The organism is Billgrantia campisalis, assembly GCF_022341425.1.
Taxonomy (GTDB): Bacteria; Pseudomonadota; Gammaproteobacteria; order Pseudomonadales; family Halomonadaceae; genus Halomonas; species Halomonas campisalis.
In genome coordinates, this window is record NZ_JABFUC010000001.1 from 1 (window position 1) to 115343 (window position 115343).

Consider the following 115343-nt stretch of genomic DNA (forward strand, 5'->3'; position numbering starts at 1 on the left):
TTTCCGTACCAACCTGCACTTCTACCTTGGCACCCTCAACGTCCGCGCCGGTCTCCGACTCCCAGGTGCCCGTGACCTCGCCACCGCCCAGCGTCGCCGAGGTAGCACCTTCCACGCCGACCGTCGGCACATCGTCAATGACCTCTATCTGGATATCATCGCTTGCCGACTGACCCAGAGTGTCGACTACCTCCACCGTGATGTCCGGCTTCTCAAATGTGTTCGGCCCTTGAACCGGGTCGTGCTCCACCGCTTCCGCCAAGGTGAACACGAAGGTCACCGTGCCCCCATTGGCGTCACCGTCATACTCCGTGATCTCCAGCGTATTGCCTTCCGGCGTGGTGATCACCACCTCACCGCCACCCAGCGATCCTTGAAGGGCCGAGAGCGAGATTTCCTCTCCCGCGACGAGGATCTTGTCCAGACCTGCCGGGGCTCCAACCGTGAACGTGCCCTCGACAGCGGGATCACCGTCCCCAGCCGCCGTGCCCTCCGCCAGGAATTTCTCGAAGACCTCAAGGGCATCGCCATCAAGACCGGTCAGCGTCGGTCCATCCGGCGTCGTCAGATCAATGCTGTGTGAGGCCTCCACCACGTCACCGTCACCGTCTGTCTTGATCACGGTGAAGCTGAAGCTCGAGGCCGCGTCCAGATCGGTCCCCGGCACAAACGCCCAGGTTCCATCAGAGCTGATTGTCAGCGTCCCCTCGTCAGTCTCGAACTCGACATCCGTGTTACCCGTCAACAGCTTCGTTTCCGTACCAACCTGCACTTCTACCTTGGCACCCTCAACGTCCGCGCCGGTCTCCGACTCCCAGGTGCCCGTGACCTCGCCACCGCCCAGCGTCGCCGAGGTAGCACCTTCCACGCCGACTGTCGGCACATCGTCAAGAATCGTAACATTGATGTTGTCGCTAGCCTCACGACCTGCCAGGTCTTCCACCGTGACGTTAATGGCATCTTTCTCCAGCTCATCACGGCCTTGATCCGGGTGGTCGGCCACTTCGGTGAGGGTGTAGCTATAGTTTACGGTGTAGCTGCCATCACCATTGTCGGTGAAGCCGGTAATCGACAGGCTGCCCTTGGCAGTGTCTAGGATCAGAGGATCGGACTCGGATGCCCCGTTGAGCTGGTCGATATCGAACGACGCATTGCTGAAGCCGCCACCACTGAAAGTCAGACTGGCTACACCCGCCGCCGCCGTTACTGTAAACACACCCGGTTGCGTCAGCGCATCCTCATCAGGATTCGTACCATTTGCCAGATTCGCCTCGTCAACCGTTACGTCTCCTGCGTCCAGCAGACCGTCAATGCTGGGACCGTCGAACTCGAACAGGTCGGCAGTAATAGTGAAGGTCAGGTCGGTCGGCACCGTATCCCCGTCACCGTCGGTCAGCACGTAAGTGAAGACGTCCTGCGGGGCCTCGGCATCCAGCAGGGCTTCACCGGCATCGTCATTCAGTGTGTAGGTGTAGCTGAAATTGCCGTCGCCGTTATCGGTGACCACCAGGGTGCCGTAGGTGCCCTCAAGGGTCAGCTCGGTCTCGCCAGCGCCAAAGCCCTGCAGGGCGCCACCGTTGGCCTGGAACTGAATCGCGTTGGTGTCGGCCGGGCCGTCGGCGCCCCAGTCGGCATCGAAGGCGCCACTGGACTCCGGTGCAGCCGCCGGCTCACCGTCGCCATCCACATAGCTCTGGTCGATCTCGCTGACCGACACACTCAGGGTGTCACTGGCGTCGTCGTTGTCCACCGGGATGTCATCCACAATGGTCACGTCGAGGGTGTCAACGGCAGTCTGGTCGGCGTTATCGGTGACCGTGACGCCGATCGCGTCTTTCTCCAGTTCATCACGTCCTTGATCCGGGTGGTCGGCCACTTCGGTGAGGGTATAGCTGTAGGCCACGGTGTAATTACCGTCGCCGTTGTCAGTGAAGCCGGTAATCGAGAGCGAGCCCTTGGCGGTGTCCAGCGTCAGCGGATCGGAGTCGGATGCCCCGTTAAGCTGGTCGATATCGAACGAGGCGCTGAAGCCGTCACCGGCAAAGGCCAGGCTGGCCACACCGGCAGGAGCAATGATGGTGAAACTGCCGCTGTCCGTGACGCTGGCCCCCGACGGCCCCTCCTGCGTACCGCCGTCCAGGAAGGCTTCATAGACGGTGGCATCCCCACCGTCACCAGTCAGCCCCAAGATGATCGGGCCATCGAAGTCGAAGAGGGCAGCACCGGTGGTGAAGGTCAGGTCGGTGGGTACGGTGTCACCATCAGCATCGGTCAACACATAGGTGAATACGTCGGTGACAGTTTCGCCTGGATTATCGCTATCCAGTAGGTCCTCAAAGGCCTCCGGGTTAAGCGTGTAGGTGTAGGTGAAGTTGCCATCACCCGCGTCGGTGACCACCAAGGTACCGTAAGTGCCGTTGATGGTCAGCTCGCTCTCGCCTGCAGCAAAGCTCTGCAGGGCACCCCCATTGGCCTGGATCTGAATGGCGTTGTCATCGGCTGGGCCATCGGCGCCCCAGTCGGCAGCAAACTCGCCGGAGGACACCGGAGCATCAACGGGATCGCCATCGCTATTGACGAAGCTGCCATCGACTTCACTGAGCAGGACGCTCAGTTCCGCGGTGGCATCGGGGTTGTCCACCGGGATGTCGTCGACGATGGTCACGTCGAGGGTATCGTTGGCATCGCGGCCGGCGTTGTCCGTCACGGTGACGGTGATGTCGTCCTTCTCCAGTTCGTCACGGCCCTGCTCCGGATGATCAGCCACCTCGGTCAGGGTGTAGCTATAGGCCATGGCGTAGGTGCCATCGCCGTTGTCGGTGAAGTCGGTGATCTCCAACACACCCTTGGAGGTGGTGATCTCAGCCCCCACAAGATCATCCACCGCGATGGTGTCACTGAAGCCCTCACCCGCAAAGGTCAGACTGGCCACACCCGACGCAGCGATAATGGTGAATGAACCCAACTGAGTCAAAGCCGCCGAATCAGGATTGGTACCCTGGGGAAGGTTCGCCTCATCCACCGTAATATCAACATCTCCGAGACCAATGATCTCGGGTGCCCCCACGGTCCCGATCTCGGCGGTGTCAATGGCCGGACGGCCGGCGCCGTCAATGGCGGTGACGTCAATGGTCGGCAGTTCGCCACCCTCGTTGACGTGACCCGCACCGGCCTGAGTCAGCGTCACCGTGCCGCTGGTTTCATCAATAGCGAAGAAGCCATCTGGGTCGCTGCCGTCGGTGATAGCAAAAGTGAGTCCCTCACCCAGCGGGTCGCTGCTGTCGGTAATGGTGCCGACTTCGTCACCTTCTTCGGCATTGCCTTCAAGTAGGTCATCGGACGCCGTGACCTCGATGCTCGGACCGGCAATGGTCTCGGGTAGCGCCGCGTCGTCACTGGCCGTGCGATCGGCACCGTCGGTGACCATGACCTCCACCGGCGGCAGGTCGTTGCCGGCGTTGGCATGCTCGGCCCCCGCCTCGGTCAGCGTGACGTTGCCCTCCTGATCGATGGCGTAGAAGTCGGCGCCTTCACTGTCCGGATCAATCGCATAGGTGAGCCCTTCGCCCAGCGGGTCGCTGCCCACCGCCGTGGCCACCTGCTGGCCTACCTCGTTCTGGTCCTCACCCTCCAGGAACTGCAGCTCGTCGGCCGCCTCGACCACCACGCTCGGACCGGCAATGGTCTCGGGTAGCGCCGCGTCATCACTGGCCGTGCGATCGGCACCGTCGGTGACCGTGACCTCCACCGGCGGCAGGTCGTTGCCGGCGTTGGCATGCTCGGCCCCCGCCTCGGTCAGCGTGACGTTGCCCTCCTGATCGATGGCGTAGAAGTCGGCGCCTTCACTGTCCGGATCAATCGCATAGGTGAGCCCTTCGCCCAGCGGGTCGGTGCCCACCGCCGTGGCCACCTGCTGGCCCACTTCATTCAGACCATCGCCCGCAAGAAAGAGCAGTCCCTCGGCGGCTGTCACCACGACACTGGGTTCATCCGGCTCATCCTCTTCCAGAGCAAGCAGTGGCTCGTCCTCCGGACCAGAAATGCCCTCCAGCTCTCCCATGCCGAACTCAAAGGCAAGCGGATCAACGTCTTCTGCAATACGCCCCAGCATCACAAAACTGTGACCGCCGTCAGCTCCACCACCCGGGCCTGCACCGGCAGCAGTGGCATCCAGCAGCTCGAGCAGATCGCCTTCGCCTTCATCAATCGCCGCAAGGAGTGCGTCGAGGTCTTCATCCTGGGCACTGAAGTCGAAGGCTTCCGCCGGCTCGCTAGCATCCAGCTCCGGCGTCATCAATATCTGCTGATCGCCCGCGATCATGGTCGGGTCAAGGCCGTCACCAAAATCCAGCTGTACCCTGGCGTTGTCCGAAGTGACGAGAACCTCACCCTCCTGCAGGGTGTCACCCACGCGAAGTTCACGGAGGTTGCCGTCGGCGTCTCGCGCCCAGGCTTGGCCGGTGATGGCAATGACGGTGGCGATGGTCATGGTAGGACTCCCTGCTTGATGCTCTTGATTTCTTGAAGGCGTGACAAGTCAACGCAGATTGATACATTCAACCTAGTCGCTGGGAAAGGGAAAAAGTATTGGACCGATGGTCAGGTCAGAGGCGTGGCTGATTCGCGTCAAGCAACAGCCAATACGGGTCGACCGGACAGAGCCGCCGCCACAAGTGGATGATCTTCCGGACATTGGCGCAGGTCAGGACCGCGTTATGGGCAGTCAGTAGCCTGCCCGATAGCAGAATCATGGCGACTCTGATCGTACAGGCCACTGTACCGGTGGCTGTAGGAACGAATCAGTGGCCTGGATCCGTTACCGCCGCATGCTGCTGTGAGAGCCGCAGCACAAGCTGCATGCGGTTGCGGACGCCAAGCTTATTAAACACCGCGCCGAGATGGGCCTTCACGGTACGCTCGGTGATCCCCAGGCTGCGCGCCACTTCCTTGTTGGTCTGTCCCTCGAGCACCGCCAGAGCGACAGCCCTCTCACGCTCGGTCAGCCCCTGTAGTTCATCTATCTGTACCTGCTCACTTCCGCCAAGGGCACGGAAAGCACCGCCGACGACGCGAGACATGAGCTCGGCAGGCACCCATATGCCCTGATGGCTGATCACCACCTGGACCTGGCGCAGAAGTTCAGGGGGAGAGAGTGCATGGGTATAGCCGCGGGCGCCGACCTCCAGCGCTTGGAACGCCTCGGCGGCCTGAGGACGGTAGCTGAGCACGGCCAGGTGCGCACCGACACCTGAGAGAGAGGCGACCACCGCGGGCCACCCCGGCAGATTACTCACGACCCACACCAAGTCTCCGGCGCCAACGCGTAGATGTGCGTCTTGCGGGCCAATCCATGCCGCGTCACGAAAAGCCTCGCGCCAACGAGGTATCTCATCTCGTCCCTGACTGATGAAGTAGACCGCCATCATCGTTCTCCCATTGAGTCACTCCAGGCCCGCAACACGGGCTTCAGCATGAACTGCATCACAGTGCGCTTGCCGGTCATGATGTCCACCTGAGCGGTCATGCCGGGGATCACCGCGAGTTCGCTGTCCACTTCCTCTCCTTCGATACTGCGGACACGCACCAGATAAAAGGTATTGCCATCATCGTCCGTGATCGTATCGGCACTGATGTGATCAAGTTCCGCCTGCAGCCCGCCATAGACGGCAAAATCATAGGCCGTCAGCTTGATGGTCGCCGGCTGACCGGGGCGCAGGAAGGCAATGTCCTGCGGCGCGATTCTCGCCTCAACCAACAGTTGATCATCACTGGGTACGATCTCAACGACTTCCTGACCCTGCTGGGCCACCCCACCGATAGTGTTGATATTGAGCCGCTGCACTACTCCATCCACTGGAGAGCGTATCTCGGCCAGCCGCACGCGATCGGCAAGGCCAGCACTGGATTCATCCAAGGCATTGAGATCACCCAAAGTCTGAGCCAGATCGTTGCGCCAGTCGCTGCGCCGCTCCACGCCGAGCTCGCTAAGCTGGTTGCGGGCTTCCTCCACCGCTGCCTGCAGCCTGGCCATGGATGCCGCCGCCTGGTCACGCTCCCCCGTGGCCCGAGACACCTCGCGTTCGAGTCGCAGCACGTCCACTTCGGAAACCGCCCCGGACTGCAGCATTGGGCGCGTCAGGTTGAGCTCACGGCTGGCCATATTGGCCTCCCGCTGGGCAGTATCACGTCTCGCGATTGCCTCGTTAAGCTCTTCTTCGCGCTGGCGGATACGATCACGCAGTACCTGTTCCTGCTCGCGCAGCTCCTCCCGACGACTTTCATAGACCTCGCGCTCCTGGGCCACGATATGCGGCGCTTCAGCGCGTAGATCCTCATCGGGGTCAAACGGGGTATCGGTGATCAATGCCCGCAGTCGCTCGGCGCGCGCCTTCAGCGCCAGCGCCTGTGCTCGATTTTCACGAAAGGTGGCAACAAATCGGGTGGGGTCGATACGCATCAGCACCTGGCCCGCCTCCACCATCTGACCTTCACGCACCAGGATTTCTTGTACCACGCCACCGTCGTAGGTCTGCACGCGCTGTAATTGGCTGGAGGGAATCACCCGGCCGCTTCCGCGAGTCACCTCATCAATGGCGGCAAAGTATGACCAGACCAGCAGCGCGACCACCGTTAACAGCACGACGTAGAGGAAGGCACGAGCGCGGATTGGATCTTGCTGCATGCGTGCCCAGTCGGCATCGCTTGCCCAGTCGCGGTTGAGGTGGGCGGCGGTGACACGGCGAGAGAAGAGTCGGTCCATGAAGGGCCGGAAGGGCTTGCCCCCTGTTTGGGAAAAGCGACCAATCGCCTCGAAGCCGCGCTGTTCAGCGCTGCGGGTATCATTGACGCTCATTAGCGGGCCCTCCCTATCTGGCCCTTGCGCAGGGCCTCCACCACTTTATCACGCGGACCATCGGCCACCACCTTGCCTCCGTCGATCACGACGATGCGATCCACCAGGGAGAGCAACGAGGTCCGATGGGTGACGACGATCATGGTCTTGGGACGGGCGTACTCCTCGAGATTGGTCTTGAAGGCCTCCTCGCTTGCGTGGTCCATGGAGCTGCTCGGCTCATCAAGCAGCAGCACCTGAGGGTCATTGACCAGGGCCCGAGCGATGGCCACCGACTGGCGCTGGCCACCGGAAAGTGCTTGGCCGCGCTCACCCACCTGAAGGTCAACCCCCTGAGGGTGAGCATTGACCAGGCTTTCCAGGCCGCTGAGCTTGATGGCGCGCAATAGTGCCTCGTCATCAATCCCCTCGCTGCCGCCACCGGCCACGATGTTCTCGCGCAGAGTGCCGAAGAACAGACTGACATCCTGAGGCACATAGCCGATCTGACGTCGTAGCTGGAGGGGGTCGAACTGGCGCAAGTCGACGCCATCGATCATCACTGCTCCGGCAGTGGGCTGATAAAGCCCCAAGATCAGTTTCTGCAGCGTGGTCTTGCCACAGCCGACACGACCCAGTAGCGCCACCTTCTCTCCAGCCTCTATCTTGAGCGACACATCGCGCAGCGCCTCCCGCTCCTCCTCGGGATAGCGAAGCGTCACCTTGTCGAACTGGATCTCACCGCGGATCGCCGGGCGGCTGACAAACACTTTCCCTTCGGGGCGCTCCACCGGCCTCTGCATGACATCGTTGAGCGACTGAAGTGCAGTGGAGGACTGGTGGTACTGAGCCAACAGGGAAGCCGCCTGGCTGACCGGCGCCATCGCTCGCGATGAGAGCAGATAGGCGGCGATCAGCCCGCCCTGGGTGAGATTGCCCTCCATGATCTGGTAAACACCGATGATGATGACGCACACCGCTACGCTGTGCTGAGCCCATAGCGCCACGCTGGAGACCGAAGAACTAACAAGCCGCAACTGGGCTGCCGTACGTGACAGGAAGGCCGACGCCTTCTCCCAAAAGCCTTGGATCCGACTCTCGGCACGAAGTGCCTTCACCGTCTCGAGTTGAGAGACCGCCTCCACCAGGGTGGCATTGCGCTGGGCACTGACCCGCCAGGTAGTCTCGGAGAGTTCGTGCAACTTACCTTGGGCAGCTAGTGCATAGAGCAGTACGAAAAGAATCCCCACAAGCACCGGGATCACTAATGGTGGGCCAATCAGTGCAATGATCGCGGCAAACATCAACACGAACGGCAGGTCGACCAGGGCCACGACGGTGGCCGAGCCGATGAAGGCGCGTACCGATTCAAAGGACTGCAGTGTTGCAGCGAAGGAGCCGGTGGAGGCTGGCTTGGCCTCCATGCGCAGTCCCAGAACTCGTGCCATGATCGACGACGATAGCTTGACGTCTGCCCGGCTGGCCGCTAGGTCGACAAAGGCATTGCGCATCAATCGCAAGGCCAGATCGAAGCAAAGGACTACGAAGATACCTACCGATAACACCCAGAGCGTCTCGGTGGCGTGGTTAGGCACTACGCGGTCGTAGACGTTGAGCACAAACAGCGGCATTGCCACGGCGAAGAGGTTGATCATCACCGAACCGGCGATGACATCGCGATAGAGCTTACGATTCTCGCGTATCACCCCCCAGAACCAGTGCCGTGATCGCTGTTTCTTCACCTCAGGCCCGCGGGCATCGAAGTGGAAACGCGGCCGTACATAGATCGCCTGGCCGCTATAGCTGCTCTGCAGCCCATCAAGGGCGACTTCCGTTTCGGCCTCGCCCAGCTCGGGAAACACCACGCGCGCGCGCCGCGACTTTAGATCGAGCCCCATCAGCACACAGGCGCGACCTGGCTCGAGCAGCAGAATCACCGGAAACAGCTCGGGGTTGAGTTGGGCAAGCCGGCTTTTGACGATTCGCGACGTCATGCCGGCACGTGCGGCCGCTCGGGAAAAGATTCCCGGGGTCAGACATCCCTCGTGGAGCGGCAGCCCGGCCGTCAGCGCCTCGGCCGCAAAAAGATGCCCATGCACTTGAGCGACAACTTGCAGGCACTCGAGAAGCTCATCTCGCACCGCCGTTCGACTGGCCGGTGTTTCTAACTGTTCGTATTGCGCCACAGGCACCTCATACCAACTTCCCGCCCAAGGGTACGCCTGGGCGGGAAACACATGTCAATTCAATGTTGATGCCCCAGTCAGCGCAGGCTGGCCTACCTATAGCATTCACAACATTAGCCATTCACGACATAAGCACCGGGATACCCCCTGTTCTCCATCTCACGCTGGAGATCTGCAATAATGTCAGGATCGACCGGCCCCAGCCGGACCCGGTGAAGATTCCCGCCCGTGACCAGACTCACCGGATAGGCGGTTGAGGCTGCAAGCTCCTCCTTGAGCAGCGAGGCTTGCTCACCATCACGCAGCGCCATCACCTGCAGATAGGAACCCGCCACTGGGGTAGACGATGCTTCCTGCGGCCCAGCCTGCTGGCCACGGCTCATGTCTGGACGCTCAGTCTCACGGGTATCGAGTTCGCTCGACAGGCTCAGGGTTTGAGAAACATCTTGCCCTGTACTCGCAGGCTGTGAGCTGTGTCCGGCGGCATCGAAAACGGGCGGCTTGAAAGTCATATCCGGCATTTCACCATTGCGTTCCAGGGTGACTTCAACGCGACGATTCTGGCGCCGCCCTTCTACCGTCTCGTTACTGGCCACCGGGCGACGTGATCCGTAGCCACGGGTCTCAATAAGCCCAGCATCCACTCCCTGGGATACCAGGTAGCTCGCCACACTGTCGGCGCGCCGCTGGGAAAGTGGATCATTGATAGCGTCTGTGCCGGTAATATCCGCATGGCCAGCGATGAAAATACGCTGCAGGTTATCGATATTACCGATCTGCGCGACCAGGGCATCGAGCTCACCGCGTGCGTCGTCACTCAGCTCGGCACTGTTGATCGCAAAGAGCGCATCCGCCGACAGGGTCACGTCGGGCGCGCGCGTGGGTGCCGGCGCGCTGACCCCACCGATGAGATCCTGCAGCGTGAAGCCTGCCGGCCCCTCGACAGGGCAGATCACCTCGGGATTGATTTCCACGCCATCACTGCCGAGCTCTGCCAGGGTGGGCATGTCATCACGCATCACACCAAGGGTCTGCATCAGCTGCCCCATGGCCGCTAGGGTCCGCGCATCGGCCAGCGCAATGTCATACTCCGCATTAACGTAGGCGCGGCTCGCTTCGAAATATTCGTTTTCACTATCCAGCACATCCAACAGCGTACGTTCGCCGATATCGAACTGCTGCTGATAGGCTCCCCGCACTCGGTCGATAGACTGGCGGTGATCATTCAGATACTGCACCTGCTCACGCAGACGCCTAGTATCATTGTAGGCGATCTGGGTAGTCTGCCGAATATTATGGCAGGCCTGTTCACGCTGATTCACGGCCTGCTCCAGGCGGTCGCTGGCGGCCCGAAAAGAGGCCAGATCGCTACCGCCGCGATAGAGATTCATGCTGGCCACCAGCTCAATGCTATGCCGGTCACGGCGGCCCAGCGGGTCGAAGTTGCCGTCGTTACTGTCATAAGTGCCGGTACGGCCTCTCAGATCCAGCCGAGGCTGGAATGCGGCACGACTTCCATCCTGCTCCGCACGGGTCGCTTCGATGTTCTCGATGGCGGCATGGAATTCCGGGTTGCCCTGGAAGGCCATGTCCACGGCCTCGGCCACCGAAGGTGGGAGCCGGTCGTCAAGCTCGGGCGTGGGCGCCAGATTCTCGGCAGGCAGCTGCCCGACTATGCGCTGGTAGCGAGACGTCACATCATGCAGATTGGACGCCTCGGTCATCAGGTTGGACTCGGCCAGGGCCAGGCGGCCACTGATCTGCTGTAGGTCCACCCCGCGGCCAGCCCCGCTGCGTACCCGCTCCTCGATTTGGTCGAATACCCGTTCGTGTTCGACATAGTTTTCCTGGGCGAGCCGTACCAGATCCCGATAGCGACTGACATCCAGATAGGCCCGTGCCGCTTCCAGGGCCACGCTCTCACTGGCGCCCAGCAGTTCGTAGTAGCGCACCAACTTGGCACGATCGAGACGCTCGACCTCGCTGCGCGTGGCGAAGCCGTCATAGATCATCTGACTGAGGGTGAGCTCGGCAAAGCTCGTCTCGTAACTGCCACGGCCGTCGCCCTCGCGATATTCCCGACCAACCCCCGCGGCCACATCGAGGCTGGGCAGGTAATTTCCACGGGCCACGCCCACATCGTGACCGGCGGCACGCAATCCACTCCAGGCGGCCTGCACTTCCGGGTTGGTCGCCAAGGCCTGGCGAACCACCTCCTGGATGTCGGTAGAACCGGGAATGGCCATACCGGGTGGCAGGGTCTGCGCCACGGCAGCGGCGATAGGCAGCAGCGTCAGGGAAGAGCCCACCACGACGGCCTTGGCATAACGGCGGGCGCGAGTGAGGTTAGACAGATGGTTCATAGAGGTTCCCTTTATGCGTGTCGTGGACCAAGCAGCCGGAGAGGGCTAACTCGATCGGGCAATGGATGGAGGCTCTTCGCGTTGTTACGGGCCACACCCAGGCGTGCCAGGGCGGTGCATCCTTTCCCAATTCCCTTTCGAAATCCGCTCATGCCGACCTCATGGCTAGTTCAGCCAGTCTAGCCCGCATGAACGCAAACATACTTTATGCTGAAAGCGTCTACTTTGTAAGCAAGCGTAACCCATGTTGTCCGTTTGTCCAAGGCTGACACGCCCGATCACACGACGTCATTCGCGACAAGCCATGTAGGCCATGACTTACAAGACGTCCCACCGGGCCTCACGCCACTCTCGCTTGCTCTCGCGGCTCACGCCTGACTGCCTCTCTCCCGGCCGGCAGCAAACGTGCTATCGTCAGCTCATTGCCAGACAGGGCCCATCATCATAAGGAGACCGCCATGTCCGCTTCGGAAATCCAGAAGACACGCGTGATCAACGAGCTGCGCGGCTTCATCAAGAAACTGCTACAGGACCCCAGGATTCTCGAGCAGTCCCTGGAAGTCACGCGACGCCACCTCGGTGAAGACAGCCAGAAGGACCTGATGGCACGTATCGCCAACGAAATCTCCGAGACCACCAGCGTGCATATTCCCGAGGATCCGTCGGAGCACTCGGAAGCCGACAAGCTGTTCCTCGAACTGCTCAAGGAAGTGGTCAGCGAGGAGCAGGCGCTCTACTAAGCACCGTCCGCCATCTTCAAGAGTTTCCACGCATGAGCCCGGCCTATGCCGGGCTCATGCGTTGCCGGCTGCACGCTCTCACGCGGCGCCCGGCTCTGGTATAATGCCAACCAATTGTTTTTACAAATCTTTCACAAGCGGTTAGCGATGTACTATCTGTTGAAGCTGTTCCCCGAGATCACCATCAAGTCGCCCTCCGTACGGCGGCAGATGACCCGCTGCCTTGTCAGCAACGTCCGCAACGCCCTGCGCCCTTTTGGCGACGGCATCAGGGTTCAGGGTGGCTGGGACGCCCTCAGGGTCAGCGTGGCGCAAGACGCCGATCCACACTGGTGTCGTGATGTGGAGACGGCGCTGGCACGCATCCCTGGCATCCATGAAATACAAGTCGTCGAGGAGGTTGCCTTCACCTCCTTCGATGACACCGCACGCCGGCTGGTGGAGGTCTGGCAGGCCGCCCTTGCCGGCCGCTGCTTCCGGGTCAGCGTCAAGCGGCGCGGCCAGCACGACTTCAGCTCAGAGGACCTGGAGCGCTATCTGGGGCGGGCGCTGCTGGATGCCGAGCCGACGGCCCGCGTCAACCTCAAGCACCCGGACGTCGATCTCCGTGTTGAAGTGGATGCCAACCGCCTGCGCCTGGTACGCCAGCGCTGGGGCGGCCTTGGGGGCTATCCCCTGGGGGTGCAGGGCCAGGCACTGGCGCTGATCTCCGGTGGCTATGACTCACCGGTGGCCGCCTGGAAGATGATCCGCCGCGGCATCAAGACCCATTTCCTGTTCTTCAGCCTGGGCGGCTCGGCCCATGAACCGGCCGTGCGGGAGGTCGCCCATCAGCTGTGGCGGGACTATAGCCTCTCCCACCGGGTCAAGTTCATCTCCATCCCCTTCGAGGAGGTGGTGGCGGAAATGCAGCGCAGCATACCCGACGGTCTGATCGGCGTGGTGCTCAAGCGCATGATGATGCGGGCGGCCAGCCGGGTGGCAAACCGGGCACGCATCCCGATGCTAGTGACCGGCGACGCGGTGGCACAGGTATCCAGCCAGAGCCTCACCAATCTCGCCCTCATGGACGAGGCGAGCGACCTGCCCATCCTTCGCCCGCTGATTGCCGAGGACAAGCAGGATATCATCGACACGGCCCGCCGGATCGGCACGGCGCGCTTCGCCGAGGTGATGCCCGAGGTCTGCGGTGCCATTTCGCGCCGTCCCAATATCAAGGCGCCTCGCGCCAAGGTCCTCGAGGCCGAACAGGACTTCGACTTCACGGTGCTGGATCAGGCCGTACAGCAGGCCCGCATGACACGCTCCGACCGTCTGATGGAGGATCTCCGCCCCCCTGCGGAGGTGCGCATTGTGCAAAGCCCCAATACGCTGACGCAGGAGCCCGGGCTCAGTGTGATCGACATTCGTGCGCCGGATGAGCGCGAGGCCGCTCCGCTGTCGCTGCCGGTGGAGCCGCTGACGATCCCCTTCTATGAGCTTCAGTCACGCGCCGACAGCCTGCCCGATGACCGCCACTACCTGCTCTACTGCGAACAGGGGGTGATGAGTCGGCTGCAGGCGCTGCACCTTGCCGACAGAGGACTCACCCACTTCGGCGTCTACCGCGAGGCCGCTTCCACAAAACCTTGACGGCGAACTCCCCCCCACGGGCTCAGATCGAGCTACGCTACAAACAGAAACCTTCTGTAACTCGGGAGCCTGTCGGACACAACGCAGAGCCAGGCTCCCAGTGGCGTGGAGTCGCCGATGGACGGAGCACAGCCGTCATCACCTACGAGCCCCTGCCAACGCCCACTGTCGCCCGACAGGGGCTGGCCGGAAGACGCCGAGCTATTGCCGCTGCGGGAGGCCAGCCCCCCCCGTCGGCGACGCTTCGGCATCTGGCTGTTGGCCCTGCTTCTGCTGCTGGCCATCCCCTTGGCCACACTGCTGGTCGCCGAGGCGCGTACCTCGCACTTCCAGTCCCAGGAGCTCTCACGCTACGCCCAGAGCCTGACCTACACCCTGCTCCCCGGGCCTAGCGAGCGTATCGCCTTTCCCGAGCATGGACCTTTCAACACGCGGCTGGGCTACACCCGCCTGCCCGATTTCACCCAGCGACTCGCCGCCCGCCACTTCTCAGTCGACCAGCAGGTGCGGTTCTCGCCGAGCCTGATGGATTACCGCCGCCGGGGGTTCTATCCCCCCTTCACGGAGAAGTCCCGTGCCGGCCTGACCCTGGAGGAGTGTCGCGGAGAGCGGCTCTACGCGTTCCGCCACCCCCAGCGCCACTACCCACACTTCGATGCGGTTCCCCCGCTGGTGCTGCAGACCCTGCTGTTCATCGAGAACCGGGAGTTGCTCGACGCCTCCACCCCCAACGCCAACCCCGCGGTGGACTGGCCGCGCTTCGCCCGAGCCGCCTTCTCCCAGGTGGGGCGCGCGCTTGACCTGCCCGGTCAGGCCGCCGGCGGCAGCACCCTGGCCACGCAGATCGAGAAGTATCGCCACTCGCCGCGGGGCCTGACCGACTCTCCCAGAGAGAAATTCCGCCAGATGGTCTCGGCCAGCGTGCGCGGCTATCGCCATGGCCCTCAGACCCTGACGGCCCGACAGGACGTGGCCCTGGAGTACCTCAACACGGTGCCATTGGCCGCCGCGCCCGGCTACGGGGAGGTCCACGGCATCGGCGACGGCCTCTGGATCTGGTTCGGCGCTGACTTCGACGCCATCAACCGCCTGCTGGTGCCGGACTTCAACGTTGCGGCCAACCGCGAACAGCAGGGCCTGGCCCTGCGCCAGGTGCTGGCGCTGATGATCGCCCAGCGCCGCCCCTCCTGGTATCTCAACGGCGGCCGCCAGGCGCTCGAGCGGCTTACCGACAGCTATCTGCGCCTGCTGGGCGAAGCGGGCATCATCGACGCAGCGCTGCGCGATGCCGCCCTGGCACAGCGCCTGGAGTTTCGCGACTTCGCCGCGGCGCCGGTGCGCCTCCGGGTCGACAGCGACAAGGGACTGCGGGTGGCACGCGGGCAGATCGCGGGGCTGCTCGGTGTCAGCCACTACGAGTTGGACCGGCTCGACCTGACCGCGCGCACCACCCTGCACAGCGACCTGCAACGCGAGGTGACACGCTACCTGCGCGACCTGGCCGACCCGGACGTGGCCGCCGAAATCGGGCTACTAGGTGAGCGTCTGCTGACACCGGACACCACCGCCGAGGTGCACTACAGCTTTACCCTGCTCGAGCGTGGGGAGGACGGCTTCCGGGTCCGCGTGCAAACCGACAGCACCGATCAGCCCTTCGATATCAACGCCGGCAGCAAGCTGGAGCTAGGCTCTACGGCCAAGCTGCGGGTATTGGCCACCTATCTCGAGGTGATCGCCGAGCTCCACGGCCAGTACATCGGCCAGCCGGCAGAGGCGCTACGCCGCCTTGACGTGGACCGCCAGGACAGCCTGCGCCGCTGGGTCATCGATCGGCTGGTGGCGGACCCCGACATTGCGCTCGATACCCTGCTCGAGGCCGCCATGCAGCGCCGCTACTCCGCCAGTCCCCACGTGGCCTTCTTCACCGGCGGCGGGCGGCACACCTTCAGTAATTTCCGGCGCGAGGACAACGGCCGCAACCCGACCCTCGAAGAGGCCATGCGCGAGTCGCTCAACCTGCCCTTCGTGCGCCTGCTGCGTGATCTGGTGCACCACAGCATCCATCAGGACGTCCAGCGCCGCGGGCTGCTCGACGACGACAACGACCCCCGCCGGCTCAGCTACCTGCAAGGCTTCGCCGAACGCGAGGGACGCGTCTTCCTGCAGCGTTTCTGGCGCAAGTACCAGGGCAAGACGAGCGAGGAGCGCCTGACCGCCTTCCTGGACGGCCTGCACCCCAGCGCCACTCGCCTGGCCAGCGTGCACCGCTATCTCTATCCGGAAGCCGAACTTGCGTCGTTCGCCGCCTTCCTCAGCGAACGGTTGCCCGGTGAGCGCTTCAGCGAACGCCGCCTCGAGGAGCTCCATGACCGCTACGCCCCGCAGCGGCACACGCTCTCCGACCAGGGGTATCTCGCGCGTGTCCACCCCCTGGAGCTATGGCTGGTGGGCTTTCTGCTCGACTTCCCGGAGGCCGGCTACGCCGACGCCCTGGCCGCCAGTCGCGACCAGCGCCAGGACGTCTACGGCTGGCTGTTCAATACCCGCCACCGCAGCGCCCGAGACCTGCGCATCCGCACCATGCTCGAGGTGGAGGCGTTCCTGGACCTCCATCAGCGCTGGCAGCGCCTGGGCTATCCCTTCGACCACCTGGTCCCGTCGCTGGCCACCGCGGTGGGCAGTTCCGGTGACCGCCCGGCCGCACTGGCCGAGCTGATGGGCATCATCCTCAATGACGGGGTCCGGCTGCCGATGCTGCGCATCGATGCCCTGCACTTCGCCGAGGGCACGCCCTATGAGACCCACTTTCTGCCGGCGACGGCCCGGGCCGAGCGGGTGATGGCACCGGAGGTGGCCGCCACCCTGCGCCAGTCGCTTGCCCAGGTGGTCGAAGGTGGCACTGCCAGGCGCCTGCAGGGCAGCTACGAACTCGAGGACGGCCAGCCGCTGGCGATGGGGGGAAAGACCGGCACCGGCAACAACCGCTTCGAGACGGTGACGCGCAGCGGCCAGGTGGTCGATTCCCAGGCCCGCAACCGCACCGCCACCTTCGTCTTCTATCTTGGCGAGGATCATTTCGGCACCCTGACCGCCTTCGTGGCGGGCAGCGCGTCGGACCGTTTCCGTTTCACCTCCGCCCTGCCGGTGCAGGTACTCAAGGGCATGGAGCCACTGCTGCACAGCCACCTGGCACCCGACGGCCGCCGTCACTGCCTGCCCGAAGCTCCCAGCACGCTGCGTGCCGACCAGCTCCGGACACCGCCGGAAGGCAAAGCACCCAGTGACAGGGTAAGCATCGAAGCCATGGATACCGCCGAGGTGAAACGCGGGCCTCGGTCCACCGGTCAGGGATAGTCCGCCTCCGTCTCGCCCGCCAGGGCCTTCCTGGCGGCCTTCAAACCGCCCCCCTGCCTTAGGGAAACACTGCACAAATGCCTGCGCGAGCGAATCGCTGCGTTGCGCGGTGCGCGGAATCCTCACATATACCCCATATGCTCCGGTTCCTGTGCTCCGGGCGCCTTGCGCTTCATCTCGCTCGGCAATTTGTTCAGCGCTTCCTTAGCGGATGCAGCGCGAAGCGAAGATGGCTACAATCGTGGGTCTGATTTTTCTTGGGAATTCCACTGCCGCCATGTCGAATACCGCCAGCGCCCCGCGCAAGATTCTGGTCACCAGCGCCCTGCCCTACGCCAACGGCGCCATCCACCTGGGTCACCTGCTGGAGTACATCCAGACGGATATCTGGGTGCGCTTCCAGAAGAGCCGTGGCCACGAGTGCCATTACGTCTGCGCCGACGATGCCCACGGCACCGCGATCATGCTGCGTGCCGAGCAGGAGGGCATCACCTCCGAGGCGCTGATCGAGCGGGTCTCCCGGGAGCACCAGCAGGATTTCGCGCATTTCGGCGTGGCCTTCGACAACTACCACTCGACCCATTCCGACGAGAACCGCTACTTCAGCGAGCTGATCTATACCCGGCTGCGCGACGCCGGCCATATCGCCACCCGCGACATCGAGCAGATGTATGACCCGGTCAAGGGGCTGTTCCTGGCCGACCGCTTCATCAAGGGCACCTGCCCCAAGTGCGGCGCCGACGACCAGTACGGCGACAACTGCGAGGCCTGCAGCGCCACCTACACCCCGGCCGAGCTGATCGACCCGGTGTCGGCGATTTCCGGCGCCACGCCGGAGGTACGCAGTTCCACCCACTACTTCTTCAAGCTGCCCGACTTTGCCGACTTCCTCGAGGCCTGGATCCGCGACGACCACGTCCAGCCGCAGATCCGCAACAAGCTGATGGAGTGGTTCGAGTCGGGCCTCAACGAGTGGGACATCTCCCGCGACGCCCCCTACTTCGGCTTCGAGATTCCCGACGCGCCCGGCAAGTACTTCTACGTCTGGCTGGACGCCCCCATCGGCTATCTCGCCAGCTTCAAGCACCTCTGCAAACGCGAAGGGCTGGACTTCGACGCCTACTGGCAAAAAGGCTCCGACGCCGAGGTCTACCACTTCATCGGCAAGGATATCGTCTACTTCCATGCGCTGTTCTGGCCGGCCATGCTGCACGGCGCCAACTTCCGCACGCCCACGGCGGTGAACTGCCACGGCTTCGTGACAGTCAACGGCGCCAAGATGTCCAAGTCTCGCGGCACCTTCATCAAGGCGTCCACCTACGCCGAGTATCTCAACCCCGAGTACCTGCGCTACTACTTCGCCGCCAAGCTGACCTCCCGGGTCGACGACCTCGACCTCAACCTCGAGGATTTCGCCCAGCGGGTGAACAGCGACCTGGTAGGCAAGGTGGTCAATATCGCCAGCCGCTGCGCCGGCTTTATCAAGAAACTGGGCGGCGGCAGGCTCTCGGCCCACTGCGCCGAGCCGGAGATGGTCGCCCGCTTCATCGCCGCCGGCGACGCCATCGCCGAGGACTTCGAGGCCCGCGAGTTCGGCCGTGCCATGCGCAAGGTGATGGAACTCGCCGACGAGGCCAACACCTATATCGCCGACGCCGAGCCGTGGGTGCTGGCCAAGCAGGAGGGCCGCGAGCAGCAGGTGCTGGACATCTGCTCGGTGGGCGTCAACCTGTTCCGCCAGCTGATGGTCTACCTGGCGCCGGTGGTGCCCAGCATGGCGGAAAGCGCCCGGGAGTTCCTCAAGCTGGACACGCTGGACTGGGAGAGCCGCCAGAAGGTGCTGCTCGACCACGAAATCGCCAAGTTCAAGCCGCTGATGACCCGCGTGGAGCACGACAAGATCGACGCCATGATCGCGACGTCGAAGGAGGACCTGGTGGAAGAACAGAAGCTCAAGGAGACCCCCAAGGGGCCTCTGGCCGACGACCCTATCGCCCCGGAGATTGCCTTCGACGACTTTGCCAAGGTCGACCTGCGCATCGCCAGGATCGGCAGCGCCGAGTATGTCGAAGGCGCCGACAAGCTGCTCAAGCTCACCCTGGACCTGGGTGGCGAGACCCGCACGGTGTTCGCCGGCATTCGCGCCGCCTACGCCCCGGAAGCCCTGGAAGGCCGCATGACGGTGATGGTGGCCAACCTGGCGCCGCGCAAGATGCGTTTCGGCGTCTCCGAGGGCATGGTGCTGGCCGCCGGCAGCGACGAGGGCATCTATCTGCTGTCGCCCGATAGCGGCGCGGAGCCCGGCCAGCGCGTAAAGTAACGATCCTGTCAGATGCGCGGCCATGCCGCGCATCGAACGCCTGCCTCGCCTCATTCAAGTGCGACCGTCAGCAGCCGATATAACCGCTAACGCTACGTCGAACGACTCTTTATGCCCGCAGGCGAGGCCCCATGACACCATCCTTCTCCTCACTCAGGCACCGCTTCTTCCTCGCGCTGGGTGGCGTGCTCTGTCTCGCGCTTCTGGCTCTGGTACTGGTGGCCCGCTACCAGATCATGCCGATCCTTCTGGAGGACGAAGAGCAGTACGCCAGCAGCGAACTCGATCGAGTCGAGCGAGGCATTGGCAGCGAACTGAACCATATGCGGCGCCTGGTGGAGGACTGGGCCTGGTGGGACGATACCTACGACTTCGTCCAGGGTAAGCGCCCGGAGTATGTCGACTCCAACCTCTATGAAAGCACCCTGGAAACCCTCGAACTCAAGACGATGATCTTCCTCGATGCTCGCCACCAGCCGAGATGGGTAGCGGGCTATGACGATGATGGCGAGTTCACGTCCTGTCCCGACGCGGCACCTCCCTGCGACTGGGCCACCACCTACATCGACTACCTGCCGACCAGGCTCGCGAGTGAGAACGAGGCGTCACAGACCTGGCTACTGGCCCAGCCCATGCTGGCCATGGCGGCCATGTCGGGCATCTACCAGAGTCGGGAAGAGTCTCCCTCAGCCGGCTGGCTGCTGATGGTGCGCCCCCTCTCGACACCATGGCTCGAACAGCTACGCGACACGACCGGCATCGATCTCAACCTGACCAGCATCGCACAGGGCGGCGAGGTGCCACACGAAAGCCTGGAACGGGTTTCAACGACCCAGATGGCCGCCAGCCGAGCGGTCGAGGCCATGCCCGACGATCGGCAGATTCGCATCGATGCGAATTTGCCACGCCAGCGCTACCAGGCCAGCCTGGAGACCTTTCGCTTCGCGCTCTACTGGACCAGCGGCGTACTGATCGTGACCCTGCTGGTGGTGCTGTGGCTGCTTGAGAGCATCGTGCTGGCACCCATTCGCCAGTTCTCTCGCTATACCCAGCGCCTGCACCTGGATACGACACCTCCCCCCATGCCTGCCTCGTTACTGAAGCGGCGCGACGAGATCGGCACCCTGGCCCAGGAGTTTCGCAATCTCCTCGAACACCAACAGCAGCAATCCGCCCTGCTGCTCGACCTGTCCCAGCATGACTCGCTGACCGGGCTTGCCAACCGCCGCCTGTTCGATGAAAGACTCGAACAGGCCATGCACAAGGCACAGCCCAGCGGCGGGCAAGTCTCGACAATGATGCTCGATATCGATCACTTCAAGCTCTACAACGACCACTACGGCCACCTTGCCGGCGATGATTGCCTGGTCGCCCTCGCCGAATGCATGCAGGGCCACCTTGGCTCTCACCGCTTCCTGGCCGCCCGCACGGGAGGCGAGGAGTTCAGTATCCTGATGCCCGATACCTCGCTGGATGAAGCGCTGGACCATGCCCGCAGGCTGTTGCAGGCCATCAACGCACTGGCGCTGACTCATGAGTATTCCCCGACCAGCCCCTATGTGACAGTCAGCATCGGCGTTGCCTCCCGGGCGGATAACCTGACGACACCGAGCGACATCATGCGGGCTGCCGACCAGGCCATGTACCAGGCCAAGGCCAGCGGGCGGAACCGGGTGGCGGCCTACCAGGCCCATGACCAGGCAAGCCCCATCGAGCGTTGAACTGCGCGCCTCCCCGACAGCCCAGTTGGTGACCGTCAGTATCGGTGTGGCCAGCTGCCCCACCCCCGGGCCATGCACATCCCAGCAGCTGATGAAGACGGCTGGCCAGGCGCTCTACGAGGCCAAGAGGCAGGGACGCAACCGAATACAGGCACAGCAGGTCAACCGGGAGGAGAGCCTGGATGCCTGACACATCCCAGGCGGATGCCCGGACCCATCGGGAAGCGTATAATCGGCCACCACGACTCACCGCGGCCCAACAGGAGCGCATGTGACGGGCAACCCACTGCTGATCGAAGCCATAGACGCCCTGCTGCCACAGACCCAGTGCGGCAAGTGTGGCCATCCGGGCTGTCTCCCCTACGCCGAGGCCATTGCTGCCGGCGAGGCGATCAATCGCTGCCCGCCCGGCGGCCAGGCCACGGTCGAGCGCCTGGCCGAGCTGACCGGCCAACCACCGCTGCCCCTGGAGCAGCCGGCCCAGCCGCCGCTGGTGGCCTACGTGCGCGAGGCCGAGTGCATCGGCTGTACCAAGTGCCTTCAGGCCTGCCCGGTGGACGCCATCCTCGGCGCGGCCAAGCGCATGCACACCGTGATCGCCGACGAGTGCACCGGCTGCGAGCTCTGCGTGGCCCCCTGCCCCGTGGACTGCATCGACCTGCTGCCGCACCCGCATTGGCAGGCGGCCAAGACAGCCGCCGAACAGGACGCTTACCTCGCCCGGCGCGCCGCCAAGGGGCGCGAGCGCTTCGCGGCGCGCAACCGTCGCCTGGCCCGGGAGCAGCGCGAAAAGCGCCGGGAGCGCCAGCAGCGCCTGATCCAGCAGCGCTCGCGGGCATCGCGCACCGCCGGCGGCACCACCACCCGCCGACAGCGCCAAATAGCCGTCAACGCCGCCGAACAAGCCTTGAAGCGCGTACAGCAGCAGCTGGAGAGCGCCCGGCGTCGCGGCGACGCCCAGGCCGAGGCCACCGCCCTGGCCCAGATGCCCGAGGCTGAGCATCTCCTTGCCAGCGCCCGCCAGGCACTGGAAGAGGTCACGCTAAAGCAGGATGATCTGAACACGGAGTGTTGAAGGCCGGCACCAAGCGAGGGGCGCCGGGGACAGGTCGAAGAGGAGGTCCTACGCCAGGGAAGGCGTCGGTAGCGCCCAGGGAGGGGTTCACAGCGCCTCCTCACAGACCTGTCGCCGGATAAGCCCCGGATATTGGCCACCTTGCCAGAGCCAGGCTTTCCAACCTGACAGGACACCATGAACGCCCAGAAACGCTACGAGATCTTTGCGCGGCTGCGCGAGCACAACCCCGAGCCCACCACCGAACTCAACTGGGAGACCCCCTTCGAGCTGCTGGTGGCGGTGCTGCTCTCCGCCCAGGCCACCGACGTCGGCGTCAACAAGGCCACCACAAGGCTGTTTCCGCTGGCCAACACCCCCCAGGCGATCCTCGATCTGGGCCTCGACGGCCTCAAGGCGCAGATCAAGACCATCGGCCTCTACAACACCAAGGCCGAGAACCTGATGAAGACCTGCCGCCTGCTGCTGGACAAGCACGGCGGCGAGGTGCCCCGTACCCGCGCTGCCCTGGAGGCACTGCCCGGAGTGGGCCGCAAGACCGCCAATGTCATCCTCAACACCGCCTTCGGCGAGCCCACCATCGCCGTGGACACCCATATATTCCGGGTGTCGAACCGCACCGGGATCGCCAAGGGCAAGAATGTGGTCGAGGTGGAGCAGAAGCTGCTGCGCCATGTGCCCCGGGAGTTCCGCCAGGATGCCCACCACTGGCTGATCCTGCACGGCCGCTACACCTGCCTGGCCCGCAAGCCGCGCTGCGGCAGCTGCGTGATCGAGGACCTGTGCGAATTCAAGGAGAAGGTGGAGATTGGCTAGCTTCGACGAACCGCCACTTGGCAGCAGAGTCGAGGCTAGTGGACCCTAGGGGGTGAACAACAATAATTCATCGCTACCATCGAGTCCTACATGCCTATCCACGATCATCCCATTGAAGCGCGTATCGATGCGCTGCTGGCCCTCTCCCGGGAACACGCCGAGACCTTCTGCAGCCCCTCCGCCTGGCTGGCCCGGGAGCGCTACCTGGCCGCCCATCCCACCCGGATCATCGTCATGAAGTGCATGGACGGGCGCATCCACATTCCCCATGCCACCCGCACCCCGCTGGGCATCATCACCCCCTTTCGCAACCTGGGCGGCATCTTTCACCTCGGCTGGCCCTACCTGGGCGAGATGCTCACCGACGCCGTCTATGAGGCCACCCGCAGCGGCCACGGTGTGCTGATGATCATCACCTACCACTTTTCTCGCGGCTCACGCGCCCGGGGCTGTGCCGGTTTCGGCTGTGACACCGAGGCGGCGCTGGCCCATGCCCGGGAGATCCGCACCCAGGCCGAGCGGCTGTTCGGCCACGACCACCGCCATGTCTACCCGCTGGTGTGTGGCTTCGAGACCGACGGCGATGCGCTGATCGTGCACGGCGACGACGGCGCCACCCTCGACATGAGCGCCCTCACCCCGGCCGATGCCGCAAGCCTCGACCGCCGGGTGGCCGGCCTATGTGCCGATATGCCGGCCGATATCCGCCGCGACCTGCTGCCGTTGCTCGAGGGCAACCTGCAGCACGTCGACTCGCTACGCGGTGTCCAGCGTGAGCTCAATATCGAGCATCGCGAATGGGTGATCTGCGTGGGCCGCGGCTTCGACTTCCTGCACCTGCCCAACACCGCGCTGATCGTTGGGCCCTACAGCCCCGACCTCTCGGAGCCCATCGGCACCGCGGCGGCGATCATCGATGCCAACATGAAGGCCGGGCGGATTCCCGACGACGGCTTCCTGCTGCTGGCCTCCACCCCCTATCAGGAGGTCGGCGTGGACCGCGCCCGCGCTGAGATGAAGTCGCGTTTCCTCGCCGAGTTCGCCACCCGGGTTATCCACCGCGAGCATCCCAAGCTGGCCAGGCGCATGCTTAACCGAACCGCCGTGGTCCACTGGCCCAGCCGCCGCCTCGAATCCCTCGACCACGATACCGCCGCGGGAGCATGACATGAGCCTACTCAAGGTATTGCTGCTACCCCCAACCCTCAACGTGCTGCTGGTGCTGCTCGGACTGCTACTAGGCGCGCGCCGCCTGCTCGGCGCCCTGCTGGTGATAGCGGGCCTGTTCGGGCTGCTGCTGCTCGCCACGCCGCTGGCCAGCCATGCGCTGCGCCACAGCCTGGAAGCTCATGAAGTGCCCGGCCCCGGGCAGCTTGGCACGGCCCAGGCCATCGTCATCCTGGGCGGCGGGCGCGACTATGTCGCCCCGGAATTCGGCTGGGGCGACGCCCCCGCCAACCCCACCTGGCGCCGGCTCGCCTACGGCGCCCACCTGCAGCGCCAAACTGGCCTGCCGATACTGGTCAGCGGCGGCCGCGTGCACGACGAGGAGCGCGCCGAGGCCAGCCTGATGGCCGCCGCACTGCGTGAGGTGTTCGAGGTGCCGGTGCAGTGGCTGGAGGGCGAGAGCCGCAACACCGCCGAGAATGCCCGCTTCAGCGCCGAGCTGCTGCGCCTGGAGGATATCGGCGACATCCTGCTGGTCTCTCAGGCCTGGCACCTGCCCCGGGCCGTGGCGGCCTTCGAGGCCGCCGGGCTGAGCGTCGTGGCGGCGCCCACCGAGTTCGCCAGCCCGCCTCCCCAGGGGCTGCGCGCCTGGCTGCCCCGGGCCTATCATCTCAACCAGAGCACCCGGGCGCTCCACGAATGGCTGGCGCGCGGCGAGCAGGCGCTGAGGGAGCACCTGCTGAGGCGCTAGGCGGCTAGACGCCGGCCGCATCCAGCCGGTCGGCCAGCGCTTCGAGGGTGGGAATTCCCTGCATATCGGTCGGCAGGCGGGCCAGCTCGTCGTCGATGTGTGCCAGGTAGGTCGCCTCCTGGTCAGGTTTTGGTATGGTTGATGAACTGAACTGTAGGCGCTTGGCAGCGTTTGGGCGTTTGTTCAAAAGTCGTACAGCGCCGACGGCGACGAAGGCGTTACGCTGGCGTCTATAACCCAGGACCCGTCAAGGCGAGACCCCATGCAAGAGATTCTGCTTCCGATGGCCATGGCCGCAACCTTCGGCGCCTTTACCGGCTCCCTGTTCCGCCTCTCACGCCGTCCCGGCTACCAGCGCCCCTTCATGTTTCCGGTGGTGGGGCTGATCGCCGGCTTTACCGCCTACCTCATCTACCATGTACTGGTCTCGGTGACCGGCGCTCCCGCCTGGCTGCTGCCGGTGCTGGTGGTGCTGCAGGTGTGGCTGTGGCTCGGCCCGCTGGGCCCCAAGTTCAAGCGTCAGGAGAACGGCGACAACGGCCAGTAGGTACGCGATCAGCCACCGATGGCGCCGAACTCACCGCCCTTCTCCACCGCACGCCGATAGGCGTCTCGCTCTCGGCAGCGCGTCAGAAAGCCTTGCAGACGCGGATAGTCGGCGAGGGCCTGGCCGCTTTCCAGCGCCAGCAGCGGAAAGCTCATCTGAATATCGCAGGCGCTGAAGGCGTCGCCCGCAAACCACGGCGTCTGCTCCAGGGCATCCTCCCAATACTGCATCAGGGCCTCGATCTCGGGGCCCAGAAACTGCTGCTCGACCCCCTTGGCAAACTGGCGGCCCAGCGGGCGGATCAGCGCCGGCACCGGCGGTTTCCCGAGTCGTGAAAACACCAGCCGCATCACCAGCGGCGGCATGGCCGAGCCTTCGGCATGGTGCAGCCAGTGCCGATAACGCTCGTGAGCATCGCTACCCGCGGGGGGACGCAGCCGTCCCTCCGGGTCATGGTGATCGAGCAAATATTCGATAATGGCGCCGGATTCGGCCACCACACGACCGCCCCGCGACTCGTCACTGATCAGCGGCGACTTGCCCAGCGGATGGACCTCCCGCAGCGATGCTGGCGCCCTCAGCGACTTCGGGTCACGCTGATACTCGATGATCCGATAGCTGGTGCCCAACTCCTCGAGCAGCCACGGCACCCGCTTAGAACGGGAATTTTCCAGATGGTGAACGCAGATCATGGGGAGGGAGTCTCCTGGAGGCGGCGAAGCGCCTTGGCCCAAGGTCGTCTTTGCCGCCCCGGGCCCGGTCACTAGACTGGACGTCAACAACTTACAATGAGGAGACAGCCATGGCCAAGGTCCTGGTGGTGGACGATGAGCCCAATATCGTCCTGTCGCTGGAATTCTTGATGCAGCAGGCCGGATTCGACGTGGTCACCGCTGACGATGGCGAAAGCGCCCTGGCCCGGGTCGAGGAGTCGCCCCCCGACCTGATCCTGCTGGATATCAGCCTGCCCGGCATCAGCGGCTTCGATGTCCTGGAACAGCTGCGTAACGACCCGAACCATGCACGCCTGCCCATTATCATGCTCACCGCCCACGGCCGGGAGGTGGAGCGTGAGAAGGGGCTGGCCCTGGGGGCCGACGACTACGTCACCAAGCCTTTCTCCACCCAGGCGCTGGTCGAGAAGGTCAAGGCACTGCTGGTCGAGGATGCCTGATGGTGGGGCGCAAGCTACCCAAGCGCCAGAGGCTGATCGGCCTATGGTTGCTGCTCAGTGGCATCAGCATCTTCGGTGGCGCGACCTTCGCCGCCTGGCTGGATCACCTGTTCGAGCCCCAGGGGTTGGCGCGCCTGGTGCTGTGGCTGGGCTGCTTCTCCGGCGGCGGCACGATCTTCCTGGTGGGCCTGCTGCTCGAACGCATGCTGTTCACCCCCCTGCGCCACCTGCAGGTTCAACTGGCCCGGCTGGTGGCCAACCCCGATGCCCGTGAGGACTATCCACCGGAGGGCTGGCTGCGCGGCCTGGGCCCGGACCTGATGCGTGTGCGCGAGGCCTGGCGTGCCGACCGCCAGCGGCTCGCCACCGCCCACGCGGAAGGCGCACGCAGCGCGGCGCGCATCCGCCAGGAGCTCGAGACCCTGCTGCAGGTGCTCGACACGCCGCTGCTGCTGTGCGACCACCATCGCCGGCTACTGCTGCTCAACCACGCAGCCGAGACGCTGTTCGATGGTCACCCCGGGCTGGGGCTGGGCAAACGCCTCGATGCCCTGCTGCCGGCCAGCAGCCTTCAGGACGCCCTGAGCCAACTGCCCGATGACGGCTCGCCCCGGGAACTGCTGGTGCCAAGCGACGAGCGCTGGCTGCGGGTGGTGCTACGCCGCGTGCCCAACAGCAACGGCGAAACCCTGCTGACGCTGAGTGACACCACCGCCGCCTGGACCAGCGAGATGGGCGCTCGCGCAAAACTCGCCGACACCCTGCCCCCGCTGCGCGGTCACGGCGCCAACCTGAGCAGCGCCGCCGAGGCACTGGGCAGCGCCCGTCATGCCGGTCGCCTCGACGACAACCTGCGCGACCGCCTGGAAGCGGTGATCGACGAGGAGAGCCGCGCCCTGAGCCAGGGCATCGAGCAGCTCGGCAAGCTGATCGAGGACATGCAGCAGCAGGGCGAGCGGCTAGTGCCGCTATGGTCCAACGATCTCTGGCAGTCACTCAACGAGCGGCTCAGGGACGACCCCGTGGAGGTCCAGCCGATCGGTATGCCGGCCTGGTTCAAGGGCGACGCCCCCGCCCTGCTGGTGCTGCTGGAATCCCTGCTCGAGCGTCTCCAGCAGCACAGCGGCAGCCCCGCCTTCGAAGGCGAGATGCTGCTCGGCAACCGCCGTGTCTATCTCGACCTGATCTGGCGCGGTGCACCGCTCTCCCAGCGCGAACTGGCCGCCTGGAGCGCTTCGCGGCTCGAGACCCTGCCGCTCAACCCAAGGGTCGGCGACCTGCTTCGTCAGCACGCCAGCGACGCCTGGAGCCTGGCCGACGAGGACGGCATCCATGCCCGCCTGCGCCTGCCGCTGCCCGCCGTGGAGCGGGTCGGCGCGCCGCGCGCCCAGCCACCGCCGCGTCCCGAGTTCCACGACTTCGGCATCGCCGACCTGCCGCCGCCTGACGCCGAGCTGGCCGCCCGTCCGCTGCGCGCACTCCAGGTCGTGGCCTTCGACACCGAGACCACCGGCCTCGAACTGCGCCGCGGCGATACCGTGATCAGCATCGGGGCCTGCCGTATCGTCAACGCCCGCCTGCTGGCCAGCGAAGTCTTCGACGTGCGGGTCGACCCCGGCAAGCCGATCCCCCCCGCCAGCACCGCCATCCACGGGCTCACCGATGCGGACGTGGCCGGCGCCCCGCCGCTGCCGGTGATCCTGCCGCGCTTTCGCGACTATATCGGCGACGCGGTGATCCTGGCCCACAACGCCGCCTTCGACCTGCTGGCCCTGCAGCCGGCGGGGGCCAGCGTGACCTTCGACATGCCGGTGCTCGACACCCTGCTGATCTCCCGCGCCCTGGACGACAGCCTGGACGGTCACGATCTGGATACCCTGGCCGAGCGCTACGATCTCAGCTTCCCACCAGGCACCCGGCATACCGCCCTGGGCGACGCCCGGGTCACCGCCGAGCTGTGGTTGGCGCTGCTGCCGCGCCTGGAGGCGCGCGGGATCGAAACCCTGGAGCAGGCGCTGGCGCTGCAGGCCAGTGCCCTGACCAAGGAGGACGCCTTCGCCTCATGATGAGCCCCTCGCGACTCAAGGAGCGGCTGATTGCCCTGATCATGGTGGCCGCGGTGCTCTTCCTGCCGCCGCTGGTGATGGTGGTGGACCGGCCGCCGGAGGTTGGGCTCTCCTGGCTGCCGCTGTATATCTTCGTCACCTGGGCATTGGTCATCGCCCTGGCGGCCTGGCTGCTCGAACAGCGCTCGGGAGACTGAACGGATGCGCACGGACGCCATCGTCATCAGCGTCGCCTTCGGCTACCTGGCCCTGCTGTTCGTGATCGCCGCCTGGGGCGACCGGCGCGCCGAGCAGGGCCGCTCGCTGATCGGTTCGCCCACCGTCTACGCGCTCTCCATTGCCGTCTACTGCACCGCCTGGACCTTCTACGGCAGCGTGGGACGCGCGGCCCAGTACGGCCCCGGCTTCCTGCTGATCTACCTGGGCCCGACCCTGGCCATGCTCATGGCCCCCTTCATGATCCGCAAGATGGTGCGCATCGCCCAGGTCCAGCGCATCACCTCCATCGCCGACTTCATCAGCGCCCGCTACGGCAAGAGCCAGGGGCTCGGCGCCCTGGTGGCACTCATCGCCCTGATCGGCATCACCCCCTATATCGCCCTGCAGCTCAAGGCGATCACCGTCAGCCATGCGGTGCTGGTCAACTACCCGCTGGCGCCGGAACTGAGCCTGGCCGAGGAAGCCTTCTGGGTCGACAAGTCGTTCTGGGTCGCCCTGGTTCTGGCGGTCTTCATCATCCTCTTCGGCACCCGCCACCTGGACGCCAGCGAGCGTCACGAGGGCATGGTGGCGGCCATCGCCTTCGAGTCGATGGTCAAGCTGGTGGCCTTCCTGGCGGTGGGGGTGTTCGTGGTGTTCAGCCTGTTCCACGGCCCCGGCGACCTCTTCACCCAGGTGGCCGCCAGCCCCGAGCTGGTCGGCGCCCTGAGCCTCGAGGCGGTGCCCGGCGGCGCCAGCGGCTGGGTGGGCATGCTGGTGCTGGCCTTCCTGGCCTTCCTCACCCTGCCCCGCCAGTTCCAGGTGCTGGTGGTGGAGAACGTCGACGAACGCCATATCACCCGCGCCAGCTGGCTGTTTCCGCTCTATCTGCTGGCGATCAACCTGTTCGTGATTCCGATCGCCATGGCCGGCCTGCTGCTCCCCGCCGGCAACCCCGACCCGGACAGCTTCGTGCTGACCCTGCCGCTTTCCGCCGGCCTCGATGGGCTGCCCTTGCTGGTCTTCATCGGCGGCCTCTCAGCGGCCACGGGCATGGTGATCGTCGAGACCATCGCGCTCTCCACCATGGTCAGCAACCAGCTGGTGATGCCGCTGCTGCTGCGCTCCAAGCGCCTGCATCTGAGCTCCCAGGGCGGGCTGGCCGGCTGGCTGCTGGGCATTCGCCGGGTGGCCATCGTCCTCATCCTGCTGCTGGGCTATCTCTACCATGCGCTGATCGGCGACTCCTACAGCCTGGTGACCATCGGCCTGGTCTCCTTTGCCGCGGCCTGCCAGTTCGCCCCGGCCATGCTGATCGGCCTCTACTGGCGTGGCGCCACCGGCCGCGGCGCCGCCCTGGGGCTGATCGCCGGCACCCTGGTATGGGCCTGGACCCTGCTGATCCCCGGCTTCGCCCAGTCCGGCTGGCTCAACGACGCCTTCCTGGAGTACGGCCCCTGGGGCCTGAGCTGGCTGCGCCCCTATGCGCTGTTCGGCCTGGAAGGCTGGGACATCTACAGCCACTCGCTGCTGTGGAGCCTGATGGCCAATGTGGGGCTGCTGGTGGGGATATCGCTGTTCTCCCGCCAGAGCCCGGTGGAGAAGACCCAGGCGGCACTGTTCACCGAGGCGATGCACCCCGGGCTCATCGAATCCTCGCTGTGGCACGGCCAGACCACCCGGGGCGAACTCCGCACTCTGGTCACTCGCTACCTGGGCGCGGGCGCCACGGCGCGGGTCTTTGCCGACGTTCCCAACGCCGGCCCGGATGATGATTGGCCGGCCCCCCCCGACTTGATCACCCGCGCGGAACAGGCCCTGGCGGGGGCGCTGGGCAGCGCCTCCTCGCGAGTGCTGATCAACTCCCTGGTGCGCGGCGAGGCGCTGGACCTGGAGTCGGTACTGAGCATCCTCGACACCACCTCCGAGACCCTGGAGATGAACCGACGCCTGGAGCAGCAGTCCCGCGAGCTGGCCCAGGCCAGCGAGGAGCTGCGCGCCGCCAACGAGCGCCTGCGCGAGCTCGACCGCCTCAAGGACGAGTTCGTGGCAATGGTCAGCCACGAACTGCGCACCCCCCTGACCTCAATCCGCGCCTTCGCCGAGATCCTGCGCGACGGCAGAGACCTGCCGGAGGAGAAGCGCATTCACTTCCTCGACGTGGTGGTGCTGGAGAGCCAGCGGCTGTCACGGCTGATCGAGGAGATTCTCGACCTGGCCCGGCTGGAGAGCGGCCGGCTGACCCTGACCCCCCAGCGCCTCGACCTGGTGGCCCTTGCCCGCCACAGTGTGGATGCGGTGCATCGTCTGCAGGAGGACCGCGGCGTGAGCCTGGAGGTGGACATCGAGGTGGACGAAGCGCCGGTGATTGGCGACCCGGACCGGCTCGAACAGGTGATCATCAACCTGCTCGATAACGCCGGCAAGTTCGCCGACGACGACGCCCCGCGGGTACGCCTGCACCTCACCCCCCACAAGCAGCACTATCGTCTCAGCGTCGAGGACAACGGGCCCGGCATCGCCGAGGAGGAGCGCGAGCGGGTGTTCGAGAAGTTCCACCAGATCAAGCGCCATGGCGCCGGCGCCGGCAAGGCCAAGGGCCGCCCCCGGGGCAGCGGCCTGGGCCTGCCGATCAGCCGCGGCATCGTCGCCCACCTGGGCGGACGACTATGGGTCGAGGAGGCGCCGAAGCTAAAGGGCGCCTGCCTGGTGATGGAGCTTCCCGCGGCGCCTGCCGAAACAGCGGCTAGCGCTTCGCCACCTTGACCAGGCCGCGAATCTGCTGCATGTCGTGGCGCATCAGCAGCCGTTCGTCCTCCTCCAGGCGGGCGACATCGATCCAGCCGTCGGGGATGGCGCTCTGCTTTAGGGTTTCGCGCTGGGCCGCCAGCAGCTGCGCCTGCAGCCGCGCCAGCGTCGAGGCCAGCGCCTGGGCCTGGCGATTGGAGAGCGCCTCCTTGACCACCAGAGCGGCCAGCCGCGAGCGGGTATCCGGCACCCGCACGCCGTGCCGCAGCGCCAGCAGCCGTACCCCCCCCGCCAGCGGCAACAGCCCCTGGCGCTTGAGGTTCAAGGCGTCGTCGTGGGGGGCGCCCTCGCCGTCACCGGCGAGCCGCCCGAAGCGGTCCAGGGCGACCGGGAGCTCGTCGAGCAGTGCGGCCATCTCGTCGAGAAACAGCCCCGAACGCGGCATCAGCTGCTGGACATGGGCGCTCAGCGACTCGGCCAGCCCCGCATCGCCGTACACCGCCGAAAAGTCGAGCAGGATATTGGCCTGCTGCACCCGCTTGACCCGCCGGTCGGCGGTCCACAGCGTCAGTTGTTCACACCACTCCGAGAGGCGCTTGCGCCACATCGGCCAGCGCGCCATCACATGCCCCCTGCACAGCGGAATGCCGGCCTCGTCCAGGCGCGCGGTGAAGCGCTCTCCCAGCGACTGGAAATAGCCGTCGATCTCGGTATGCCGCGAATCCGGATAGTCATCGACGATCATGGCATTGTCCTGATCCGGGGCGAGCAGGCTCTCGTGGCGGGCCCCGGAGCCGAGCATCAATACGCAGAAGGCCACCGGCGGCTCACCCCAGCCCTGCCCCGCCATCTCGTTGAGCGAGAGCTCGATGGCGCGCCGGTAGAGCCAGTCATTGTGATCGCTGATCAGCTGGCTGATGCGCCAGCCCGGCAGGTCGAGCCGGTCCAGCGCCTCCACCAGCCTCGCCTGCCAGGCGCGGGCCTCGGCCAGGCTGGGCGCCGGGCCCAGCTCGACCAGGACATCGCGCAACGGCGCAAGCAGTGGCGGCAGGGTCGCGGGGGCGGGTAGGGAGTCGGCGGCAAAGAGGTCACGCCAGGGCGAGGCACGGTGCAGCAGGCGCATACTGGCTCCGGGAGTCGGGTATCGCCCCAGTGTAAAGCGGCCGCGGGCCGCTTTCCCTTCTCCTAAGGATGAATAGCAGAGCAGAAATATCGCTCGAGGCTGCTCCGGCGCCTCTCGCTACGCCCTGGGTACCGGATGGCGCATCGGCCCACTCAGCGGGGCTTGAACATCTCGTCGCCCACCTGATCGATATAGCGCTGGGCCTTGCTGACCATGAGCTGGTCGCAGGCCTCGCGGCCAGGCACCAGGTCGGAGCGCTCGAAGCGGTGCTCGAGGGCCTCGCCGGCCTGCCCCTCGGCCGGCTTGCGAATCCAGCCGCTGACCCGGAACTGGCCGCCCTGCTCTTCCGGCTCGGAGATGATCTGGTAGCCCTTGTATTCCACCGGCTCGGCGGCATGGCGCGATGCCGGCTTGTCACTACCGCCGCCAAACAGCCCGGACAACAGTTTCTTAAGCATGGTCTTCTCCTGAATCCTGAAACGACGACGCCGGCTCTGGCGGCCGGCGTCGCAATGAAGAGAGTGGTTACGAGGCTTAGTCCTGCTGGCGGCCCTTACCGGCAGCAATACGCAGGCGCAGGGCGTTGAGCTTGATGAAGCCCTCGGCGTCCTTCTGGTCGTAGGCGCCGGCGTCGTCCTCGAAGGTGGCGATGGACTCGTCGAACAGCGACTGTTCCGACTTGCGGCCCACCGGCGTGGCATTGCCCTTGTAGAGCTTCATGCGCACCACGCCGGAGACGTTCTTCTGAGTCTCGTCGATGGCAGCCTGCAGCATACGACGCTCCGGGCTCCACCAGTAGCCGTTGTAGATCACCTCGGCGTACTTGGGCATCAGCTCATCCTTGAGGTGGGCTTCTTCCCGGTCCAGGGTGAGCGACTCGATGGCGCGGTGGGCACGCAGCATGATGGTGCCGCCGGGCGTCTCATAGCAGCCGCGGGACTTCATGCCCACGTAGCGGTTCTCGACGATATCGAGCCGGCCGATGCCGTTGTCACCGCCCAGCTTGTTGAGAGTCTCGAGCACCTCGTGGGGCTTCATGGCCTTGCCGTCGATGGCGACGATATCGCCCTTCTCATAGGTCAGCTCCACATAGGTGGGCTGATCCGGCGCAGCTTCCGGCGACACGCTCCAGCGCCACATGTCCTCCTCGGCCTCGGCCCAGGGGTCCTCGAGAATGCCGCCCTCATAGGAGATATGCAGCAGGTTGGCGTCCATCGAGTAGGGCGACTTCTTCTTGCCGCTGGAGAAATCCACGGGAATCTCGTGCTGCTCGCAGTAGGCCATCAGCTTCTCGCGGGAGGTCAGGTCCCACTCGCGCCAGGGGGCGATGACCTTGACCCCGGGCTTGAGCGCATAGGCGCCCAGCTCGAAGCGCACCTGATCGTTGCCCTTGCCGGTGGCGCCGTGGGAGATGGCGTCGGCGCCGGTCTCGTTGGCGATCTCGATCAGGCGGCGGGCGATCAGCGGCCGCGCAATGGAGGTGCCGAGCAGGTACTCGCCCTCGTAGATGGTATTGGCGCGGAACATCGGGTAAACGTAGTCGCGGACGAACTCCTCGCGCAGGTCCTCGATGTAGATCTCCTTGACGCCCAGGGCCTCTGCCTTGGCGCGGGCCGGCTCGACCTCCTCGCCCTGACCGATGTCGGCGGTGAAGGTCACGACCTCGCAGTCGTAGGTTTCCTGCAACCACTTGACGATGACGGATGTGTCCAGGCCGCCGGAATAGGCGAGCACGACCTTCTTGACATCGGACATGCTGGGGCTCCTTGTGATGAACGTCTAGGGCCGCTGATTATAGCGTGGCAGCGCCGCGGCGAATACCGGCGGCGGGACGTGTCGCAACCAAGCTGCTAGACTTTCGGCCATTTCACGCAGCGCCTGTGCAGCAGGTGAACTTCGATCCGGCTTCGACCTTGGGAAGCGCTGAACAAATTGTCGAGCGAGATGAAGCGCAAGGCGCACGGAGCACAGGAACCGGAGCATATGGGGTATATGTGAGGCTTCCGCGCACCGCGCAACGCAGCGATTCGCTCGCGCAGGCATTTGTGCAGTGTTTCCCTTGTCAAGGATGGAATGCCACACTAAGGAGAGCCTAATGAGCGAGGCGATCGCCCGCGAGCTGATGGCCCAGCGCTTCCGCAGTTTTCTGCCCGTGGTAGTGGATCTGGAAACCGGCGGCTTCAACGCCGAACGCGACGCGATCCTCGAGATCGCCGCCGTGACCCTGACCATGGACCCCGAGGGCAATCTCCTGCCCGATGCCACCTACGCCTTTCACATCAAGCCGTTCGAGGGCGCCAACGTCGAGCAGTCGGCGCTGGACTTCACCGGCATCAAGCTCGACGACCCGCTGCGCCAGCGCGTCGCCCTGAGCGAGGCCGAAGCCCTGGGCGAGATCTTCCGCCCGGTGCGCAAGTCGATCAAGGCCCACGGCTGCACCCGGGCGGTGCTGGTGGGCCATAACGCCGCCTTCGACCACGGTTTTCTCAACGCCGCCGTGGCGCGCTGCGGCATCAAGCGCAACCCCTTCCACCCCTTTTCCAGCTTCGACACCGCCAGCCTGTCGGGGCTGGTCTACGGCCAGACGGTGCTGGCCCGCGCCTGCCGGGCCGCCGGCATCCCCTTCGACAACCAGGAAGCCCACTCCGCCCGCTACGACACCGAGCGCACGGCGGAGCTGTTCTGCGCCATCGTCAATCGCTACAAGGACCTTGGCGGCTGGGCCCTGGCCCAGCGCGAGCAGGGAATGGAGGAAGCCTAGGTTCGAGGTGCGAGGTGCGAGGGGCGAGGGGCGAGGTGCGAGGTGCGAGGGGCGAGGGGCGAGGTTCTAGGGACGAGGAGCGAGGAGCGAGGGATCCATGAAATGAGCCTTCTCCCCCAAATGCAGCAGGCCCGCCATAGCTCTGGCGGGCCTGCTTCCTGCGGCCTATCGCTTACCGCTTGATGCGCCGGGCGCAGCCGGGTCAGGCGTCGTCTTTGTGCTTGGCGGCGGTTTCCTTGATCAGTTTCTCCAGCTCGCCGCTCTGGTGCATCTCCGCGACGATATCGCAGCCCCCGACCAGTTCGCCCTCGACCCACAGCTGCGGGAAGGTGGGCCAGTTGGCGTACTTGGGCAGCTCGGCGCGGATATCGGGATTGTCCAGCACGTTGACGAAGGCGAAGCGCTCGCCACAGGACATCAGGGCCTGGACGGTCTGGGCGGAGAAGCCGCACTGCGGCAGCTGCGGGGTGCCCTTCATGTAGATAAGGATGGGGTTCTCGCCGATCTGACGCTGGATGTTCTCGATGGTCGTGCTCATGTGCGCTCCCTGTTGGGTCACGTGGACGCCGAGGCTGCCGGGGCAATACCCGAGCATGGCACTCAGCCTTTTTATGCTGGCCTTCATTCTACTGATGCCGGGCGCATTGCGCATCCCCCGCCGGCTGGCTAGGATGGGGGTTTTTTCGCGCGGAGAGATCCCTCATGGCGACACGCCATTTCCTGACCCTGCTGGACCTGAGTGCCGACGAGCTTCACTACCTGATCCAGCGGGCGATCACGATCAAGAACCGCCTGCGGACCCAGGGACCGAGCTATTCGCCCTTCACCAACCGCACCCTGGCGATGATCTTCGAGAAGTCGTCGACCCGGACCCGGGTCTCCTTCGAGACCGCCATGACCCAGTTCGGCGGCCATGCGCTGTTTCTCTCGCCGCGCGACACCCAGCTGGGCCGGGGCGAGCCGGTCGAAGACACCGCTCGCGTGCTGGCGGAAATGGTCGACGCGGTGATGATCCGCACCTTCTCCCACCAGGGCCTGGAGCGCTACGCCGCCGCCAGCGCGGTGCCGGTGATCAACGCCCTCACCGACGACTACCACCCCTGCCAGCTGCTGGCCGACGTCATGACCTGGACCGAGCTACGCGGCAGCGTCAAGGGGCGCACCGCGGTCTGGGTGGGTGACGGTAACAATATGTGCCACTCCTGGATTAACGCCGCCCGTCGGTTCGATTTCCAGCTGCGTATCTGCTGCCCCGAGGGCTACGAGCCGCGCCAGGACATTCTCGAGGCCGCGGGCGAGCGAGTGACGATCCTGCGCGACCCCGCCATGGCAGTGAGCGGCGCCGACCTGGTGACCACCGATGTCTGGGCCTCCATGGGCCAGGAGGAGGAGCAGGCCAAGCGCGAGGCCGACTTCGCCGGTTTCCAGGTCACCGAGGCGCTGCTCGACCGGGCCAAGCCAGACGCCCTCTTCCTGCACTGCCTGCCCGCCCATCGGGGCGAGGAGATCAGCGAGACCCTGCTAGACGACCCCCGCGCCGTGGTATGGCAGGAGGCCGGCAACCGCCTGCACGCCCAGAAGGCGCTGATCGAATTCCTGCTGCTTGGCCGCGTCGAGGACTGAGACCCCGCCGCCGGAAGCCGGCATCAACCATCGCAAACCGCCGGATCAGTGTCCGGCGGCACAGGTCGAGCGCTCCAGCAGCGCGGTGAGCGCCTCGAGGGGCAGCGGGCGCGCGAACAGATAGCCCTGATACGCCGTGCAGCCGTGCTCGGCCAGCCAGTCGCAATGGGCCTGGGTCTCCACCCCCTCGGCGATCACCTCTAGCCCCAGGTTGCTGCCCAGGCTGATGATGGAGGCGGAGATCACCCGGTTTGCCGGGTCCTTGAAGAGGGTACGCACGAAGGACTGGTCGATCTTGAGCTGATCCAGCGGCAGCCGGTTCAGGTAGGAAAGCGACGAATAGCCGGTGCCGAAGTCATCCAGCGAGAAGCGGATGCCCATCGCCCGGAGCCGGTTCATGGTCGCCTTGGCGACATCCGGCTCCTCCATGAAGACCGACTCGGTGAGTTCCAGCTTGAGGCGCTGCGGCCTTGCCCCCGTCCTGTCCAGGATCGCCTCCAGGTCGGCCACGAAGTCGGGCTGCTGGAACTGGTGCGGGCTGATATTGACCGCCATGGTCAGCCCGGCCTTGTCGGGCTCCGATGACCAGCGAGCCAGTTGACGGCAGGCGGTCTCCAGCACCCAGGCGCCGATCGTGACGATCAGGTAGCTCTCCTCCGCCACGGCAATGAAATCGCCCGGAGGCACCATGCCGTAGTCGGGATGCTCCCAGCGCAGCAGCGCCTCGACCCCGGTAATCCGCTCGCGCTCATCCACCTGCGGCTGATAGAAGAGGCGCAGCTGATCGCGGCTCACCGCCTGGCGCAGGTCGCTCTCGAGCATGGCGCGCCGCACCGCTACCGCCTGCATCACGGGGTCGAAGAAGCGCAGGGTGTTGCGGCCGGCCTGCTTGGCCTGATACATCGCCATCTCGGCCTGCTGCAGGCAGTCCTCCACGCTCTGGCTGCCGTCATCCAGCAGGGTAATGCCGATACTGCCCGACAGCTGATAGCGGTCCACCCCGAGCCGGAAGGGCTCGGCCAGGCTGCCCAGCAGCTTGCTGGCCACGCGCTCGGCCACCTTCGAGGCCTCGTCGATGGAGCCGCCCAGGTCTTCGAGCAGCACGGCAAACTCGTCGCCACCCAGTCGGGCCACCAGATCCGACTCTCGGCTCGCCTCGGCCACCCGCTCGGCCACCCGCTGCAGCAGCTCATCGCCCTGCTGGTGGCCCAGGCTGTCGTTGATGTGCTTGAATCCATCCAGGTCGATGAACATCAGAGCCCCCTGATGCTCGCTGTGTCGGGCCTTGTGGATGGCTTGATCGGCCCGATCGAGCATCATGCGCCGATTGGGCAGCCCCGTCAGCGGATCATAGAAGGCCAGCCGATGGGCCTCCTGCTCGGCGGCGCGGCGCAGGGTCATGTCGCTGAGGGTGGCCACATAGTGGGTAGTCTCGCCGGAGTCGGTCCTCACCGCACTGATGGTAACCCACTGGGGGTAGGTATCACCGTTCTTGCGGCGGTTCCAGACCTCACCCTGCCAACTCCCCCGGGAGTGGATGGTCGTCCACATGTCGCGATAGAAAGCGGCGTCGTGGCGACCCGAGTTGAGCAGCCGCGGGTTCCGGCCCAGCACCTCTTCCGCGCCATAGCCGGTGATCGACTCGAAGGTGCGGTTGACCTTCTGGATGATCCCCTGGGCATCGGTGATGAACATCCCCAGATGGGTATCGAAGGCCATGTCGGCGATGCGCAGCTCGGCCTGCAGCGAGCGGTTGATCTCCCACAACTGCTCCTCGCTGCGGTGCAGATCGGCCTCGGTGCGCGACAGGCGAAGGTAGTGCAGCAGGATGAACAGTCCCAGCACGGCAATGGTCAGCCAGCCCAGCGTCAACACCATGACCTTCTGGCGCCAGTCGGCCAGCACGCTGGCGGTGCTGTGCCCCACGATCACCGAGAACGGCAGGCCCTCGAGCCGGCTGATGCCGAAGATCCGCCGGTCGCCGTCCAGCGGCGACGTCAGGATGACCGTATGCCCATTGGGCTCATCGATCACCTCGGCCACCGCCGGCGCATCCACTGTCATGCCCAGCGCCTCAGTGGCCGACATGCCCTGCACTCCGGGGCGCCTGGCGATCAGGCGCATGTCGCTGTCGATGAAGGCGATGCTCTCCCCTGCGCCGAGCTGGATTCGCTGCAGGGCATGAGTGAAGAAGAACAGGTCGAGACGCGCCGCTGCCACCCCGGTGAAGCGCCCCTCGGCATCGAACATGCGGCGTAGATAGAGCATGCGGTGGTCGCCGGCCTCCGGGTCCCAGTAGACCGACTCGAGCGCAGCCTCGGGGGACTGCAGGAAGTCGCGGATGAAGGCACGCTCCCCGGCGTCGTGCCCGGGAAAACCTGGACTGCCGGTGGAATAGAGGGTGTCGCCGGTATGGCCGATGATACCGATCGCATCGAGAAACGGCAGGTTCCGCTGGCGCTGGGAGACCAGGGTCTCGAAGGCCTCGACCAGCGGCTCATCGATTCGGTCGCCCCCCTCCAGCGACAGGGCAAAGAGATTCGCCAGGCCACTCAGGGTATTGTCGATACTGGTGAAGGCGCCGGTGGCCCACTCGGCCACCAGCTCGCCGTGGGCAAGGGTCTTGTCGCGAGCCTCGTCGAGATCGCGCTCATAGCGCTCCATCAGCGCCCAGACCATCACCACCAGCAGGCCCAGCAGCGACACGCCGTAGAGCAGCGTCGCCTGCCAGGCCGACCAGCGCCGATGCCGTTGTTGGACGTCACTTCGCATCAAATTGAGACCTTACTCCAGAGAGCTTGCGTGTCGGGAGAGCGAACCATCCTTCCTTTTTCCCCAGCTAAAGCGCACCGACGCCCTTGCGCAGCAACAGTTCCACGCGACGGTTGGCGGCACGCCCCTCTGCCGTCTCGTTGCTCTCCAGCGGCCGGGTGTCGGCATAACCCACCGCGCGCATCCGTTTGGCCTCGACGCCCACCTCGTCGAGATGGCGCAGCACGGCGATGGCGCGCGCCGAGGAGAGCTCCCAATTGGAGGGAAAGCGCGCAGTGGATATGGGGATACTGTCGGTGTGGCCTTCCACGGAGATCTCGCCGTCGAAGGCGTCGAGCACCTCGCGCAGGCTGGCCACGACCTCCCGGCCCTGGACGGTGAGCTCCGCCTGGCCGCTGGCGAACAGCAGATTGTCGTCGATGCGCAGGGTGATCCCCTGCTGCCCCTGATCGACGCTGACCCCCTCGATATCGAGCCCGGAGAAGCGCGGCTGGAGCCCGTCATGGCGCGGCTGCAGCCCCGGCGACAGTCGCCCGGCCACCACCAGTGCCGCCACCCGGGCCTCCGGGGTGATCTGCTGATCGGCTTGCCCCCCATACTGGCTCCCCTGGGTCGCCATGCCGTTACCCATCATCGACAGCAGCAGCACGAACAGGGTAATCAGTAGGGTCAGCACGTCCAGGTAGCTCATCAGCCAGCCCTCGCCGTCACCGTCGCCGGTCATCGGCTGCAGGGTGTCGCGGGTCGAGCGGTCAAGCATTCTGCCCGGCCTCGTCGGAGCCGCGGCGCCCGGCGGACGGATCCCTAATCTCGTCGTGGTAGTTGGCCACGAAGGAGTTCAGGGTCTCCTCGATGAAGGAGGGCAGGCGCCGCTTGGTGATCAGGGAGATGCCCTCGAGCACCATGTTCATGGCGATCAGGCGCTCCTCGGTGCGCCGCTCCAGCTTCACCGCAATCGGCTTGAATACCAGGTTGGCCAGCAAGATGCCGTAGAAGGTGGTGAGCAGCGCCACCGCCATGCGCGGGCCGATGACGTGCAGATCCCCGGCCTCCATCACCTCCAGCATGTTCACCAGCCCCACCAGGGTGCCGATCATGCCGAAGGCCGGCGCATAGGTCGCCATGGTGCGGAAGATCTGCGCCTCGGCGTGCTCACGCGCCTTGAGCCGGGCAATGCGCCAGCGCAGCAGATCGAAGATCTCCTGCTCCTTGGTGTTGGCGATCACCAGCTGGATGCCGGTGCGCAGGAAGGGGTTGCGCGTTTTCTCCAGCGCCTCCTCAACCGCCCTGACATCGCCCTTGAACCACAGCCGCGACATATCGACCAGCTCCTTGATATCGTCGCGGGTATAGGTGTTCTCACGGCGAAAGACCAGGCCCACCAGGCGCACCACGCGCAGCACCTCCCTGAGCGGGTAGCTGATGAAGGTGGCCGCCATGGTACCGGCCAGCACGATGGCAAGCCCGGGCAAGTTCATGAAACTCTGGGGCGACTCGGCGGTAAAGAAAAGCACGCTGACCAGCAGGACAATGCTCGCCAACATGCCGATAATCGTTGATGGGTTCATCTAGGGCTCCTAACTGCGGGGCGTCGAGTCTTGATCCATGTCATCGGCCGCGACGACCGAAACTTGAGGCTTGGTCGATGCCCGGCCTCAAGTGTTGGCGTAAACGGCCGACAACAAGAGAACAGCAATGTCTCCAGCGTACAAGGAGCCGACATGCGCCAATGCGCTGAAGTGAAGGGCAAATGTGCCCGTTGTGATGGTGCACTGCCGTTCGAGTTCACCATGGCCTTCCAGCCGATCGTCGAGCTGACCTCGGCTCGGGTAACCACCCACGAAGCCCTGGTGCGCGGCCCCACCGGCGAGTCGGCCGTCAGCATCCTGTCGCAGGTCACGCCCGAGCTGCTCTACCGCTTCGATCAGGCCTGCCGGGTGAGGGCCATCGAGCTGGCCAGCCGGCTGGGCATGCGGGAAGACCTGTCGATCAACTTCCTGCCCAACGCCGTCTACGAACCCATGGCCTGCATCCAGGCCACCCTGGCGATATCCGAGCAGGTGGGCTGGCCCACCCAGCGCCTAGTGTTCGAGATCACCGAGACCGAGAAGGTGCAGGATCAGGGCCACCTGCAGCGCATCATCGAGACCTACCGCGAGATGGGCTTTGCCACAGCGCTTGACGACTTCGGCAACGGCTACGCCAACCTGGACCTGCTCACCGAGCTTCGCCCCGACCGCCTCAAGCTGGACCGCGTCCTGATCATGGGCTGCGACAGTGACCCCCGCCGCCAGGCGATCCTGCGCGCCCTCGCCGATCTCGGCCGCGCGCTTGCCATCGACATGGTCGCCGAAGGCGTCGAGACCCGGGAGGAGGCACTGTGGCTGGGGCGCAACGGCCTGACCCACCAGCAAGGCTTCTACTATGCCCGCCCCCAGCTCGAAGCCCTCGCCACCGGCCTGTCACCCCGGCTGGAAGCGCTGCGCGAAGCCCTCGACGAGCCCGGTACGCCCTGACCCGGGCAACGAGCCGCGCCATTGACGGGCGCAATAGCATTCAACGCTGCACGGTGGGGACGCCGTGGCCTGCATCCCGTATCATGTGAACGATTCTGGTCACGTGCGCACCAGCAGAAAGGCAGACAGGCATGACAGAGCAGCTGGAGATCGACCCTTGCACCATCGCCCTTCATCCCATCCACGATGCCGACCATCGGCACGTGGCGGACCGGGTCGCATATCGCCAGCAGGATGATCCGGAAAGTGACGATACCATGGCGGCCGCAGCACGCGCCCTGGCCAGCGCCGTCTATGAGCTTGGCGATGCCGGCCTGCTGGGCAACCGCACGCTGTTCGCCACCCTGCCAAGTGAATGGCTGGATCGCCCGGAGCTGCTGCCCACCCCGGCCCCGCGCATGGCACTCGGCGTCGCCGACGCCGAGCGGGTCGATGACACCCTGCTCGCCCGGCTGGACGAGATCCGCGAGCGCGGCTACCGGGTCGTAGTCCCCGCCAGCCTGCTCAACCAGGATGTCGAGGCGCTGCTGCCGCGCACCGATATCGTGACGCTGGCCTCCACCGACGCGCTCGCTGCCGATCTCCTGGCGCAGCTACCCCAGCGCAAGATCAAGCTGCTGGTGGAAAACATCCGCACCCCCGAAGAGCTGGCGCGCTACCGCCAAATGGGCTGCCACTTCTACAATGGCGACTATCTGGCCCGCCCCAGCTTCATCGCCGCCCGGCCGCGCGGCCGGCACGGCAACCGGGCTGCACAGATTCGCCTGATTCGCGCCCTCTACGACGACGACACCGACCTGCAAACGCTGCAGGAACTGGTCGTACAGATGCCACACCTTCACGTGGCCATACTGCGGCGCGCCAACTCGAGCTATTTCAACCGCGGCGGCAAGGAGGTCGACCTGTCCCGCGGCATGCAGGTACTCGGCCAGATCGAGCTGCGCCGCCTGATCCTGACCCTGACCCTGGCCAGCCTGCAGCCCTCCTCGCGGATCGTACTGCGCATGGCGCTGCAGCGCGCCTTCATGTGCCGCAACCTGTCGGCGCCTTTCGCCGAGCTCGACCCCGAGGACGCCTTCACCACCGGGCTCTTCTCGCTGATGGACGCCCTGCTCGAGCAGGACCGCGACACCCTCTTCGAGCAGCTGCCGCTAAGCCAGCCGATCCTGCGCGCGCTGAGACACCGCGAAGGGGCTCTGGGGGCGGTACTGCAGCTCTGCGAGGACCATGAGCGCCAGCTGGAAGCCTCCGACTCGCAGACGCCGTCCGACCGGCTGCACCAGTGCTACCTGGACGCCCTGGACAGCACGCGCTCGCTGATGGGGCATCTGTGAGGCGTCATCCCCGGCACCCTGGCGCCGCCCTCCCGGCCGATCGTTTCCAGCCTGCCGACCTCAGTCGCGGTTGGCGAGGCGCGCCCGCAGCCGGCTGACCGCCTGGCTATGCAGCTGACAGACCCGGGACTCGGTCACGCCCAGCACGGCGCCAATCTCCTTGAGGTTGAGCTCCTCCTGGTAGTAGAGCGCCATCAGCAGCTTCTCCCGTTCTGGCAGCGCCTCGATGCCTGCCACCAGCTGCTGCCGCTTCTGCTGATCGATGAGCTGATTGAAGGGCGTATCGACAGCGGCATCGTCCACCCCCGGCTCCACCCCTTCCTCGAGCAGCGCCTCGAAGGGCAGCAGGTGTCCGCTGTTGGTATCGTTGAGCAGCTGCCGATAGTCCTCTAGATCCATGTCCAGTTCGGCGGCGATCTCGGTCTCTTCGGCGGGACGCCCCAGCTGCTGCTCTAGCCGGCGCACGGTTTCATCCACCGCCCTGGCGTTGCGGCGCACGCTGCGCGGCAACCAGTCCCGGCTGCGCAGCTCATCGAGCATGGCGCCACGAATGCGCTGGCTGGCGAAGGTGGCAAAGCTGGCCCCCTGGGCCGCATCATAGCGCCCCATCGCCTCGAGCAGCCCGACCATGCCGGCCTGGATCAAGTCATCCAGCTCGATGCTCGCCGGCAACCTAACCTGCAGCGTGAGCGCCTGACGCCTTACCAGCGGCAGGTACTCGTTGAGCAGATCGCCCTGATCTATCTTGCCTCGTGCTGTGTACATGCTGTCATCTCGCGGCCGTCACTCCCGCCCGGGCGGGGTCGTACGGTTCATGTCTGGCGGCTCATGGTTCACGATCACTTGTAGCCCCTGCAGCGTCAGTGCACGCTGGCGCTGATCGCGCAGCGCAAAGCGAAAATGCAGCGGCGCATCGGCCGGCAGCCCGGCAAGCGCCTCGGTCTGGCCCCGCGGCCCGGACAGGGCAACGCAGTGTCCCGGGTGGCAAAGCCAAGCCTGCACCTCGCCGCCCGGCGGCAGTCGGTACTGCCAGCTCACCCGGCCGATCCACTGCCCCTGGGCCAGCGCCGGCGAAGACGTCGTGAGCGGCGCCGAGTGTGCCGGCCGATCCACCATGGCTACCCGGACCGAGGGCGCCGTGGCCACCCAGCTTCCCGCCGCCTGAACCTGGGCGACCAGCAGCACCGCGCTCAGCGCCAGCCCAAGCCCGATTCCTGCACGACAGCGACTCATCGCGCCAGCACCAGCAGGTCGATACCCAGGTAGCGATCCGCCGCGCAGCGCAGGTTCTCGAGCAGCCCTTCCGGCCCCACGTCCGGCGGGTGGACCGCCAGCAGCCGCTGCGGACCGCCCTGCTCGGCCACCTGCTTGAGCACCCGATAGGCCCGCCGAAACGCCTCGGCGTCACTGTCGACCCAAAGCGCCCAGCGCGACTGCTGGCCGGCCAACACCGGCAGGTGTGGGCTATCGGCCGCCAGTGCCACCACCCGCCAGGCACGGGGATCGCCCACCCAGCGGCGCCCCTCGTCGGCCCACACCTGCAGCAGCTCGCTCACCCGCCGAGTATGGCGCTCGGCACTGCCCGGCAGGCCCACCACCATCAGGGTGGCCGCCGAGTCCGGGGACCTTGCTGCATGGCGCGGCCTCCCGGCACTGGCCGTGGGGGCCGGCTGCCGAGCCGGCGAGCCGCCGGGGGCATCGCGCGATGCCAGTGCAAGCAGCGCCTCGGCGACGTGCTGTGGACACTGCTCCGCCGACGACGCCTGCCCCGAGGCGGACGCCCACTGACGCAAGCCCGCTGCCTGATCCATGCCCATCTACTCCGTCTCCCGCTCACCAAGCCCCAGGTGGCGAATCGCATCGCGCACCAGGAACAGTTGTACCAGCGCCTCGAGCAGCGCCACGTCGCGCCGCCGGCGACGCCCTCCGCTCAGCCCCAACAGCTCGGCCCTGAGGTCCATGGCCGCATCGTCGTCGGCCAGGTCCAGGTGCGCGGCCACCGCGGCGAGTCCGCCGGCCATCAGCAGGCGGGCATCCGGGCGCAGTTCGCCCAGTTCCCGCGGGTCGAGCTGCTGCCAGGCCCGGCGCGTCAGCGGCGCCAGGGCATCGCCCTGCAGCTGCGAGAGCAGCAGCGGCGCGGGCTCCTGGCCTAGCCGTCCCGGGGTCACCCAGTAGCGGCTGGCCAGCGACCTGCCGCTCTCGGCGTCGCGCAGGGAGCCGAACCAGGCCTGAACCGGCATCAGCTCGGCATCGCGGCGATTGCCCTTGGGGGTCAGTGCCACCGGCAGGGTGGAAAGCGCCAGCCGGGCCGCCCCCCCCCGGAAGCGACAGCCCACTTCATCCAGCGGCTCGGCCAACTCGGCCAGTGCCGACAGCGTCTGACGCTCACCGGCATGGTCGACCCGCTGGCTGCCGCGCACCAGGCTCGACCAGGTCAGTTGACGCTGTTCCAGCCAGCGACTCGCCTCGGCGTCCGGCAGGCCCACCAGCAGGTGCACGCTGACCCCTAGCCGATAGAAGACGTCCTCCAGCCGGGCCTGCTGGCCGGCCACCTGGCGGTGCTGCAGCAGCGGCAGGGCCAGCCAGTGGCCGTCGGGGTTAAGCGCCAGGTCGGGCATCGACCAGCGCTCCCCCTTGACCCGGCGGCGATCCCCCCACAGCATGCCCAGCGCCTGCCCATGAGCCGGGTAGGCGGCAAGCAGCGTCTCGAGCCGCGTCTGCTGAACCGAGGGCGGCAGCCCCAGTAGGTCCCACACCGCTTCGAACTCTCGAAAACCGTCGAGACGCTGGCGCAGCGACTGCAGGAGCGTCGCCAGCCGGCGCCCCTGGCCGAGTAGGCTGCGCGAGCGACCGACGGGCTCGCTGGCCGGCCCGGGCGGGGTATCCGTCGTTGGCACGCGACTCTCCAGGGCCTGACGGATCAGCGCGTCCGGGTCGGCCACCGACATGTCCTCCGGCACCCGCTGGCCATGGGAGACGAACAGCAGGCGCAGACCGTGGCGCATGATGATACCCAGCACCGGGCCAAGCCGCCCCGCCTCGTCCTGCTTGGTGATCACGCAGTCCGTCAACTCTGCCCCGGCGGCCTGGGCCGCCTGACGATAGCGGACCACCACCTCTTCCAGGGTCTCGGCCTGGCTGGCCGCGTTGAGCGCCAGCACCAGCCGCACCGGCGAGGCGCCACCGCGCAGGTGCGCCACCTGTTCGATGACCCGCTGGTCACGCTGGCTCATGCCCACGGTGTCGATGATCACCCAGGACTTGCCCTGCATGCGCGTCAGCAGGTCGGAGACCGGCTGGTCGGCGTTGAGGGCGTACATCGGCACGTCGAGCAGTCGCGCATAGATGCGCAGCTGCTCATGGGCGCCGATACGAAAGCTGTCGGTGGTCACCAGCGCCACCGGCCGGGTGCCATGACGGCGCACGTAGCGGGCGGCCAGCTTGGCGGTGGTGGTGGTCTTGCCCACCCCGGTAGGGCCGATCAGGGCGACGATGCCGGTGCGGTCCATGAAGGCCGCCTCGTCGTCCGGGCCCTGCAGCCGCATCAACAGCTGGCGGTGCAGCCAGGCCATGGTCGGTTCGTCCACGCTGCCCGGCCCGGCCAGCTCCTCGGGCAGCGCCGCCACTACCTCCTGGGCCAGGTCGAGGCGAAAGCCGGCCTCCAGCAGCACCCGCTGCAGCTGCTCGCGCCGCCCGCCGGCGTCGGGCTCCCGCTTGGCCTGCTCGCGGGCCAGCAGGCTGCGCATATCGCGCATCTCCTCGAGCAGTTGCGCACTCATCGACTCGAAGCCGCCGGGCGCGGCAGCAGGCGTCGGCTCGGTGCCGTAAGGGGCCGGTTGCGGACGTGCCGGTTGCGGACGTGCCGGTTCCGGACGTGCCGGTTCCGGACGTTCGGGTTGCGGGCGTGTCGGCGCCGGCGGGGCGGCAGGCGTTGCGACGGGCGCCTGGCGGCCCGGCCTGGACTCGGCCGCCGCGGCATCCACCGCCGACTCCACCATGGCCAGGATCTCGACCCCCTCGTCGATCCGCCGGTTGGCCAGGATCAGGGCGTCGTCACCCAGCGCCTCACGCACCTGGCGCATGGCATCCCGGCTGTTGGCTGCTACGAAACGCATGACGCTCATCGCTTATCGACCTCCCAGCTGTGTCGAGCTATCACGTCTGACGACCTCCCACCAGGGTCGTGACGCGCAGTGTCCGGTCATCGGGAATTTCCGCCTGGGACATCACCACCAGGTGGCGCAGCCGCCGGCGCAGGAAGCGCGACAGCAGCGGGCGCAGGCTGTGCTGTACCACCAGCACCGGCGGCTCGCCGCTTGCCTCATGACGTGCCAGCGCCTGCTCCGCCTGGGTCATCAGGGTCTCGGCCAGACCCGGCTCCAGGGCGCCGTTACCGCTCATGGCCTGCATCAGCACCTGCTCGAGCTGTGCCTCCAGGCCCATCACGTGCAGGGTATCCTGTCCCGGGAACCACTGCTGAGTGATCGCCCGGCCAAGGCTGACGCGCACCAGCGCGGTGAGTTCGTTGGGATCCTGTTGCTGGGGCGCGTACTCGGCCAGGGTATCGAGGATGGTGCGCATGTCGCGAATCGAGACATCCTCGTCGAGCAGATTCTGCAGGATGCGCTGCAGTGCGGTCAGGCTGACCAGCTTGGGCACCACGTCCTCGACCAGCGACTTCTGCTCCTCGCCCAGCTTGTCGAGCAGCTTCTGCACCTCGGCACGCCCCAGCATCTCGGGCGCATGGCGATGCAGCAGGTGATTGAGGTGGGTGGCCACCACGGTACCGGCATCCACCACCGTGTAGCCGTAGACCTGGGCGTGCTCTCGCTGGCTGCCGTCGATCCACACCGCCGGCAGGCCGAAGGCCGGATCTTCGGTGGGCGTGCCCTGCAGCTGGCCGGTCACCTGGCCGGGGTCGATGGCCAGCCACTGCCCCGGAAAAGCCTCGGCGCGGCCGATCTCGGCCCCCTTGAGGGTGATCACATAGGTGTTGGCACCCAGCTCCAGGTTGTCGCGAATATGCACCACCGGCGGCAAGAAGCCCACTTCCTGGGCAAACTTCTTGCGCACGCTCTTGATGCGGCCAAGCAGCTCCCCCTGCTGGCGCTGGTCGACCAGCGGAATCAGCCGATGCCCCACCTCCAGGCCCAGGGTATCCACCAGCTGGACATCGTCCCAGCTGGCTTCCGGCGCCTCCGGGGCCGGTGGTGGCTCGGCGGCGATCTCCTCGGCCACCAGCTGCTGTTCCTTCTGGCGCATCAGCGCCCAGGCCAGGCCGGCGAGCAGCCCGGTGAAGAGCAGGAACACCAGATTGGGCATCCCCGGCACCATGCCCAGCATGCCCATCACCAGCGCTGCCAGGATCATCACCTGGGGATTGACGAACAGCTGGCTGATCATCTGCTGGCCGACATCCTGGTCGGTGTTGACCCGGGACACAGTGACACCGGCCGCAGTGGAGATCACCAGGGCGGGAATCTGCGCCACCAGGCCGTCACCGATGGTCATCAGCGTATAGGTGCGGGCGGCATCGCCGAAGTCCATGCCGTGCTGCAGCATACCGATCAGCAGCCCGCCGATCACGTTGACCACCATGATCACCAGACCGGCCATGGCATCGCCGCGCACGAACTTGCTGGCACCGTCCATGGAGCCGTAGAAATCGGCCTCTTGGGCCACCTCGGCGCGCCGCTTGCGCGCATCGTCTTCGCCGATCAGGCCGGCATTGAGGTCGGCGTCGATGGCCATCTGCTTGCCGGGCATGGCGTCGAGCATGAAGCGCGCGCCCACCTCGGCGATGCGCCCGGCGCCCTTGGTGATGACCATGAAGTTGATGATCACCAGGATCAGGAAGACCACCAGGCCCACAGCGAAGTTGCCGCCGACCAGGAACTGGCCGAAGGCCTCGATGACCTTGCCGGCCGAGTCCCCCCCGGCGTGACCCTCCATCAGGATCACCCGGGTCGAGGCCACGTTGAGCGACAGCCGCAGCAGGGTGGTGAACAGCAGCACCGCGGGGAAGGCGGCAAAATCCAGCGGCTTCTGGGTGAACATGCTGACCAGCAGCACCATCACCGCCAGCGCGATATTGAAGGTGAACAGCATGTCCAGCGCAAAGGGGGGCAGCGGCAGGATCATCATGGCCAGGATCATCAGGATCAGGACCGGCCCTGCCAGCAGCTTCATGCGCGCGTCGCCCATCCAGTCGGCGCGTCCCAGGAAATGGCTGAGCGATTTCATTGGCGTGCCCCGCTCGCGTCATCCCCGCCGGCGACGTTTGGGTCGCCGGGCGCCGCCATGGAAGGCGGTACCGTCAGATTCTCGGGCGTTGGTGGCACCTCTCCCCCCTCTTGCGTCACATGCTTGAGACGGAAGGCCCAGGCCAGCACCTCCGCCACTGCGGTATAGAGTTCCAGCGGAATCTCGGCATCGAGATCCACATGATGATACAGGGCCCGGGCCAGAGGAGCGGCCTCCAGCAGCGGCACCTGCGACTCGCGGCCCAGCTCGCGAATGCGCCCGGCCACGGCATCGGCACCCTTAGCCACCACCCGGGGGGCGGTCATGCCCGCCTCATCGTACTTCAACGCCACGGCGTAGTGGGTGGGGTTGGTAATGATCACGTCCGCCTCGGGGACCTGGCTCATCATGCGCCCCCGCGACATGGCCTGCTGCTGCTGGCGGATCCGCGCCTTGAGATGAGGATCCCCCTCCGACTCCTTGTGTTCACGCTTGACCTCCTCCTTGGTCATGCGCAGCTTCTTGGCGTGGCTCCACAGCTGGTAGGGCACGTCGATCAGGATCACCACGACCAGCGTCAGCACCATCAGCCCACAGGCCTGGGCAGCCAGCATCAGCGCGCGAGCCAGCGCCTGGGTGGTCGGCTGGTCGAGCAGCGACAGGTATTCGCCGCGATTGAAGTAAAGAAACGACATCCCTACCCCGCCCACCAGAAACGACTTGGCAATGGCCTTGGCCAGCTCCGCCAGCGCCTGCACGCCGAAGATGCGCTTGAGCCCCTTCATGGGGTTGAGCTTGGAGAGCTGCGGCTTGAGCGACTTGGCCGAGATCAGCCAGCCCCCCAGCAGCGCCGGCGCCACCAGGGCAATCAGCGCCAGCAGCAGAAACAGCGGCAGCATGGTCAGCAGGGTACGCTCGGCAAGCTCCAGCACATTGCTGAGCATCGGCCCCGTCTCGAAGGCCTGATTCCGCTCGAACAGGAAGGCCTGTTCCATGACCAGCCCCAGCTGGTCGTAGAGCATGCCGCCCATGGCCCAGAAACCCACCACGCCACCCAGCAGCAGCATGAAGGTGGTCAACTCCCGGGATCGCGCTACCTGCCCCTCCTCCCGGGACTTCTGCAAGCGTCGTGGCGTGGCCTCTTCGGTCTTTTCCTGATCACTGCTTTCGTCGGCCATGGCCAGCTACCGGGCATTCGTGTGCACAATGGCCATTGTGGGGGCAAGCGGGAAGGGGTAATACGCCAAAAAGCGCCGATGATCGTGGCCTTATCGACCATGACCGACGGCGCTAACGCTGAGTCGAGCAAGAAACTGGGGCGGGAGCTAGAAGCCTAGCTGGTCGAGCAGATCATCCACCTGATCCTGGTTGGCCACGGTGTCGGCCCCTTCCGGCTTGATCTGGGGGCCATTGAGCAGGCCCTCTTCACGGCGCCGGGCGTCGTTCTCCCACTGGTCATTGGCCTTGCGCTGCATGTTTTCACGCCCCTGCTCATCCGGAACGTTGTCGATCAGCACCTGCACCAGTTGATGCTCGATCTCGCGGATCACATCCATCATCTTCTTGATCACCTGGCCGGTCAGGTCCTGAAAGTCCTGGGCCATCATGATCTCGAGCAGTTCCTTCTGGGTGGCCTGGGTCTTTTCCGGCACGTCCCCCAGGTAGGCGCGGGTCTCGGTCACCAGTTCGCGCGCCTGATCGAGCTCCATGGGCTCGGCAAACCACGCCGCCCAACGCTTGTCCAGCGCCTCGGCGCGCTCGCTCAGGGCATCCTGAAGCGGCTGGGCCCGGTCGATGGCGTTCAGCGCCCGGTCGGCCGCCTGCTCCGTCATGGTCGCCACATAGCTGAGCCTGTCCCGGGCGTCGGGAATGGCGTCGGCCGCCTTTTCGATCTCCTTGTCCAGCCCCAGCTCACGCATGCTCTCCCTCAGCATGCGCGTCAGCTGGCCGATGCGCTGCACCAGATCCTCGCCGCCGCCGGACTGCTGGGCCTCGTCTGGCTGCTCATTTGCGCTCATCATGTCCTCTCCTGTTTACCGGCGGGCCGGGCCCGTCGGCATCACTTGCCCAGTTTCTCGAATATCTTGTTGAGCTTCTCTTCCAGGGTGGCGGCCGTGAAGGGCTTGACCACATAGCCGCTGGCGCCGGCCTGGGCGGCCGCGATGATGTTTTCCTTCTTGGCCTCGGCGGTAACCATCAGCACCGGCAGGTCCTTGAGGGCATCATCGGCGCGGATCTGCTTGAGCATCTCCAGGCCGTCGAGGTTGGGCATGTTCCAGTCGGAGACCACGAACTCGAAGCTACCGGAGCGCAGCTTGCTCAGGGCATCCTGACCATCCTCGGCCTCCTCGACGTTGGTGTATCCCAGCTCCTTGAGCAGGCTGCGAACGATCCGGCGCATGGTCGGGAAGTCGTCGACCACCAGAAAGCTCATGTTCTTGTCGGCCATCAGGAATCCTCTCTACATATCGTGCGTCAGATGATGACGGATCGCCCGCCATCGTGATTCAGAACTCTTCCCACTCGCCTTCGGCGACGGACTCCTGCCGCGTGGCCTGGCGGCGGGGCTTGGGGTCCACTGCGGCCAGCTGGCGCGACGGGGTCGGCTGAGCGGGCGCCGCGGCGGCGCTCGGCTGACGGTCGCGCTCCGAGTGGCCTGCGCCGGTTTGTGCCGCACCATCCCCGACGAGTCGGAACACGGCCACCGCCTGCTCCAGGCGGCTGGCCTGCTCCTCCAGCGAGGCGGCCGCCGCGGTGGCCTGCTGCACCAGCGAGGCATTCTGCTGGGTCACCTGGTCCATCTGGCCCACCGCCTGGCTGACCTGTTCGATGCCGTCGCTCTGCTCCTGGGAGGCGGCCGAGATCTCATCCATGATGTCGGTGACCCGGCGCACCGCCTTGACCACGTCGCTCATGGTCTCGCCGGCCTCGCGCACCTGCTGGTTGCCATCCTTGATCTGGGTGACGGAGCCGTCGATCAGGGTCTTGATCTCCTTGGCCGCCGTGGCGCTGCGGCTGGCCAGGTTGCGCACTTCCCCGGCAACCACGGCGAAACCACGGCCCTGCTCGCCCGCCCGCGCCGCCTCCACCGAGGCGTTGAGCGCCAGAATGTTGGTCTGGAAGGCGATGGAGTCGATCATGCCGGTGATGTCGCTGATCTTCTGGGAACTTTCGGTGATCCCGTCCATGGTGGCCACCACGCGCTCCACTACCTGGCCGCCACGCTCCGCCGTTGTGGAGGCCTCCTGCGCCAGCCCACTGGCCTGACGGGCATTGTCGGCGTTCTGGCGAACGGTGGCGGTGAGCTCCTCCATGCTCGAGGCGGTCTCCTCCAGCGAGGCCGCCTGCTGCTCGGTACGCGACGACAGGTCGGCGTTACCGCTGGCGATCTCCCGGGTCCCGATATGGATGGAACCGCTGCTGCCGCGCACCTCGCCGACGATGCGCACCAGGCTCTGCTGCATGTCGCGCATGGCATTGAACAGCTGCCCCGCCTCGTTGCGGCTGCCCTCGGGAATGCGACCCGTCAAGTCGGCCTTGGCGATGGTCTGCAGGTTGGCCACCGCCTTGTTGAGCGGGCGAATCACCGTCATGCGCAGGCCGAGATAGACCAGCACCAGCACCACGGCGGCCAGCAGCAGGGCACCAAGCTTGATCCACTCGAAGCGCTCGGCCTGGGTATTAAAACTCACCACCGCCGCTTCACCACTGGCAAAGCCGTGAGCAACGAAAGCCGTCATGCTTTCGCCCAACGCCTCGCTGGGCCCCATCAGGTCATCGCGCAGGTCGTTAAACCCCGGCGTATCGAGCTGGTCAAGCGCGGTGTGCTGCGCCCGGACCATGTCCAAAACGACGGCGAAATCGCTCTCCAGCCCGTCGGACAGGGCCTGGCCGGCCTCGGTCTTGGGGGTGGCGGCAAAGTTGGCGAAACGCTGCTCGCTGCGGTCGAGCTGGTCCGCGGCGACATCGAGCATCTCGTTGGCCTGGGCCATGCGTCCCAGCATGATCTGGTTAGAGGCGATTTCCAGGTTGACCCGCGCTGCGTTCATCAGCGCGTCGGCGCGGTTGATTTCATTGAGCTGCTGAACGTTGATCTGGTTGAGCTCTGCCATAGTCTGAGCGGCCTGGCGGTCGGACAGCGCCGACAGCAGCGCCACCAGACCAATCAGCACGGCGAAGCTCACCAGGGCCATGATGACAGATACATGAATGCTGATATTGCGGATCAGTCGGCTCATGTCGGCATTTCCTCGATTTCAGGCTCGGTTTCAGGGAGCGCGATTATCGTCGTTGTTGTACTAAGCAGATCACATGACTTGGCGGGTCACCTTACCGGCGGGTCATACCCGCTGAGCCCGACCCGATGCCGCCACCAGCGACATCAGCCGCTCGGGTATCGCATCCAGGCCAATCACCTCAACGGCGCCGCCCAGGGCAATCGCCTCGCGAGGCATGCCGAACACCACGCAGCTGGCTTCGTCCTGAGCCAGGGTTGGCGAGCCGGCCTGGCGCATCTCCAGCAGGCCGGCCGCGCCGTCCTTGCCCATGCCGGTGAGCAGCACGCCGATGGCGTTGCGCCCCGCCTGGGTCGCCGCCGAATGGAAGAGCACATCCACCGAAGGCCGGTGCCGGTTGACCGGCGGGCCGTCATCCAGCCGCGCCACGTAGTTGGCGCCGCTGCGGGCCAGCTTGAGGTGGCTATCGCCGGGGGCGATATAGGCATGCCCCGGCAGTACCCGCTCGCCGTCGCTGGCCTCCTTGACGGTGATCCGGCACAGCCGGTCGAGCCGCTCGGCGAAGGAGCGAGTGAAGCCCCCCGGCATGTGCTGGGTGATCAGGATGGCCGGACTGTTGGCCGGCAGTGGCTCGAGCACGGCGCGAATCGCCTCCGTGCCCCCCGTGGAGGCGCCGATGATGATCAGCTTTTCACTGGAGGCCAGCGGCGCCTTGAGGCGTGCCGGTGCCGGGGCATCCTTGCGCCGCGCCTGCCGCGGGCGCGACTTGGCGGCAGCGCGGATCTTCTCGGCAATGTCGTTGGCGTACTCCATCATGCCGCTGCGGATGCCCAGTGACGGCTTGGCCACGAAGTCCACCGCGCCAAGCTCCAGGGCGCGCAGGGTCACCTCCGAGCCCGCCTGGGTCAGCGACGACACCATCAGCACCGGCATCGGCCGCAGCCGCATCAGCCGCTCCAGGAAGTCGAGCCCATCCATCCGCGGCATCTCGACATCCAGCGTCAGCACATCAGGGTTGTGCCGTTTGATCAGATCCCGGGCGACCAGTGGGTCGGGCGCCACGGCTACGACTTCCATGTCGGGCTGCTCATTGATGATCTCGCTGAGCAGATCGCGAATCAGCGCCGAATCATCAACGCACAGCACCTTGATCGTGTTCGATCCCAAGGCGGGCCTCCTTGTGTTCCGGGTCGCACCCGGCGACCCTCGGCAATCACATACATGAATGAGCATCGGCGGCGGCGGGGAAAACTTTACCCCTGAATCAACAGCCCAACTCGCCGTCAGCAACGCCGGGCAACGGACCCGGTGCATCTTCAGCAGGGTCAGCGACGCTCGGCGAGCGTATAGACCGTCTGGCCGCGCAGCTTGAACACCTTGCTGATATAGGAAAAGTTCTCGGAGTGGCCGGCAAACAGCAGCCCGTCGGGCTTGAGCAGTGGCGCGAAGCGCTCGAGAATTTTTGCCTGCGTCTCTTTATCAAAATAAATCATAATGTTACGACAGAATATCGCATCGAAGGGCCCCTGAATCGGCCAACTCGGCGCCAGCAGGTTCAAGGCCTTGAACTCCACCAGTGAGGCGACCTCGGGACGCACCCGGGCCAGGCCCTCGTGGCGCCCACGGCCCTTATGGAAGAAGCGCTTGACCCGCACCTGGTCGAGCTTGTGCACCTGCTCCACCGGGTAGATGCCGGCCCGGGCCCGCTCCAGCGCCTCGGTGTCGATATCGGTGGCCACCACCTTGGCGTTGGTGGCCCGGGAGCCAAGCGCCTCCAGCAGGGTCATGGCGATCGAGTAGGGTTCCTCGCCGGTGGAGGCCGCAGCACTCCAGATGCGCACCGGCTCGCGCCGCTCGCGAACATGGGCCGCCAGCAGCGGGAAGTGGTGCGCCTCGCGAAAGAAGGCGGTGAGGTTGGTGGTCAGGGCATTGGTGAAGGCCTCCCACTCGCGCGCCTCGGGCTGGCGCGCCAGGCGCGCCAGGTAGTCGCTGAAGCGCGTCAGGCCGTGATGTCGCAGCCGCTTGGCCAGCCGGCTGTAGACCATTTCCCGCTTGTGCTCGGCCAGCACGATGCCCGCACGCTGATAGATCAGCTGACGGATCTGGCGGAAATCCTCATCGGTCAGGATCAGGTCGCGCTCCATCTGGCCCGCTCCCGACCACTGGCCCGCCTCGCTGGCGGGGCCTTCCACTGGCTCGCTCAAAATGTTTCCCACTCCTCTTCGGCTGCCGCTCTCCGGTCGGTCTCGGGCTCGCTAGCGCGCTTGCTGGCGGCGGTACGCGATCGCCTAGCGGGCAGCGGGTCCTGCGGGGCTACGGAGCCGCCGGCCGCGCTGCGACGCTCGCCCCGCGTTTCCGCTGTTTCGGGACCGGCCCCACGCAGACGATACACGCCGATTTCTCGGGCCAGGCGTTCGGCCTGCTGCTTCAGTTCGGCGGCGGCGCTGGCGGTTTCCTCCACTCGCGCGGCGTTCTGCTGGGTGACCTGGTCCATTTCGGTGATCGCCTGGGTGATCTGGCCGATCCCCCCGCTCTGCTCCTCGGAGGCGGCGGTAATCTCGCCCATGATGTCATTGACCCGCTGCGAGGCCGCCACCACCTCGGACATGGCCCCCTCCGCCTGCTGCACCTGGGCGGCTCCCCCCTCGATCTCACCGTTGGAGGTGGCGATCAGGCCGCGAATCTCCTTGGCGGCATCCGCCGAGCGGCCGGCCAGGTTGCGCACCTCCCCGGCCACCACGGCAAAGCCACGGCCCTGCTCGCCAGCGCGGGCCGCCTCCACCGAGGCGTTGAGCGCCAGAATATTGGTCTGGAAGGCGATGGCGTCAATGGTATTGATGATGTCGGTCATCTTGCGCGAACTGGCGGTGATGCGTTCCATGCTCTGCACCACGTCCTGCATCAGCTCGCCGGTCTCGCGCACCCGATTGGCATTGTCCAGCGCCAGGCCGCTGGCCTGCCGGGCATTGTCGGTGTTCTGCTGCACCGTGGTGGTCATCTGCTCCATGCTGGAGGCCGTCTCCTGCAGCGAGGCGGCCTGCTGCTCGGTACGCGCCGACAGGTCCTCGTTGCCCTTGGCGATCGCGCCGGTGGCCGGCGTGACGATGTCCACGCTCTGCTTGATGGTCCAGGTGGTGGTGTAGAGGCTGTGGCGCATGACCCGCATCGCGCTCATCAGCTGACCCAGCTCACCCTGTTTCATGTCGGGCACCCGCGCCGCCAGGTTGCCGGAACCAATCTGCAGGGTGGCGCTCACGGCCTGGCGCAGCGGGCGAGTGATGGCGGCGGTGATCCAAAGCCCCAGCAGGAGCAACAGGACCAGCGCCAGTGCCATGAAGCTCGACTGACCGATCAGCATCTGACGCTGGCCACGCTCAGCCGCCTCGGCCATGCCCAGCGCGGCGAGGCGCTCCTCTTCGATCAGCCCGTTGATCGACGTCGACAAGGCACTCCCCTGCTCGCGCAGTCCCTGGGTCCGGTTGTTGAGTGCCATCATGGCGTCGAAGGATTCTTCGCCGCTCAACACCTCGGCCATGGGGGTCAGTCCCTCCCCGATATACGCCTGCAGCTGGCCATCGAACTCCGCTGCCAACGCCGTGTGATTGATCTCACGCGCCTGATACTCGCCCCACAGCCGCTCCAGGCTGACGACGATATCGCTGATCGCACCGGCATGCTGAAACCGCGCTTCGAGCACTGCCATGCGCTCCTGGCCACTGACCCGCTGATGGCCCTCGTTGATCAGCTGATCCATCTGCTGCAGCCGAATGACGTCCTGCAGGCCATCGCGGTTGAGGTCGGCGACACGCGCCCCTGAGGCCTGCAGGCCGTAGAGTCCCACCGCGCCGCTGATAGCCAGCAGCAGCAGTGAAGTCAAGGTCATCAACATCAGCTTGGCCTGGATGGTGCCCAGGTTGAGCCGCATCAAGCGCCCCACCAGGCCGCGCCGAACGACCCGACCCCGACGCAGGGTATAGCGGCCTCCCTTGCCATCACGCAGCGCTTGATAGCTACGTTCGGCCTGCTTGATCGCCTCGGGTTCGGCCTTGACGCGCACCGAGGTATACCCCTGGCACTCGCCATCCTCCATGATCGGCGTCACCGTGGCATCGACCCAGTAGTGATCGCCATCCTTGCGGCGGTTCTTCACCAATCCACGCCAGGTGTCGCCCCGCTGAACGGACTCCCAGAGATCGGCAAAAGCTGCCTCCGGCATGTCGGGATGACGAATGATGTTGTGTGGCGACCCAAGCAGCTCTTCGCGCGAAAAGCCGCTCACCTCGATGAAATCTGCGTTGGCATAGGTCACACGTCCCTTGAGGTCGGTTCGTGTGATCAGCAGGTGCTCGTCGCTGAGCGTGTACTCGCGCTTCGTGACTGGCTGATTGTTGCGCATGGCGCTTGTCCTGTTAGGTCTTGAATGAATCCCCTAAAACAACTCAACCTCAAAATGTTTCCCACTCCGCTTCTTCAGCCACAGACTGGGTGGCTGCCGCCTTGCGGGACGTAACGCCTGCACGCTTGGCTGGAAGCGGGTCATGTTGTCTCGGCAGGGCCGCGGAGTGTTCGTCCGCGCTGCGACGCTCGCCCCGCGTTTCCGCTGTTTCGGGACCGGCCCCACGCAGACGATACACGCCGATTTCTCGGGCCAGGCGTTCGGCCTGCTGCTTCAGTTCGGCGGCGGCGCTGGCGGTTTCCTCCACTCGCGCGGCGTTCTGCTGGGTGACCTGGTCCATTTCGGTGATCGCCTGGGTGATCTGGCCGATCCCCCCGCTCTGCTCCTCGGAGGCGGCGGTAATCTCGCCCATGATGTCATTGACCCGCTGCGAGGCCGCCACCACCTCGGACATGGCCCCCTCCGCCTGCTGCACCTGGGCGGCTCCCCCCTCGATCTCACCGTTGGAGGTGGCGATCAGGCCGCGAATCTCCTTGGCGGCATCCGCCGAGCGGCCGGCCAGGTTGCGCACCTCCCCGGCCACCACGGCAAAGCCACGGCCCTGCTCGCCAGCGCGGGCCGCCTCCACCGAGGCGTTGAGCGCCAGAATATTGGTCTGGAAGGCGATGGCGTCAATGGTATTGATGATGTCGGTCATCTTGCGCGAACTGGCGGTGATGCGTTCCATGCTCTGCACCACGTCCTGCATCAGCTCGCCGGTCTCGCGCACCCGATTGGCATTGTCCAGCGCCAGGCCGCTGGCCTGCCGGGCATTGTCGGTGTTCTGCTGCACCGTGGTGGTCATCTGCTCCATGCTGGAGGCCGTCTCCTGCAGCGAGGCGGCCTGCTGCTCGGTACGCGCCGACAGGTCCTCGTTGCCCTTGGCGATCGCGCCGGTGGCCGGCGTGACGATGTCCACGCTCTGCTTGATGGTCCAGGTGGTGGTGTAGAGGCTGTGGCGCATGACCCGCATCGCGCTCATCAGCTGACCCAGCTCACCCTGTTTCATGTCGGGCACCCGCGCCGCCAGGTTGCCGGAACCAATCTGCAGGGTGGCGCTCACGGCCTGGCGCAGCGGGCGAGTGATGGCGGCGGTGATCCAAAGCCCCAGCAGGAGCAACAGGACCAGCGCCAGTGCCATGAAGCTCGACTGACCGATCAGCATCTGACGCTGGCCACGCTCAGCCGCCTCGGCCATGCCCAGCGCGGCGAGGCGCTCCTCTTCGATCAGCCCGTTGATCGACGTCGACAAGGCACTCCCCTGCTCGCGCAGTCCCTGGGTCCGGTTGTTGAGTGCCATCATGGCGTCGAAGGATTCTTCGCCGCTCAACACCTCGGCCATGGGGGTCAGTCCCTCCCCGATATACGCCTGCAGCTGGCCATCGAACTCCGCTGCCAACGCCGTGTGATTGATCTCACGCGCCTGATACTCGCCCCACAGCCGCTCCAGGCTGACGACGATATCGCTGATCGCACCGGCATGCTGAAACCGCGCTTCGAGCACTGCCATGCGCTCCTGGCCACTGACCCGCTGATGGCCCTCGTTGATCAGCTGATCCATCTGCTGCAGCCGAATGACGTCCTGCAGGCCATCGCGGTTGAGGTCGGCGACACGCGCCCCTGAGGCCTGCAGGCCGTAGAGTCCCACCGCGCCGCTGATAGCCAGCAGCAGCAGTGAAGTCAAGGTCATCAACATCAGCTTGGCCTGGATGGTGCCCAGGTTGAGCCGCATCAAGCGCCCCACCAGGCCGCGCCGAACGACCCGACCCCGACGCAGGGTATAGCGGCCTCCCTTGCCATCACGCAGCGCTTGATAGCTACGTTCGGCCTGCTTGATCGCCTCGGGTTCGGCCTTGACGCGCACCGAGGTATACCCCTGGCACTCGCCATCCTCCATGATCGGCGTCACCGTGGCATCGACCCAGTAGTGATCGCCATCCTTGCGGCGGTTCTTCACCAGTCCACGCCAGGTGTCGCCCCGCTGAACGGACTCCCAGAGATCGGCGAACGCCGCCTCCGGCATGTCCGGATGGCGAATGATATTGTGCGGCGAGCCTATCAGCTCTTCACGACTGAAGCCGCTGACCTCGATGAAATCGTTATTGACATAGGTGATCCGCCCCTTGTGATCGGTGCGGGTGATCAGCAGGTGCTCGTCGCTGAGCGCATACTCGCGCTGCGTGACTGGTTGATTGTTGCGCATAGCGTTGTCAATACCCCTTCCTCAAGCGCCCTTGTCAGGGACGTACGATTTGTTATGGCGTTGTTATTTTAATTTACTTTTATCTTTTCTAATGGAGTCAACGGCCTAGAAAGACGCCCACTCCTCCTCGCTGGCCTCGCCGCGACGCGATTCGCCGTGGCGCTGGCCGCGGTTGTCGGCGCTGCTGTGCCCTTGCCGGGAGGTTGCCCCCGGGTGGGCGGAACCGGGCCGCGGGTCCGTGACCGGTGCCAGAGAGCGTCCGGCCATCCGATCCTGACCACCCGCCGATGACGACGAAACCGTGTCACCGGCACCATCTCCGCTGCCGGCATCGTCCTGGCCGGCCAGACGGAAGCGCAGCACCGCCTCGCGCAGGTGCCCGGCCTCGGCCTCGAGCTGAACGGCGGCGCTGGCCGCCTGCTGCACCAGGGCCGCGTTCTGCTGGGTGACCTGGTCCATCTGGGTCACCGCCTGGTTGACCTGGCCGATGCCGTTGCTCTGCTCCTGGGAGGCCGAGGCGATCTCATCCATGATGTCGCTGACCCGCTGCACCGCGGCGACAATCTCGCTCATGGTCTGGCCGGCCAAGTCGACCCGGGAGGTGCCGGCGTCGACCTTGCTCAGCGAGGCCTGAATCAGCTCGCGAATCTCGCCTGCCGCCGAAGCGCTGCGTCCGGCGAGGTTGCGCACCTCCTGGGCCACCACGGCGAAGCCCCTGCCGTGCTCGCCGGCCCGCGCCGCCTCCACCGAGGCGTTGAGCGCCAGGATATTGGTCTGGAAGGCGATGGTGTCGATCACCCCGATGATGTCCGACATCTTGTGGGAGCTGGCGCTGATCTCGTGCATGGTGGTGACTACCTCGCCGACCACTTCGCCGCCCTGCTCGGCGGTACGCGACGCCTCAGCGGACAGCTGGGTGGCCTGGCGGGCGTTGTCGGCATTCTGCTCCACGGTGGAAGCGAGCTGCTCCATGCTCGAGGCGGTCTCGGCCAAGGAGGCGGCCTGCTGCTCGGTACGCGACGACAGCTCGTTGTTGCCCTGGGCAATGTCCTGGGCGCCGTGATAGATGCCCTCGCTGCTGCGGCGCACCGTGCCCACGGTACCGGAGAGCCCCTCCTGCATGTGCGACAGCGAGGTGAACAGCCGGCCGATTTCATTGTTGCCGCGCTTCTCCACGGGGTGGGAGAGGTCCCCCTTGGCCACGCCCTCGAAGTAGTTCACCAGCCGGGCCAGCGGCTTGAGCACGTTGACCGTGATGCCCCACATGGCGATGACCATGACCAGGGCCGACCCCAGCAGCACAGCAAAAATGGCCAGCTTGAGCAGGTTCGCCACCTGGCTGTAGTCGGTATGGTGGGCAGCCCCGAAGGCCTGGGCCGCCTCGAAGTAGTCGGCCGCCGCTGCGTTGAAGCGCTCGTTGAGCGCCGCCGCCTGGGAATTCAGCTCCGCAAAGCCGTCGGTATCGTTGTCGACCAGGGTGGCCTGCTGTGGCCTGAGCGCCTCCGATATGAGCGCGGTGGCGCTTGCAGATATCCGCTCGACCATCGACTCATGTGCCGGCTGGGTCGGCATCGCCGCGAACGCTTCGATGGTGGCCTGGATAGCGTCGAGCTGGCCGGCAACCGCCTCGGCCTGCTCGACGCTTTCACGCAGCGCCTGCCGGTTGCGCGCATCCAGCTGCGCATCGTGGATCTGCTGCAGCTCGAGGCGCGTGGAGAGCATCTGAGCATTGGCCCGGTTGAGCGTGGATTGCTGGTCCACGTTAACCTCGTTGAGCAAACGCAGCGCTTCCTGCCCCTGGCTGACGGCATAGACCCCCAAGCCACTAAGCAACACCAGCATGCCGGCGAAGAACACCAGCACCAAACTCCAGCTGAGCCGCACGGTCATGTTGTCGATAAGCTTCACGTCGTTCCCTCATGATCGCCAGGCAAGCCGCCTGATCGTTGTTGTCGACCGGCCGGCAGCCAGCGACTGCCGCCCGCCTGCCACGCCCTCAGGCATCCACCGGCTCATGCCGCGCGCCGCGCGACCACTCGGTGTCGGCCTGCGGCAGGGGCAGGGAGCGCGGCCGCGGGTCGACAGCGGCTCCCCCGCCCGGCTGGCCAGTCATACGGAAGTGCGCCACCTGCTGGACCAGTTGGCGGCTCTGCTCGCGCAGCCGCTGGGTGGCGGTGTTGCTGGACTGCACCAGTCCCGAGTTCTGCTGGGTCATCTGGTCCATCTGGGTGACGGCCTGGTTGACCTGCTCGATGCCACTGCTCTGCTCCACCGAAGCCGACGAGATCTCGGCCACGAGGGTGCTGAGCTGCGTAATGTCGCGCACCATGCCCTGGATCACCTCGCCGGTCTCGCGTACCAGCTGACTACCGCGGGTCACCTGGTTGTCGGACTGTTCGATCAGCGCCTTGATCTCCTGGGCCGCTTCCGAGCTGCGACTGGCCAGTTTGCGCACCTCTTCGGCCACCACGGCGAAGCCGCGACCGTGCTCACCGGCGCGCGCCGCTTCCACCGAGGCGTTCAGCGCCAGGATATTGGTCTGGAAGGCGATGGATTCGATGGTGTCGACGATGCTGGTCATCTGCACGGCGCTGTCGTTGATACTCGACATGGCCTCGATGACGCTCTCCATCGACTCGCTGCCGTGCTGGGCGCTCCGTTCGGTGTTGCCGGCAAGCGTACGGGCCTGATCGGCATGCTCGGCGTTCTGCCGCACCGTCTGGGTCAGCTGCTCCATGCTCGAGGCGGTCTCCTCCAGCGAGGCGGCCTGCTGCTCGGTGCGGGTAGCCAACTCGTCGTTGACGCCGACGATGCTGTCCACCTCGTGGTCGACCTCTTCGGCGCGGCGGTTGATCTCGCCGATGGTGGACGCAAGCGAGCCACGCATGCGGTCGATATGGTAGAGCAGGCTGCTCTGGTCGCCCTTGCGCAGCTGTACGTCGGAGGTCAGGTCGCCGTCGGCGATATGCCCGACGAACTGCGCGGCATGATGGGGCTCGCCGCCCAGGCGCCGGGAAATATCGCGAAAGACGCTGGCGATCAGCAGGGTCAGCGGCAGACCCACGCCGATCAGGCGCACCAGGCTCCAGATCAGGGTGGAGAGAAACTCCTCGTTGATGTCATCGATATAGACACCGGTACCCAGATACCAGCCCCAGGGAGCGAACTCAGCGTTGAAGGAGGACTTGAGGGTCAGCTCGCCATCGGACTCGTGGGCCCAGAGGTAGTCGACGAAGCCGTCGTCATGGTGCACCGACTCGACGAATTCGGGAAACAGCCGACGCCCCTCGTCGTTCTCGAAATCGCCGACATGGGTGCCTACCGGTAGCCGGGGGTGGGCCAGGAGCTCGAAATCGTCATTGAAGACGAAGAAATAGCCACGCCCCTCGTCGTACACCATGTTGCGTACGGTGGCGGCGGCCTGGGTGCGCGCCTCCTGCTCGTCGACCTCGCCGGCGGCGACGCGCTGGGCCTGGCCCTCAACGGCGTTGAGGGCCATGTCCATGTAGTCGCGCAACGCCCCTTTGCGCTCGTCGATCATGAGCTGGCGGTTTTCCCAGGCTCCCCAGGCCACCAGCAGGATCATCGCCAGCCAGATGAACCCGAAAGATCCCCACAGCTTTTGCATCGTCGACAGTCTTAACATGCAACACCCTGATCCCGTTGGCCTAATAAAGAAAAGCCTGATTAGTTTATCTCGATCCTGCCAAAAGCGACTTGACCCCGGCCAAGGGCCCTATTCGGCCACCCGCTCGACGAGCGCCATCTCGTCGCTGGTCAGCAGCTTGTCGATGTCGACGATCACCAGCATGCGATCCTCCAGGCTGCCAAGCCCGCTGAGGAAATCGGAGGAGAGGGTGACCCCGAACTCGGGTGCCGGCTTGATCTGATCCGGCGACAGGGTCATGACGTCGGAGACGCCGTCGACGACGATGCCCACCACGCGATCCTCCACGTTGACCACGATCACCACCGTCTGGCCGCCGTACTCCACCTTGTCGAGGTGAAACTTGATGCGCAGATCGACGATCGGCACGATCACGCCGCGCAGATTGGTCACGCCCTTGATGAAGTCCGGGGCGTTGGCGATGCGGGTCACGTTCTCGTAGCCACGGATCTCCTGCACCTTGAGGATATCGACGGCGTACTCTTCGTCGCCCAGCGAAAACACCAGGAACTCACGGTTGTGGGCTTCGGCGGCGGCCATCGCCGCTTCGGGAGTCTGATTCATGATGAGGTCTCCAGCTCATTGACAGAAAAGGCTTCCAGTGAATCGGCGTCGCGCCTGGGCCGGCGCGCCTCCTTCTTGGCACGGCTCAGCTTGTGCAGGCCGGTGATATCCAGGATCAGGGCAACGCTGCCATCCCCCAGAATGGTCGCCGCCGACACCCCCGGCACCTTGCGGTAGTTGGTTTCCAGGTTCTTCACCACTACCTGTTGCTGGCCCACCAGGTCGTCCACCAGCAGCGCATAGCGGCGTCCCTCGCCCTGGACGATCACGGCGATGGTCTCGGTGAGTTCGGTCTTGGCACCCGCCACGTCCAGCGCCTCGTGTACCGCCACCACCGGCAGGTATTCGTCGCGCACCTTGAGCACCACGTCGTCGCCGGCCATGGCGTAGAGCTCCTCCCGCGTCGGCTGCAGCGACTCGAGCACCGCCGACAGCGGCAGGATAAACATCTCCTCGCCGACCTTGATCGACATGCCGTCGAGAATCGCCAGGGTCAGGGGCAGCACGATACGGATGGTCGTGCCCTCGCCGGGCCGCGACATGATCACCACATGACCGCCCATTCCCTGGATATTGCGCTTGACCACGTCCATGCCCACGCCGCGACCGGATACATCGGTCACCGCCTTGGCGGTGGAGAAGCCCGGGGCGAAGATCAGCTGCCACACCTCGTCGTCGCTCATGCTATCGGAGACGTTGAGGCCGTTTTCACGCGCTTTGGCGAGCAGCTTGTCGCGATTGAGGCCGGCGCCGTCGTCGATCACCTCGATGATGATGTTGCCACCCTGATGCCTGGCGGAGAGCGTCAGCTTGCCGGTGCGCGGCTTGCCGGCCGCCTCGCGGTCGTCCGGCATCTCGATGCCGTGGTCGAGGCTGTTGCGCACCAGGTGCGTCAACGGGTCGATGATCCGCTCGGTGAGGCTCTTGTCGAGCTCGGTGGACTCGCCCTCGGTGACCAGCTCGATCTCCTTGCCAAGCTTGCCGGCGGTTTCCCGCACCACTCGTGGAAAGCGGCTGAACACGAAATCCATGGGGATCATGCGGATCGACATCACGGCTTCCTGCAGGTCCCGCGCATTGCGCTGCAGCAGGCTCATGCCGTTGACCAGATTACCGTTGGCCGGGCCGTCGAGTTCGCTGACGGTCTGGTCGAGCATCGACTGGGTGATGATCAGCTCGCCCACCAGGTTGATGATCTGGTCGACCTTGTCGACCGAGACGCGAATCGATGTGCTCTCGCTGCCGCCGGGCTTGGCCTTGGCCTTGGCCTTGCTCTTGGGCTTGGCCGGCACCTTGTCATCCGGCGCTTTGGTCGCCGGCTGAGGCTCGGCCGGCGGCGTCGCGGATGTTGCTGCCGGCGCGGACTGGGACGACGGCTCGGCCTGGGTGGGCGACTCGCTGGGCGCTGGCGCCTCCTCGGATGCCGCGGGCGCCGCCTCGGATGCCGCGGGCGCCGCCTCGGCGCTGATCTCCAGCTGGTCGGCATCGACGATAAAGCACATTACCGCTTCGATATCGTCATCGCTGATGGTCGACTCCAGCACCACCTCGTAGCGGGTCTGATCGCCGCGCTGCTCGATCACCTCGCCAAGCTGCCCCAGTTCCTCCACCAGCAGTTCGCGATCCTTGTCGGCCACGCCCAGCAGCGCCACCACGCGACGCCCGCCGCCATCGGCAGCTGAGTCAGCAGCCTGCGACTCGGCGGACGGTTCCGGCGTCGCCGCGGGCTCCGGTTCCGGCTTGGAGGGAGGGGCGCCGCCCTCCAGATCCTGGCCGATCTCCTCCAGCGCCAGCTGCTGAAGCGTGCGGCAGATGCGTTCGAAGGCCTCCTGATCGGGCTCATCGCCGTTACGGTAGGCATCTAACTGATCGCTGAGCATATCCTTGGTTTCCAGAAAGGTATCGACGATATCGCTGCGCAGGGCCAGCTCCCCCTTGCGGGTGTGATCCAGCAGGTTCTCGAAGAGGTGCGTGGTCTTCTGCAGCACGTCGAAGCCGAAGGTGCCCGCCCCTCCCTTGATCGAGTGGGCGGCACGGAAGATAGCGTTGAGCTGCTCGACATCCGGCTCGTCCACGTCGAGCTCCAGGAGGTGACGTTCCATATCCGCCAGCAGCTCTTCGGCTTCCTCGAAAAACGTCTCATAGAAGTCCGTGATATCCATGCGCATTACCACCTGGTGTCAAAATGGGTTCCAAGCCCCGCGTTACGTCGCTTACTCGCTGCCAAGCGAACGACGCAGGCTTTCCGTGAACTGCACCACCGGCGCCAGCTCCACCTCGCTCTCCAGTCGCGAGCTCATGGGGCTAGGCGTGCCCGGCCCGCTCTGCAGGCTCGGGCGGCGGATATAGTCGGCCACATCGGGCAGCAGCACCAACAGCTCGATTCGCCGATTTACCGGGTCACGCGAATCGGTATCCGGCAGTACTACCCGGTCGGCCAGGCCCGAGACCCTCAGCAGCTTGTCGGGCTCCAATCCACCCGCCACCAACTCCCGCCGAGAGGCATTGGCACGATCGCTGGAGAGCTCCCAGTTGCTGTAGCCTCGATAGCCCCCCACGAAGGGCCGGCTGTCGGTATGACCGCTGATGCTCAGGTCATTGGGCAGCTCGTTGAGCAGCGGGGCGATCGTGCGCAGCAGGTTGCGCATGTAAGGCTCCACCCGGTCGCTGCCGATAGCGAACATGGGGCGCTGCTCGGTATCCAGCAGCTGGATACGCAGCCCCTCTTGGGTCAGGTCGAAGCGCATCTGCTGGCGCAGTTCACGCAGTTCCGGGTCGGCCTCGATCACCGTCTCGATGCGCCGCTGCAGGTCGGTGAAGAAGCGCCGCTGCTGCTCGCTGGGCCGACTGAACTGACGGGTATCGACCCGCGCCCGCTCGCCGTCACTGTGCACCGGATCCGGGCCGCCGCCGGGAATCACCTGGGTACTGCCGGAACGATCGCCGCCGGTGATGGCACTTACCAGAGGGGTACTGAAGTACTCCGACACCCCCTGGCGCTGCTCCTCGGTGGCCACCGAGAGAATCCACATGACCAGGAACAGCGCCATCAGCGCGGTCATGAAGTCGGCCAGGGCGATCTTCCAGCTACCGCCGTGATGGGCGTGCACCACCTTCTTGCGCCGAATGACGATCGGCCGCTTGCCACCGCTCTCACTCATTCGCCGACAGCGCCCGTCTTGGCGTTACGCACGTAATCCTCGAGCTCGGAGAACCCCGGGCGCTCCTCGGTAAACAGCGCCTTGCGACCGAACTCTACCGCCAACTGCGGCGCATAGCCGTGCAGGCTGGCCAGCAGAGTGATACGCATGCACTGCAGCATCTTCTCCGCCTCTTTGATCTGGCGCTCGATGCTGCTGGCCACCGGATTGATGAAGCCGTAGCCCATCAGGATCCCCAGAAAGGTGCCCACCAGGGCGTGGGCGATCATCTCGCCCATCTGATCGGGCCCGGCATCGGCGTAGGTCAGCGCCTTGACCACCCCCATGACCGCGGCCACGATGCCGAACGCCGGCATGGCATCGCCCACCTTGGCGATGGCGTCGGCGGGGATGTGCGCCTCCTTCTCGAAGGTTTCGATCTCATGGAGCATCAGCTCGTCGATCTCCATGGGATCCATGCCGCCGCTGACCATCAGGCGCAGGTAGTCGGTCAGGAAGTTCATCACCATCGGGTCCGACAAGACCTTGGGATGCTCCTGGAAGAGCGCGCTCTCCTGAGGGCTGTCGATATCCCGCTCGATGCCCAGCATGCCCTCGCGGCGGATCTTGCTCAGCAGCTTGTACTGCACCGCGAGCAGCTCCATGTACATGGCCTTGTTGTAGTTCTTGGTGCGCCGGAGCTTGGGGAAAATCTTGAAAGTGGCCTTGATCGCCTTGCCGTTATTGGCGGCAATGAAGGCGCCCACCCCGGCGCCGCCGATCATCAGCAGCTCGGTGGGCTGGTAGAGCGGCCCGAGAAAGCCCCCCGCCAGAACGAAACCGCCAAACACGCAGAGTATGACGACGATGTAGCCAACCAGAATCAGCACAACCGATATCCTTTCATGGATGCGACTTGTCGATATCACGGGTTATCGGCCACGCCTTCGCCGACTTGAGCCCGAAAGTGAAAAAAGCTCACCCGCAGCGCCTGCCCAAAAAGACGCCGCCCCGGCGGCGGGCCGGGGCGGCGACGATGTCACGAGCGAGGACCCGCAGGCCCGACCAGAGCCGTCAGGCGCCTGCGCGCCGGGCCGTCGGCTCGAGGCACTGCACCTTGCCCCTCGCCGCCTCGTCTTCACGACGCTTGCGAGTCTTGCCGGCCCGGGAAGGCGGCATGCAGATGCCGCACACGTAATCGTGGTCGGGGGTGTGGGCATGGGCCACGAAATGCCCGCCGCACTGATTACAGGTGGAGAGCTGCAGCAGGTCGCTCTCGAAAAAGCGCACCAGGGTCCAGGCCCGCGTCAGGCCCAGCACCGGCTCCACCCGATCGATCGCCACCTGCTCCCCGTAGAGCCGGTAGGCCGTGACGAACGCCGACATGCGCTCGCTGCGCTGATCTTCGACCAGCCGACGATAAATGTTGTAGAACAGCGAGGCGTGCACGTTGGGCAGCCAGGTGATGAACCAGTCGGTGGAGAACGGCAGCATGCCCTTGGGGGGCGACATGCCGCGCACCTCCTTGAACAGCCGGATCAGCCGCGCACGACTCAGGTCGGTCTCGGTCTCCAGCACCTGCAGGCGCGCCCCGAGTTCGATCAGCTCGATGGCCAGCCGAACCTGACGCATCTCCTCGACGAGGCTTTTTTGCGACATGCTCAGCCCTCCGCGGTCAGCCGTTCACCGGAACGCCCCGCCATCAGCAGCGACGCATGGAACTGGGAAAGGCCGTTGTCGCGAGGGTTGTCGACCACCTGGCGCAAACGGTCGGCGCCGTCATGGCCGAAATGGCAGAGCAGCTGGTTGCTGCGGGCCAGACGCGTCAGCTGCGTAGCGCCCAGCGACTGCAGCAGATCGGCCATTTCGTCATCGATCTTGAGACGAAAGAGCGCGGCGCTACGGTCCTCGCTGAGCAGACGCTGGGCCAGCAACAGATAGGCGAGATTAAGCTCCTGGATCTCCTCCAGGTGATGCATTTTCGTCATATTATTCCCTGCACGCGGTGGTTGCTGCGTGTCCTTATTTTTTTACCCTACCGAGCGAGGGCATCGGCACTAGCGACACTACGCCCGATTAGGACTTCCTTTTTAATCGGAAGCATTTTGCGGCCTCGCTGCGCCCCTGCCAACTGAGCAAGGGACGCAGATGAACATGGCCCGGCATGACGAAGATCAATACTTTTTTATTAGGGCATTAACTCCTTGTCACGACTGACAAAAATCAGCCACACCGTTCTTGACAAACAAAAAAAAGCCCAGCAAAGAAGCACATAAAAACAATTTGTTACATTTTTTTACCATCCGGCCGAGCGGATTGCGACTCCGAGAGTTCGTAGACCCAAACCAACAGCTCGGCAATGACCTGATACAGCGCCGGCGGGATGCGCTCGTCGAGATCGAGCCCCATCAGCAGGCCGACCAACTCCGGGGCATCGTGAACATAGATACCCTGTCGCTGCGCCTCGGCGAGAATGCGCTCGGCCATGTCGCCATACCCCTTGGCCAGCACTCGCGGCGCATCGTCGCCGTCGCGATAGGCCAGCGCCACCGCCTGGCGACGGCATTCAGGCCCCGATTTCGCCATCCGCCCCCTCCTCGCGCAGCGGCCGTGCCTCGACGATCACACTGGCCAGCCCAGCCGCCCTGAGTCGACCCTCGAGCCGTGGGGCCCCGTCGCGCAGCGTCGCCAGCGCCCGCTCGTCGGCCACGCTGAGTTCGAGCCGGACATCCTCGCCGCGCAGCCACAGGGCCACCCGGATATCCCCCAGGCTCGGGACGCGCAGCTGCAGCTCGGAGTGCCAGGTATCCTGCTGGGCGGCCTCCTCGTCTTCCGCCTCCTGCCCCGTGCCGCCGTCGCGCTGGGCGGAAGGCGGCAGCTGCACCATCAGCGCCATGAAGATGCCCGACCAGACATCACCCTCCCAGCGTAGCACCGGCGTGACCAGCATCTCGAGCTGGTGGCGCACCAGCCCCTGCAGACTCTCGTGCACCGGCTCGGCCCCGGCAGGCCGGGCCCGGGCGGCGATATCCGCCGCCTCACGCGCGCTGGATGCCTCTCCGGCCTGAGCCTGGACCTGGGCACCCGACACTTGGGCCGCCGCGCTTCGCAGCGGCGCCGCCCCGCTCTCCCGGGCAGCTGCCCCCTCTGCGCTTCCCGGCAGCAGCGCGCCGGTGGCCGCATAGGCGCCGGCCGCCTGGCTGGCCGCCCCGGACATCGGCGCCCCAGCCTGGCTGGCGGCCCCCTGCGGCTGCGGCGGCGCGGCGGCGGGCGGCGGCGGCTGACCGCCCTGCCCCACGCCACCGGGTGGGGCTCCCATGCCACCTGGCTGCGCTGCCGCGGTACCCGCCGGCTGCCCTGCGGCACCAAGCTGCGCCCCCGACGTAGCCGGCTGAGCTGCCGCAGTACCCGGCTGCCCCGCAGCACCTGCATGGGAGGCCGCCCCCGGGGCACCGCCGCCATGAGCCGCGGCGCCGCGCAGCGACGTCCGTTCGGTCAGGCCAGCGCCGGCCGGAGTGAAGCGAAGCGTACGCCACATCTGCGGCTCGCTTTCGAGCTGCTGGCGCGACATCTCACCGCGATACCAGCGCGACAGATGCGACTCGTAGAAAAGCCCACTATCGCGCACTCCGGCCTGCAGTCGGCTGGCCAGGGTCGTGGCGCTGGGCGGCTCCTCGGCACTCATCAAGGGAGCGCTGGTGCTCAGCACCGAAGGCGGCGCGGGAAAGCGCACCAGCAGATCGGCGATGGTCCGGGCCGAGGGGCTGAAATGGGTCTGGAAAGAGTGCGGTCTCGCCGGGTCGGCGGGCGCGCTGCGCGTATCCGCGGCATCGCCGCGCTGGCCGGCGGGGGCAGTGCCGGTCAGCGGCGCAGAGGCAGCCCGTCGGCCATCCAGTCGCGAGTCGCTGTGCAGGGCTCTGGGCCCTTCGCCCGCATCCACGGGACGCACGGGCTCGTTGAGCTCCCGGGCCCGCGGCACATCGACCCGCTTGCCCAGCACCTGGTGCAGAAGGGTGTCGATCAGGGGCGTGATACCGCTCACGACTCGCTCGTATCGGTGCTGTCGGCCGACCTGGCGCCCGAGGCGGCCTGGCGCCCGTAGGCGCGATGCATCTGGCGCTGCCGACGCGACGCGGTCATCAGCTGCTCCAGCTCATCGCGACGCGCCATCATCCGCTGGCGCAGCTCTCGATCATCGGCGAGGATCGCCTCGAGCAGCTCGCGCTTGCGCCCCAGGCCGTCACTGTCCAGCTGTGCGGCAGCCTCCAGTTCGCCCAGGCCATCCACCTGCCGCTGGTAGTCGGCCTGGGACTCGAGCAGCGCCTCCCAGTCGCCGGCTCGCGCCTGCTCGCACATCTCGGCGAGCTGTCGGCGCAGCTGTGTATAGGCGGCAATCAGCGCCCGCTGACCGTCGTCGCTGGCCTTGGCCATCTCAGCCCTGGGCTCCGGCGCTGCCGATGTCCCGCCACGCCGAGGCGATATCCTCCAGCAGCCGTTCAGCCTGATCGAGGCTCTCCTGGTCGTTGTGCAGGTTGGCGGCCAACAGCAGCCGGGCGATGTAGTCGTAGAGCGAAGCCAGCCGCTCGGCGATCTCGCCGCCCTTGTCGGTATCCAGCGCCGCAGCCAGACCATTGTTGACGATATCCAGCGCCTTGGAGATCGCCTTTCCCTTCTCGGCGGTATGACCCGCCTGCATGTGGATGCGCGCGGCGCGAATCGCCGCCTGGGCGCCATCGAACAGCATCACGATCAGCTGATGGGGGCTGGCCGACATGGTGGCACTCTCGACACCGACCCGGGCATAGGCCCCGGCTCCACGGCCACCATAGGCGGCGGCTCCTCTCAGTGCAGTCATGGTGCTCGCTCTCCTCTGTATCTTGCAAAACCGGGTGGCGGAATGGTCGCGGCGCCGCTTGCCCAGCCAATTGTGGCCCAGCCGATATGGCCCGGTTGATATGACCCAATAGCTGTCTACCTAGTCTGACAGGCCAGACAACAGCGGTTCCAACGAAAAGCCCGCAACCAAGGGGGTATTTCCTGTTATCGGCGTTCCAAGCGGCAACTTTAGGCGCTACCCGCACAATCGAAAGCCGCCTCAGGTGGAGACGGGCAGTTCCTCCACCGGCTCGCCGAGGCGGGCCACCACATCGCCACGAATCACTTCGCCAAGCCCCTCGCCCGGCGGCTCGACGACCTCGGTCAGCTGCACCTGGAAGGGCCGCCCCTGCTGATCCAGGCGCTGGATCCAGGCCATGGCACCGCCTGAAAAACGCACCAGCGACCCCACCGGCCGCAGTCCGAAGCGCTGGATATAGCGCTTCACCCAGCGCGGGTCGAACCGGCCCGGCTCCTTGAGCAGGTAGCGATAGACGGCATCGATCCGCCAGGCCGGGCGATCCGGCCGATCACGACGCATGGCATCGATCACATCGACCACTGCGCTCATACGCGACAGTTCGTGAAGCTGCTCGCTGGCCAGACCGGCAGGATAGCCGCTACCGTCCAGGCGCTCATTGATGCCGCCCACCACCGACCGGGCCACGCTGGCCGAGAGCCACTGGCAGCGCTCAAGACGCTCCAGCACCGCGAGCACATGCCCCTTGAGCTGGTCATACTCGGCCGCCGAGAGCGACGCGGCAGACAGCAGGGCCGGCGGCAGCCCCCCCTTGCCCAGGTCGTGGACCATGGCGCAGGCGGCCACCGCCTTGCGCACGTCCCGGGGAACCGAGCTGCCCCCGGCCAGCGCCAGCAGGTGGACCGCCACGGACAACCCGTGGCGCACCAGCAGGGGCTCTCGCTGCAGGCAGCGGGTGGCGAACAGCAGTGCCTCGATGTCCTCGTCGGCCAGCATCAGCAGAAAATCGGCATGCCGTGAGAGCTGCACCGGATCGATATCGCCCTCCTCCTGCAGTTCCAGCAGTTGGGCGTCCAGATAGCCGGCCACCCGCGACAGCCGTCGCGCCATGGGCGTCGGATAGGCCAGCATGTTGCGCCGCCCCACCGAGGGCGTCGAGGTGGCCTGCGCCTGACCCTGGAAGAGCATCGACGGCAGCCGTCCGGTACTACCCTCGTTGACATGGCGCGACGCCTCGCGCTCGATCTCGCGCACGAAGAACCACAGCTTGCGCTCCTGGTCGGCCGTACAACCCTCGAAGCGAAAGCCTACCCGCATGGTCTGGCGCTCGGTGTTCACCGCCTGGTGCCGGGGAGAGGCCTTGATGGCGAAGCGTGTACCGTTGGGAAAACAGAGCTCCACGTCCAGCGGCAGAGGTGCACCGGAGAGCAGCCCCGCCGCCGAGGCCGGCAGCTCCAGCTGACAGCCCTCCTGGGAGAGATCCTTGAGGTCGCCCTGCACCGTGGCCTCGTCGTCGGCCCGCACGATGGCCCCTACCTCCATGCCCATCCGCAGCCGTGCGCGGAATGCCTCGCGGCGCTGCATCTCCTCGAGATAGAGCGGGTACTCGCAGTAGCAGGTCACACGACTGTCCGCCGCCTGGGTCTCCAGCGCCTTGATCGGCGGGGTACGCACCATCTTGCCCTGCACCTGGCCCAGCAGCTGAAACGCCAGGCCACGCTTGAGTTCGCCGGCAATCTCGCGCACCGCGGTGATATCCATCACCAGCGTCTCGCCGGCCACTTGCTCCATGAGCAGTACCGGAAGCGGCGTGGCGTCGGGCTTGTCGAGCAGCAGCGATGCCCCGCCCGGCTCGATCATCAGATCCAGCAGCGATTCGATCTCCGCGGGGCTGCTCACCCGGATAAAGTCGTCTTGCGCCTGCGCCATCCTTGCCTCGTCAACATTGGATCAGGAGGGTCCTGTCCTTGGGTTAGTTCGCTGCCTATCTATCGACCGACACGCGAGCGCCTTTAACGGGGTCGGGGCCGCGATTGGCAACCGTACCGGCACCGTGGCTCTCGACCAGATAGGTCGTCAGTCGCTCCAGTGGCATCGGCCGGGCGAAGTGGAAACCCTGGAAGACATCGCAGCCGTGGGCGGCCAGATAGTCGCTCTGTCGCGCCTCTTCGATGCCCTCCGCCACCACCTTGAGCCCCAGGTGGTGGGCCATGGAGATGATACCCTGGACGATGGCGCTGTCGTGGGGGTTGGTGGTCACGTCGCGAATGAAACTGCGGTCGATCTTGATCTTGCCGATGGGCAGCTGCTTCAAGTAGCTCAGGCTGGAATACCCGGTGCCGAAGTCGTCGATGGACACCTCGACGCCCATCTCACGCAGCGCCCTGAGTGTCTCGATCGCGGCATCGGTATCGTTCATCAGGATCCCCTCGGTGAGCTCCAGCTCCAGGCCGTCGGGGGCAAGCCCGGTCTCCTCCAGGGCCAGCTGCAGGTTGGCAAGGAAGTGGGGGCGGTGGAACTGCAGCGGTGACAGATTGACCGACACCCGGTAGCGCCCCAGCCCGGCGGCATCCAACCGGCACATATCGCGACACGCCTGGCGCAGCACCCACTCGCTGATCGGCACGATCTGGCCGGTATCCTCGGCCAGCGGGATGAACAGCCCCGGGGAGAGATAGCCGCGCTGCGGATGCTTCCAGCGTACCAGCGCCTCGAAGCCGGCCACGCTGCCGTCGTCGGCGTTGAGCAGCGGCTGGTAGTGCAGCTCGAAGCTGCCCGCCTCGATGGCCTCCTGGAGGTCATTGCGCAGCGCCATGCGCGAACTCACCTCGTCGTTGATCTCACCAGTGAAGCACTGCCAGGCGTTGCGCCCCTTCTGCTTGGCACGGTACATGGCCATGTCGGCCTGCTGGATCAGCTCCACCGGATTGGCCAGCCCCTCCCGCAGGAAGGCCACGCCCACGCTGGCGCTCAGATACAGCTCATGCTCCTGCACGCGGTAGGGCCGCGCGATGCACACCAGCAGCCGCTCCGCCAGTGCCAGGGCATCGTCCTCGTGATTGAGCTCGGGCAGCAGGGCCACAAACTCGTCGCCGCCGAAGCGCGCCAGGGTATCCCCCGGGCTGAGCTCACCGCCCAGCCGCTGCGCCACCTGGATCAGCACCTGGTCACCGATCTCGTGGCCCAGGCTGTCGTTGATCGGTTTGAAATCGTCCAGGTCGACGAACAGCACCGCCAGGCGGCCGCCGTGGCGCTTCGCCAGCTGCACGTCGTGGATCAGGTGATCCTCGAACAGCGAGCGATTGGCAAGCCCAGTCAGGGCATCGTGGCTAGCGTGGAAGGCCAGCTTGGCCTCGTAGGCCTTGCGCTCGGAGATATCGTTCTGCACGCCCACGAAGTGGGTCACCACCCCGACCCCGTTGCGTACCGGCGCCAGGAAGAGGTTGTTCCAGAAAGGGGTGCCGTCCTTGCGGTAGTTGAGCAGCGTGACGTTGACCTCGCGGCGCTGGGCGAGGGCATCGCGCAGCTGCTGCACGGCCTCGGGGTCGGTCTCGCGCCCCTGCAGCAGGCGACAGCTGCGGCCCAGCACCTCGTCGCGCCGATAGCCGGTGATGCGCTCGAAGGACTCGTTGACATAGATCAGCGGCATCTCCGGCTCGCGGGCATCGGCGATCACCACACCATTGATGCTGGCCTCCACGCTGCGCTGCAGGATGCGCAGCTCGGTCTCGCGCTGGTGGCGCTCGGTCATGTCCTTGGCGATGCCGTACAGGCCGATCACCCGCTCGTCGACGATAATCGGCAGGTTGGTCAGGTCGACGAAGACGCTTTGCCCGTCGCGGCGCTTCACCTCCAGGGAGTAGCGAAACGCCTCGCCCTTGCCGGCCGCGTGGAAGCGCTGCTCGATACGCTGCTGATCCGCGGGGTCGATCAGCGAGCCGAAGTGCATGCCGATCAGCCGCTTGAGGGGGTAGCCGGTGAGCTCGCTGCAGGCAGCGTTGGCGGTGAGAAAGTGGCCCTCCAGATCGAGAGAGAACACCGCATCCGGATGGTAGGCGAACAGCGAGCGGTAGCGCTGCTCGCTCTCGTGCAGCGCCTGACGGTTCTGCTCCCGCTCCACCGCCAACGCCACCAGCTCGGCCGCCTCGACGATGCGCCGCCGGTCGTCGGGACAGGGCTCGCCCGGCTCACGGTAGTAGGTGGCAAAGGTGCCGAGCAGCCGGCCGTCGCTGGCGATCACCGGATAGGACCAGCAGGCGCGCAGGCCATGGGCCGCGGTGATGCGCTGGAAGCCGCGCCACAGCGGGTCACCCACCAGATCGCGACAGACCACGAAGTTGCGAGTATAAGCCGCCCGACCACAGGCTCCGGCGGCCGGGTCCACGGGCACGCCGCGCACCGCCTCGAGGTAGGCCTCCGGCAGGCTGATGCTGAAGACGCGATCGAGCCGGCGCTGATCGCGGCTGGCGAGCATGATCGTCGACAGCGCCCCGGGCGCCTGGGCCTCGACCAGGCGACAGATCGCCTGAAGGATTTCCGGCAGCGGCTGGTCTCGGGCGACCATGGCCTGGACCCGCTGCTGGGCCCTGAGGTGGCGCTGGGTCATCGCCAGGATCGTAGAGCGCTGGGCGCTCAGGCCCGCCATGCCCAGGCTGAAGGCCAGCAGATAGCTGAGCGTCAGCCCGCCGATGCCCACGCCCAGCGGCAGCAGCCCTCCCAGGCTCGGGGCGGCGGCGGCCACCGCATGGCCCCGGGTTTCCAGGGTCGCCCCGCCCGGCAATACCAGTAGCCTCCGGCTCAGCTCGGCCCCGGGCTCGCCATGTTGGTCACGATTGGAGAGCACTACGCTCGAGCCGCCCTGAACCGTCAGCACCATGGGGCTGACGATGGCGCGCACGTCCTCTTGCAGCAGCCGCCTGAGGTCGATCACCGCCACCAGCTGGCTTGCGGCCGGCTCGGGCAGCGGCACCGCCACCAGCGCCAGCCCGGGCTGCTCGGCGTCGGGCAGCACCCAGCGCGGATAGGAGCCGCCCACCGCCAGCCAGTCGAGCAGCCAGCCCTCGTCCTGTTCGAGCCAGGCCGAAAGCGTCGGCCCCTCGCCGCGGCTGCGCCCCCAGCGGAACCGCTCGTCGGCATCCTGCCAGTGCAGCGAGACCAGGCTCGGCACATCGCGGAAGTGGCTATCGAATTCCAGCTCGCGGAAGGCCGGGCTCGGCCGCTCCCCCATCGCACCCCAGCGCTCGGCCATGCGCAACAGCTGCTGCTGGTGGGAATCCATCACCTGTTCGGCGGCCATCTTGAAGTTGGTCAGCAGCTGCTCCGCCTGGCGGTGCTGAGCATCGTGCTGCTGCCAGGTCAACGCCGACCAGGCCAGGCCGCTGGCCAGCACTCCGGCGCTCAGTGACAGCAGCATCACCCGCTGTATCCTTGGTGGCTCAACGGCCTGAACACGCCCCATCAACAGCATGGCGGTGCCGCAAAGCAGCGCCGGCAGAGCGGTAAAGGCGGAAGAGAAGGCGCTGCCCCAGGGGCTTGCGGCAAAGAGCCCGGGCCACAGCTCGCTCAGCACGCTCAACCCGCCCACCAGGCTGACGGACAGCCCCGCCACCAGCCACACCAGCCGCGCCTGGGCCGAGCCAACGCCGATCAGCAAACACAGTGCGACCAAGAGCACCACCACGCTGGTCGCCGGGGTGAGGGAAAGCGGCCAGTGCTGCAGCAGCGACGCCGGGAAGACGGCCAACAGCGGGGCATGCAGCCCCAACACCAACAACGAGACCCCGGCGAGCCGCGCCAGGCGCCTGGCGCCCTGTACCACCGCCAGCAACCCCACGCCGGCCAGCACCATCAGCGGCAGACTGACCTGCGCTGGTCGGATCTCGCCCGGCAGCTGCCAAGCCGCCAGACCGTTGATTCCCCCCATGGCGATGAGCAGAACCGGCACCAGGATCAACCAGGTATGCAGCGCTACCTGCCGAGTGTTGTGGGGCATGCGGCCACCTTCACGAAACGATCGTGAGCGCTATATCGGCCGCAGGCGGCGTTTCTTGAGCCGAGAGTCTTGAGCCGAAACCCTTAGACCTGGACCGGCGACGAAGCGCCCTATGCCTGAGACGGCAGCTCAGCGTAGACAATGCGGTTGCGCCCCTCGTGCTTGGCCCGGTAGAGCGCCTCGTCGGCACGCTTGAGCGCCTGCTCGGCCGGCTCGTTCAGTACCAGTTCCGTCACACCGATACTGGTGGTCACCGACACCGGGCGCTGCTCGTGATCCACGAAATCGTGAAGCTCCACCGCCCGACGGATGCGCTCGGCCACTTCCTGGGCGCGGATCCCATCGCTGCCCAACAGGATCACCACGAACTCTTCGCCGCCATAGCGCGCCGCGCAGTCCTGCTTGCGGGTCTGGCCGGTGAGGATATGCGCCAGCTGGCGCAGCACGGCGTCGCCCACCGAGTGGCCGTAGGTATCGTTGATCTGCTTGAAGTGATCGAGGTCGATCATCAGCACCGAACAGGGCACGCCATCCGGTGCCTGACCACCCTCCATCTCGCGCTGCCAGGCCTGGATCTTCGCCAGGTGGACCTCAAGGGCACCGCGGTTGAACAGCCCAGTGAGCGGATCATGGGTCGCCTGCCGATAGAGCCGCAGCAGCAGGCTGAGCTGGAAGTGGTTGGCCGCCAGCGACACCACCAGCAGGCTCGAAAGCAGCCAGAAGGCCTCCACTCCCCTGCCGGTCATCCAGCTGCCATCCAGCAGCTGCGAGAACATCAGCAGCCCCAGCATGGCGAGGCCGGCGAACAGCGACTCCAGGATGGTGAAGGGAAAAACGCTCAGCGAGGCGACCAGCAGGAAGGGAATGAAACCATAGCCCACCAGGTGATGAATCTCACCGGACGGCAGCATTACCAGCACCAGCACGTAGAAGGCCGCGGGCAGCGCCAGCAGCATGCCGGCGCACAGGCGAATGCGGCGGATCCGCTCGCGACTAAAAAGCGCCACCATCAGCACGCCCACCAGGCCGAGCATCAGCACCACCCTGCCGGCCAGAGTGTACCGCAGCAGCTCGGCGGGCAGCACCAGCGAATCCACCAGGATCCACAGCGGCGACAGCAGGCTGAAGATGATCCCCAGCGCCAGCACACGACTGCGCAGGTAGTAGGCGTGGGCGAAGGCGAAGTCGCGGGAATGGTGACGACTGGTCACCGTGTCACGCAGCGAACGCAAGCCGACGAAAAGGTCGCTGGACGGACCGGGCGGCTCAGCGATGTCGCCCGCTCGACGATCCTGCCGCTCGGCGGCAGGGCTTCCTTGCTGCACTCCAGATGGCATGGCATGGCCTATTCGCGTGGCGGGCGCCGCTCCCACAGCGGCGCCGGAAATACCGCCCCCATCCTCGGGCCGGCATCCCCCATGCTACCAGAGCGGCAGGCGGTGATTAGCCGGCAAAACTTGACCTGCGCCAAACTCGCAACAGTTTAGCGCTCAGCGGAGCCGCCGGATCGACTCGAAGCGGCCATCCGATGAAAAGCGCAGGCGAAAGACGCCGTGTACGCCCTCGCGGGTCACCACCCGGCGCAGCGCCTCGGCGGGAAAGATCACCCGGCGGCCATCCAGACTATGGGCATGCACCTGACCCACGCGCCCCTCGTAGTGGGCCAGGCAGGCCTCGGCGGAAAGCTTGATCACCACATCAATGGTCGGCATCGTCCGACTGTCTCAATCACCCTGGAGGATGTGGAGTATATCGCGGGTAGGCGGCCCTGCCAGGGTACGTCCTGGCGGTAGAGACCGTACAGACGCTGGTGCCCATCCTGGGCCATATGCCGCTGCAATGGGTCCGCTTCAAACCTCACTCCGATTCCGACACCACAGCCTGAAATACCGAAACAGACCTTGCGCGGATGGGGCGTACCCAAGCCATTCACAGCCGGGCCATACACACAAAGTCAACCTCAACTAACGACAAACGCATCCGGAAGCCCCGGCAAGGGTCACTCCATACCCTGCTGCAGAAGACGTACCCGTTCGTGGAAACGGCGCGCCTTGTCGATCGCCATAGCCTCACCCTCATCCAGCGTCAGGCGCGGCCCCTCCTTCTGCCCCTCGCTCTCCATCACCTCCTGCACCGCCTCGGGATGACGCTTGAGGAGGTGTTCGACGTTCAAGCGAATGCTGAAGAGCTCAAGCTCCAGAGCGGCCCGCTGCTCCTCGCGGCGGGCACGCTCGCGGGGATCGTTCGTCGCCTCGATGCGGACCGTCAGGGTATTGCTGATCAACGCCTGGGAAGCGCGCAGCTGAGGCATCACCTGATAGAGGAGTTCACGAAGGGTGATCTGAGGTTGACTAGATGGCATTCGACTTTCCTTATTGCGGTCACGTTAAGCATTTGCTGGGTGTAAGTGAGCTGATCGTTTTTATCTCGTTCGAGCAACAGATTTTGTACGTGAAGCACATCACCACGCATACCTAATATGACAAGCTGTGTCGTCAGTATGCAAAGGAGGCCGACAAATGAATGCCACTACCAGCCTCGAAGCAGCCAAGGCTGTTTTCCGCGCCACCCCCTTCCTGGCACACGTCCACTCCGAGGCAGAGTATCAGGAGGCGCTGGCAATGGTCAGCGAGCTGATTGACGACTTCGACAACAATGTCGCCCTCATAGAGCGCCTCACCGATGCCATCGAGGAGTGGGAGAACGCCTCCAAGGAATTCAGCGAGTTCAATGCCGGCGTTCAGCCCCAGGATGCGGTGGATATGCTCAGGTTCTTGATGGACCAGCACGGACTCGGTGTCGCAGACCTACCCGAAACCGGCAGCAAGTCGCTGGTTTCCAGGATTCTCAACCGCAGGGGCGCGACCTCACCCGCCGCCATATCGAGGCGCTCTCCAAGCGCTTTGGGGTCAGTCCCGCGCTCTTTTTCCAGTGAGCAAGCCAGCCGCGCCGGCGCTCATAGCACTGGCCATTGACGGAAGCGGTACCGCATAGGAAGGCCCGTCACACGCAGCGAGCCTGCCGGTCGCCCGAGGCGAGCCGCCTTAACCTTACGCAGCCTCAGAAACTCGTAGGTAAAGTGCATCTGGAGCAAGATCCGCCCCGTTGGGCCAGCAAACCACACCAAACTCATCAATACTAACCTGACCGAAGAAAACAGGATCTCGAAGCGGCTCGAACATAGGACCAAAAAGGCGATCCGCCAAGGAGACTTCTCCCTCTCGACCATCATCGAAGACCACACGAAGCCGATAGCCTGACAACGCCTCTACACGTACAACTCTATGCATTGCCTTCACTCCAATGGTGGTATCTTATTCAAAGGCTGATGCTGCTCGGCAAGGCACCAGTCTTCCAACAGCTCTTGGCGATGATCTACTGCCCACTCCAGCACCATCGCCAAAGCCCGTTTCGGCAACCTCCCTTCCATGACTTCCAGAGTCTGGATGGTAATAATTGCCTCATGCTCTCCATAGTAGGCGTGAAAATGCGGTGGATTGTGGTCGTCATAATACATGCGGATCAGGATGCCAAAGAAAGCTGATATCGTGGGCATGCATCCCTCTCTTTCTGTACACCATACCCAGCATTGTATCGCCGATGGCGTGTTTTACTCCACCCGCCGCTCAAAGACCTCCCTCGCTGCACGCATGCCTCTCAGATGCCGTGCCTGGCGGGCGGCGCAGCAGGCGGTAAGGCTGGCGGGCGTGCCCACCAAAAGTTGAGAGTGGGCTTTATGCCAGATCACGCAGCACTTCAGGGTGCTTTTCCGCCACTCGCAGCAGAGTACGTGCGGTTCCAGTGGGCTCACGGCGCCCCTGCTCCCAACCACGCAACGTACCTAGGCTTACATTCAGCAGGTCAGCAAACTCCTTCTGCGAAAGCCCCATCCGATGGCGCACCTCGGCTGCTTTCGGCACCTCTACCTGAGTCACGCGAGCCGCTTCGCCGCGCTTCATCTGGCGTACTGACTCCAGCAGCTTGTTACCCAGCTCTTCACCGGTCATGTCATCGGCGTCACGCATCGTCGAGCGCCTCCTTGATCTGCCTGAGGATATGGGCCGGGATGTCGCCCCGGACGGGCTTGGCATAGATCACCAGCAGCCAAATCTTCCCACTCGCCAAGCGGTTATAGTGAATCACTCGTACACCGCCGCGCTTACCGCTATTCTCTCGCTGCCAGCGCACCTTGCGGCAACCACCAGAGCCAGGAATCACACGACCTGCCTCAGGGTTCATCGCCAGCCACTCATAAAACTCGCCTCGTTCGTCCTCATCCCAGAGAGCGTCGGCATCCTTGGTGAATATTTCGGTTTCGGCGATGGTGTACATGCCCCATAGAGTACGTCATTGACGCATGCCAAACAACACGAACTCACACGCTTTCCAGCACGTTGACACCAAATGGTAGTGGTTACTCATCACCGCATAGGCGGCCACGTCGATGGCGAACACCCCAGCAAACTGATGCAGGCGGTCGGCGATCCAGCCGCGCCTGCTCATAGCACTACCCGCTGACGGAATCGGTACCGCACAGGAAGGCCCGGCGCACGCAGCGGTTAACGAGGTGATACCAAGGCGCAGTATCCTCGCCTGACATGCCGCATTGCGTTATATGCCGCGCCGCGTTATATTGAATGCAGGGCAATGCTGGACGCTACATGATCAAGAGCTTCAAGGACAAACAGACCGCCACCATCGCCAGCGGCCGGATGTCGCGCAGGCTGCCACAGGATATGCAGCGCAATGCCTTGAAGAAACTGCGCCAGCTAGAGGCTGCCGACAGTCTTGACGATCTGCGCATTCCACCCGGCAATCGACTGGAAGCTTTGCACGGCGATCGTGAAGGCCAGCACAGCATCCGCATCAACGACCAATGGCGACTGTGTTTCCGATTCGAAGACGGCAATGCCCATGATGTTGAAATCGTCGACTACCACTGAGGAGGCGACCATGACCGAAAGACTGCCCAACATCCACCCAGGCGAGATCCTCCTTGAGGACTTCATTGAGCCCATGGGGCTGACCAAGAATGCCTTGGCCACAGCCATCGGCGTACCGGCCACCCGTATCGGCCAGATCACCCGCGGCGAGCGCGCCATCACTGCCGATACCGATCTTCGCCTGTCTCGTTATTTCGGCACTAGCGAAGGCTACTGGCTGCGGCTGCAGAATGCCTACGACCTGGAGCAGGCCAAGCGCAAAGCACATTACGACGGCATCCGGCCGCACGCCGCCTAGCCTCTCTTCACCCGCCCACATGGCCGAGCACGATGGGCCCGACTCAGGCCGCCCGCTTTTCGAACACCTCCCGCGCCGCTCGCATGCCCCGCAGGTGGCGCGCCTGACGGGTGGCACAGCAGGCGCTGAGGCTTGCCGGCGTACCCACGGCGCTGCAGAACCGTTTGAGCAGCGTGGTCGAAGCGGCAATGAAGGCCTCGGGGTCGATATTCAGACGGTCGAGCAGCCGAGGCATCCGCTCCTCGATTAGCCCTCGCTTATCCGACCGCTGGCAGCGGCCGGTGGTCTCGACCAACTCGAGATACTCCTCGAAGCCGAACGGAATGGTGTTGGGTAGCTGCGCCCTGGCATCGAACGGCATCAGCGGCTGATGCGGCAAACTGTCGAACCACGCCACGGCGCCGGACACCTTGGGCAACGTCACCTGCTCCATTGCAACATGGGTATCGGCAGGCTGGGTGATTGACGCCTCGGCAACGGGCTGCGCGCCCAACCCGGTAAGCCGCTCGGCCACCGAGGTATGCTCGGATGTTTCGGGCGTCTCGGCGATACCGGCGCGAATAGGATTCAAATCGACATAGGCCATGGCGCTGAGGATCGCCGCCTCGTCGAGCAGCGCCTGGCTCTTGAAGCGCCCCTCCCAGAAGCGCCCCTTCGCGCCGTCCTCGGCGTTGGCCTGACGGGCGATAGATTCGTTAAGCACCCGCATAAACCAAGAGATATCGGCCAGCCGCTCACGATATTTCGCCGCCCACTGTGCCACGGCTTGGCTCACACCCGGCGACAGCCCCTCCCCGCCACTCTCCCGGTACTTCCGCACCACCAGCGGACCGGTGAACAGCGCCGCAGCACCTCGTCATCGCCCCGCTTGGCTGAAGTGCCCCCCCTGCAGAGGCGCAGCTCCGAGTGAAGCCGACCTCATAGGATCGCTACCAACTGAATCAACGCTTTTTCAGGATGCGGAACTCACGGTAGTTGATGTCATCATCGCAAAGGGCGCCCGTTGCCACTTCTTCGAAGCCGGCGGCGCCGATCTGCTTGACCTTGGCATCGAAATCCTGCTCGGTCATATTGGTACGCCGAATCCCCTGGCTTTCCAGCAGCAACAAGCCGCCATCACTTACCAATGAATGAAGGTGACGTCCAAACTCGGGCATCGGCAGGCCAATCCAGCGGTGAACCGCACAGGCGATCACCAGATCCGAAGCCTGCGGCTGACCCGCAATGAATGCCTCGAAGGTCATGGCCGCCAATTTCACGTTATCGATACCCAGGTGGCTGGCCACCGTATTGCCCACTTCGATACAGGTAGGGCTGATATCGAAGCCCATGCCATGGCCCAACTGGTCGGCCAGCTCCAGCAGCAGAAAACCGTGATTGCAACCGATGTCCAAGGCGCTGATGGTGTCTTTCTTTTGTTTGAGTTCAGCCAGGTGCTCACGCAAACCATAGGCATCCAGGCGAAGCTCGGTGGGTCGGCTGCCCGGCAAGGCCACGCGATCATAGCCCTGGTAAGGAAGATTGAAGTCACCGAAGCTGAACTGCAGGTCGTCCTGTGAGTAGCTTTTCCACTGGCGGCTCAGCAGGCCGTGAAGCCCCGCCCACCTCTGATGCGTTTCATCATCGCTATCCGCCAGCCAGGTGGTGAAACGCCGATATGCCAGCTCGGTCTCCAGTGAGTAAGGGCGAATACGGCTAACCTCGCGCAACATCGCCAGGCCTTCTTGTACCTGGCCCAGTTGGATGAGACTGGCGGCAAACTGGAGCCGCAGGCGGGCTTGCTGCATCTGGAGCCTGCCGTCAACGGTGCCGTCACTTTCCTGCGCCGCCTGCAGAGCCAGCGCCTGCTGGTGCTGTGCGATAGCATTGCTATCCCCCTCAAGTGCGGCCAGGCTAGCCGCCAGGCTGGCCACAACAGGGCTTTGTGAGGCGGAAGCCTGTTCCAAGACCTTCAGGCGGTTTTTTGCCTCCGCGAGTGCTTCCAGCGAAGGTTGGGCAAGCCGATAGTGCTCCAACTCGGCATGCTGACGCTCAATGAACGCCTGTAACCGCAGCTGACAGCCCGCCGGGTCGGCCTCCGGGAACGCCTGTAGCCGCGCTTCCGCTTCCTGCCAGCGACGGGCACGTAGCAGCGCTTCTATCAGTTGGATCTGGATATTGCGATCCTGGCCTTTCTTTTCACAGGCTTGGGTGAGCAGCGCTACGCCCTGATGGTGTTTGCCGGTCTGGGATACGTAGGTACCCAGCAGCGCCTTGAGCTCCGGCTGGTCGGGCTCCAGCTCTAGCAGTCGTCGAATCACTCCGATCATGCCCTGGGCATTGGCTTCTTTTTGTCGATCGATGAGCGCCTGGTAAAGCTCCACCAGGCGCTGTTGCCTGGCCACCTCTTCCAACGAGCCGGCCTCGGCCACCGCTTGGTATCCCTCGATCATCGGAGTCAGCTCCCCGATCAGCTGCTCCGCCAGGCCATCGAAGCGAGGATGCAGCTGGGTGGGGGCCTCCACGGAGCTGGCCGGGTCGAGCTGGCCCAGCAGGCGGCTGGCCTGCTCGCGCGCCTGGGCATCGGGCCGGTACTCCCCCAGCCCCAGGCTATGGTAGATATTGCCGGCCACATGGTCCGGGTCCTTTACCAAGTCGGAATACTCGACCAGCACAATCGGGTTGGGCAGCACGTTAGCCCAGTGCTGCATGGCCTTCTCGTAGGTGGCGATATACTCGCCCAGGGTGCGCAGATCATAGCTGTGCTTGTTGCCGGTATCGTACTTGGTGAAGTAGGCGGCCATGCCCAGATCGAGCAGGCCGCGCATGCAGAAGATGATCGGGGTCTTGGGGAACATCAGCCCCAGTATGCCCAGCATGAAGATGGCATCGGGGTGGGTATTGGTAACCATCCCCCCCCGGTGCCCGATTCGGCCCAGGTAACCGTGACGCAGCTCGGGCATGTCTTCCGGGGTCAGGGCCTCAATGAAGCCGTTAAGGGTTTCATAGGCGCCGGCGGCCTCACGCACCTGGTCCATGAAGTCGAAACGCTCGCCGCCCTTGTCGATCTCCGGATGTTCGGCCAGCAGGGATTCCACCAGACTCTTGCCCGACCTGGACGGCCCGACGATGAACACCTCCGGCATCAAGTCGCTTTGCGCCTCGGCAAAGCGCTGAAACAGCCCGGCGGGGTAAGTCGCCACGATATGGCGCAGCAGTTTCTCCCAGGGCAAGGCATTCGTGGGCGCGATGGGCCAGTAGCAGCGATTGCCCTCGTGAAAATAAACAAAGGCCTCTTGAAGCTTGCCCTCGCCGAGCCGGCGGCCACCCAACGCGAATAGCGCATCGGCCCGCTCTTCAGTTTCCGCCTCGGGATTCTGAGCGATGGTTTCCAGCAGGTCCCAATGCGCCTGGCTAAGGGGAACATAGCGAGACAGCGCCTTCAGCGACTTGGCCGTGGCCGGTGCCACCTCGCTGCAGCGACGAAACAGCGCGATAGCGTCCTCGACTCGCCTACTGGCCAGCAGTGCCGTGGCCTTCAGGTAGAGCAGGTCGAAGCGCTCCGGCGCCCTATCAAGAGCCCGCTCGAGAAGCGTCAAGGCTTGCGGGTAATCGTTACCGTAAAGATGGGCCTGGGCGATGCTGCCCAGGAGCTCGACACTCTCGGGCATCTCCGCCGCCGCCGCTTCAAGATGCGGCAGCGCATGGCGATAGGCCTTGAGGCGCATCAGCGCCAGGCCGACACGCCGCCGCTCCTGGGCCGTCTCGGGCTGCTGGGCGAGCAATGCCTGGACCTGCCGCTGGCGATCATCGGCCAGCAGATCCTCTTCCTTGACGGCCTTGGCTGGCGTTTCTGCTTGCTGCTGTAGCCCAGCCGGCTTTCGCACCGTCGCCTGGCCCCTGCCCCGCTGTGTCTTTTTCTTCCGCGCCATGCTTCCTCCGGAGAGTACAAGAACTCGATTAACCCTGCCCTATTACACACCAGGCTCGCCTTCCCCAAAGAAAGAAAAAGGCCGCCCTGGCGGCGGCCTTTCTGTCCATGCGGAGGTTGCCGGCTGATTAGCCCAGCAGCGAGAGCACGCTCTGCGGGGTCTGGTTGGCCTGGGCCAGCATGGAGGTACCGGCCTGCTGCAGGATATTAGCGCGGGTCATATTGGAGACCTCCACCGCGTAGTCGGCATCCTCGATACGCGAGCGCGCCTCGGTGAGGTTGGTGATATTGGTGGTCAGGTTCTCCACCACCGAGTCGAAGCGGTTCAGGGTCGCACCCAGGGTCGCCCGCTCATCGTCGACTGTCTGCAGGGCATCATCGATCGCATCGATGGCAGCTTGAGCAGTGGAAAAGTCATTCACATCAAGCCCATTAACACTAAGCGCTGTCGCATCGACGTTGACGGTGTTGACGGTGATATCATCCACACCGGTAGTCGTATTGGCGCCAACCTGAATATTCAGGGTCGCACTGGCGTTAAGCAGATCGGTGCCGTTGAAAGTAGTCGCACCAGCAACACGAGTAATTTCTGCAATGCGCTCATCAAGCTCCAGCTTGATGGAGGCACGGTCCTCGTCGGAGAGGGTATCGTTGGCGCCCTGCACCGCCAGCTCGCGCATACGCTGCAGGTTGTCGCTGATCTGGTTCAGGCCGCCTTCCATGGTCTGCACCAGGGAGATGCCGTCGCTGGCATTGCGCTGCGCCTGGCCCATGCCGGTAATCTGGGCGGTCATGCGGTTGGCGATGGCCTGGCCGGCGGCGTCGTCGGCGGCGCTGTTGATGCGCATACCGGAGGAGAGACGCTCCTGGGCCTTGGCGAGCATGGCCTGAGAGCTTTTCAGGTTGTTCTGGCCGATCAGAGCGGTGATGTTGGTATTGATCACGGACATGGTGTCATTCCTTCTTGCGTAGGGGGCTCCATTGACGGGCCCACTGAACCTGGCTTTCGGCCCAGCATCTCGGGCCTGTCTCAACGGCGCCGTTGGCCGTTACCTTCTATAACGGCCATCGAGCGGAAAGCTTTAGGGTAAGATCGAAAAAATCTCGGATCACCTTGACGCCGGCATACGGCATATAAACGGCCTCGCCCCCGGCCAGTGGCCGGGGGCGAGCACCGAATAGCGGGCGAGGCATTACTTCCGCTGGTTATTCATCTGCGCCAGCATATCCAACTGCTGCCCCAGGTAGGCGCTGGTGGCGTTCATCCGCGCCATCATGCCATCCAACTGGCCGAACTGGCGACGGTAGCGTTCGATGGTACGCTCGATACTCTGCTCCATACGCTCGAAGCGAGTTTCCAGGCTTTTGACACGGTTCTCGGACCCTTCGATGGAGCTCTTGACCAGGCCAGTGTCACCGAGAATCTGCCCCAGAGTGACATCCAGGCGCCCGGCCATGCCACTCTCCTTATCGGCGCCGGCGAAGAAGTCGGCCAGGGCCTGGGAATTGTTGGCGACGGCGTCATCCAGCTTGGCCTCGTCCAGCTCCAAGCGACCGTTGGGGCGCAGGGAGATACCGAAGTCCAGCAGCATCCTGAACTCCCCCCCCTCCACAAGGGCGCCCAGATCACGGCTGAGGCGGGTCTCGATGGTGCGCACGGCGCGGTTACCGACCAGTTCACCGGCGGTTTCCGCATCGCCGGTTACATTGGTCATGCGCCCCACGGTGGATTTCATCTCGTTATACGCGGAGACGAATTCCTGCACGGCCTCCTTTAGGGTTTCGCTGTCCTGCTCGACCACTACGGTAGCCGTCTTGCCTTGGGCGGCGCTATCCAGCTCCAAGGTGATACCCTGAATGGCACCTTCCACTCGATTGCTGGCGCTGGTGATAGAGATCCCGTTGATCTCCAGCAAGGCATCACGGCCCGCCACTTGACTGTCAGTGTCTTCCACCACACCAACGTTGTCGAAGGTGATACCGGTGATGCTGGCGGCCTCGCCGGTTTCGGTGGAGTTGAGCACCAGGCGATAGCCGTTCTCGCTGCCATCGTTGATGATCGAGGCGCGCACGCCGCTATCGCCCTGGGCGTTGATGGCATCGCGGATATCGACAAGGGTGTCGCCTTCGGCAAGGTTGATCGGGTCGAGCGCCTGCCCGCCAACCTCCAGGGTCACACTGCCACCACCCACCCCCACCAAGGGATCATCGCTGCCAGCCACGCCCTCGGTCGCCAGGCTGCCCGCTCTGGCGGTATGGGTCACGCTGACTTCATAGCGCCCGGCGCTGGCTCCGTCGCCGGCGCTGGCCGTGACGCCTTCACCGCGCACGCTGGTGGAAAGACTGCTGAAAAGCTCAGCATCGTTAAGCTTGGCCACGGCACTCTGGAACTTGTCCAAGCCGGACTGCAGGCGACCAAAGGCCGAGATCTTGGCCTGCTCCTGGGTCTTCTGAGTCACGATGGGCTGCAACTTCTGACGCTCGGCGGCGTTCAGCTGATTGAGCAAGCCAGTCAGATCGAGGCCGGAGCCCACCCCTAGGGCTGAGATTGCCATACGATTTCTCCATGCTTGCCGCATGACATAGGTGCGGCTCTGCTAAGTCTATCGACCCTACACGGAAAAACTTTAGCTCCAAGCAAACAGGCCAGGAATTCCCGTGACTGGCGGCTCACCGGCGCCATGCCATCGGCAGCGGCACCACATTACCCCATGCTATCACCTCCAGCTGACCCTCCGAGCTGGCTAAGTTGCTGAGTGAGAAAGGCACTGGTCTGGTTCATCTCGGCCATCATGCTATCAAGCTGGCCGAACTGGGTGCGGTAGCGGTCGATGGTCTGCTCGATCCGCTGCTCGGTCAGCTCATAGCGGTCATTGAGGCTATCGATACGGTTCTCTGCGCCGCTGATGGAGCGCTCCAGGGCACCGTTCTGGTCCAGCAGTTGCCCGGCGGTGACACTCAGGCGACCCGCCAGGCCGCCTTCCTCGCTATCGCCGGTAAAGAAACCGGCCACCGAGTCGGGGTCGTCGGCCAACGCGGTATCGAGCTGCTCAGCGTCAAGATTCAGGGTGCCATCCACCGCCAGGGAGAGGCCCATGTCGGAAAGCAGATGCTGCTCGCCATCCACGCTCACCCCGGCCGCCAGGTCGCTGCGCAGGCTGGACTCGAGCATGCGCACGGCGCTGTCGCCGATCAGCGCGCCGGGCTCACCCTCTGCCCCGTTGAAGGCCGTCAGGCGCCCAGTGGTATCTCTTAGCTCGTTATAGGCGTCCACAAAATCTGTCACGGCCTCGTGGATGCTGTCGTCATCACGGGTCACAGTGACCGTGCTGCTGCCTTGCTGCTGAAGGTCCAGCGTTACCCCCTGGATCGCACCCTCCACCTGGTTGGTCGTGCTGGTGATGGCAATGCCGTTGACCTCCAGGTTGGCATCCTGACCGGCCTGGGTGACGGTAGCATCGCTCAGGGTGGCTTGATCGGCGACGGCGTCAAAGTTGGTGCCAGTGATACTGGCCTGCTCGCCGGTTTCCTCCGACATCAGCGCCAGCCGGTAGCCCTCGCCATCGTTGATGACGGAGGCGCTCACCGCCGCCTCTGGATCGGCGTTCACCGCATCGCGGATGTCCTCAAGGGTGCTGTCGGCGGCGATGTTGACTGTGGTGTTGAGTGCGGCGTCCTCGAAGGTGAGGTCGAGGTCGGTGGCGCCGCTGCTGATCTCGGCGCTGGGGTCGTCCACTCGCTGAGTGGCCAGGCTGCCGGCAGCGGCCAGTTGATCGACCGTGACACCGTACTCCCCCGGGGCCGCCTCATTGTCGGCCGCTGCTTGCACGGCGCTTCCGGTCACTTCGGCATTGCGCCCCTCGAATAGCGAGGGGTCGTTGAGCCTGTTCGCCGCACTCTCAAAACCGGACAGGGCTCCCTGGGTTTCCCCGTAGGCGGATATCTGCACCTGCTGTTCTTGACGCTGCTGTTCGATCGGCTCGAGTTTGGCGCGCTCAGCCTGCTGGAGCTGGCCAAGCAGGCCGTTGAGGTCGAGGCCGGAGCCGATGCCGAGGGAGGTGATGCTAGCCATAAAAACTGCCTGTGGCCGGTGAGTTTGGTCGCTCGCTCTACCACACATCGGCGGATGAGTGCGGGACTTTAGGGCTCAAGCTTTTCCACCTCGAACGCCACGATCTGGCGCTGCTGGAGGGAGCACTCTACGCCGACCAGGTGGATCGGCTTGCCCATGCATCGAAGGCGACAGCACCATGCTCCGTCGCCTCTGCGGATCACCCAGCGTGAATCGCCCCGGGTGTCTAGAATACCCGGGGCGATTCATCACGCCACTCTGCGATAAGCTTTCTATTTGCCTCAGGCCGGCTGAGTCTCGCGATTGTGGTGGGGCAGACGCTGGAGGTCTGAAGTTGCAGTCGTCGCAGTCCTGTCGCTGAGGGTAAAGCCACCCACCGCTTCGGCGAGCCGCTCGGCCTGGTCCTTGAGCTGTTCGGCGGCGGCGGTACTCTCTTCCACCAGGGCGGCGTTCTGCTGGGTCACGCGGTCCAACTCGGCCACCGCCAGGTTGACCTGGCCGATGCCATCGCTCTGCTCGCCGGTGGCGGCGCTGATCTCGCCGAGTACGTCGGCCACGCGATTGACGCGCTCCACCAGGCTCTGCAGGGTCTCGCCGGTCTTATGCACCAGGGTGGTACCGGCCTCGACCTTGGCTTCAGAGCGGTCGATCAGCTCGCGGATCTCCCGCGAGGCATCGGCGGAGCGGGTGGCCAGCTGGCGCACCTCGTTGGCCACCACGGCAAAGCCTCTGCCCTGCTCACCGGCCCGGGCAGCCTCCACCGAGGCGTTGAGCGCCAGCAGGTTGGTCTGGAACGCGATGCCGTCCATGACCTTGACGATGGCGGCGATCTGCCCGGAGGCGTCACGGATCTCATCCATGGTGCTGACCACCTGCCGCATTTCCTCGCCGCTCTGGGAAGCCACCTCTGCAGCGGACTGGGAGAGGCCGTTGGCCTCGCGGGCGGATTCGGCGGTATGCCCCACGGTGCTGCTGATCTGCTCTACGGAGGCGGAGGTCTCTTGCAGGCTGGAGGCGGCATTCTCGGTGCGCCGCGAGAGATCCTGGTTACCCAGGGTGATCTCACCGGAGGCCAGGCGGACCTGTTCACTGCTGTCGCGGATGGTGCGCATCACGCCCTCCATGCGCGACACGAACTGGTTGAAGGCGGTGGCGATCTGGGCCACTTCGTCGCTGCCACCTTCCGGCAGGCGGCGAGTGAGATCGCCTTCTCCGCTGGCGATGTCGACCATGGCATCACGCGCCGTCTTGAGGCGGCGGAACATCACGCGCAGCAGGGCGCCAAGCACCAGTGCCGCTGCGCCGGCTACGACCAGCAGCGTCACCGCCGAGGTGCCCAGTACGGCGCGCAGCCCGGCGGTGGCCTCCGCATCGTCCAGCGCCACCACCAGCTGCCAGTCGGTGCCGGCAATAGCGGCGCTGCGCAGGCGCTTGGCATCGCCCGCCAAGGCCACGGGCATGGGTTGGCTGGCGCCAGCCAGCTCAGCAAGGCGCGCGGCATCCAGCGATGGCGCCAGCTCAGTGGTGGAGGCCAGGCTCATGTTCGGGTCGGGATGGGCCACCAGGGCGCCGTCCGCGGTGGCAAGAAAGGCAAGACTCGACGGCGTGGGCGCAATCTCGGTCACGATATCGATAACGTCGGTGATGACGATATCGCCACCGGCGACGGCACTCAGCTGGCCGTTGCGATAGAAAGGCGTGGCGATGGTGACCACCAGGTTGCCGGTGTTGGCATCTTCATAGGGAGCGGTGACGATGGTCTGCTCGGCCTCGACGGCGGCCCGGTACCAGGGGCGCTCGCGGGGGTCGAAGTCATCGCCGGGCTCCCAGCCGTCGGAAAAGATGGTGCCGCCATCGCGCGGGTCGCCGAGATACACGGCCAGAAATCCGCCCGCCTCGTCAACGAGCAGCAGGTCGTCGAGGGAGTCGTCGATATTGTCGCCCACGCGCAGCGCCTCCATCATGGCAATGCGCGGGGCAAACCATTCACTGATGGCCTTGGCGTTGCCTTGAGACACGGCGCTGAGATTGCGCGCTATCTGGTCGTCATTATGGGAACGTACCGTCAGATAGTTGGCCAGCGCATTGGCCAACAGCGCCAGCACGATGACCACCAGGGTGGTCAGCAGGATACGGAGTCGTAGGGAGGAAAGCATGGATATCGCTCACGGTCGTTGTCGTCATGGGCAGTGCCGGCACGCGGGTGCCACGTGCGGCGCTTGTGAGCGTTATCGTCCACCGAGGCGGCAACTTGAAGAAAAACTTCCTACTCGATCAGCTTCCGATCAGAGGGCTGGCCTGCCATGCGGCTGAAAAACACATAGCTCAGATCAAGCCGGCAAGGCATCTTCCTGTCGTGCCAACCCCTGCCATTCGCTGCGCCGCGGCCACTCGGCCAGCCAGGCGGGAAGCGCCGCGGCGGGCATGGGGCGGGCGATGCCGAAGCCCTGGGCCAGGCGGCAGCCCAGCTCCAGCAGCTCGGTGGCATGCTCGAGACTTTCCACGCCCTCGGCCAGCAGGTCGCGGTTAAAGCGCTTAGCCATGTAGATAACGCTCTCGACGATGGCGCGGTCGCTTTCGTCACTGAGCATGTCGCGCACGAAGCTCTTGTCGACCTTGATCAGATCCACCGGCAGCTGGCGCAGGTAGGTGAGCGAGGAGAAGCCGGTGCCGAAGTCGTCGATGGCCACTTGCACGCCCATGGCCTGGCAGTGGGAGATCACCTTCAGAGCCGCGGCGATGTCCTGCATGGCGGCGGTTTCCACCACCTCGAGCTTGAGCCGTGAGGGCCCCACCGCGGGCTTGGTGGCCAGCAGCCCCGAGAGCCTGGTGACGAAATCGGGCGCAAGCAGGTGGGCGGGACTGATATTGACACTGACCGGGAGATCCCCGCCCTCCCCCTGCCAGCACGCCAGCTGCTCCAGCACCGTCTTGAGCACCCATTCGCCGAGCACGGCCTCCAGCCAGGTGCCTTCGATCAGCGGCAGGAACTCGGCCGGCGAGAGCAGCCCCTTATCGGGGTGCTGCCAGCGCACCAGCGCCTCGAAGCCCACCACCGAGGCGGTGGCCATGTCGATCTGCGGCTGGTAGTGCAGGCAGAGTTCATCGCGCTGTATCGCCTGCTCGATCCGCCGGCGCTGGAGCTGGCAGCGCTGCAGTCGCCGGTCCTGCCCCGGATCGAAACGCGTGAGGGTGTTGCGCCCGTTCTGCTTGGCGCGATACATCGCCTGCTGGGCGTGGCGCAGTAGTACATCGGCCTCCACCTCATCCAGGGGAAAGCTCGCCAACCCAAGGCTCGCCGTCACGCTGACCGTGCGCCCGCCCAGCCGGAAGGGCTGGCGGATCGCCTCGAGCAGCGCCTCGAAAGCCGCATTGTCGGCCGCGTCGTGCATCAGCAGGACGAACTCGTCGCCCCCGGTGCGCACGATCAGGTCTTCATGGCCAAGCTGACGGTTGATGCGGCGGGTCAGCGCCAACATCAGACGGTCGGCCAGCACAGTGCCCAGGCGCTCGTTGACGACCTTGAAGTGGTCCACGTCCAGGGCGCAGACGGTGAGGGTGCCGTCGCGGCGGCTGGCCAGCGCCAGGGCGTCCTCGAGCCGGTGGGCGAGCTGGGCGCGGCGCGAGGCCCCGCGATATTCGTCGATATAGCGTGGGAGATCGGACTGGCACAGGTCGAGAGGCGTGATCGATTCTTCCGTCGTCTCTGGCTCCGGGTCGACCTCCACCCGGTTGCGGCCGCGCCGCTTGGCCCGGTAGAGCGCGGCATCGGCGCGTCGGATCAGGTCTCGTGCCGTGTCGCCGGCCTGGTAGGCGGCCAGCCCGAGGCTGATGGTCACGCCCGGGCCGGGCATGACGGCGGCGGCCACGTCGGCGCGCAGCCGCTCGGCCAGCTGGCAGGCGCCCTCCAGGGGTGTCTCGGGCAGCAGCAGGGTGAACTCCTCCCCGCCCCAGCGCGCCAGCAGATCGGTCTTGCGCAGGCGTTTCTGCACCAGCTCGGTGAGCGCATGCAGGATCGCATCGCCGACATCGTGACCGTGATTGTCGTTGACCGCCTTGAAGTGGTCGATATCCAAGAACATCATCGACAGTTCCGCACCGCTCTCCTGCGCCCCCCTGACCGAGGTGATCAGGGCGCGATCGAAGGTACGGCGGTTGGCGGCGCCGGTGAGATGGTCGCGGCTTGCCTCCTGGGTCAGGGTAAACTCGACCCGCTTGCGCTCGGCGATGTCGTGGAACACCGACACGTAGTGGCGCACCTGGCCATCATCGCCCTTCACGGCGGTGATCGACTGCCACACCGGGTAGATCTCGCCGTGCTTGTTGCGATTCCAGATCTCACCCTGCCAGTGGCCCTGCTGGTGCAGCGCGCCCCACAGGCGCGTGTAGAAATCCGGGCCGTGGCGGCCGGACTTGAACATCCGCGGGGTGTTGCCCAAGACCTCCTCGGCACTGAAACCGGTGATCCGGCTGAACGCCCGGTTGACGCGCCGAATGCGCATACTCCGATCGGTGATGATGGTGGCCTGACCGGTCTCGAAGGCCGCGGCCATCAGGCGCAGCTGGTCCTTCTGGCTCATCGCCTCGACGTCGATGCTCTGGCCTTCGGCGCGACGCTGCACAGCCGCTGACTCGCCCTGGTAATCCGCTTGCTCCTTACCCATCACCCGATTCCTTTTCACGACTGATTGCAGCCTCGGCGGTACATCTCCCGACATCTCTGGCCACCAAGCCTCTCACAAGTAGATAAAGCGATCACCCGACCTTGACCAGGCATCTTTCCATAAAACTTCATAAAGTGTCGTCAATATTGATATATGTCAACACTTTGAACCGCTCTGTGTACAGCTATTGTACAGTACGAGCCTCACTATAATTGGTGCCCACGTTTGCTGCAACGTCCCCTTGCAGTGACCTTCACTGATCTCGTATCTCCTCACATGCAATGAGAAGCCGACTAAATCGACACAGGCGATCGCATTGTCCAAGTTCGATACAGCTCAAGGGGGCGTGCTGCCGAGGAGCTATGATCCGGGCGACCAAGCGTGAGGAAGGGGACAGCTGCTGGCGACACGGCCGCAGACAGCGAGTGTGGCCAGCGGATCAGGGAAGCAGGAGCAGCAAGACGGCGCCCGCTCACTGGGCGTGGATGATCACCTCGACCCGGCGGTTCTGGGCGCGCCCTTCGGCGGTGTCATTATCGGCCAGCGGACGGGTGTCGGCCAGGCCCACGGCGCGCAGGCGACTGGTCGCCACACCGGCCCGCTCCAGGGCGTGGACGATGGCGATGGCGCGGGCGCTGGAGAGCACCCAGTTGGAGGGGAATTCCGGAGTCTGGATGGGACGGCTGTCGGTATGGCCTTCCACCGCCACCTCGCCGTCGTGGCGCTGGATGAGCTCCACCAGGCGCCCCACCAGCGCCTCGCCCTGCTCGGTGAGGTCGGCCTCGGCGGTGGGAAACAGCCACTGGTCCTCTACCTGCAGCTTGATGCCTTCGGCGACCCGGGAGACGGCGACGCCTTCCAGATCGGGCAGATAGGGCGACTCGGCGACCCGCTCGTCGAGCGCCTCGGCGGAGGCCACCGCCTCCGGTGACAGTTCGCGGGTGCGGGCCGGTGGTCGGTCGGTGAGCACCAGCATGTAGTCGGCCAGCGGCGAGGGCAGCGACTGATCGGTCTGCAGCACCGCCTGGGGCAGCGCGATCCGCATCGGCACGCGCTCTTCGAGAGGCGGCCTGTCCGCTCCAGATGCCAGGGCGACGGTGGGCAGCGGGCGGGCCAACAGCGGCGGCACGCGGGGCTGCGCGGGACGCGGCGGCCGCCCGGCCACCCCCAGGGCGGCGGAGACCGCCGCCGGGCTCAGCCTGCCGGCGACAGCGGCAGGATAGCCGGGCTCCTGCGGCCTGGCGGCCAGGGCGCGCTGGAGCGCCGGCGGCAGCGGCACCACCCCGGGGCTGGCTAGCGGTTCGACCGGCGACGGCGCCTCATCGGTACCGCCGCCGGCGAAAGAGAGCGTAAAAATCAACACCAGCAGCGCCACCAGCAGGGTCATCACGTCCAGATAGCCGATCATCCAGGCGCTGTCCTGGTCATGGTCGTGATGGGGCGGCGTGAGCGATTCGTGGCGCATGGGGCCACGATGGTCACGGGTGCCGCTGGCGGTGGGTCGGATCATGGAGGGCCGTCGAGTGGAAAAAGCCGCCGCCTAGCCTACTCGCAGTAGGGCTTTGGTGAAACCGCGAAAAGCGCGCCCTTGCGGGCGCTGCTTGTCGCAGCCACCCCGCGCTCAGACCGGTTGTTGAACGCTGTCTTGGCAGCTCGCCAGGTAGCGCTGCGAAAACGCGCCAGCGTCAACCGGCCGACCCAGCAGGAAGCCCTGCAGCAGGTCGACCCGGTAGCGCGCCAGCGCCAGGCGCTGGGACTCGGTCTCCACGCCCTCAGCCACGACCCGAAGCCCCAGCTCTCGGGCCATGCCGGTCACCGCGGCGACGATGGCGGCGCTGCCACGGCGCGCCACCTCCAGACGCTGGACGAAGCGGCGGTCGATCTTCAGGGTGGTCACCGGCAGCTCCTGCAGGTAGCTCAATGAGGAGTAGCCGGTGCCGAAGTCGTCGATGGCGATATCGCAGCCGAGATCGCGCAGCCCCTGGAGGATCGTCGCCGCCTGCTGCGGCTTGTCGAGCAGGGTGCTTTCGGTGAGCTCGAAGCCCACCAGTCCGGGCGGCAGCCGGTAGTGGGTGAGCAGCTCGGCCACCCGGCCGGACAGATCCTTCTGCCAGAACTGGCGGGCGGAGAGGTTGATGGCCACCGGCACCGGGGCAAGCCCCGCCCGGCGCCACTCGGCAAGCTGGCCACACACCTGCTCGAGGATGCGATCGCCCAGTGCGCCCATCAGCCCGGCACGCTCGGCCAGGGGGATGCAGTCGCCGGGGGCAATGGCCCCCAGCACCGGATGGTGCCAGCGTAGCAGCGCCTCAGCGCCGCGCGGCGTGTCGCTGCCAGGGGCGAACAGCGGCTGATAGTGGACCGCCAGGCCTTCGCCGGTCTCCACGGTGTTGCGCAGCGCGGTCTCGAGGATCAGCTGGTGGCTGTCCTGGTCGTTCATTTCCGCCCGATAGAGGCGATAGGCGTTGCGCCCCTCCTGCTTGGCGCGATACATGGCCATGTCGGCGCAGTGGATCAGCGCCTCGGCGCCATCGGCATCGTCGGGGTAGAGGCTGATGCCCAGGCTGCAGCCGATGCGAAACGTCTGGTCGCCCAGCAGGCAGGGCTCGCTGACCGCCTCGATCAGACGCCGGGCGATGCGGGTGACCTCCTCCACCGCCTCGAGGTCGGGGAGCAGGATCAAAAACTCGTCGCCGCCCAGTCGCGCCAGGGTGTCGTCTTCGCGCAGCCGGTGCTGCAGTCGCTCGGCGACCAGCACCAGCAGCTCGTCGCCAACGCCATGCCCCAGGCTGTCGTTGACCTGCTTGAAGTGGTCGAGGTCGAGAAACAGCACCGCCAGCCGGTTGCCGTTGCGATGGGCGTGACGGATCGCCAGCGCCAGGCGATCTTCCAGCAGGCGCCGATTGGGCAGCCGCGTCAGCGGATCATAGTAGGCCAGCTTGCGAATGCGCTCTTCGTTCTCGCGGATATGGGTGATGTCATTGAACAGCGCCGCGTAGTGAGTCACCGTGCCCTCGTCGTCGGTGATCGCGGTGATGGTCAGCAGCTCCAGGTAGAGCTCGCCGCTCTTGCGCCGATTCCAGATCTCACCGCGCCAGTAGCCGGAGCGATCGAGCGCCTCCTGCATCTGGCGATAGAAGGCGCCGTCGTGGCGGCCCGAAGAGAGAATCGCCGGGGTCTTGCCCAGCGCCTCCTCCAGGGTGAAGCCGGTCATGTGGGTGAAAGCGGGGTTGACGAACTCAATGCGGCTGTCGGCGTCGGTGATGATGATGCCTTCCAGCGAGGAGTCGATAACCCGCTCGGCCAGCTGCAGGTTCTGGCGGGACTGGGCCAGGGCCTGGTCGCGCTGCTCCAGGGCGGCGCGCAGGTCCTGCATATAGAGGTGCTCGGCGCCGGCCAGCATGTCGCGAAAGCCGAGCAAGCCCACCACGCCCCCGTCGTCGTCGAGCACCGCCAGATGGCGCACCTGCTTGCCCAGCAGGCGGTCGCGGGCCGAAATCAGGGTGTCGTGCTGGTGCACGGTGAGCAGCGGCCGGCTGGCCAGCTCGGTGACCGGGGTGTCGCCGGGATAGCGGGCCACGCAGCGCACCAGGTCGCGCTCGGTGAGAATACCCAGCCCCTCCCGCTCGCACTGCACCACGGCGGCATCGCAGCCGGACTGGCGCATGCGCCCCGCGGCCTGGGAGAGCAGCTGGTCGCCCTCCAACAGCAGCGGGCATTGGCGCATGGCGCCCTGCACTTCGCGCAGGCGCAGATAAGGCTCCAGCCCCTGGTTCAGCGCCACGTCGGTCTGGGTGATGATGCCGACCGGGGTGTCGTCGGCGTCGACCACCAGGAAGTGGCGGCGGCGCTCGGCGCTGAAGCGCAGCGCCGCCTCGCCGACCGGGGTGGCGGCCGGCAGGCTCGCCACCGGCCGACTCATCGCCTCGCGGATCGGCCGGCGCACGGCCTCGGGGTCGGCAAAGTTCACCGCCAGGGCGTCGTGCTCGGTCCAGATCCCCAGCGGCTGGCCCGCCTTGATCACCAGGATCGAGCTGCACTGCCTATCGGCCATCCGCTCCGCTGCGACAAACAGCGGGGTATCGGGCTCGCAGGTCAGAAGCCCGGTTTGCATGATGCGCTCGATGGGAAGCTCGTGACTCATGGGGCCTCGCTGGCAGCAGGAAACAAGGGGCTAGGTAGCTGATACAGATCAAGACCGCTGATCCTAGCGCAGAACGGCAAGGATTGCTGCAGCCCACCGAGTGCCGATCGAACGCACAGGGCGGCGACGCTCGCCGGGCGCCCGCGGTCTTCGAAGCGGGGTCGGATTTGACGAGCGATGGTTCGATACTAATAGGGAGCGAATGTGTCTCCGCCGGCCGAGATGACACGCTAGTGAAGGAAGCCGGCGCCAACCATGATGCATATCAACTTTTATGCATATCCACGCTTATTCAACTTGTGCCCGAGACGAAGACGCGACAGAAGGATGCCAATCGAAGCTTACCTAGGAAAAGCCCGACTACCACGCCCGGAAATTTGATGTGCATCAAATTAGCCGCCAACACCGCGAAAACCGCTAAAGCCAACGCATAGCACGGCCGACAAGAGCATCAGCTGCCACGCGCTCGTCGTGGCACCCTCGCACCACCCAGGGGAGACACTCCCGATGACCCGACTGCTCCACCGTATCAACATGGGCTGGAAGTTCCTGCTTGCCCTGTCGCTACCGCTGATGGCCATGACCTGGTTCGCCGCCTCCGGCGTGCTCGAACGCCAGCAACTGGCAACTAACATGGCCGATCTGGAGGAGATGACCCGCATCTCCCAGCGGGCCGGCAACCTGATCCATGAACTGCAGCGCGAACGCGGGATGACGGCGGGCTTCCTGAGCAGCGAGGGCGCGAGTTTCGGCGACAGCCTGCCGGATCAGCGGCGCGCCACCGACGCCCGGCTTGAGACCTTCCGGCAGTACCTGAATAACGTCGACCTGGTAGCCCTGGACGCCCGACTGGCGGCGCGTATCGACGATACCCTTAGCCAGCTGGCCGCCACTGGGGCGCTGCGCCAGCGCATCGACGGCCTGGAGATCCCCACCGGCGAGGCCATCGCCCACTACACCGAGATCAACAACGACCTGATCACGGTGATCGGCCGCATGACCCTGGCCACCGAGGAGGCCAGCGTCTCCAGCCGACTGACCGCCTACTACAGCCTGCTGCAGGCCAAGGAGCTGGCCGGGATCGAGCGGGCAGTGCTCTCCGGCGCCTTCAGCGCCGACGCCATGACCCCCGCCACCTACCAGCGCCTGCTGACGCTGGTCGGCCAGGAGACGGCCTATCACGAAGCCTTCGACACCCTGGCCACCCCCGCCATGCGCGAGCGACTGCGCCAGGTTGCCGAAAGCCCCGAGGTCGCGAGGGTCGAGCCGCTACGCGGGACCGCCATCGCGCTGGGTACCGAAGGCGGCTACGGGGTGGACGCCCAGCAGTGGTTCGACTGGCAGACCGACAAGATCGACCTGCTCAAGGAGGTGGAGGACGCGGTGGCCGAGGATGTACTGGCCACGGCGGTGAGCCTGCGCAGCAGCGCCTTCGGCGACCTGATTCGCCATCTGCTGGTGGCGGGCCTGGCCGCGGGCCTGGCGGTCCTGCTGGCCGCGATCATCGTGCGCAGCATCGTGCTGCCGCTGCGCCGCACGCTCAAGGCGATCAAGAACAGCAGCGGCGATCTCACCCTGCGCCTGGATGCACCGGGCAGCGACGAGCTCGCCCAGCTCTACCGCGCCTTCAACGAATCCTCCGCCAACTCGGAGCTGCTGGTCTCCAACATCAAGCAGGGCGCCATGGCGGTGGCCGTGGCCAGCAGCCAAATCAACCAGGGGAACCAGAACCTCGCCCAGCGCACCGAGGAGCAGTCGTCGTCGCTGGTCGAGACCGCTTCCAGCATGGAGCAGATGACCGCCAGCGTACGCCAGACCGCCGACAACGCCCGCCAGGCCCAGGGACTCTCCGACCAGGCCGCCAGCCAGGCGACCCAGGGCAGCAGCGTGGCCTCCGAGGCGCGCACCGCCATGGCCGAAATCCACGCCGCCAACCGCGAAGTGACGCGCATCGTCGAGGCGATCGACAACATCGCCTTCCAGACCAATCTGCTGGCGCTCAACGCCTCGGTGGAGGCCGCCCGGGCCGGCGAGCACGGCCGAGGCTTCGCGGTGGTGGCAAGCGAGGTGCGCAAGCTGGCCAGCCGCAGCGCCGAGGAGGCGGAACAGATCCGCCAGTTGATCGACAACAACGTGGCCCGCATCGACGCCGGCGAGCGGCTGGTCAACGCCACCAGCGACACCCTGGAAACGATCGCCGAGCGGGTCCAGCAGGTCGCCGATATCATTGCCGAGATGTCGACGGCGGCCGGCGAACAGTCGTCGGGTATCGAGCAGATCAATCAGGCGATCAGCCAGTTGGAAGAGGTCACCCAGCACAACGCCACCCTGGTCGAGCAGGTGGCGGCGGCCAGCCGCTCGCTGGACGGCCAGGCCGAGGACATGACCCGGCTGATCGCCCGCTTCAAGGTCAGCGAGTCGCCCCATCGGCACCCGGTGCAGGAGCAGAAGCAACCGCAGGCGCTGGCGCACCTGCCCGGGCCGGTGCCGGCCTACGAGCAGTAGTCACCATGGCGCGAGCTGTTGCATCGGAAAGGCGGGGTAAGCGCGTGTAACGAGCATCGCTAAAGTTATCCCGCTAGCCGGCCGATAGGAGCCTTTAGGGAGGGGCCGGCCAATGGCCGGCTTTCAAGGGCACATAACAGGAAGAAACGCCATGTCATCACCACTGATCGACGCCACCGGCGCCCCGGGGATATCGCCACTGCACGACATGACGCCGCGTGAGCGCAAGGAGTCGCTGATCGCGGCGCTGCCCTCCGCCGGCACCCACCTCGCCCAGGCGGAAAGCCATGCCCAGGGCCCTGGGCCGGCGGACCTGGTGGAGCCGGTGCAGCGCATCAACGAGGTGCTACGCCAATACGGGGTGGAGTTCGAGATCAACGAGGTCCCATCGCGGGTGGTCACCCGGATCATCGACCGGGAGTCCGGCGAGGTGCTGCGCCAGATTCCCGCGGAGGAGGTGCTGGAGATCGCCGAGCGGCTGAACGAGCTTCAGGGGCGATTGATCAATCTGGAAGCCTGAGACGGCGCCCAAGCCCGGCGTCCAATAGCGTCACTGGGCCAGCCAGGTCGGTTTCCTGCTTGCGTCACACCTGCATGTTCATGACATCGCGATAGGCGTTTACCAGGCGATTCCTGACCTGCAGGCCCATCTGGAAAGCCACGCTGGCCTTCTGCATGTCGACCATGACGTCGTTGAGTTCGACGTTAGGGTCGCCTGCCTGGAAGGCCATGGCCTTGCCGTTGGCGGTCTGCTGCAGCCGATTGATGCGCTGAATGGAAGCCTGCAGCTCTCCGGCGAAGCCCCCCTGCCCCGCCAGGGTGGAGACCTGCTGGCCCTTGCCGGCCTGGGTGGCCAGGGTCTGCATCTGGGCAAGCGCCGACTGGATGGCGGGAGAACTCATGGCTGTCGCACCCCTTGGCTGAGGAATAAAGGATCGGGCCTTGGACGTACGGCACAGACTAACAGCCAGGCCGAAGGTGCCATACCCGCAATTGGCAGGAAAAAACCCGGCTTTTCCTGCCTTTGGCATGGACGGCAGTTCGCATAATGGCGTTCATCAGAGCTGCGCCCCGTGAGGGTGAGCCGAATGCGATGAACGGATAGCAGTCAATGCCCTCTTCCATCAAAAGCCGGGCTCTCGAGGCCAGCGGCGCACTCCCCCGGGGGGTCGCATGAGCAATGGCGCCTCGACGCCGGGTCAGCAGAACGCCCAGTCCCAGCCATCGGCCAACCAGCTGATGGAGCGACTCCTCGGCCAGCTTCGCGGCAATCCGCTGGTGGCCGTAATGATCGGCGGCGCCGCCTTTATCGCCATCGTGGTGGCGCTGCTGATGTGGGCGCGTGCGCCGGAGTATCGCGTCCTCTACAGCAATCTCAGCGAGGCCGACGGCGGCAGTATCATCAACGAGCTGGACAGCCGGGGCATCCCCTATCGCTTCAGTGACGGCGGCCAGGCGCTGCTGGTGCCCGGCGGCCAGGTACACAACCTGCGCCTGCAGTTGGCCGAGCAGGGGCTGCCCCGGGGCGGCAACGTCGGCTTCGAACTGATGGACAGCCAGGCCTTCGGCATCAGCCAGTTCGCCGAGCAGGTCAACTTCCAGCGCGGCCTCGAGGGGGAGCTGTCGCGCTCCATCGAGTCGCTGGGGCCGGTATCCCGCGCCCGGGTGCACCTGGCCATGGCGCGCTCCTCGGTGTTCGTGCGCGACCGCGAGCCGGCCAAGGCCTCGGTGGTGGTGACCCTGCAGCCCGGGCGGGTGATCGGCGACGGCCAGGTCAGCGCCATCGTTCATATGGTCTCAAGCAGCGTGCCGGACCTGGCCACCGAGGACGTGACGGTGGTCGACCAGAACGGCCGACTGCTGTCGATGCCCAGCGCCAACGGCCGCGGCCTGGACGGCACCCAGCTCGACTACGTGGCCGAGGTCGAGCGCTCCTATCAGCAGCGCATCGAAAATATCCTGACCCCCATTCTCGGTCAGCAGAGCGTGCGCGCCCAGGTCGCCGCCCAGATCGATTTCTCCCGCCGCGAGGAGACCTCGGAGCGCTATGGCCCCAACCAGCCGCCCAACGAAGCGGCGGTACGCAGCCGCCAGTCGAGTCTCAACTTCAACGCCGGCGACGACCTGGCTGCCGGCATTCCCGGCGCTCTGAGCAATACACCGCCGGGCGCCGCCCTCTCCCCCATCAACCTCACTCTGGGCGAAGATGAAGACGGCGACGCCGAAGGCGATCCGGCACAGGCCGGGGAGACGCCCCTGCAGGCGATCAACAACCTGCGCCAGGATGACGTGGTCAACTATGAGGTGGATCGCAGCGTCGAGCATATCCAGCATCGCCTCGGGCGCATCGAACGGCTGTCGGCGGCGGTGGTAGTCGACTATCGCGAAGAGCGCGACGAGGACGGCGTGTGGCAGCGCGTGCCGCTCAGCGACGCCGAGGTCGCCCAGCTCGAGCGCCTGATCCGCCAAGCCATGGGCTTCTCCCAGGCCCGCGGCGACGAAATCGAGGTGGTCAACAGCCCCTTCACCCGCGAGCCCGAAGAGGGCGAGCTGCTGGAGTGGTGGCAGTCGCCGGAGATCCATTCCCTGGCCCTCACCTTCGGCCGCTACCTGCTGGTGGCACTGGGCATCCTGCTCGGCTACCTGCTGATCCTGCGCCCGCTGATCAAGCGCTACACCCAGCAACCGGTGTTGACGACCGCTACCGCTGGCGGCCCCGGTTCGGCCCTGCAGGTGCGAGTCGGCGACGATGAACAGGAGTCCGCGGAGTCGGATGGATCGCAGACTGACAGAGACGTGCAGCCCTATACCAAGCCGAAGCGCAAGCGCAAGTCGTCGGCCTATGAGGATCACCTGGCCGAGCTCCGCGAGCTGGCCCAGGAGGACCCCCGCATGATCGCCATGATCGTTCGCAGCTGGATGAATAAAGAATGAGCACCGCCAAGACCATGAGCGGCATGCGCCGCAGCGCCATCCTGATGCTGGCCCTGGACGAGGACAGCGCGGCCGAGGTGTTCAAGTTCCTGGGCCCCAAGGAGATCCAGCAGCTCAGCATGGAGATGGCGGATCTCGGCCAGGTCTCCCACGATGACATGCAGAAGGTGCTCTCGGAGTTCCATCGCGAGACCGAAGAGTTCATCGCCCTGAACCTCAACTCCAGCGAGCATATCCGCTCGGTGCTGACCAAGGCCCTGGGCAGCGAACGCGCCACCAGCCTGATCGAGGACGTCCTGGAGTCCCAGGGCAGCAGCAGCGGCATCGACTCGCTGAACCTGATGGAAGCGCCGATGGTGGCCGAGCTGATCCGCGACGAACACCCGCAGATCATCGCCACCATCCTGGTGCATCTGGAACGCCACCAGGCCGCCGACGTGCTGGAGCTGTTCGACGACAAGCTGCGCAACGACGTGGTGCTGCGTATCGCCACCTTCAGCGGGGTGCAGCCGGCGGCCCTGCAGGAACTCACCGAGGTGCTGTCGGGCATGCTCGACGGCCAGAACCTCAAGCGCAGCAAGATGGGCGGCGTGAGAACCGCCGCCGAGATCCTCAACCTGATGAATTCCAGCCAGGAAGAGACCGCCATCGAGACGGTGCGCGCTCACAGCGAGGACCTGGCACAGAAAATCATCGACGAGATGTTCCTGTTCGAGAACCTGCTCGACCTGGACGATCGCAGCATCCAGCTGGTGCTCAAGGAGATCGACACCAACTCGCTGGTGGTGGCCCTGAAGGGGGCGCAGGAATCGCTGATGGAGAAGTTCCTGCGCAACATGTCGCGGCGCGCCGCCGACCTGGTACGCGAGGACATGGAGGCGCGGGGCCCGATCCGGGTCTCCCAGGTGGAAACCGAGCAGAAGGCGATCCTGCAGGTGGTGCGGCGCCTGGCCGATGCCGGCGAGATCGTGCTGAGTGGCGGAGACGACACCTATGTCTGACGGCAAGCCGGACCACGCAGAGCGCCATGCGCCCTGGCGGCGCTGGCAGATGGGTGAGCTGCAGTCCGGTCGCCCCCAGGCGGGCGGCGGCGAAGCGCCGCCGGCAGAGGCCGCCCAGGTGGTCCGGCAGCGACAGGCGGCCCGTCGTCAGGCCGAGCTCGACGCGCTGCGCGAGCAGGTCATCCGCGAGGCCCGAGAGGAAGGCTACCATGCCGGCCTCGAGGAGGGGCGCCGCGAGGGTCTGGCACAGGGGCTGCAGGAGGGCCGCCAGCAGGCTGCAGAAGAGCTCGACAAGCGCACCCGTGAGACGCTGGCGCCGCTTGCGCCGCTGGCCGAGCAGTTCTCCGCGGCCCTGGCGGCGCTCGACGAAAGCATCGCCGACGAGCTGGTAGAGCTGGCCCTCGCCACCGGCCGGCAGCTGGCCGGCGAGGCGCTCAAATCGCGCCCGCGCCAGGTGCTGGAGCTGGTACGCGCCCTGCTGCATACCGAGCCGCCGCTGACCGGCCAGCAGCGGCTTTGGCTGCACCCGCTGGACCACAAGCTGGTAGAACAGCATCTCGGCGAAGAGCTGGCGGCGGCCGGCTGGACCCTTCAGCCCGACGACCAGCTCAGCCGTGGGGGCTGCCGCGTGACCAGCGCCAGCGGCGAGCTGGATGCCACCTGGGAGAGCCGCTGGAAGTCCGTCAAGGCCCAGGTACGCCGACGCCGCCCTTCGACCCAGACCACCGACGACGACTAGCGAGACGACTGCCGATATGACCGAGGCCCTGGCCCACAATCCGCATCAGGCACGCTGGCAGCAGACGCTGCAGCACGTGCGTGAGCGCGTAGACAGCGTGCCAGGCTATCGCACCAGCGGGCGGGTGCTGCGCGCTACCGGCATGGTGATCGAGGCGGTGGGGCTGCGAGTGGCGTTGGGCAATGCCTGCCGCATCGAGCTGCTCTCTCCGGGAAGCACCGAAGCCACCCGCTACGCCGAGGCCGAGGTGGTCGGCTTCGCCGGCGAACGACTCTTTCTGATGCCATTGTCGGAGATCAGCGGCCTGATGCCCGGCGCCCGGGTCTTCCCGCTGGGCGACGGCCCCGACCACGCCGCCCGGCGGTTCCCCCTCGGCGCCTCACTGCTGGGCCGGGTGGTGGACGGCAACGGCCAGCCGCTGGACGGCCAGGGGTCACTGGAGGCTGCCCCTCGCGCACCGCTGGCCACCCCGCCGCTTAACCCCCTGGCCCGCGCCCCCATCGAAGAGCAGATCGATGTCGGCATTCGTGCCATCAACGCCCTGCTCAGCGTCGGGCGCGGCCAGCGCATGGGGCTGTTCGCCGGCTCTGGCGTGGGCAAGTCGGTACTGCTGGGAATGATGGCCCGCTACACCGCCGCCGACGTCATCGTGGTGGGGCTGATCGGCGAGCGTGGCCGCGAGGTGCAGGACTTCATCGACAACATCCTGGGCCCGGAGGGTCGCCAGCGCGCCGTGGTCGTGGCCGCCCCCGCCGACACCTCGCCGCTACAGCGCCTGCAGGGTGCCGCCTACGCCACCCGGCTGGCGGAGGATTTCCGCGACCAAGGGCAGAACGTACTGCTTATCATGGACTCGCTGACCCGCTATGCGATGGCCCAGCGCGAGATCGCCCTGGCCATCGGCGAACCGCCGGCCACCAAGGGCTATCCGCCGTCGGTATTCGCCAAGATTCCGAGCCTGGTGGAACGGGCCGGCAACGCCGAACGCGGCAAGGGCTCGATCACTGCCTTCTATACGGTGCTCACCGAAGGCGATGACCAGCAGGACCCCATCGCCGATTCGGCCCGGGCGATCCTCGACGGCCATATCGTGCTGTCGCGTACCCTCGCCGAGGCCGGCCACTACCCGGCCATCGATATCGAAGCCTCCATCAGCCGGGCCATGACTCACATCATCGACGAGCCGCAGCTGCAGATGACCCAGGCCTTCAAGCAGCTGTTTTCCCGCTATCAGCGCAACCGCGACCTGATCAGCGTGGGCGCCTATACCCCGGGGCATGACCCCAAGCTCGACGAGGCAGTACAGCGCTACCCGAAACTGGAGGCCTTCCTGCAGCAGCGCATCCACGAGAACGCCTCGATCCAGGCCTCTCGGCAGGCGCTCGGTGACACCTTAGGAGTCAGGCAATGAGTGCAACCTCGCAACTCGGCATGCTCAGCGATCTGGCCAGGGACGCCCGCGACCAGGCCGGCCAGCTGCTGGCGGGCGAGCGCCAGAACGAACAGCAGGTGGCGGCCCAGCTGGAGTCGCTGTCCCGCTATCGTCTGGAGTATGCTCAGCGGCTGCAAAACGCCATGCGCGACGGCATCGACCCGGCCAGCATGCACAACTACCAGCAGTTTCTTGCCTCGCTGGATGCGGCGCTCGACCGCGCCCGCCAGGCGCTGAATGACCAGCGAAAGCGGGTTCAGCAGAGCCAGCAGCAGTGGCAGCAGGAGCAGCAACGCCTGTCCGCCTATGACACCCTCACGTCGCGACGCCACGCCGAGCAGCAACGCGAGCAGGGTCGACGCGAACAACGTATCGATGATGAGATGGCGGCCGGGCGATTGCTTCGTCAGCGTGCCAACGAGAGCGGTTCGTGAGCCGAATCGGGAGATCGTAATGGACGTAAAAATGATGCTGGCCAGTCTGGCCGGCCAGCCAACAACCAGTCAGTCGACACCCGGGGGGCGCGCGACCGCTAGCCAGTTCTCCCTGAGCCTGGCCAGCGCAGCCGGCCAGCCGGCAACCCCGAAGGGTTCGTCGGCCACCTCGAACCCGAATGCCGCAAGCCCGCGGCCAGGCGGCCAGGCGATCCAGGACGCGCTGCTGCAGCGCCTGGCCTGGCACGCCAGTCAGCAGGACCTGGCCGAACTCGAACTGCCCGATGGACTGCAGAACGACACCGGCGCAGCAGCGCTCGAGGCAGTGCCACTCGAAGCTCTCCTCGAGCGGGTGGACTGGCATGACGCTCTTGATGGACTCGCCGAACTCGAACTGCCTGACGACCTGGACACAGCACGGGTCGACCCGCATCTCCTCGAAGCGATAGTCGAGCGCATGGCTGAGCAGGGCAGCCCGCAGGCAATGGCTCAGACCGACCTCAACCTGCCTGATGACCGGAACACAGTAGCGTTCGAGGCGATCCCGCTCGATGCGATCCTCGAACGCATGGCGCGACAGGACAGCCCGGAAGCAGTGACCCAGACCGACCTGCCCGATGACCGGATTACAGCAGCCGTCGAGGCGCTTCCCCTTGAGGCGATTCTCGAGCGCATCGCCCAGCAGGGCAGCCCGGAGGCAGCAGCCAAGCCTGAGGAGTTGGACGCAGCATGGGGCGACCCGCACCTCCTCGAGGCGATGGTCGAGCGTATGGCCCAGCAGGGTAGCCCGGAGGCAGCAGCCCAGACCGACCTGCCTGATGACCGGAACACAGTAGCGACCGAGGCGCTCACGCTCGATGCGATCCTTGAGCGCATGGCACTGATTCAGGGCTTACAGGAGTCGCCGCGCCCGCTCAGCCTGGACGAAAAGTTGGCCCTCAGCGGCCTGCCGGCTGATCAGCGTGTCACAACCGAGCCAAGTGACTCAACCGACAGCCGTGCTGACGACAACGCCTGGCAGGACATGCCCGAAGCCCAGGCCTTAATGACAGCGCCCGGCTCCCCGGCCACCCTCGAGGGCGCGCGCGAAACCACCTCTCCCAGCCTGCAAGAGTCAACGAGACCTGCCCCACCATCCACGCAGTGGGAGAACCCGCGCAGCGAGGCGATGCGGCATCAGGGCCAGGGCGCCTCGTCTTCAGTGGCGAACGCCGATACAGCGACTCGCCAGGGCTTCATGAGCCAGCTCGACGCCCGTGGCGATAATCCGATACGCAGCCTGGAGGCCTCGGCAGCGGCAACAGCGCAGGTCGCAGCTTCAACGCCGGCCAATCCCTCCGCCGAAGCATCTCGGTCGGCGGCAGGTACCCCGGAAAGCGTGCCCCTGGCAGCCCTGTCCCAGGGCAACAGCGGCACCACTGCCGCCACTGCCCCCCAGCCTGGCCCGGCACAGGCCACCCTGAGCCCCCCGCTGCAGAGCCAGGCCTGGCCCAGCCAGCTGGGTCAGCAGCTGGTCCAGTTCGCCCGCCTCGGGGGTGAGCAGCGCATCGAGATGCAGCTCCACCCGGCCGAGCTTGGGCCGCTCTCGGTGACCCTTAAGATGACCGAACAGGGTGCCCAGGCGCAGTTCCTCTCCGCGCACGCTCAGGTCCGCCAGGCGATCGAGCAGGCAATCCCGCAGCTGCGCGAGGCCTTGGCCGAGCAGGGCATAGAGCTTAGCGATACCTCGGTGGGCGAACAGCGTCAGCAGGATACCCAGGCCTTCGCCGACACTAACGGCCAGGGCGGGCAGCCGCGCGGCAGCGGCGGCGACTCCGATGACGCACTGGCCGATACCGATGGCCTGGACCCTCAGGCGGTCGAAACCGGTATCAGCCTGGATGGGCGAGTGAATCTCTACGCCTGACACAAACTGCCAAGATAGCGCCATAGGCGCGGCCTGTTCACGTCATCGCGACAGGCCCACTGCCGCATAATGGCGCATCGCGGCTGGATCCACTTTTCACGATAGGCAAGGCAATGGCGAAATCGACAGGTGGCACACCCAAGCTGCTGTGGCTGATGATACTGCTGGTACTGCTCTCCATGGCAGCAGCCGGCGCAGCGATCTATATGGTCATGAGCGACGACGACACGGGTCAGGGCCAGATGCAGAGCCAGCAGGTCGAACGCCAGTCGCCGATCTTCCTCAAGATTGACCCGTTCACCGTGAACCTGGCCGACGACGAGTTCGGCTCTCGACTGCTCTATGCCGGCCTGACGCTGAAGGTGGGCAACGAGGAGACTCGCGAGATCCTCGAGGAGCACATGCCCCAGGTGCGCAGCCGGCTGCTGATGCTGTTCTCCGGCAAGCAGGCTCAGGATATCGTGTCTCCCGGGGGCAAGAGCCGCCTGGGCGATGAGGTCGTGGCGACCCTCTCGGAGCCCATGACCCAGCCGCAGCCGCCCCTGGACATCCGGGACGTACTGTTTACCGAGTTCATCGTGCAATAACCGGGTTAGCTGGCCACCATGTCCCAAGACGACCTGCTGTCACAGGAAGAGATCGACGCGCTGCTCAAGGGTGTGAGCGGCGACGACGAGCCTGCCGCCCGCGGTGATGCCGATTCACGCATTCGCCCCTATGACCCGGCCTCACAGCACCGGGTCATTCGCGAGCGCCTGCAGGCCCTGGATATCATCAATGAGCGCTTTGCGCGCCACTTCCGCATGGGGCTGTTCAACCTTTTGCGGCGCAGCGCCGATATCACCGTGGATTCGGTGCGCTATCAGAGCTACAGCGACTTCTCGCGCAACGTCCCGGTCCCCACCAATATCAACATCATCGCCATGAAGCCGCTGCGCGGCTCGGCGCTGATCGTGTTCCCCCCCAACCTGGTGTTCATGGTGGTGGACAACCTGTTCGGGGGCGACGGGCGCTTCCTGACCAAGTCGGAGGGGCGCGAGTTCACCAATACCGAACAGCGCATCATCCAGCGGCTGCTGTCACTGGCCATCGACGCCTACGAGGAGTCATGGAAGTCGGTCTATCCGCTGGAGATCAGCTACCTGCGTTCCGAGATGCAGTCGAAGTTCGCCAATATCACCAACTCGCCCAACGAAATCGTGGTGAATACCGGCTTCAATATCGAAGTGGGCAACCTCTCCAGCAGCTTCCAGATCTGCATCCCCTACTCGATGGTGGAGCCGATTCGCGATCTGCTGGCCAATCCGCTCAGCGACGGCAGCCAGAACCAGGACGGCACCTGGACCCAGCGCATGGCCGGCGAGATACGCCACTCAGAAGTCGAGCTGGTCGCCAACTTTACCGATATTCCCAGCTGCATCGCCCACGTCATGGCGCTAAAGGTGGGCGACGTACTGCCGCTGGAGCTGCCCGAGACCGTGATCGCCAATGTCGATGGCGTGCCGGTGATGGAGTGCGACTACGGCAGCCAGCATGAACAGCGCGCACTGCGTGTCAGGCGCATCATCGACCATGGTGCCGAGAACCCGGCGTCCAAGGACGCCTTCATCAAGGGCGCTGCGCCTCAAGCCAAGGAATCCAAGCATGACTGATCCCAAGAAACCCGATCAGAACGTTTCCGACGACGATTGGGCGGCCGCCATGTCCGAACAGCAGGACGACCCGCAACCCGCCGCCGACGACGACCCCTGGGCGGAAGCGATGGCCGAGCAGGAGGCTGCCGAGGCCAAGTCCGGCCAGGGCGACGCCGACGACGACCCCTGGGCGGAGGCCCTGGCCGAGCAGCAGGCCACCGAGGCCGCCGCTGAGGATGCGCCGTCCGACCAGGGCAGCCAGGCGCCTGCCCAGGCGGCCAGCGACCAGGTTTTCCGCCCCCTGGACAAGGGGCGCGACAGCGCCACCGCCCGCGATCTCGACATGATCATGGACATCCCGGTCAAGCTCACCGTGGAGCTGGGCCGCACCAAGCTAACGATCAAGCAGCTGCTCGAGCTGGCCCAGGGCTCGGTGATCGAGCTCGACGGCCTGGCCGGCGAACCCATGGATATCCTGATCAACGGCTACCTGATCGCCCAGGGTGAAGTGGTGGTGGTCGACGACAAGTACGGCATCCGCATCACCGAGATCATCACTCCGTCAGAACGCGTCCAGAAACTGAATCGATGAGCGACACCCCCTCCTCCGCGGCCCAGGCCTCGGGCATCGAGGCGATCTCGGCCGGCGGCGATGCCCTGGTGGGCATGGCGACCCTGGGCAAAACGGCCGCTGCCCTGGCGCTGGTCATCGCGACCATCCTGATCTGCACCGCCCTGCTCAAGCGCTGGAGCCCCCAGCGCAGCGCCGCCGGTGGCCAGCTGAGGGTGGTCGGCAGCACCGCGCTCGGCAGCCGCGAGCGGGTGGTAATCGTCGACGTCAAGGGCACCTGGCTGGTGCTAGGGGTAGGGGGCGGCCAGATCACCAAGTTGCACGAACTCGAGGCGCCACGCCAGACACAGACTCCCCTCGACGACGCCGCCGGCCCGTCGGAGGAGCGCTTCGCCAGCCGCTTCGCCCGCGCCCTCAAGCACAATGCCGGCCTGGGAGGCCAAGGGCGGGGAGAGTCATGAGGCACCCGCCCCTCAGGACGGTGATTGCAGCGCTCATCCTGCTGCTGGCCGCCCTGCCGCTCACCGCCACCGCCCAGCAGTTGCCCGGCATCGTCAGCCAGCCCCTGGAAGACGGCGGTCAGCAGTGGTCCATTCAGCTGCAGACTCTGCTGCTGCTCAGCGCCATGGCCTTCCTGCCGGCGGCGCTTTTGATGATGACCGGTTTCACGCGCATCATCATCGTGCTGAGCCTGCTGCGTACAGCCATGGGCACCCAGTCAACGCCGCCCAATCAGGTCATGCTGGGCCTGGCGCTGTTCCTTACCTTCTTCGTGATGTCGCCGGTCTTTTCGCTGGTCTACGAGACCGCCTGGCTGCCGCTCACCGCCGACGAGATCAACTTCGAAGAGTTCCTGCTGCTGGCCCAGGAGCCGTTTCGCGAGTTCATGCTGGCCCAGACTCGCGAACCCGACCTGGCGCTGTTCGCGCGACTGGCCGAGGTAGGACCCATGCAGGGGCCGGAGGACGTGCCGCTGCGGATTCTGGTACCGGCCTTCGTCACC

General features: G+C 65.6%; 93 protein-coding genes and 1 pseudogene (1 of these 94 running past the window's edge). 35 read left to right on the plus strand and 59 right to left on the minus strand.

The window, feature by feature from the left end; translation table 11 throughout:
- The 5 genes from HOP52_RS00005 to HOP52_RS00025 all read right to left on the minus strand — a co-directional run.
- Window positions 1-4489 (minus strand): retention module-containing protein (locus HOP52_RS00005; RefSeq protein ID WP_238974665.1); only part of this gene is annotated, 4489 nt, incomplete at its 3' end.
- Window positions 4490-4799: 310 nt separating this feature from the next.
- On the minus strand, window positions 4800-5423 hold the full coding sequence (locus HOP52_RS00010) for a helix-turn-helix transcriptional regulator (protein WP_238974667.1): 624 nt from the start codon (window positions 5421-5423) through the stop codon (window positions 4800-4802).
- Window positions 5423-6853 carry an HlyD family type I secretion periplasmic adaptor subunit gene (locus HOP52_RS00015; RefSeq protein ID WP_238974669.1) on the minus strand — a complete coding sequence of 477 codons (1431 nt, stop codon included), beginning with the start codon at window positions 6851-6853 and terminating at the stop codon, window positions 5423-5425. The genes HOP52_RS00010 and HOP52_RS00015 overlap by 1 nt, the downstream gene beginning before the upstream one ends.
- Complete coding sequence (locus HOP52_RS00020; protein ID WP_238974671.1) at window positions 6853-9018, minus strand: type I secretion system permease/ATPase; 2166 nt, start codon at window positions 9016-9018, stop codon at window positions 6853-6855. The genes HOP52_RS00015 and HOP52_RS00020 overlap by 1 nt, the downstream gene beginning before the upstream one ends.
- Window positions 9019-9131: 113 nt before the next feature.
- Window positions 9132-11381 carry a TolC family outer membrane protein gene (locus tag HOP52_RS00025; RefSeq protein ID WP_238974673.1) on the minus strand — a complete coding sequence of 750 codons (2250 nt, stop codon included), beginning with the start codon at window positions 11379-11381 and terminating at the stop codon, window positions 9132-9134.
- Window positions 11382-11839: 458 nt separating this feature from the next.
- On the opposite strand from HOP52_RS00025, the gene HOP52_RS00030 reads away from it, so the two are divergent.
- The 10 genes from HOP52_RS00030 (at window position 11840) to HOP52_RS00075 (ending at window position 24957) form a co-directional block, all read left to right on the plus strand.
- Window positions 11840-12121, plus strand: coding sequence for a hypothetical protein (locus tag HOP52_RS00030; protein ID WP_238974675.1), 282 nt, complete (start codon window positions 11840-11842; stop codon window positions 12119-12121).
- A gap of 147 nt (window positions 12122-12268) precedes the next feature.
- Window positions 12269-13753 (plus strand): tRNA uracil 4-sulfurtransferase ThiI, encoded by a 1485-nt coding sequence (thiI, locus tag HOP52_RS00035; RefSeq protein ID WP_238974677.1) that lies wholly within the window; start codon window positions 12269-12271, stop codon window positions 13751-13753.
- A 117-nt stretch (window positions 13754-13870) separates the two neighbouring features.
- The gene (locus HOP52_RS00040) at window positions 13871-17107 is read left to right on the plus strand and encodes a transglycosylase domain-containing protein (protein WP_238974678.1); all 3237 of its coding nucleotides are present in this window, start codon (window positions 13871-13873) and stop codon (window positions 17105-17107) included.
- A 277-nt stretch (window positions 17108-17384) separates the two neighbouring features.
- The gene (gene metG, locus HOP52_RS00045) at window positions 17385-19427 is read left to right on the plus strand and encodes a methionine--tRNA ligase (protein WP_238974679.1); all 2043 of its coding nucleotides are present in this window, start codon (window positions 17385-17387) and stop codon (window positions 19425-19427) included.
- Window positions 19428-19558: 131 nt separating this feature from the next.
- Window positions 19559-21148 carry a diguanylate cyclase domain-containing protein gene (locus HOP52_RS00050; protein ID WP_238974681.1) on the plus strand — a complete coding sequence of 530 codons (1590 nt, stop codon included), beginning with the start codon at window positions 19559-19561 and terminating at the stop codon, window positions 21146-21148.
- A complete protein-coding gene (locus tag HOP52_RS19550; RefSeq protein WP_275298014.1) occupies window positions 21120-21338 on the plus strand; it encodes a GGDEF domain-containing protein in 219 nt (72 codons plus the stop codon). The genes HOP52_RS00050 and HOP52_RS19550 overlap by 29 nt, the downstream gene beginning before the upstream one ends.
- An 81-nt stretch (window positions 21339-21419) precedes the next feature.
- Window positions 21420-22223, plus strand: a complete 804-nt coding sequence (gene rsxB / locus HOP52_RS00060; RefSeq protein ID WP_238974685.1) for an electron transport complex subunit RsxB — start codon at window positions 21420-21422, stop codon at window positions 22221-22223.
- A gap of 177 nt (window positions 22224-22400) precedes the next feature.
- A complete protein-coding gene (gene nth / locus HOP52_RS00065; protein WP_238974687.1) occupies window positions 22401-23039 on the plus strand; it encodes an endonuclease III in 639 nt (212 codons plus the stop codon).
- 90 nt (window positions 23040-23129) lie between these two features.
- Window positions 23130-24206 carry a carboxysome shell carbonic anhydrase gene (locus tag HOP52_RS00070; protein ID WP_238974689.1) on the plus strand — a complete coding sequence of 359 codons (1077 nt, stop codon included), beginning with the start codon at window positions 23130-23132 and terminating at the stop codon, window positions 24204-24206.
- 1 nt (window position 24207) lies between these two features.
- Window positions 24208-24957, plus strand: coding sequence for a YdcF family protein (locus HOP52_RS00075; protein WP_238974691.1), 750 nt, complete (start codon window positions 24208-24210; stop codon window positions 24955-24957).
- Between the two features lie 4 nt (window positions 24958-24961).
- Here HOP52_RS00075 and HOP52_RS00080 read toward each other — a convergent pair whose 3' ends face one another.
- Window positions 24962-25144, minus strand: coding sequence for a hypothetical protein (locus HOP52_RS00080; RefSeq protein WP_238974693.1), 183 nt, complete (start codon window positions 25142-25144; stop codon window positions 24962-24964).
- 75 nt (window positions 25145-25219) lie between these two features.
- On the opposite strand from HOP52_RS00080, the gene HOP52_RS00085 reads away from it, so the two are divergent.
- Entirely contained in the window at window positions 25220-25504 is a 285-nt protein-coding gene (locus HOP52_RS00085; protein ID WP_238974695.1) for a hypothetical protein, read from the plus strand.
- Window positions 25505-25512: 8 nt separating this feature from the next.
- Here the strand turns inward: HOP52_RS00085 and HOP52_RS00090 are convergent, their stop codons facing one another.
- A complete protein-coding gene (locus HOP52_RS00090; protein ID WP_238974697.1) occupies window positions 25513-26196 on the minus strand; it encodes a glutathione S-transferase in 684 nt (227 codons plus the stop codon).
- Between the two features lie 110 nt (window positions 26197-26306).
- Between HOP52_RS00090 and HOP52_RS00095 the strand changes: the two genes are divergently transcribed.
- Genes HOP52_RS00095 through HOP52_RS00110 form a run of 4 tightly spaced genes read left to right on the plus strand, consistent with a single transcriptional unit; the run spans window position 26307 to window position 31708 of the window.
- On the plus strand, window positions 26307-26678 hold the full coding sequence (locus HOP52_RS00095) for a response regulator transcription factor (protein ID WP_238974699.1): 372 nt from the start codon (window positions 26307-26309) through the stop codon (window positions 26676-26678).
- Complete coding sequence (locus HOP52_RS00100; RefSeq protein ID WP_238974701.1) at window positions 26678-28744, plus strand: 3'-5' exonuclease; 2067 nt, start codon at window positions 26678-26680, stop codon at window positions 28742-28744. Before HOP52_RS00095 ends, HOP52_RS00100 begins: the two co-directional genes overlap by 1 nt.
- Window positions 28741-28941: a hypothetical protein gene (locus HOP52_RS00105; RefSeq protein WP_309674223.1), complete on the plus strand. Its 201-nt coding sequence runs from the start codon at window positions 28741-28743 to the stop codon at window positions 28939-28941. Before HOP52_RS00100 ends, HOP52_RS00105 begins: the two co-directional genes overlap by 4 nt.
- A 4-nt stretch (window positions 28942-28945) precedes the next feature.
- Complete coding sequence (locus tag HOP52_RS00110) at window positions 28946-31708, plus strand: sensor histidine kinase (protein ID WP_238974703.1); 2763 nt, start codon at window positions 28946-28948, stop codon at window positions 31706-31708.
- Here the strand turns inward: HOP52_RS00110 and HOP52_RS00115 are convergent.
- From HOP52_RS00115 to HOP52_RS00125, 3 genes are all read right to left on the minus strand, one after another.
- Window positions 31689-32813 (minus strand): DUF294 nucleotidyltransferase-like domain-containing protein, encoded by a 1125-nt coding sequence (locus HOP52_RS00115; protein WP_238974705.1) that lies wholly within the window; start codon window positions 32811-32813, stop codon window positions 31689-31691. The two genes, HOP52_RS00110 and HOP52_RS00115, sit on opposite strands and share 20 nt — an antisense overlap.
- Window positions 32814-32965: 152 nt before the next feature.
- Window positions 32966-33271, minus strand: coding sequence for an HlyU family transcriptional regulator (locus HOP52_RS00120; RefSeq protein WP_238974707.1), 306 nt, complete (start codon window positions 33269-33271; stop codon window positions 32966-32968).
- Between the two features lie 76 nt (window positions 33272-33347).
- On the minus strand, window positions 33348-34568 hold the full coding sequence (locus tag HOP52_RS00125) for an argininosuccinate synthase (RefSeq protein WP_238974709.1): 1221 nt from the start codon (window positions 34566-34568) through the stop codon (window positions 33348-33350).
- Window positions 34569-34908: 340 nt separating this feature from the next.
- On the opposite strand from HOP52_RS00125, the gene rnt reads away from it, so the two are divergent.
- Window positions 34909-35574, plus strand: coding sequence for a ribonuclease T (rnt, locus tag HOP52_RS00130; protein WP_238974718.1), 666 nt, complete (start codon window positions 34909-34911; stop codon window positions 35572-35574).
- 202 nt (window positions 35575-35776) lie between these two features.
- On the opposite strand, the gene HOP52_RS00135 is transcribed toward rnt, so the two are convergent.
- Window positions 35777-36112, minus strand: coding sequence for a Grx4 family monothiol glutaredoxin (locus HOP52_RS00135; RefSeq protein ID WP_238974721.1), 336 nt, complete (start codon window positions 36110-36112; stop codon window positions 35777-35779).
- A 164-nt stretch (window positions 36113-36276) separates the two neighbouring features.
- Between HOP52_RS00135 and argF the strand changes: the two genes are divergently transcribed.
- Window positions 36277-37197, plus strand: a complete 921-nt coding sequence (argF, locus tag HOP52_RS00140) for an ornithine carbamoyltransferase (RefSeq protein ID WP_238974722.1) — start codon at window positions 36277-36279, stop codon at window positions 37195-37197.
- A 45-nt stretch (window positions 37198-37242) separates the two neighbouring features.
- Here the strand turns inward: argF and HOP52_RS00145 are convergent, their stop codons facing one another.
- The 3 genes from HOP52_RS00145 to HOP52_RS00155 form a co-directional block, all read right to left on the minus strand.
- A complete protein-coding gene (locus HOP52_RS00145) occupies window positions 37243-39969 on the minus strand; it encodes a bifunctional diguanylate cyclase/phosphodiesterase (protein WP_238974725.1) in 2727 nt (908 codons plus the stop codon).
- A gap of 67 nt (window positions 39970-40036) precedes the next feature.
- Window positions 40037-40729 (minus strand): OmpA/MotB family protein, encoded by a 693-nt coding sequence (locus HOP52_RS00150; protein WP_238974727.1) that lies wholly within the window; start codon window positions 40727-40729, stop codon window positions 40037-40039.
- Window positions 40722-41537 (minus strand): motility protein A, encoded by an 816-nt coding sequence (locus tag HOP52_RS00155; RefSeq protein WP_238974729.1) that lies wholly within the window; start codon window positions 41535-41537, stop codon window positions 40722-40724. The genes HOP52_RS00150 and HOP52_RS00155 overlap by 8 nt, the downstream gene beginning before the upstream one ends.
- A 153-nt stretch (window positions 41538-41690) precedes the next feature.
- Here HOP52_RS00155 and HOP52_RS00160 point away from each other — a divergent pair, with 153 nt between their 5' ends.
- A complete protein-coding gene (locus HOP52_RS00160) occupies window positions 41691-42485 on the plus strand; it encodes an EAL domain-containing protein (RefSeq protein ID WP_238974731.1) in 795 nt (264 codons plus the stop codon).
- Between the two features lie 131 nt (window positions 42486-42616).
- Complete coding sequence (locus HOP52_RS00165) at window positions 42617-43819, plus strand: EAL and HDOD domain-containing protein (RefSeq protein ID WP_238974733.1); 1203 nt, start codon at window positions 42617-42619, stop codon at window positions 43817-43819.
- 60 nt (window positions 43820-43879) lie between these two features.
- Here the strand turns inward: HOP52_RS00165 and HOP52_RS00170 are convergent, their stop codons facing one another.
- From HOP52_RS00170 to HOP52_RS00315, 30 genes are all read right to left on the minus strand, one after another.
- Window positions 43880-44584 carry an RNA polymerase sigma factor FliA gene (locus HOP52_RS00170; protein ID WP_238974735.1) on the minus strand — a complete coding sequence of 235 codons (705 nt, stop codon included), beginning with the start codon at window positions 44582-44584 and terminating at the stop codon, window positions 43880-43882.
- Window positions 44585-44602: 18 nt separating this feature from the next.
- Window positions 44603-45052 (minus strand): flagellar protein FlhE, encoded by a 450-nt coding sequence (locus HOP52_RS00175; RefSeq protein WP_238974737.1) that lies wholly within the window; start codon window positions 45050-45052, stop codon window positions 44603-44605.
- Entirely contained in the window at window positions 45049-45630 is a 582-nt protein-coding gene (locus HOP52_RS00180) for a hypothetical protein (protein ID WP_238974739.1), read from the minus strand. The genes HOP52_RS00175 and HOP52_RS00180 overlap by 4 nt, the downstream gene beginning before the upstream one ends.
- Window positions 45631-45636: 6 nt before the next feature.
- Window positions 45637-47934, minus strand: a complete 2298-nt coding sequence (flhF, locus tag HOP52_RS00185; RefSeq protein WP_238974740.1) for a flagellar biosynthesis GTPase FlhF — start codon at window positions 47932-47934, stop codon at window positions 45637-45639.
- A 40-nt stretch (window positions 47935-47974) separates the two neighbouring features.
- Window positions 47975-50062, minus strand: a complete 2088-nt coding sequence (gene flhA / locus HOP52_RS00190; RefSeq protein WP_238974742.1) for a flagellar biosynthesis protein FlhA — start codon at window positions 50060-50062, stop codon at window positions 47975-47977.
- Complete coding sequence (flhB, locus tag HOP52_RS00195; protein WP_238974744.1) at window positions 50059-51240, minus strand: flagellar biosynthesis protein FlhB; 1182 nt, start codon at window positions 51238-51240, stop codon at window positions 50059-50061. The genes flhA and flhB overlap by 4 nt, the downstream gene beginning before the upstream one ends.
- A gap of 147 nt (window positions 51241-51387) precedes the next feature.
- The gene (cheZ, locus tag HOP52_RS00200) at window positions 51388-52080 is read right to left on the minus strand and encodes a protein phosphatase CheZ (RefSeq protein WP_238975397.1); all 693 of its coding nucleotides are present in this window, start codon (window positions 52078-52080) and stop codon (window positions 51388-51390) included.
- A 41-nt stretch (window positions 52081-52121) separates the two neighbouring features.
- Window positions 52122-52511 (minus strand): chemotaxis response regulator CheY, encoded by a 390-nt coding sequence (gene cheY, locus HOP52_RS00205; protein WP_238974746.1) that lies wholly within the window; start codon window positions 52509-52511, stop codon window positions 52122-52124.
- Window positions 52512-52569: 58 nt separating this feature from the next.
- Window positions 52570-54300: a methyl-accepting chemotaxis protein gene (locus tag HOP52_RS00210; RefSeq protein WP_238974748.1), complete on the minus strand. Its 1731-nt coding sequence runs from the start codon at window positions 54298-54300 to the stop codon at window positions 52570-52572.
- A 102-nt stretch (window positions 54301-54402) separates the two neighbouring features.
- Entirely contained in the window at window positions 54403-55464 is a 1062-nt protein-coding gene (locus HOP52_RS00215; protein ID WP_238974749.1) for a protein-glutamate methylesterase/protein-glutamine glutaminase, read from the minus strand.
- A gap of 158 nt (window positions 55465-55622) precedes the next feature.
- The gene (gene cheR, locus HOP52_RS00220; protein WP_275298015.1) at window positions 55623-56501 is read right to left on the minus strand and encodes a protein-glutamate O-methyltransferase CheR; all 879 of its coding nucleotides are present in this window, start codon (window positions 56499-56501) and stop codon (window positions 55623-55625) included.
- Window positions 56498-58693: a methyl-accepting chemotaxis protein gene (locus HOP52_RS00225; protein ID WP_238974751.1), complete on the minus strand. Its 2196-nt coding sequence runs from the start codon at window positions 58691-58693 to the stop codon at window positions 56498-56500. The genes cheR and HOP52_RS00225 overlap by 4 nt, the downstream gene beginning before the upstream one ends.
- Before the next feature lie 49 nt (window positions 58694-58742).
- On the minus strand, window positions 58743-60935 hold the full coding sequence (locus HOP52_RS00230; protein ID WP_238974753.1) for a methyl-accepting chemotaxis protein: 2193 nt from the start codon (window positions 60933-60935) through the stop codon (window positions 58743-58745).
- Between the two features lie 105 nt (window positions 60936-61040).
- Entirely contained in the window at window positions 61041-62843 is a 1803-nt protein-coding gene (locus HOP52_RS00235) for a methyl-accepting chemotaxis protein (RefSeq protein WP_238974755.1), read from the minus strand.
- An 88-nt stretch (window positions 62844-62931) separates the two neighbouring features.
- Window positions 62932-64563 carry a methyl-accepting chemotaxis protein gene (locus HOP52_RS00240; protein ID WP_238974758.1) on the minus strand — a complete coding sequence of 544 codons (1632 nt, stop codon included), beginning with the start codon at window positions 64561-64563 and terminating at the stop codon, window positions 62932-62934.
- Between the two features lie 108 nt (window positions 64564-64671).
- Window positions 64672-65166, minus strand: a complete 495-nt coding sequence (locus HOP52_RS00245) for a chemotaxis protein CheW (RefSeq protein ID WP_238974760.1) — start codon at window positions 65164-65166, stop codon at window positions 64672-64674.
- Complete coding sequence (gene cheA, locus HOP52_RS00250) at window positions 65163-67328, minus strand: chemotaxis protein CheA (RefSeq protein ID WP_238974762.1); 2166 nt, start codon at window positions 67326-67328, stop codon at window positions 65163-65165. Before cheA ends, HOP52_RS00245 begins: the two co-directional genes overlap by 4 nt.
- Window positions 67329-67379: 51 nt before the next feature.
- Window positions 67380-68327 carry a flagellar motor protein MotB gene (motB, locus tag HOP52_RS00255; protein ID WP_238974764.1) on the minus strand — a complete coding sequence of 316 codons (948 nt, stop codon included), beginning with the start codon at window positions 68325-68327 and terminating at the stop codon, window positions 67380-67382.
- Entirely contained in the window at window positions 68324-69196 is an 873-nt protein-coding gene (gene motA, locus HOP52_RS00260; RefSeq protein ID WP_238974765.1) for a flagellar motor stator protein MotA, read from the minus strand. The genes motB and motA overlap by 4 nt, the downstream gene beginning before the upstream one ends.
- 184 nt (window positions 69197-69380) lie before the next feature.
- Window positions 69381-69965, minus strand: coding sequence for a flagellar transcriptional regulator FlhC (flhC, locus tag HOP52_RS00265; protein ID WP_238974767.1), 585 nt, complete (start codon window positions 69963-69965; stop codon window positions 69381-69383).
- A gap of 2 nt (window positions 69966-69967) precedes the next feature.
- On the minus strand, window positions 69968-70294 hold the full coding sequence (gene flhD, locus HOP52_RS00270; RefSeq protein WP_238974769.1) for a flagellar transcriptional regulator FlhD: 327 nt from the start codon (window positions 70292-70294) through the stop codon (window positions 69968-69970).
- A 298-nt stretch (window positions 70295-70592) separates the two neighbouring features.
- Entirely contained in the window at window positions 70593-70892 is a 300-nt protein-coding gene (locus tag HOP52_RS00275) for an EscU/YscU/HrcU family type III secretion system export apparatus switch protein (RefSeq protein WP_238974771.1), read from the minus strand.
- Entirely contained in the window at window positions 70873-72348 is a 1476-nt protein-coding gene (gene fliK, locus HOP52_RS00280; protein WP_238974773.1) for a flagellar hook-length control protein FliK, read from the minus strand. The genes HOP52_RS00275 and fliK overlap by 20 nt, the downstream gene beginning before the upstream one ends.
- Window positions 72345-72737, minus strand: coding sequence for a flagellar protein FliT (locus tag HOP52_RS00285; protein ID WP_238974775.1), 393 nt, complete (start codon window positions 72735-72737; stop codon window positions 72345-72347). The genes fliK and HOP52_RS00285 overlap by 4 nt, the downstream gene beginning before the upstream one ends.
- 1 nt (window position 72738) lies before the next feature.
- Window positions 72739-73161, minus strand: a complete 423-nt coding sequence (gene fliS / locus HOP52_RS00290; protein ID WP_238974777.1) for a flagellar export chaperone FliS — start codon at window positions 73159-73161, stop codon at window positions 72739-72741.
- 240 nt (window positions 73162-73401) lie between these two features.
- The gene (locus HOP52_RS00295) at window positions 73402-75090 is read right to left on the minus strand and encodes an HD domain-containing phosphohydrolase (protein WP_238974787.1); all 1689 of its coding nucleotides are present in this window, start codon (window positions 75088-75090) and stop codon (window positions 73402-73404) included.
- Between the two features lie 55 nt (window positions 75091-75145).
- Window positions 75146-79153 carry an EAL domain-containing protein gene (locus tag HOP52_RS00300; RefSeq protein ID WP_238974790.1) on the minus strand — a complete coding sequence of 1336 codons (4008 nt, stop codon included), beginning with the start codon at window positions 79151-79153 and terminating at the stop codon, window positions 75146-75148.
- Window positions 79154-79263: 110 nt separating this feature from the next.
- The gene (locus HOP52_RS00305) at window positions 79264-80490 is read right to left on the minus strand and encodes a GGDEF domain-containing protein (protein ID WP_238974791.1); all 1227 of its coding nucleotides are present in this window, start codon (window positions 80488-80490) and stop codon (window positions 79264-79266) included.
- 153 nt (window positions 80491-80643) lie between these two features.
- Window positions 80644-80865 (minus strand): DUF2835 family protein, encoded by a 222-nt coding sequence (locus tag HOP52_RS00310; protein WP_238974793.1) that lies wholly within the window; start codon window positions 80863-80865, stop codon window positions 80644-80646.
- 287 nt (window positions 80866-81152) lie between these two features.
- The gene (locus tag HOP52_RS00315) at window positions 81153-81515 is read right to left on the minus strand and encodes a hypothetical protein (protein ID WP_238974795.1); all 363 of its coding nucleotides are present in this window, start codon (window positions 81513-81515) and stop codon (window positions 81153-81155) included.
- 157 nt (window positions 81516-81672) lie between these two features.
- Between HOP52_RS00315 and HOP52_RS00320 the strand changes: the two genes are divergently transcribed.
- On the plus strand, window positions 81673-82128 hold the full coding sequence (locus HOP52_RS00320; RefSeq protein ID WP_238974797.1) for a helix-turn-helix domain-containing protein: 456 nt from the start codon (window positions 81673-81675) through the stop codon (window positions 82126-82128).
- Between the two features lie 75 nt (window positions 82129-82203).
- On the opposite strand, the gene HOP52_RS19745 is transcribed toward HOP52_RS00320, so the two are convergent.
- The 5 genes and pseudogenes from HOP52_RS19745 to HOP52_RS00340 form a co-directional block, all read right to left on the minus strand.
- Window positions 82204-82443 carry a DUF2442 domain-containing protein gene (locus tag HOP52_RS19745; protein WP_422677670.1) on the minus strand — a complete coding sequence of 80 codons (240 nt, stop codon included), beginning with the start codon at window positions 82441-82443 and terminating at the stop codon, window positions 82204-82206.
- 5 nt (window positions 82444-82448) lie between these two features.
- A complete protein-coding gene (locus HOP52_RS00325; RefSeq protein ID WP_238974799.1) occupies window positions 82449-82709 on the minus strand; it encodes a DUF4160 domain-containing protein in 261 nt (86 codons plus the stop codon).
- A gap of 178 nt (window positions 82710-82887) precedes the next feature.
- The gene (locus tag HOP52_RS00330) at window positions 82888-83178 is read right to left on the minus strand and encodes a helix-turn-helix domain-containing protein (protein ID WP_238974801.1); all 291 of its coding nucleotides are present in this window, start codon (window positions 83176-83178) and stop codon (window positions 82888-82890) included.
- Window positions 83171-83485, minus strand: coding sequence for a transcriptional regulator (locus tag HOP52_RS00335; protein WP_238974804.1), 315 nt, complete (start codon window positions 83483-83485; stop codon window positions 83171-83173). The genes HOP52_RS00330 and HOP52_RS00335 overlap by 8 nt, the downstream gene beginning before the upstream one ends.
- Window positions 83486-83551: 66 nt before the next feature.
- A pseudogene (locus tag HOP52_RS00340) lies at window positions 83552-83753 on the minus strand (transposase); the annotation flags it as partial.
- A gap of 61 nt (window positions 83754-83814) precedes the next feature.
- Between HOP52_RS00340 and HOP52_RS00345 the strand changes: the two are divergent.
- Window positions 83815-84096: a type II toxin-antitoxin system RelE/ParE family toxin gene (locus HOP52_RS00345; protein ID WP_238974806.1), complete on the plus strand. Its 282-nt coding sequence runs from the start codon at window positions 83815-83817 to the stop codon at window positions 84094-84096.
- 10 nt (window positions 84097-84106) lie between these two features.
- Complete coding sequence (locus tag HOP52_RS00350) at window positions 84107-84394, plus strand: HigA family addiction module antitoxin (RefSeq protein ID WP_238974808.1); 288 nt, start codon at window positions 84107-84109, stop codon at window positions 84392-84394.
- Window positions 84395-84437: 43 nt separating this feature from the next.
- Here HOP52_RS00350 and HOP52_RS00355 read toward each other — a convergent pair whose 3' ends face one another.
- The 9 genes from HOP52_RS00355 to HOP52_RS00395 all read right to left on the minus strand — a co-directional run bounded on the left by HOP52_RS00355 (window position 84438) and on the right by HOP52_RS00395 (window position 101184).
- Complete coding sequence (locus HOP52_RS00355; RefSeq protein ID WP_238974810.1) at window positions 84438-85157, minus strand: hypothetical protein; 720 nt, start codon at window positions 85155-85157, stop codon at window positions 84438-84440.
- A gap of 178 nt (window positions 85158-85335) precedes the next feature.
- Window positions 85336-88305 carry a sulfotransferase gene (locus HOP52_RS00360; protein ID WP_238974812.1) on the minus strand — a complete coding sequence of 990 codons (2970 nt, stop codon included), beginning with the start codon at window positions 88303-88305 and terminating at the stop codon, window positions 85336-85338.
- Between the two features lie 127 nt (window positions 88306-88432).
- Window positions 88433-89254 carry a flagellin N-terminal helical domain-containing protein gene (locus tag HOP52_RS00365; protein WP_238974814.1) on the minus strand — a complete coding sequence of 274 codons (822 nt, stop codon included), beginning with the start codon at window positions 89252-89254 and terminating at the stop codon, window positions 88433-88435.
- 243 nt (window positions 89255-89497) lie between these two features.
- Window positions 89498-90859, minus strand: coding sequence for a flagellar filament capping protein FliD (fliD, locus tag HOP52_RS00370; RefSeq protein WP_238974816.1), 1362 nt, complete (start codon window positions 90857-90859; stop codon window positions 89498-89500).
- A gap of 149 nt (window positions 90860-91008) precedes the next feature.
- A complete protein-coding gene (gene fliD, locus HOP52_RS00375) occupies window positions 91009-92376 on the minus strand; it encodes a flagellar filament capping protein FliD (protein ID WP_238974818.1) in 1368 nt (455 codons plus the stop codon).
- 281 nt (window positions 92377-92657) lie between these two features.
- Complete coding sequence (locus HOP52_RS00380; protein WP_238974820.1) at window positions 92658-94532, minus strand: methyl-accepting chemotaxis protein; 1875 nt, start codon at window positions 94530-94532, stop codon at window positions 92658-92660.
- 174 nt (window positions 94533-94706) lie between these two features.
- On the minus strand, window positions 94707-97040 hold the full coding sequence (locus tag HOP52_RS00385) for a bifunctional diguanylate cyclase/phosphodiesterase (protein ID WP_238974823.1): 2334 nt from the start codon (window positions 97038-97040) through the stop codon (window positions 94707-94709).
- A gap of 472 nt (window positions 97041-97512) precedes the next feature.
- Entirely contained in the window at window positions 97513-98550 is a 1038-nt protein-coding gene (locus HOP52_RS00390) for an OmpA family protein (RefSeq protein ID WP_238974824.1), read from the minus strand.
- Window positions 98551-98661: 111 nt separating this feature from the next.
- Window positions 98662-101184, minus strand: coding sequence for an EAL domain-containing protein (locus tag HOP52_RS00395; RefSeq protein WP_238974826.1), 2523 nt, complete (start codon window positions 101182-101184; stop codon window positions 98662-98664).
- Between the two features lie 507 nt (window positions 101185-101691).
- On the opposite strand from HOP52_RS00395, the gene HOP52_RS00400 reads away from it, so the two are divergent.
- On the plus strand, window positions 101692-103689 hold the full coding sequence (locus HOP52_RS00400) for a methyl-accepting chemotaxis protein (protein WP_238974828.1): 1998 nt from the start codon (window positions 101692-101694) through the stop codon (window positions 103687-103689).
- A gap of 151 nt (window positions 103690-103840) precedes the next feature.
- Window positions 103841-104209: a flagellar protein FlaG gene (locus tag HOP52_RS00405; RefSeq protein ID WP_238974831.1), complete on the plus strand. Its 369-nt coding sequence runs from the start codon at window positions 103841-103843 to the stop codon at window positions 104207-104209.
- A gap of 64 nt (window positions 104210-104273) precedes the next feature.
- Here the strand turns inward: HOP52_RS00405 and fliE are convergent, their stop codons facing one another.
- Complete coding sequence (gene fliE / locus HOP52_RS00410; protein ID WP_238974833.1) at window positions 104274-104591, minus strand: flagellar hook-basal body complex protein FliE; 318 nt, start codon at window positions 104589-104591, stop codon at window positions 104274-104276.
- A gap of 271 nt (window positions 104592-104862) precedes the next feature.
- On the opposite strand from fliE, the gene fliF reads away from it, so the two are divergent.
- The 11 genes from fliF to fliP all read left to right on the plus strand — a co-directional run.
- Window positions 104863-106623 (plus strand): flagellar basal-body MS-ring/collar protein FliF, encoded by a 1761-nt coding sequence (gene fliF, locus HOP52_RS00415; RefSeq protein ID WP_238974835.1) that lies wholly within the window; start codon window positions 104863-104865, stop codon window positions 106621-106623.
- Entirely contained in the window at window positions 106620-107624 is a 1005-nt protein-coding gene (fliG, locus tag HOP52_RS00420; RefSeq protein ID WP_238974837.1) for a flagellar motor switch protein FliG, read from the plus strand. The genes fliF and fliG overlap by 4 nt, the downstream gene beginning before the upstream one ends.
- A complete protein-coding gene (locus HOP52_RS00425) occupies window positions 107617-108363 on the plus strand; it encodes a flagellar assembly protein FliH (RefSeq protein ID WP_238974839.1) in 747 nt (248 codons plus the stop codon). The genes fliG and HOP52_RS00425 overlap by 8 nt, the downstream gene beginning before the upstream one ends.
- Before the next feature lie 16 nt (window positions 108364-108379).
- On the plus strand, window positions 108380-109774 hold the full coding sequence (fliI, locus tag HOP52_RS00430) for a flagellar protein export ATPase FliI (protein ID WP_238974841.1): 1395 nt from the start codon (window positions 108380-108382) through the stop codon (window positions 109772-109774).
- Window positions 109771-110229, plus strand: coding sequence for a flagellar export protein FliJ (gene fliJ, locus HOP52_RS00435; protein WP_238974844.1), 459 nt, complete (start codon window positions 109771-109773; stop codon window positions 110227-110229). Before fliI ends, fliJ begins: the two co-directional genes overlap by 4 nt.
- Window positions 110174-112135, plus strand: a complete 1962-nt coding sequence (locus HOP52_RS00440) for a flagellar hook-length control protein FliK (RefSeq protein WP_238974846.1) — start codon at window positions 110174-110176, stop codon at window positions 112133-112135. The genes fliJ and HOP52_RS00440 overlap by 56 nt, the downstream gene beginning before the upstream one ends.
- Before the next feature lie 113 nt (window positions 112136-112248).
- Entirely contained in the window at window positions 112249-112722 is a 474-nt protein-coding gene (gene fliL, locus HOP52_RS00445) for a flagellar basal body-associated protein FliL (RefSeq protein ID WP_238974848.1), read from the plus strand.
- A gap of 18 nt (window positions 112723-112740) precedes the next feature.
- Entirely contained in the window at window positions 112741-113787 is a 1047-nt protein-coding gene (fliM, locus tag HOP52_RS00450) for a flagellar motor switch protein FliM (protein ID WP_238974850.1), read from the plus strand.
- Entirely contained in the window at window positions 113780-114361 is a 582-nt protein-coding gene (gene fliN / locus HOP52_RS00455; RefSeq protein ID WP_238974852.1) for a flagellar motor switch protein FliN, read from the plus strand. Before fliM ends, fliN begins: the two co-directional genes overlap by 8 nt.
- A complete protein-coding gene (gene fliO / locus HOP52_RS00460; RefSeq protein ID WP_238974854.1) occupies window positions 114358-114801 on the plus strand; it encodes a flagellar biosynthetic protein FliO in 444 nt (147 codons plus the stop codon). The genes fliN and fliO overlap by 4 nt, the downstream gene beginning before the upstream one ends.
- Window positions 114798-115343, plus strand: partial view of a flagellar type III secretion system pore protein FliP gene (gene fliP / locus HOP52_RS00465; RefSeq protein ID WP_238974856.1) — the 5' portion only. 210 nt of this gene lie beyond the right edge of the window; only the first 546 of its 756 coding nucleotides appear in the window; its start codon is at window positions 114798-114800; the stop codon falls past the right edge of the window. The genes fliO and fliP overlap by 4 nt, the downstream gene beginning before the upstream one ends.

Coding starts and splice junctions, on each gene's coding strand:
- HOP52_RS00010 (WP_238974667.1), bottom strand. CDS start 5,423: ATGGCGGTCTACTTCATCAGTCAGGGACGAGATGAGATACCTCGTTGG.
- HOP52_RS00015 (WP_238974669.1), bottom strand. CDS start 6,853: ATGAGCGTCAATGATACCCGCAGCGCTGAACAGCGCGGCTTCGAGGCG.
- HOP52_RS00025 (WP_238974673.1), bottom strand. CDS start 11,381: ATGAACCATCTGTCTAACCTCACTCGCGCCCGCCGTTATGCCAAGGCC.
- HOP52_RS00030 (WP_238974675.1), top strand. CDS start 11,840: ATGTCCGCTTCGGAAATCCAGAAGACACGCGTGATCAACGAGCTGCGC.
- thiI (WP_238974677.1), top strand. CDS start 12,269: ATGTACTATCTGTTGAAGCTGTTCCCCGAGATCACCATCAAGTCGCCC.
- HOP52_RS00040 (WP_238974678.1), top strand. CDS start 13,871: ATGGACGGAGCACAGCCGTCATCACCTACGAGCCCCTGCCAACGCCCA.
- metG (WP_238974679.1), top strand. CDS start 17,385: ATGTCGAATACCGCCAGCGCCCCGCGCAAGATTCTGGTCACCAGCGCC.
- HOP52_RS00050 (WP_238974681.1), top strand. CDS start 19,559: ATGACACCATCCTTCTCCTCACTCAGGCACCGCTTCTTCCTCGCGCTG.
- HOP52_RS19550 (WP_275298014.1), top strand. CDS start 21,120: ATGACCAGGCAAGCCCCATCGAGCGTTGAACTGCGCGCCTCCCCGACA.
- nth (WP_238974687.1), top strand. CDS start 22,401: ATGAACGCCCAGAAACGCTACGAGATCTTTGCGCGGCTGCGCGAGCAC.
- HOP52_RS00070 (WP_238974689.1), top strand. CDS start 23,130: ATGCCTATCCACGATCATCCCATTGAAGCGCGTATCGATGCGCTGCTG.
- HOP52_RS00075 (WP_238974691.1), top strand. CDS start 24,208: ATGAGCCTACTCAAGGTATTGCTGCTACCCCCAACCCTCAACGTGCTG.
- HOP52_RS00085 (WP_238974695.1), top strand. CDS start 25,220: ATGCAAGAGATTCTGCTTCCGATGGCCATGGCCGCAACCTTCGGCGCC.
- HOP52_RS00090 (WP_238974697.1), bottom strand. CDS start 26,196: ATGATCTGCGTTCACCATCTGGAAAATTCCCGTTCTAAGCGGGTGCCG.
- HOP52_RS00095 (WP_238974699.1), top strand. CDS start 26,307: ATGGCCAAGGTCCTGGTGGTGGACGATGAGCCCAATATCGTCCTGTCG.
- HOP52_RS00100 (WP_238974701.1), top strand. CDS start 26,678: ATGGTGGGGCGCAAGCTACCCAAGCGCCAGAGGCTGATCGGCCTATGG.
- HOP52_RS00105 (WP_309674223.1), top strand. CDS start 28,741: ATGATGAGCCCCTCGCGACTCAAGGAGCGGCTGATTGCCCTGATCATG.
- HOP52_RS00110 (WP_238974703.1), top strand. CDS start 28,946: ATGCGCACGGACGCCATCGTCATCAGCGTCGCCTTCGGCTACCTGGCC.
- HOP52_RS00115 (WP_238974705.1), bottom strand. CDS start 32,813: ATGCGCCTGCTGCACCGTGCCTCGCCCTGGCGTGACCTCTTTGCCGCC.
- HOP52_RS00120 (WP_238974707.1), bottom strand. CDS start 33,271: ATGCTTAAGAAACTGTTGTCCGGGCTGTTTGGCGGCGGTAGTGACAAG.
- HOP52_RS00125 (WP_238974709.1), bottom strand. CDS start 34,568: ATGTCCGATGTCAAGAAGGTCGTGCTCGCCTATTCCGGCGGCCTGGAC.
- rnt (WP_238974718.1), top strand. CDS start 34,909: ATGAGCGAGGCGATCGCCCGCGAGCTGATGGCCCAGCGCTTCCGCAGT.
- HOP52_RS00135 (WP_238974721.1), bottom strand. CDS start 36,112: ATGAGCACGACCATCGAGAACATCCAGCGTCAGATCGGCGAGAACCCC.
- argF (WP_238974722.1), top strand. CDS start 36,277: ATGGCGACACGCCATTTCCTGACCCTGCTGGACCTGAGTGCCGACGAG.
- HOP52_RS00145 (WP_238974725.1), bottom strand. CDS start 39,969: ATGCGAAGTGACGTCCAACAACGGCATCGGCGCTGGTCGGCCTGGCAG.
- HOP52_RS00150 (WP_238974727.1), bottom strand. CDS start 40,729: ATGCTTGACCGCTCGACCCGCGACACCCTGCAGCCGATGACCGGCGAC.
- HOP52_RS00155 (WP_238974729.1), bottom strand. CDS start 41,537: ATGAACCCATCAACGATTATCGGCATGTTGGCGAGCATTGTCCTGCTG.
- HOP52_RS00160 (WP_238974731.1), top strand. CDS start 41,691: ATGCGCCAATGCGCTGAAGTGAAGGGCAAATGTGCCCGTTGTGATGGT.
- HOP52_RS00165 (WP_238974733.1), top strand. CDS start 42,617: ATGACAGAGCAGCTGGAGATCGACCCTTGCACCATCGCCCTTCATCCC.
- HOP52_RS00170 (WP_238974735.1), bottom strand. CDS start 44,584: ATGTACACAGCACGAGGCAAGATAGATCAGGGCGATCTGCTCAACGAG.
- HOP52_RS00175 (WP_238974737.1), bottom strand. CDS start 45,052: ATGAGTCGCTGTCGTGCAGGAATCGGGCTTGGGCTGGCGCTGAGCGCG.
- HOP52_RS00180 (WP_238974739.1), bottom strand. CDS start 45,630: ATGGATCAGGCAGCGGGCTTGCGTCAGTGGGCGTCCGCCTCGGGGCAG.
- flhF (WP_238974740.1), bottom strand. CDS start 47,934: ATGCGTTTCGTAGCAGCCAACAGCCGGGATGCCATGCGCCAGGTGCGT.
- flhA (WP_238974742.1), bottom strand. CDS start 50,062: ATGAAATCGCTCAGCCATTTCCTGGGACGCGCCGACTGGATGGGCGAC.
- flhB (WP_238974744.1), bottom strand. CDS start 51,240: ATGGCCGACGAAAGCAGTGATCAGGAAAAGACCGAAGAGGCCACGCCA.
- cheZ (WP_238975397.1), bottom strand. CDS start 52,080: ATGAGCGCAAATGAGCAGCCAGACGAGGCCCAGCAGTCCGGCGGCGGC.
- cheY (WP_238974746.1), bottom strand. CDS start 52,511: ATGGCCGACAAGAACATGAGCTTTCTGGTGGTCGACGACTTCCCGACC.
- HOP52_RS00210 (WP_238974748.1), bottom strand. CDS start 54,300: ATGAGCCGACTGATCCGCAATATCAGCATTCATGTATCTGTCATCATG.
- HOP52_RS00225 (WP_238974751.1), bottom strand. CDS start 58,693: ATGCGCAACAATCAGCCAGTCACGAAGCGCGAGTACACGCTCAGCGAC.
- HOP52_RS00230 (WP_238974753.1), bottom strand. CDS start 60,935: ATGCGCAACAATCAACCAGTCACGCAGCGCGAGTATGCGCTCAGCGAC.
- HOP52_RS00240 (WP_238974758.1), bottom strand. CDS start 64,563: ATGCAAAAGCTGTGGGGATCTTTCGGGTTCATCTGGCTGGCGATGATC.
- HOP52_RS00245 (WP_238974760.1), bottom strand. CDS start 65,166: ATGAATCAGACTCCCGAAGCGGCGATGGCCGCCGCCGAAGCCCACAAC.
- cheA (WP_238974762.1), bottom strand. CDS start 67,328: ATGGATATCACGGACTTCTATGAGACGTTTTTCGAGGAAGCCGAAGAG.
- motB (WP_238974764.1), bottom strand. CDS start 68,327: ATGAGTGAGAGCGGTGGCAAGCGGCCGATCGTCATTCGGCGCAAGAAG.
- flhC (WP_238974767.1), bottom strand. CDS start 69,965: ATGTCGCAAAAAAGCCTCGTCGAGGAGATGCGTCAGGTTCGGCTGGCC.
- flhD (WP_238974769.1), bottom strand. CDS start 70,294: ATGACGAAAATGCATCACCTGGAGGAGATCCAGGAGCTTAATCTCGCC.
- HOP52_RS00275 (WP_238974771.1), bottom strand. CDS start 70,892: ATGGCGAAATCGGGGCCTGAATGCCGTCGCCAGGCGGTGGCGCTGGCC.
- HOP52_RS00285 (WP_238974775.1), bottom strand. CDS start 72,737: ATGGCCAAGGCCAGCGACGACGGTCAGCGGGCGCTGATTGCCGCCTAT.
- fliS (WP_238974777.1), bottom strand. CDS start 73,161: ATGACTGCACTGAGAGGAGCCGCCGCCTATGGTGGCCGTGGAGCCGGG.
- HOP52_RS00295 (WP_238974787.1), bottom strand. CDS start 75,090: ATGGCGCAGGCGCAAGACGACTTTATCCGGGTGAGCAGCCCCGCGGAG.
- HOP52_RS00300 (WP_238974790.1), bottom strand. CDS start 79,153: ATGCCCCACAACACTCGGCAGGTAGCGCTGCATACCTGGTTGATCCTG.
- HOP52_RS00305 (WP_238974791.1), bottom strand. CDS start 80,490: ATGCCATCTGGAGTGCAGCAAGGAAGCCCTGCCGCCGAGCGGCAGGAT.
- HOP52_RS00310 (WP_238974793.1), bottom strand. CDS start 80,865: ATGCCGACCATTGATGTGGTGATCAAGCTTTCCGCCGAGGCCTGCCTG.
- HOP52_RS00315 (WP_238974795.1), bottom strand. CDS start 81,515: ATGCCATCTAGTCAACCTCAGATCACCCTTCGTGAACTCCTCTATCAG.
- HOP52_RS00320 (WP_238974797.1), top strand. CDS start 81,673: ATGAATGCCACTACCAGCCTCGAAGCAGCCAAGGCTGTTTTCCGCGCC.
- HOP52_RS19745 (WP_422677670.1), bottom strand. CDS start 82,443: ATGCATAGAGTTGTACGTGTAGAGGCGTTGTCAGGCTATCGGCTTCGT.
- HOP52_RS00325 (WP_238974799.1), bottom strand. CDS start 82,709: ATGCCCACGATATCAGCTTTCTTTGGCATCCTGATCCGCATGTATTAT.
- HOP52_RS00330 (WP_238974801.1), bottom strand. CDS start 83,178: ATGCGTGACGCCGATGACATGACCGGTGAAGAGCTGGGTAACAAGCTG.
- HOP52_RS00335 (WP_238974804.1), bottom strand. CDS start 83,485: ATGTACACCATCGCCGAAACCGAAATATTCACCAAGGATGCCGACGCT.
- HOP52_RS00345 (WP_238974806.1), top strand. CDS start 83,815: ATGATCAAGAGCTTCAAGGACAAACAGACCGCCACCATCGCCAGCGGC.
- HOP52_RS00350 (WP_238974808.1), top strand. CDS start 84,107: ATGACCGAAAGACTGCCCAACATCCACCCAGGCGAGATCCTCCTTGAG.
- HOP52_RS00360 (WP_238974812.1), bottom strand. CDS start 88,305: ATGGCGCGGAAGAAAAAGACACAGCGGGGCAGGGGCCAGGCGACGGTG.
- HOP52_RS00365 (WP_238974814.1), bottom strand. CDS start 89,254: ATGTCCGTGATCAATACCAACATCACCGCTCTGATCGGCCAGAACAAC.
- fliD (WP_238974816.1), bottom strand. CDS start 90,859: ATGGCAATCTCAGCCCTAGGGGTGGGCTCCGGCCTCGATCTGACTGGC.
- fliD (WP_238974818.1), bottom strand. CDS start 92,376: ATGGCTAGCATCACCTCCCTCGGCATCGGCTCCGGCCTCGACCTCAAC.
- HOP52_RS00380 (WP_238974820.1), bottom strand. CDS start 94,532: ATGCTTTCCTCCCTACGACTCCGTATCCTGCTGACCACCCTGGTGGTC.
- HOP52_RS00385 (WP_238974823.1), bottom strand. CDS start 97,040: ATGGGTAAGGAGCAAGCGGATTACCAGGGCGAGTCAGCGGCTGTGCAG.
- HOP52_RS00390 (WP_238974824.1), bottom strand. CDS start 98,550: ATGATCCGACCCACCGCCAGCGGCACCCGTGACCATCGTGGCCCCATG.
- HOP52_RS00395 (WP_238974826.1), bottom strand. CDS start 101,184: ATGAGTCACGAGCTTCCCATCGAGCGCATCATGCAAACCGGGCTTCTG.
- HOP52_RS00400 (WP_238974828.1), top strand. CDS start 101,692: ATGACCCGACTGCTCCACCGTATCAACATGGGCTGGAAGTTCCTGCTT.
- HOP52_RS00405 (WP_238974831.1), top strand. CDS start 103,841: ATGTCATCACCACTGATCGACGCCACCGGCGCCCCGGGGATATCGCCA.
- fliE (WP_238974833.1), bottom strand. CDS start 104,591: ATGAGTTCTCCCGCCATCCAGTCGGCGCTTGCCCAGATGCAGACCCTG.
- fliF (WP_238974835.1), top strand. CDS start 104,863: ATGAGCAATGGCGCCTCGACGCCGGGTCAGCAGAACGCCCAGTCCCAG.
- fliG (WP_238974837.1), top strand. CDS start 106,620: ATGAGCACCGCCAAGACCATGAGCGGCATGCGCCGCAGCGCCATCCTG.
- HOP52_RS00425 (WP_238974839.1), top strand. CDS start 107,617: ATGTCTGACGGCAAGCCGGACCACGCAGAGCGCCATGCGCCCTGGCGG.
- fliI (WP_238974841.1), top strand. CDS start 108,380: ATGACCGAGGCCCTGGCCCACAATCCGCATCAGGCACGCTGGCAGCAG.
- fliJ (WP_238974844.1), top strand. CDS start 109,771: ATGAGTGCAACCTCGCAACTCGGCATGCTCAGCGATCTGGCCAGGGAC.
- HOP52_RS00440 (WP_238974846.1), top strand. CDS start 110,174: ATGAGATGGCGGCCGGGCGATTGCTTCGTCAGCGTGCCAACGAGAGCG.
- fliL (WP_238974848.1), top strand. CDS start 112,249: ATGGCGAAATCGACAGGTGGCACACCCAAGCTGCTGTGGCTGATGATA.
- fliM (WP_238974850.1), top strand. CDS start 112,741: ATGTCCCAAGACGACCTGCTGTCACAGGAAGAGATCGACGCGCTGCTC.
- fliN (WP_238974852.1), top strand. CDS start 113,780: ATGACTGATCCCAAGAAACCCGATCAGAACGTTTCCGACGACGATTGG.
- fliO (WP_238974854.1), top strand. CDS start 114,358: ATGAGCGACACCCCCTCCTCCGCGGCCCAGGCCTCGGGCATCGAGGCG.